The organism is Sedimentimonas flavescens (assembly GCF_019264375.1).
GTDB lineage: Bacteria > Pseudomonadota > Alphaproteobacteria > Rhodobacterales > Rhodobacteraceae > Rhodobacter > Rhodobacter flavescens.
Genome location: NZ_JAHVAI010000001.1, coordinates 109107 through 217041, shown reverse-complemented (window position 1 = coordinate 217041; position 107935 = coordinate 109107). Strand labels below are relative to the sequence as shown.

At 65.4% G+C, this 107935-nt stretch carries 114 protein-coding genes, 3 tRNA genes, 2 other RNA genes and 2 pseudogenes (2 of these 121 only partly in view); 73 read left to right on the top strand and 48 right to left on the bottom strand.

Features of this window, described 5'->3' with window-relative positions:
• Nucleotides 1-1112, top strand: the 3' portion of a protein-coding gene (locus KTQ37_RS01175) for a M3 family metallopeptidase (protein WP_218628633.1). It extends 907 nt beyond the left edge of the window; the window shows 1112 of its 2019 coding nt (coding positions 908-2019); its start codon lies off the left edge, out of view; its stop codon occupies nt 1110-1112.
• Nucleotides 1113-1135: 23 nt separating this feature from the next.
• Here KTQ37_RS01175 and KTQ37_RS01170 read toward each other — a convergent pair whose 3' ends face one another.
• Together KTQ37_RS01170 and KTQ37_RS01165 are read right to left on the bottom strand one after the other, a co-directional pair.
• Nucleotides 1136-2020, bottom strand: a complete 885-nt coding sequence (locus tag KTQ37_RS01170) for a cation diffusion facilitator family transporter (RefSeq protein WP_218628632.1) — start codon at nt 2018-2020, stop codon at nt 1136-1138.
• 48 nt (nt 2021-2068) lie between these two features.
• Entirely contained in the window at nt 2069-2584 is a 516-nt protein-coding gene (locus KTQ37_RS01165) for an SH3 domain-containing protein (RefSeq protein WP_260012355.1), read from the bottom strand.
• A gap of 226 nt (nt 2585-2810) precedes the next feature.
• On the opposite strand from KTQ37_RS01165, the gene KTQ37_RS01160 reads away from it, so the two are divergent.
• The 4 genes from KTQ37_RS01160 (at nt 2811) to KTQ37_RS01145 (ending at nt 7233) form a co-directional block, all read left to right on the top strand.
• Nucleotides 2811-3797 (top strand): 2-hydroxyacid dehydrogenase, encoded by a 987-nt coding sequence (locus tag KTQ37_RS01160; protein ID WP_218628630.1) that lies wholly within the window; start codon nt 2811-2813, stop codon nt 3795-3797.
• A gap of 17 nt (nt 3798-3814) precedes the next feature.
• On the top strand, nt 3815-4150 hold the full coding sequence (locus tag KTQ37_RS01155) for a hypothetical protein (protein ID WP_218628629.1): 336 nt from the start codon (nt 3815-3817) through the stop codon (nt 4148-4150).
• Nucleotides 4107-4592 (top strand): hypothetical protein, encoded by a 486-nt coding sequence (locus KTQ37_RS01150; protein ID WP_218628628.1) that lies wholly within the window; start codon nt 4107-4109, stop codon nt 4590-4592. Before KTQ37_RS01155 ends, KTQ37_RS01150 begins: the two co-directional genes overlap by 44 nt.
• Before the next feature lie 139 nt (nt 4593-4731).
• Nucleotides 4732-7233, top strand: a complete 2502-nt coding sequence (locus KTQ37_RS01145) for a GcvT family protein (protein WP_218628627.1) — start codon at nt 4732-4734, stop codon at nt 7231-7233.
• Between the two features lie 74 nt (nt 7234-7307).
• On the opposite strand, the gene KTQ37_RS01140 is transcribed toward KTQ37_RS01145, so the two are convergent.
• The 5 genes and pseudogenes from KTQ37_RS01140 to KTQ37_RS16690 all read right to left on the bottom strand — a co-directional run bounded on the left by KTQ37_RS01140 (nt 7308) and on the right by KTQ37_RS16690 (nt 14386).
• A complete protein-coding gene (locus KTQ37_RS01140; RefSeq protein WP_218628626.1) occupies nt 7308-8132 on the bottom strand; it encodes a GH25 family lysozyme in 825 nt (274 codons plus the stop codon).
• Nucleotides 8133-8229: 97 nt separating this feature from the next.
• Nucleotides 8230-8742, bottom strand: a complete 513-nt coding sequence (locus tag KTQ37_RS01135) for an EF-hand domain-containing protein (RefSeq protein ID WP_218628625.1) — start codon at nt 8740-8742, stop codon at nt 8230-8232.
• Nucleotides 8743-8828: 86 nt separating this feature from the next.
• Entirely contained in the window at nt 8829-9170 is a 342-nt protein-coding gene (locus KTQ37_RS01130) for a carboxymuconolactone decarboxylase family protein (protein WP_218628624.1), read from the bottom strand.
• Between the two features lie 468 nt (nt 9171-9638).
• On the bottom strand, nt 9639-12971 hold the full coding sequence (carB, locus tag KTQ37_RS01125; protein ID WP_218628623.1) for a carbamoyl-phosphate synthase large subunit: 3333 nt from the start codon (nt 12969-12971) through the stop codon (nt 9639-9641).
• 123 nt (nt 12972-13094) lie between these two features.
• A pseudogene (locus tag KTQ37_RS16690) lies at nt 13095-14386 on the bottom strand (glycosyltransferase family 87 protein).
• A gap of 229 nt (nt 14387-14615) precedes the next feature.
• Between KTQ37_RS16690 and aspS the strand changes: the two are divergent.
• Nucleotides 14616-16397 (top strand): aspartate--tRNA ligase, encoded by a 1782-nt coding sequence (gene aspS, locus KTQ37_RS01110; RefSeq protein WP_218628989.1) that lies wholly within the window; start codon nt 14616-14618, stop codon nt 16395-16397.
• 71 nt (nt 16398-16468) lie between these two features.
• Here aspS and KTQ37_RS16835 read toward each other — a convergent pair whose 3' ends face one another.
• Nucleotides 16469-16603 (bottom strand): hypothetical protein, encoded by a 135-nt coding sequence (locus KTQ37_RS16835; RefSeq protein WP_260012341.1) that lies wholly within the window; start codon nt 16601-16603, stop codon nt 16469-16471.
• 138 nt (nt 16604-16741) lie between these two features.
• Between KTQ37_RS16835 and KTQ37_RS01105 the strand changes: the two genes are divergently transcribed.
• The gene (locus KTQ37_RS01105; protein ID WP_218628620.1) at nt 16742-17458 is read left to right on the top strand and encodes a GNAT family N-acetyltransferase; all 717 of its coding nucleotides are present in this window, start codon (nt 16742-16744) and stop codon (nt 17456-17458) included.
• Here the strand turns inward: KTQ37_RS01105 and KTQ37_RS01100 are convergent.
• Entirely contained in the window at nt 17455-18153 is a 699-nt protein-coding gene (locus KTQ37_RS01100; RefSeq protein ID WP_218628619.1) for a response regulator, read from the bottom strand. The two genes, KTQ37_RS01105 and KTQ37_RS01100, sit on opposite strands and share 4 nt — an antisense overlap.
• Before the next feature lie 147 nt (nt 18154-18300).
• On the opposite strand from KTQ37_RS01100, the gene mce reads away from it, so the two are divergent.
• The 5 genes from mce (at nt 18301) to KTQ37_RS01075 (ending at nt 20757) form a co-directional block, all read left to right on the top strand.
• The gene (mce, locus tag KTQ37_RS01095; protein ID WP_218628618.1) at nt 18301-18705 is read left to right on the top strand and encodes a methylmalonyl-CoA epimerase; all 405 of its coding nucleotides are present in this window, start codon (nt 18301-18303) and stop codon (nt 18703-18705) included.
• Entirely contained in the window at nt 18705-18974 is a 270-nt protein-coding gene (locus tag KTQ37_RS01090) for a DUF1467 family protein (RefSeq protein ID WP_218628617.1), read from the top strand. The genes mce and KTQ37_RS01090 overlap by 1 nt, the downstream gene beginning before the upstream one ends.
• A gap of 83 nt (nt 18975-19057) precedes the next feature.
• Nucleotides 19058-19426, top strand: a complete 369-nt coding sequence (locus tag KTQ37_RS01085) for a COG4315 family predicted lipoprotein (protein WP_218628616.1) — start codon at nt 19058-19060, stop codon at nt 19424-19426.
• A gap of 39 nt (nt 19427-19465) precedes the next feature.
• On the top strand, nt 19466-19981 hold the full coding sequence (locus KTQ37_RS01080; RefSeq protein ID WP_218628615.1) for a sigma-70 family RNA polymerase sigma factor: 516 nt from the start codon (nt 19466-19468) through the stop codon (nt 19979-19981).
• Nucleotides 19978-20757 (top strand): anti-sigma factor family protein, encoded by a 780-nt coding sequence (locus KTQ37_RS01075; protein ID WP_218628614.1) that lies wholly within the window; start codon nt 19978-19980, stop codon nt 20755-20757. The genes KTQ37_RS01080 and KTQ37_RS01075 overlap by 4 nt, the downstream gene beginning before the upstream one ends.
• Here the strand turns inward: KTQ37_RS01075 and KTQ37_RS01070 are convergent.
• The 3 genes from KTQ37_RS01070 to KTQ37_RS01060 are packed head-to-tail and all read right to left on the bottom strand — an operon-like array spanning nt 20754 to nt 23194.
• Complete coding sequence (locus KTQ37_RS01070) at nt 20754-21443, bottom strand: EI24 domain-containing protein (protein WP_218628613.1); 690 nt, start codon at nt 21441-21443, stop codon at nt 20754-20756. The genes KTQ37_RS01075 and KTQ37_RS01070 overlap by 4 nt on opposite strands.
• Nucleotides 21440-22045 carry a nitroreductase family protein gene (locus KTQ37_RS01065; protein ID WP_218628612.1) on the bottom strand — a complete coding sequence of 202 codons (606 nt, stop codon included), beginning with the start codon at nt 22043-22045 and terminating at the stop codon, nt 21440-21442. Before KTQ37_RS01065 ends, KTQ37_RS01070 begins: the two co-directional genes overlap by 4 nt.
• Nucleotides 22046-22102: 57 nt before the next feature.
• On the bottom strand, nt 22103-23194 hold the full coding sequence (locus tag KTQ37_RS01060) for a class II histone deacetylase (protein WP_218628611.1): 1092 nt from the start codon (nt 23192-23194) through the stop codon (nt 22103-22105).
• Nucleotides 23195-23240: 46 nt separating this feature from the next.
• On the opposite strand from KTQ37_RS01060, the gene KTQ37_RS01055 reads away from it, so the two are divergent.
• Nucleotides 23241-23489, top strand: coding sequence for a DUF167 domain-containing protein (locus tag KTQ37_RS01055; RefSeq protein ID WP_218628988.1), 249 nt, complete (start codon nt 23241-23243; stop codon nt 23487-23489).
• A 70-nt stretch (nt 23490-23559) separates the two neighbouring features.
• On the opposite strand, the gene KTQ37_RS01050 is transcribed toward KTQ37_RS01055, so the two are convergent.
• On the bottom strand, nt 23560-23814 hold the full coding sequence (locus KTQ37_RS01050) for a hypothetical protein (RefSeq protein WP_218628610.1): 255 nt from the start codon (nt 23812-23814) through the stop codon (nt 23560-23562).
• Nucleotides 23815-23937: 123 nt separating this feature from the next.
• Between KTQ37_RS01050 and KTQ37_RS01045 the strand changes: the two genes are divergently transcribed.
• The 5 genes from KTQ37_RS01045 to amaB all read left to right on the top strand — a co-directional run bounded on the left by KTQ37_RS01045 (nt 23938) and on the right by amaB (nt 28491).
• The gene (locus tag KTQ37_RS01045; RefSeq protein WP_218628609.1) at nt 23938-24663 is read left to right on the top strand and encodes a M48 family metalloprotease; all 726 of its coding nucleotides are present in this window, start codon (nt 23938-23940) and stop codon (nt 24661-24663) included.
• 153 nt (nt 24664-24816) lie between these two features.
• Nucleotides 24817-25122 (top strand): DUF6455 family protein, encoded by a 306-nt coding sequence (locus KTQ37_RS01040; protein WP_218628608.1) that lies wholly within the window; start codon nt 24817-24819, stop codon nt 25120-25122.
• A 24-nt stretch (nt 25123-25146) separates the two neighbouring features.
• Nucleotides 25147-25404: a DUF6455 family protein gene (locus KTQ37_RS01035; RefSeq protein WP_218628607.1), complete on the top strand. Its 258-nt coding sequence runs from the start codon at nt 25147-25149 to the stop codon at nt 25402-25404.
• 143 nt (nt 25405-25547) lie between these two features.
• Nucleotides 25548-26891 (top strand): NAD(P)/FAD-dependent oxidoreductase, encoded by a 1344-nt coding sequence (locus KTQ37_RS01030; RefSeq protein ID WP_236020997.1) that lies wholly within the window; start codon nt 25548-25550, stop codon nt 26889-26891.
• Nucleotides 26892-26979: 88 nt separating this feature from the next.
• Entirely contained in the window at nt 26980-28491 is a 1512-nt protein-coding gene (gene amaB, locus KTQ37_RS01025; RefSeq protein WP_218628606.1) for an L-piperidine-6-carboxylate dehydrogenase, read from the top strand.
• Between the two features lies 1 nt (nt 28492).
• Here amaB and KTQ37_RS01020 read toward each other — a convergent pair whose 3' ends face one another.
• Nucleotides 28493-29125: an NrsF family protein gene (locus KTQ37_RS01020; protein ID WP_218628605.1), complete on the bottom strand. Its 633-nt coding sequence runs from the start codon at nt 29123-29125 to the stop codon at nt 28493-28495.
• Complete coding sequence (locus tag KTQ37_RS01015) at nt 29122-29676, bottom strand: sigma-70 family RNA polymerase sigma factor (protein WP_218628604.1); 555 nt, start codon at nt 29674-29676, stop codon at nt 29122-29124. Before KTQ37_RS01015 ends, KTQ37_RS01020 begins: the two co-directional genes overlap by 4 nt.
• A 183-nt stretch (nt 29677-29859) precedes the next feature.
• Here KTQ37_RS01015 and KTQ37_RS01010 point away from each other — a divergent pair, with 183 nt between their 5' ends.
• From KTQ37_RS01010 to KTQ37_RS00995, 4 genes are read left to right on the top strand one after another with little or no spacing between them, the layout of a single operon-like run.
• Nucleotides 29860-30138, top strand: a complete 279-nt coding sequence (locus tag KTQ37_RS01010) for a BufA1 family periplasmic bufferin-type metallophore (protein WP_218628603.1) — start codon at nt 29860-29862, stop codon at nt 30136-30138.
• A 51-nt stretch (nt 30139-30189) separates the two neighbouring features.
• On the top strand, nt 30190-31047 hold the full coding sequence (gene bufB / locus KTQ37_RS01005; protein ID WP_218628602.1) for an MNIO family bufferin maturase: 858 nt from the start codon (nt 30190-30192) through the stop codon (nt 31045-31047).
• Nucleotides 31034-31798, top strand: a complete 765-nt coding sequence (locus tag KTQ37_RS01000; RefSeq protein ID WP_236020996.1) for an HvfC/BufC N-terminal domain-containing protein — start codon at nt 31034-31036, stop codon at nt 31796-31798. Before bufB ends, KTQ37_RS01000 begins: the two co-directional genes overlap by 14 nt.
• Nucleotides 31792-32253 (top strand): DoxX family protein, encoded by a 462-nt coding sequence (locus tag KTQ37_RS00995; RefSeq protein WP_236020995.1) that lies wholly within the window; start codon nt 31792-31794, stop codon nt 32251-32253. The genes KTQ37_RS01000 and KTQ37_RS00995 overlap by 7 nt, the downstream gene beginning before the upstream one ends.
• Before the next feature lie 129 nt (nt 32254-32382).
• On the opposite strand, the gene KTQ37_RS00990 is transcribed toward KTQ37_RS00995, so the two are convergent.
• From KTQ37_RS00990 to KTQ37_RS00960, 7 genes are all read right to left on the bottom strand, one after another.
• Nucleotides 32383-32457, bottom strand: a tRNA-Glu gene (locus KTQ37_RS00990).
• Nucleotides 32458-32477: 20 nt separating this feature from the next.
• Nucleotides 32478-32552 (bottom strand) — tRNA-Glu (locus KTQ37_RS00985).
• Nucleotides 32553-32664: 112 nt separating this feature from the next.
• The gene (gene recJ / locus KTQ37_RS00980; RefSeq protein WP_218628599.1) at nt 32665-34410 is read right to left on the bottom strand and encodes a single-stranded-DNA-specific exonuclease RecJ; all 1746 of its coding nucleotides are present in this window, start codon (nt 34408-34410) and stop codon (nt 32665-32667) included.
• 77 nt (nt 34411-34487) lie between these two features.
• Nucleotides 34488-35453 (bottom strand): class II fructose-bisphosphatase, encoded by a 966-nt coding sequence (gene glpX, locus KTQ37_RS00975; protein ID WP_218628598.1) that lies wholly within the window; start codon nt 35451-35453, stop codon nt 34488-34490.
• 97 nt (nt 35454-35550) lie between these two features.
• Nucleotides 35551-35943, bottom strand: coding sequence for a VOC family protein (locus KTQ37_RS00970; RefSeq protein WP_218628597.1), 393 nt, complete (start codon nt 35941-35943; stop codon nt 35551-35553).
• Between the two features lie 11 nt (nt 35944-35954).
• Nucleotides 35955-37253: a homoserine dehydrogenase gene (locus KTQ37_RS00965; RefSeq protein ID WP_218628596.1), complete on the bottom strand. Its 1299-nt coding sequence runs from the start codon at nt 37251-37253 to the stop codon at nt 35955-35957.
• Nucleotides 37254-37326: 73 nt separating this feature from the next.
• Nucleotides 37327-37551, bottom strand: coding sequence for a hypothetical protein (locus KTQ37_RS00960; protein ID WP_218628595.1), 225 nt, complete (start codon nt 37549-37551; stop codon nt 37327-37329).
• A gap of 102 nt (nt 37552-37653) precedes the next feature.
• On the opposite strand from KTQ37_RS00960, the gene KTQ37_RS00955 reads away from it, so the two are divergent.
• A complete protein-coding gene (locus KTQ37_RS00955) occupies nt 37654-38241 on the top strand; it encodes a TetR/AcrR family transcriptional regulator (RefSeq protein WP_218628594.1) in 588 nt (195 codons plus the stop codon).
• Nucleotides 38242-38326: 85 nt separating this feature from the next.
• On the opposite strand, the gene KTQ37_RS00950 is transcribed toward KTQ37_RS00955, so the two are convergent.
• Complete coding sequence (locus KTQ37_RS00950) at nt 38327-39238, bottom strand: pirin family protein (RefSeq protein WP_218628593.1); 912 nt, start codon at nt 39236-39238, stop codon at nt 38327-38329.
• Nucleotides 39239-39386: 148 nt separating this feature from the next.
• Between KTQ37_RS00950 and dnaG the strand changes: the two genes are divergently transcribed.
• The 6 genes from dnaG to ribD all read left to right on the top strand — a co-directional run bounded on the left by dnaG (nt 39387) and on the right by ribD (nt 46021).
• Nucleotides 39387-41345: a DNA primase gene (gene dnaG / locus KTQ37_RS00945; RefSeq protein ID WP_218628592.1), complete on the top strand. Its 1959-nt coding sequence runs from the start codon at nt 39387-39389 to the stop codon at nt 41343-41345.
• Nucleotides 41346-41480: 135 nt separating this feature from the next.
• Nucleotides 41481-43466, top strand: coding sequence for an RNA polymerase sigma factor RpoD (gene rpoD / locus KTQ37_RS00940; RefSeq protein WP_218628591.1), 1986 nt, complete (start codon nt 41481-41483; stop codon nt 43464-43466).
• Nucleotides 43467-43586: 120 nt separating this feature from the next.
• Nucleotides 43587-43907, top strand: coding sequence for a hypothetical protein (locus KTQ37_RS00935; RefSeq protein ID WP_218628590.1), 321 nt, complete (start codon nt 43587-43589; stop codon nt 43905-43907).
• A complete protein-coding gene (locus KTQ37_RS00930) occupies nt 43907-44323 on the top strand; it encodes a secondary thiamine-phosphate synthase enzyme YjbQ (RefSeq protein WP_218628589.1) in 417 nt (138 codons plus the stop codon). The genes KTQ37_RS00935 and KTQ37_RS00930 overlap by 1 nt, the downstream gene beginning before the upstream one ends.
• 142 nt (nt 44324-44465) lie before the next feature.
• Complete coding sequence (gene nrdR / locus KTQ37_RS00925) at nt 44466-44933, top strand: transcriptional regulator NrdR (RefSeq protein ID WP_218628588.1); 468 nt, start codon at nt 44466-44468, stop codon at nt 44931-44933.
• Nucleotides 44930-46021, top strand: coding sequence for a bifunctional diaminohydroxyphosphoribosylaminopyrimidine deaminase/5-amino-6-(5-phosphoribosylamino)uracil reductase RibD (gene ribD / locus KTQ37_RS00920; protein ID WP_218628587.1), 1092 nt, complete (start codon nt 44930-44932; stop codon nt 46019-46021). Before nrdR ends, ribD begins: the two co-directional genes overlap by 4 nt.
• Here the strand turns inward: ribD and KTQ37_RS00915 are convergent.
• The 3 genes from KTQ37_RS00915 to KTQ37_RS00905 all read right to left on the bottom strand — a co-directional run bounded on the left by KTQ37_RS00915 (nt 46018) and on the right by KTQ37_RS00905 (nt 50548).
• Nucleotides 46018-48054: a capsular polysaccharide biosynthesis protein gene (locus tag KTQ37_RS00915; RefSeq protein WP_218628586.1), complete on the bottom strand. Its 2037-nt coding sequence runs from the start codon at nt 48052-48054 to the stop codon at nt 46018-46020. The two genes, ribD and KTQ37_RS00915, sit on opposite strands and share 4 nt — an antisense overlap.
• Nucleotides 48054-49184: a polysaccharide biosynthesis/export family protein gene (locus KTQ37_RS00910; RefSeq protein WP_218628585.1), complete on the bottom strand. Its 1131-nt coding sequence runs from the start codon at nt 49182-49184 to the stop codon at nt 48054-48056. Before KTQ37_RS00910 ends, KTQ37_RS00915 begins: the two co-directional genes overlap by 1 nt.
• A 77-nt stretch (nt 49185-49261) precedes the next feature.
• On the bottom strand, nt 49262-50548 hold the full coding sequence (locus KTQ37_RS00905; protein ID WP_218628584.1) for a capsule biosynthesis protein: 1287 nt from the start codon (nt 50546-50548) through the stop codon (nt 49262-49264).
• A 189-nt stretch (nt 50549-50737) separates the two neighbouring features.
• Here KTQ37_RS00905 and KTQ37_RS00900 point away from each other — a divergent pair, with 189 nt between their 5' ends.
• From KTQ37_RS00900 to KTQ37_RS00880, 5 genes are all read left to right on the top strand, one after another.
• The gene (locus tag KTQ37_RS00900) at nt 50738-51328 is read left to right on the top strand and encodes a riboflavin synthase (RefSeq protein ID WP_218628583.1); all 591 of its coding nucleotides are present in this window, start codon (nt 50738-50740) and stop codon (nt 51326-51328) included.
• Nucleotides 51325-52458 (top strand): 3,4-dihydroxy-2-butanone-4-phosphate synthase, encoded by a 1134-nt coding sequence (gene ribB, locus KTQ37_RS00895; RefSeq protein WP_218628582.1) that lies wholly within the window; start codon nt 51325-51327, stop codon nt 52456-52458. The genes KTQ37_RS00900 and ribB overlap by 4 nt, the downstream gene beginning before the upstream one ends.
• Nucleotides 52459-52468: 10 nt before the next feature.
• Complete coding sequence (locus tag KTQ37_RS00890) at nt 52469-53020, top strand: 6,7-dimethyl-8-ribityllumazine synthase (protein ID WP_218628581.1); 552 nt, start codon at nt 52469-52471, stop codon at nt 53018-53020.
• Nucleotides 53017-53520: a transcription antitermination factor NusB gene (nusB, locus tag KTQ37_RS00885; protein ID WP_218628580.1), complete on the top strand. Its 504-nt coding sequence runs from the start codon at nt 53017-53019 to the stop codon at nt 53518-53520. Before KTQ37_RS00890 ends, nusB begins: the two co-directional genes overlap by 4 nt.
• A gap of 138 nt (nt 53521-53658) precedes the next feature.
• Nucleotides 53659-53994, top strand: coding sequence for a hypothetical protein (locus KTQ37_RS00880; RefSeq protein ID WP_218628579.1), 336 nt, complete (start codon nt 53659-53661; stop codon nt 53992-53994).
• Nucleotides 53995-54063: 69 nt separating this feature from the next.
• On the opposite strand, the gene ssrS is transcribed toward KTQ37_RS00880, so the two are convergent.
• A non-coding RNA gene (ssrS, locus tag KTQ37_RS17045) (6S RNA) lies at nt 54064-54223 on the bottom strand.
• Nucleotides 54224-54324: 101 nt separating this feature from the next.
• Here ssrS and KTQ37_RS00875 point away from each other — a divergent pair.
• Both KTQ37_RS00875 and KTQ37_RS00870 read left to right on the top strand, forming a co-directional pair.
• Complete coding sequence (locus KTQ37_RS00875) at nt 54325-54714, top strand: diacylglycerol kinase (protein WP_218628578.1); 390 nt, start codon at nt 54325-54327, stop codon at nt 54712-54714.
• A 42-nt stretch (nt 54715-54756) separates the two neighbouring features.
• The gene (locus KTQ37_RS00870; RefSeq protein WP_218628577.1) at nt 54757-55212 is read left to right on the top strand and encodes an MmcB family DNA repair protein; all 456 of its coding nucleotides are present in this window, start codon (nt 54757-54759) and stop codon (nt 55210-55212) included.
• A gap of 3 nt (nt 55213-55215) precedes the next feature.
• Here the strand turns inward: KTQ37_RS00870 and KTQ37_RS00865 are convergent, their stop codons facing one another.
• Nucleotides 55216-55449, bottom strand: a complete 234-nt coding sequence (locus tag KTQ37_RS00865) for a DUF6324 family protein (protein ID WP_218628576.1) — start codon at nt 55447-55449, stop codon at nt 55216-55218.
• 151 nt (nt 55450-55600) lie between these two features.
• Between KTQ37_RS00865 and KTQ37_RS00860 the strand changes: the two genes are divergently transcribed.
• A tRNA-His gene (locus KTQ37_RS00860) sits at nt 55601-55677 on the top strand.
• Between the two features lie 330 nt (nt 55678-56007).
• Here the strand turns inward: KTQ37_RS00860 and KTQ37_RS00855 are convergent.
• The 3 genes from KTQ37_RS00855 to KTQ37_RS00845 all read right to left on the bottom strand — a co-directional run bounded on the left by KTQ37_RS00855 (nt 56008) and on the right by KTQ37_RS00845 (nt 59080).
• Nucleotides 56008-57096: a quaternary amine ABC transporter ATP-binding protein gene (locus KTQ37_RS00855; RefSeq protein ID WP_218628575.1), complete on the bottom strand. Its 1089-nt coding sequence runs from the start codon at nt 57094-57096 to the stop codon at nt 56008-56010.
• The gene (locus tag KTQ37_RS00850; RefSeq protein ID WP_218628574.1) at nt 57089-57997 is read right to left on the bottom strand and encodes an ABC transporter permease; all 909 of its coding nucleotides are present in this window, start codon (nt 57995-57997) and stop codon (nt 57089-57091) included. The genes KTQ37_RS00855 and KTQ37_RS00850 overlap by 8 nt, the downstream gene beginning before the upstream one ends.
• A 72-nt stretch (nt 57998-58069) precedes the next feature.
• Nucleotides 58070-59080: an ABC transporter substrate-binding protein gene (locus KTQ37_RS00845; RefSeq protein WP_218628573.1), complete on the bottom strand. Its 1011-nt coding sequence runs from the start codon at nt 59078-59080 to the stop codon at nt 58070-58072.
• Nucleotides 59081-59591: 511 nt separating this feature from the next.
• Here KTQ37_RS00845 and fabI point away from each other — a divergent pair.
• From fabI to KTQ37_RS00815, 6 genes are all read left to right on the top strand, one after another.
• Nucleotides 59592-60356, top strand: coding sequence for an enoyl-ACP reductase FabI (gene fabI, locus KTQ37_RS00840; protein ID WP_218628572.1), 765 nt, complete (start codon nt 59592-59594; stop codon nt 60354-60356).
• A gap of 234 nt (nt 60357-60590) precedes the next feature.
• Entirely contained in the window at nt 60591-61094 is a 504-nt protein-coding gene (locus tag KTQ37_RS00835) for a type III secretion system chaperone family protein (protein ID WP_218628571.1), read from the top strand.
• A 28-nt stretch (nt 61095-61122) separates the two neighbouring features.
• The gene (proC, locus tag KTQ37_RS00830; RefSeq protein WP_218628570.1) at nt 61123-61935 is read left to right on the top strand and encodes a pyrroline-5-carboxylate reductase; all 813 of its coding nucleotides are present in this window, start codon (nt 61123-61125) and stop codon (nt 61933-61935) included.
• Nucleotides 61932-62267, top strand: a complete 336-nt coding sequence (locus KTQ37_RS00825; protein WP_218628569.1) for a tRNA-binding protein — start codon at nt 61932-61934, stop codon at nt 62265-62267. The genes proC and KTQ37_RS00825 overlap by 4 nt, the downstream gene beginning before the upstream one ends.
• Nucleotides 62267-63211 (top strand): 2-hydroxyacid dehydrogenase, encoded by a 945-nt coding sequence (locus tag KTQ37_RS00820; protein WP_218628568.1) that lies wholly within the window; start codon nt 62267-62269, stop codon nt 63209-63211. Before KTQ37_RS00825 ends, KTQ37_RS00820 begins: the two co-directional genes overlap by 1 nt.
• A gap of 56 nt (nt 63212-63267) precedes the next feature.
• Nucleotides 63268-64386: a beta-ketoacyl-ACP synthase III gene (locus KTQ37_RS00815; RefSeq protein WP_218628567.1), complete on the top strand. Its 1119-nt coding sequence runs from the start codon at nt 63268-63270 to the stop codon at nt 64384-64386.
• Here the strand turns inward: KTQ37_RS00815 and KTQ37_RS00810 are convergent.
• The gene (locus tag KTQ37_RS00810) at nt 64350-64970 is read right to left on the bottom strand and encodes a thymidine kinase (protein WP_218628566.1); all 621 of its coding nucleotides are present in this window, start codon (nt 64968-64970) and stop codon (nt 64350-64352) included. The two genes, KTQ37_RS00815 and KTQ37_RS00810, sit on opposite strands and share 37 nt — an antisense overlap.
• Before the next feature lie 257 nt (nt 64971-65227).
• Between KTQ37_RS00810 and KTQ37_RS00805 the strand changes: the two genes are divergently transcribed.
• On the top strand, nt 65228-65689 hold the full coding sequence (locus tag KTQ37_RS00805; protein ID WP_218628565.1) for a hypothetical protein: 462 nt from the start codon (nt 65228-65230) through the stop codon (nt 65687-65689).
• Here the strand turns inward: KTQ37_RS00805 and KTQ37_RS00800 are convergent.
• The 10 genes from KTQ37_RS00800 to KTQ37_RS00755 all read right to left on the bottom strand — a co-directional run bounded on the left by KTQ37_RS00800 (nt 65686) and on the right by KTQ37_RS00755 (nt 76257).
• Entirely contained in the window at nt 65686-66987 is a 1302-nt protein-coding gene (locus tag KTQ37_RS00800; protein ID WP_459565438.1) for a DEAD/DEAH box helicase, read from the bottom strand. The two genes, KTQ37_RS00805 and KTQ37_RS00800, sit on opposite strands and share 4 nt — an antisense overlap.
• Nucleotides 66988-67228: 241 nt before the next feature.
• Complete coding sequence (dtd, locus tag KTQ37_RS00795) at nt 67229-67678, bottom strand: D-aminoacyl-tRNA deacylase (protein ID WP_218628563.1); 450 nt, start codon at nt 67676-67678, stop codon at nt 67229-67231.
• Between the two features lie 27 nt (nt 67679-67705).
• Entirely contained in the window at nt 67706-68827 is a 1122-nt protein-coding gene (locus KTQ37_RS00790) for a TFIIB-type zinc ribbon-containing protein (protein WP_218628562.1), read from the bottom strand.
• Between the two features lie 3 nt (nt 68828-68830).
• Nucleotides 68831-69985, bottom strand: a complete 1155-nt coding sequence (locus KTQ37_RS00785; protein ID WP_218628561.1) for an SPFH domain-containing protein — start codon at nt 69983-69985, stop codon at nt 68831-68833.
• Nucleotides 69986-69994: 9 nt separating this feature from the next.
• The gene (locus KTQ37_RS00780; protein WP_218628560.1) at nt 69995-70981 is read right to left on the bottom strand and encodes a DUF2927 domain-containing protein; all 987 of its coding nucleotides are present in this window, start codon (nt 70979-70981) and stop codon (nt 69995-69997) included.
• A 2-nt stretch (nt 70982-70983) separates the two neighbouring features.
• Nucleotides 70984-72144 (bottom strand): toxic anion resistance protein, encoded by a 1161-nt coding sequence (locus KTQ37_RS00775; RefSeq protein ID WP_218628559.1) that lies wholly within the window; start codon nt 72142-72144, stop codon nt 70984-70986.
• A gap of 27 nt (nt 72145-72171) precedes the next feature.
• Nucleotides 72172-73092 carry a hypothetical protein gene (locus tag KTQ37_RS00770; protein ID WP_218628558.1) on the bottom strand — a complete coding sequence of 307 codons (921 nt, stop codon included), beginning with the start codon at nt 73090-73092 and terminating at the stop codon, nt 72172-72174.
• Nucleotides 73089-73409, bottom strand: a complete 321-nt coding sequence (locus KTQ37_RS00765; RefSeq protein WP_218628557.1) for a hypothetical protein — start codon at nt 73407-73409, stop codon at nt 73089-73091. The genes KTQ37_RS00770 and KTQ37_RS00765 overlap by 4 nt, the downstream gene beginning before the upstream one ends.
• A gap of 84 nt (nt 73410-73493) precedes the next feature.
• Nucleotides 73494-74387 carry a 5-bromo-4-chloroindolyl phosphate hydrolysis family protein gene (locus KTQ37_RS00760; RefSeq protein ID WP_218628556.1) on the bottom strand — a complete coding sequence of 298 codons (894 nt, stop codon included), beginning with the start codon at nt 74385-74387 and terminating at the stop codon, nt 73494-73496.
• Nucleotides 74388-74589: 202 nt separating this feature from the next.
• Entirely contained in the window at nt 74590-76257 is a 1668-nt protein-coding gene (locus tag KTQ37_RS00755; RefSeq protein ID WP_218628555.1) for a pseudouridine synthase, read from the bottom strand.
• Between the two features lie 123 nt (nt 76258-76380).
• Here KTQ37_RS00755 and KTQ37_RS00750 point away from each other — a divergent pair, with 123 nt between their 5' ends.
• Complete coding sequence (locus KTQ37_RS00750) at nt 76381-76830, top strand: nucleoside deaminase (protein WP_218628554.1); 450 nt, start codon at nt 76381-76383, stop codon at nt 76828-76830.
• A gap of 36 nt (nt 76831-76866) precedes the next feature.
• Here the strand turns inward: KTQ37_RS00750 and KTQ37_RS00745 are convergent, their stop codons facing one another.
• Complete coding sequence (locus KTQ37_RS00745; RefSeq protein WP_218628553.1) at nt 76867-77559, bottom strand: metal-dependent hydrolase; 693 nt, start codon at nt 77557-77559, stop codon at nt 76867-76869.
• A 111-nt stretch (nt 77560-77670) separates the two neighbouring features.
• On the opposite strand from KTQ37_RS00745, the gene gatC reads away from it, so the two are divergent.
• From gatC to KTQ37_RS00690, 11 genes and pseudogenes are all read left to right on the top strand, one after another.
• Entirely contained in the window at nt 77671-77958 is a 288-nt protein-coding gene (gatC, locus tag KTQ37_RS00740; RefSeq protein ID WP_218628552.1) for an Asp-tRNA(Asn)/Glu-tRNA(Gln) amidotransferase subunit GatC, read from the top strand.
• Entirely contained in the window at nt 77955-79433 is a 1479-nt protein-coding gene (gene gatA, locus KTQ37_RS00735) for an Asp-tRNA(Asn)/Glu-tRNA(Gln) amidotransferase subunit GatA (protein WP_218628551.1), read from the top strand. The genes gatC and gatA overlap by 4 nt, the downstream gene beginning before the upstream one ends.
• Before the next feature lie 12 nt (nt 79434-79445).
• Nucleotides 79446-80129 carry a hypothetical protein gene (locus tag KTQ37_RS00730; RefSeq protein ID WP_218628550.1) on the top strand — a complete coding sequence of 228 codons (684 nt, stop codon included), beginning with the start codon at nt 79446-79448 and terminating at the stop codon, nt 80127-80129.
• Complete coding sequence (locus tag KTQ37_RS00725) at nt 80093-80806, top strand: N-acetylmuramoyl-L-alanine amidase (RefSeq protein WP_236020993.1); 714 nt, start codon at nt 80093-80095, stop codon at nt 80804-80806. Before KTQ37_RS00730 ends, KTQ37_RS00725 begins: the two co-directional genes overlap by 37 nt.
• A gap of 40 nt (nt 80807-80846) precedes the next feature.
• Nucleotides 80847-81240, top strand: an RNA gene (gene rnpB / locus KTQ37_RS00720) — RNase P RNA component class A.
• A gap of 109 nt (nt 81241-81349) precedes the next feature.
• Nucleotides 81350-82060: a DUF533 domain-containing protein gene (locus tag KTQ37_RS00715; RefSeq protein ID WP_218628549.1), complete on the top strand. Its 711-nt coding sequence runs from the start codon at nt 81350-81352 to the stop codon at nt 82058-82060.
• Between the two features lie 117 nt (nt 82061-82177).
• Entirely contained in the window at nt 82178-82345 is a 168-nt protein-coding gene (rpmG, locus tag KTQ37_RS00710; protein WP_011750518.1) for a 50S ribosomal protein L33, read from the top strand.
• Between the two features lie 154 nt (nt 82346-82499).
• The gene (locus KTQ37_RS00705) at nt 82500-82658 is read left to right on the top strand and encodes a hypothetical protein (RefSeq protein WP_218628548.1); all 159 of its coding nucleotides are present in this window, start codon (nt 82500-82502) and stop codon (nt 82656-82658) included.
• Nucleotides 82659-82910: 252 nt separating this feature from the next.
• Nucleotides 82911-83052: pseudogene (locus KTQ37_RS16985) on the top strand (di-heme oxidoredictase family protein); the annotation flags it as partial.
• Nucleotides 83052-84041: an imelysin family protein gene (locus tag KTQ37_RS00695; RefSeq protein ID WP_218628547.1), complete on the top strand. Its 990-nt coding sequence runs from the start codon at nt 83052-83054 to the stop codon at nt 84039-84041. The pseudogene KTQ37_RS16985 and the gene KTQ37_RS00695, both read left to right, overlap by 1 nt.
• Before the next feature lie 18 nt (nt 84042-84059).
• Nucleotides 84060-85130, top strand: a complete 1071-nt coding sequence (locus KTQ37_RS00690) for a DUF1513 domain-containing protein (RefSeq protein WP_218628546.1) — start codon at nt 84060-84062, stop codon at nt 85128-85130.
• A gap of 240 nt (nt 85131-85370) precedes the next feature.
• Here the strand turns inward: KTQ37_RS00690 and KTQ37_RS00685 are convergent, their stop codons facing one another.
• A complete protein-coding gene (locus tag KTQ37_RS00685; protein WP_218628545.1) occupies nt 85371-86321 on the bottom strand; it encodes an AraC-like ligand-binding domain-containing protein in 951 nt (316 codons plus the stop codon).
• 309 nt (nt 86322-86630) lie between these two features.
• On the opposite strand from KTQ37_RS00685, the gene capB reads away from it, so the two are divergent.
• From capB to KTQ37_RS00660, 5 genes are all read left to right on the top strand, one after another.
• Nucleotides 86631-88379: a caprolactamase subunit beta gene (gene capB / locus KTQ37_RS00680; RefSeq protein WP_218628544.1), complete on the top strand. Its 1749-nt coding sequence runs from the start codon at nt 86631-86633 to the stop codon at nt 88377-88379.
• 85 nt (nt 88380-88464) lie between these two features.
• Nucleotides 88465-90588: a caprolactamase subunit alpha gene (gene capA, locus KTQ37_RS00675; protein ID WP_218628543.1), complete on the top strand. Its 2124-nt coding sequence runs from the start codon at nt 88465-88467 to the stop codon at nt 90586-90588.
• 398 nt (nt 90589-90986) lie between these two features.
• Nucleotides 90987-91751, top strand: a complete 765-nt coding sequence (locus tag KTQ37_RS00670) for an energy-coupling factor ABC transporter ATP-binding protein (protein WP_218628542.1) — start codon at nt 90987-90989, stop codon at nt 91749-91751.
• Nucleotides 91726-92343 (top strand): energy-coupling factor transporter transmembrane component T family protein, encoded by a 618-nt coding sequence (locus KTQ37_RS00665; RefSeq protein ID WP_218628541.1) that lies wholly within the window; start codon nt 91726-91728, stop codon nt 92341-92343. Before KTQ37_RS00670 ends, KTQ37_RS00665 begins: the two co-directional genes overlap by 26 nt.
• Complete coding sequence (locus tag KTQ37_RS00660; protein WP_218628540.1) at nt 92343-92891, top strand: biotin transporter BioY; 549 nt, start codon at nt 92343-92345, stop codon at nt 92889-92891. Before KTQ37_RS00665 ends, KTQ37_RS00660 begins: the two co-directional genes overlap by 1 nt.
• A 17-nt stretch (nt 92892-92908) precedes the next feature.
• Here KTQ37_RS00660 and KTQ37_RS00655 read toward each other — a convergent pair whose 3' ends face one another.
• A complete protein-coding gene (locus KTQ37_RS00655; RefSeq protein ID WP_218628539.1) occupies nt 92909-93817 on the bottom strand; it encodes a LysR family transcriptional regulator in 909 nt (302 codons plus the stop codon).
• Nucleotides 93818-93933: 116 nt separating this feature from the next.
• Here KTQ37_RS00655 and KTQ37_RS00650 point away from each other — a divergent pair, with 116 nt between their 5' ends.
• The 10 genes from KTQ37_RS00650 to KTQ37_RS00605 all read left to right on the top strand — a co-directional run bounded on the left by KTQ37_RS00650 (nt 93934) and on the right by KTQ37_RS00605 (nt 103075).
• Nucleotides 93934-94659: a LamB/YcsF family protein gene (locus tag KTQ37_RS00650; RefSeq protein WP_218628538.1), complete on the top strand. Its 726-nt coding sequence runs from the start codon at nt 93934-93936 to the stop codon at nt 94657-94659.
• 20 nt (nt 94660-94679) lie between these two features.
• Nucleotides 94680-94913, top strand: a complete 234-nt coding sequence (locus tag KTQ37_RS00645) for an acetyl-CoA carboxylase (RefSeq protein ID WP_218628537.1) — start codon at nt 94680-94682, stop codon at nt 94911-94913.
• Nucleotides 94910-96286 carry an acetyl-CoA carboxylase biotin carboxylase subunit gene (locus KTQ37_RS00640; RefSeq protein ID WP_218628985.1) on the top strand — a complete coding sequence of 459 codons (1377 nt, stop codon included), beginning with the start codon at nt 94910-94912 and terminating at the stop codon, nt 96284-96286. The genes KTQ37_RS00645 and KTQ37_RS00640 overlap by 4 nt, the downstream gene beginning before the upstream one ends.
• 11 nt (nt 96287-96297) lie before the next feature.
• The gene (locus KTQ37_RS00635) at nt 96298-97173 is read left to right on the top strand and encodes a 5-oxoprolinase subunit B family protein (protein ID WP_218628536.1); all 876 of its coding nucleotides are present in this window, start codon (nt 96298-96300) and stop codon (nt 97171-97173) included.
• The gene (locus tag KTQ37_RS00630; RefSeq protein WP_218628535.1) at nt 97163-98134 is read left to right on the top strand and encodes a 5-oxoprolinase subunit C family protein; all 972 of its coding nucleotides are present in this window, start codon (nt 97163-97165) and stop codon (nt 98132-98134) included. The genes KTQ37_RS00635 and KTQ37_RS00630 overlap by 11 nt, the downstream gene beginning before the upstream one ends.
• Before the next feature lie 223 nt (nt 98135-98357).
• Nucleotides 98358-99110, top strand: a complete 753-nt coding sequence (locus tag KTQ37_RS00625; RefSeq protein ID WP_218628534.1) for an ABC transporter ATP-binding protein — start codon at nt 98358-98360, stop codon at nt 99108-99110.
• Nucleotides 99107-99841 carry an ABC transporter ATP-binding protein gene (locus KTQ37_RS00620; RefSeq protein ID WP_218628533.1) on the top strand — a complete coding sequence of 245 codons (735 nt, stop codon included), beginning with the start codon at nt 99107-99109 and terminating at the stop codon, nt 99839-99841. Before KTQ37_RS00625 ends, KTQ37_RS00620 begins: the two co-directional genes overlap by 4 nt.
• Entirely contained in the window at nt 99841-100746 is a 906-nt protein-coding gene (locus KTQ37_RS00615; RefSeq protein WP_218628532.1) for a branched-chain amino acid ABC transporter permease, read from the top strand. Before KTQ37_RS00620 ends, KTQ37_RS00615 begins: the two co-directional genes overlap by 1 nt.
• 30 nt (nt 100747-100776) lie before the next feature.
• On the top strand, nt 100777-101835 hold the full coding sequence (locus tag KTQ37_RS00610; RefSeq protein ID WP_328799678.1) for a branched-chain amino acid ABC transporter permease: 1059 nt from the start codon (nt 100777-100779) through the stop codon (nt 101833-101835).
• Between the two features lie 40 nt (nt 101836-101875).
• Nucleotides 101876-103075: an ABC transporter substrate-binding protein gene (locus KTQ37_RS00605; RefSeq protein WP_218628530.1), complete on the top strand. Its 1200-nt coding sequence runs from the start codon at nt 101876-101878 to the stop codon at nt 103073-103075.
• Between the two features lie 106 nt (nt 103076-103181).
• Here the strand turns inward: KTQ37_RS00605 and KTQ37_RS00600 are convergent, their stop codons facing one another.
• Both KTQ37_RS00600 and KTQ37_RS00595 read right to left on the bottom strand, forming a co-directional pair.
• On the bottom strand, nt 103182-103592 hold the full coding sequence (locus tag KTQ37_RS00600; RefSeq protein ID WP_218628529.1) for a nuclear transport factor 2 family protein: 411 nt from the start codon (nt 103590-103592) through the stop codon (nt 103182-103184).
• A complete protein-coding gene (locus tag KTQ37_RS00595; protein WP_218628528.1) occupies nt 103589-104977 on the bottom strand; it encodes an aspartate aminotransferase family protein in 1389 nt (462 codons plus the stop codon). The genes KTQ37_RS00600 and KTQ37_RS00595 overlap by 4 nt, the downstream gene beginning before the upstream one ends.
• A gap of 107 nt (nt 104978-105084) precedes the next feature.
• On the opposite strand from KTQ37_RS00595, the gene KTQ37_RS00590 reads away from it, so the two are divergent.
• Together KTQ37_RS00590 and KTQ37_RS00585 are read left to right on the top strand one after the other, a co-directional pair.
• Entirely contained in the window at nt 105085-105783 is a 699-nt protein-coding gene (locus KTQ37_RS00590; RefSeq protein WP_218628527.1) for a GntR family transcriptional regulator, read from the top strand.
• 99 nt (nt 105784-105882) lie between these two features.
• The gene (locus tag KTQ37_RS00585; RefSeq protein ID WP_218628526.1) at nt 105883-106278 is read left to right on the top strand and encodes a VOC family protein; all 396 of its coding nucleotides are present in this window, start codon (nt 105883-105885) and stop codon (nt 106276-106278) included.
• Between the two features lie 51 nt (nt 106279-106329).
• On the opposite strand, the gene ilvD is transcribed toward KTQ37_RS00585, so the two are convergent.
• Nucleotides 106330-107935, bottom strand: the 3' portion of a protein-coding gene (gene ilvD, locus KTQ37_RS00580) for a dihydroxy-acid dehydratase (RefSeq protein ID WP_218628525.1). Its footprint extends 230 nt past the window's final position; 1606 of the gene's 1836 nt are visible here — the last part of the coding sequence; its start codon lies beyond the right edge, outside the window; its stop codon occupies nt 106330-106332.

Sequence of the window (107935 nt, the reverse complement as noted above, 5' to 3'; positions counted from 1 at the left end):
CCGCCACGGCCAAGGCCGAGGCCGATGCAGCCACCCTGACCGCGATGATGCACGCAGATGGAATTAACACCGATCTGGAGGCCTGGGACTGGCGCTATTATTCCGAAAAGCGCCGCGTGGCCGAACATGATTTCGATGAGGCCGCGCTCAAGCCCTATCTGTCGCTCGATGCGATGATCGGCGCGGCCTTCGACACGGCAAGTCGCCTCTTCGGGCTGGAGTTCCGCGAGATCGACGGGCCGTTCTACCACCCCGATGTGCGCGGCTGGGAGGTCACCCGCAAGGGCAAGCATGTCGCGGTTTTCCTGGGCGACTACTTCGCGCGTGCCTCGAAGCGTTCGGGGGCCTGGTGCTCGGCGATGCGCAGCCAGAAGAAGCTGGGCGGCGAGACCGCGCCCATCGTCGTCAACGTGTGCAATTTCACCAAGGGCGCGCCCGCGCTGCTCAGCTACGATGATGCGCGCACGCTGTTCCACGAGTTCGGCCATGCGCTGCACCAGATGCTTTCGGATGTGACCTATCAGTTCATCTCGGGCACCTCGGTCGCGCGCGATTTCGTCGAACTGCCGAGCCAGTTGTATGAGCACTGGCTTGAGGTTCCCGCCGTTCTCGAAAAGCACGCGCGGCACTGGAAGACCGGCGAGCCGATGCCGAAGGCGCTGCTCGACAAGTTGCTGGCGGCCTCGACCTACGATCAGGGCTTTGCGACGGTGGAATATGTCGCCTCGGCGCTGGTTGATCTGGAGTTCCACGACGGCCCGGCGCCCTCCGATCCGATGGCCAAGCAGGACGAGGTTCTGGCCGCGATCGGCCTGCCCAAGGCGATCCGCATGCGTCACGCAACGCCGCATTTCGCCCATGTCTTCTCGGGCGACGGCTACTCGGCGGGCTATTACAGCTATATGTGGTCCGAGGTGATGGACGCCGACGCTTTCGCGGCCTTCGAGGAAGCGGGCGACGTGTTCGACCCGGTCACCGCCGACCGGCTGGAGCAGTTCATCCTGTCGGCAGGCGGCTCGCGCCCGGCGGATGAGCTGTATCTGGAGTTTCGCGGCAAGATGCCGGGGGTCGAGGCGCTGCTGAAGGGCCGTGGCCTGTTGGAACCGGCCTGAGTGTCGGGGGCTTCGGCCCCCGTCTAGCCGCGCCAGACGTCCTTGTGGATGATGACCTCGGCCTGCGGATAGGCCTCGATGATCGTGCGCTTGAGGCTGGCGGCGATCTCATGCGCGGCGTCGAGCGACTGCGCGCCATCGAGTTCGATATGCAGTTGCACGAAAATCTTGGCGCCTGCGGTGCGGGTCTTGAGGTCATGAAAGCCCATGACGCCCGGCCAGGTCCGGGCGATCCCGGCGATGCGGTCGATGATCTCCTGCGGGGCGGCGCGGTCCATCAGGGCGTGCCAAGCGGAAACGCCGATCTGCCCGGCGCCGCGCAGCATGATTGCCGCCGCGATCAGCGCGACAATGCTGTCCACCTTCGCCCAACCGAAGCGCGACGACAGCCACAGCGCCAGAATCGCGCCGATCGTGGGCAGCAGATCGCCCACATAATGCAGCATGTCGGCGGCAACGACCTTGTTTCCGGTCTTGCGCGCCACGCGGGCCTGCCAGGCGACCAGCCCCAGCGTCAGCGTCGCGGACAGCGCCATGACCAGGATGCCCGCTCCTTCGGCCGCCAGCGCCTGTGGCTCTTGTGAAAGCAGCCGCCCGCCCGCCGCAATGGCAATGGCGATAGCCGAGACGCTGACGAACAGCGCCTGCCCAAGCGAGGCCAGATCTTCGACAGAGGAATGGCCGAAGGCATGATCGTCATCGGCCGGCCGCGCGGCATAGATGATCGCCCCCAGGCCCGCGCCCGAGATCAGCAGATCCATCGCGGAATCGGCCAGCGAAGCGGCGATCGACAGCGCCCCCGTTGCCCAAAGCGCCCAGAGCTTCATGCCCACCAGAACAACCGCCACCGAGACCGAGGCAAGCCCCGCGGACAGGTTCAGCCGTGTCTGAGCGTCGTTATAGGACATTGTCTGTATCCGGGGCAGTCCCGGCTCCGCCTGAGGTCTGCGGTTCGGTTAGTCGCGCAACTCATCCGGGGCAACCCCCCAAATCGCGGTCTTGGGCACCCAGCCATCGGCATTCTCGGCGCTGATCTCGCACCAATTGCGATTGCAGTCGCCAAGCCGCGCGATGGCGCCTGCCTCGGCCCGCGCCACGACCGCAGATTTCTCGTCGGGGCGGGCGTGCAGGTTGGTCTGATCTTCCTCGACGATGACAGAGCGCACGCCCGACAGCAGCGAATAGTGGATCCAGCCGCCCGCGCCATCGCGATCTTCGACGCGGCGCCAGTTGCTGAATTCGGCGGTAACGCGCAGCGGCATCCCTTCATGGGTGAAGACCCAGTCGATGCGGTGGCCAAGCGAGGGGCCGCGCCGGGCGTTGCCCTCGGAGCTTTTCAGCGAGACGAAGCGCGGAACCGGCAGGTTGGTCACCGGACCGCGTCCGTTCTGGTTCGCGACAGCCTGTGCCACGGCCAGCGCGTCAGGGGGCGTTTCGTCCTCTTCCTGCGCTGCGACCGGCCCGGTCGTCATCAGGGAAACCAACACCAAGCCGTAAAAGCTTCTTCTCCAGATCGCCTGCATTTCCGTTCCGCCCAAAAAGCACGCCGTCAGGCGTCCTGAAAAATCGCCCGCGCAAGAAAATTGCGCTAACACGATAAAAAACGCCATTTCTGCTCTCTCGAGGCCTTGTGTCTCGCCCCGTTGGAGGTCACTTTGCACCCAAGCACAGGCGTTTGGAAGAGAGAGGAGCCCAACCATGCCCGCACCGCGGCTGAGTGTTGTCGTGACGCGACGGTTGCCCGAGGTCGTCGAGACCCGGATGAAAGAGTTGTTCGATGTCGAGCTGCGTGAGGACGACACGCCGATGGCCCGCGAAGAGCTGGTCGAGGCGATGACCCGCGCGGATGTTCTCGTGCCGACGCTGACCGATCATATTGATGCCAACATGCTTGCGCGCGCCGGAGAACGGCTGCGCCTGATCGCCAACTTTGGAGCGGGCGTGGACCATATCGACGTCGCCTCGGCGCGCCAGCGCGGGGTTCTGGTGTCCAACACGCCCGGCGTGGTGACCGAAGACACCGCCGATATGGTGATGGCGCTGATGCTGGGCGTGACCCGCCGCATCCCCGAGGGGCTGGCCGTAATGCAGGCCGGCGAATGGGCTGGCTGGTCGCCCACCGCCTTCCTGGGCGGGCGCATCGGCGGCAAGCGTCTTGGTATCCTGGGGATGGGGCGAATCGGTCAGGCCGTTGCCCGCCGCGCCAAGGCTTTCGGGATGCAGATCCACTATCACAACCGCCGCCGCCTGCGCCCCGAGATTGAGGAGGAGCTGGAGGCAACCTACTGGGACAGCATCGATCAGATGGTTGCCCGGATGGACGTGATCTCGGTCAACTGCCCGCATACGCCCTCGACCTTCCACCTGCTCAACGCGCGGCGTCTGAAGATGCTCAAGCCCACGGCGGTGGTGGTGAACACCTCGCGTGGCGAGGTCATCGACGAGAACGCGCTGGTGCGCGGCCTGAAGGCAGGCGAGATCGCCGGGGCGGGCCTCGATGTGTTCGAGCATGGCTCCGAGATGAACCCCGACCTGCGCACGCTGCCCAATGTCGTGCTGCTGCCGCACATGGGTTCGGCCACGGTTGAAGGCCGCGCCGAGATGGGCGAGAAGGTGATCGTGAACATCAAGACCTTCGCGGACGGCCACCGTCCGCCGGATCTGGTGGTACCCGGGATGATCTGACGCGAAGGACCAAGGACATGCGCCAAGAGAGTTTGACCCTGGCGCTTGTCCTTGCAGCCTATTTCGCGCTGCAGGTTACGCTGCGGATCTGGATTGGCACGGGCCTGCAACTTGACGAGGCCGAACTTGTCATGCGCGCGCAGGAGTTTCACTGGGGCTACGGGCCCCAGTTGCCGCTATTCAACTGGCTGCAACTCCTGACCTTCAAGCTGATCGGTGTGAATATTGCGGCGCTGGCGATTGCCAAGAACGCCTGCCTGTGGCTGGGCTATATGCTTGCCTATCTGGCGCTTGCGCGGTTTGTGCCTAGTGGCGATGCCCGGCGCGCTCGGGTTGATGCTTTGGGCGCTTGAGGCCGGGCCCCGCCGCGCGGGCCGGGTGATTGCCGTGGCGGTAGGGGTTGTCGGCGTCGCGGTGACGATCGGGATCTTCGTGGTCTTCGGGTTGAAGCCCTCGCGGCTGAGCTATGATTTTACGCCGCTGCGCGCTGAGATTTCGGCCATTCTCGCCGAAACCGCCGATCCGGGGATCGAACGGCTGACCGGTGCCGGTTGGCTGATGGGCAGCCTTGCGCTGCTGGAGCCTGACTGGCCGGTCAAGCGCCCGCCGCCGCTTGGCCCTGCGCTTGTTCCCGCCGCGCGTGTCGTTCAGTTGCGCGTAACAGAGGATGCCGAGGCGGGCGCTCCACCGCAGCCCGCCGCTATTCTTGAGCAAAGCCGCGCCGTCCGTGTGCCGGACCGGATCGACCCGCGTCAGGGCAGGAGTGTGATGGTCGAGATCTGGCGCCTTCCCTGACGCTGGCCCGCCGGCGAAGTGCATCAACGACGACTTCGTTTTCCCCGCATGTCGCTTTTTGCCCGCAAATGTCGGGCGCGTTTGCCCGTGGGTCTGTCACTCTGGCACAACGGATAAAAGCCATCTGCGGAGTCGCCCCATGAAAACCCATGTCAAAGCTTTGGTCGTCGGCGGCGGTGCCGTCGGTTGCTCGGTCGCCTATCATCTTGCGAAGGCGGGATGGGAGACCATGCTGGTCGAACGTGACGAACTGACCTCGGGTTCGACCTGGCACGCGGCTGGTCTGCTGCCGCTGTTCAACATGAGCTATGCGACAACGCATATCCACAAGTACTCAGTCGATCTCTACAAGACGCTGGAGGCGGAAACCGGACTGAACGCGGGCTTCTCGATCTGCGGCAACCTGCGTATGGCGCAGACGCAGGAGCGCATGGACGAATACATGCTCTATTCCTCGGTGGCCGAAACCGCCGAGGTATATCACGAGTTTCTGACCCCCGCGCAGATCAAGGAGCGCTGGCCGCTCGTGCGTACCGAAGACCTGAAGGGGGCCCTGTTCCACCCGCAGGACGGCTATATCAACCCCGCCGACGTGACGCAGGCGATGGCCAAGGGCGCGCGTCAGCGTGGCGTCGATATCGTGCGCAAGCTGCAAGTGAATGCCTATCGCTGGACCGGCAGCGAATGGGTGGTGACGCTGGAAAAGATGATCGAGAAGGGTGGCAATCTGGTTGGATCGGGCGAGTTGATCGACGTCCATGCCGAGCATGTCGTGACCGCGACGGGCAACCACGCGCAGCGCACCGCGCGCCTTCTGGGTATCAAGATCCCCGCGATTCCGGTCGAACACCAGTTTATCGTGACCGAGCCCGATCCGGCCCTTCAGGCCTGGCGCGCGGCGGGCAACCCCGAGCACCCGGTGCTGCGCGATGCTGACGCCAAGTGGTACGTGCGCGAAGAGCGTGGCGGCTGGATCCTTGGCCCCTATGAGCGCGGCGCCCCCGCACGATTCCTGTACGACGTGCCGCAGACCTTCCGCGCCGATCTCTTCCCGCTCGATCTTGAGCGGATCGAAGAGGAATACATGTCGATGATCCACCGCATCCCGACCTCGGAAACGGTGGGCCTGAAGGACGATTTCAACGGCCCGATCTGCTACACCCCCGATGGCAACCCGCTGGTCGGTCCGGCGCCGGGGCTGCGCAACATGTGGCTGGCCGAGGGTTTCAGTTTTGGCATCACCGCCGCGGGCGGCACCGGCTATTACCTTGCGCAGATGATGGTCGAGGGCGAGGCCGAGATCGACATGGCGTCGCTGGACCCCAAGCGGTACGGCAACTGGATGACCACCGAATACGCGGCGCGCAAGAACGAGGAATGCTACGAGCACGTCTTCATCCTGCACCACCCGGACGAAGAGCGCGAAGCCTGCCGCCCGCTGCGCACCGCACCCAACTATGACCGCCAGCTCGCCCTTGGTGCGCAGATGGGGCAGGTGAACGGCTGGGAGCGTCCGAACTATTACGGTCCGCTCGATGCTCCGGCCGATTTCGATCACAACTCGCGCAGCTTCCGCCGGGGTGCGTGGTGGCAATATGCCAGGTCCGAGGCCGAGGCGGTCCGCGAGACTGCGGGCATCATCGACGCGACAGCCTTTACCAAGCATCTCGTGCGCGGCCCCGGTGCGACCGCTTTCCTCGATCACTTCACCTGCAACAAGCTGCCGAAGGTCGGGCGCATCAACCTGACCTATGCGCTGACGGATGCGGGCACCACGCGCACTGAATATACGATCGTGCGCCTGAAAGAGGACGAGTACTACCTGATCTCGGCCGGTGCCTGGACCGCCTATGACGCGGATTTCCTGCTCAAATCCATCGAGAATTTCCGCGCGGCGGGCGGCGATTATGTCGATTGCCACGACATCACGACCCAATGGGGCGTGTTCGCGCTGGCCGGGCCGAATGCGCGTGCGATCCTGAATGAGATCGTCAAGGACGCCTACCCGGAGACGGTGCTGTCGAACAAGCGGTTCCCCTGGCTGAGCTATCGCGACATTGAACTGGGTATGTGCCCGGTGCGCGCGGTACGCGTGGCCTATACGGGCGAACTGGGCTGGGAATTGCACCACCCCATCGAGATGGGGCGCTACCTGTGGGATCTGATCTGGTCCGTGGGGCAGAAGCATGGCCTCAAGCCCGTTGGTGCGCGCGCCCAGAACTGGCTGCGCCAGGAGAAATCCTACCGCGCCTTTGGCACCGAACTTGGCCGCGACGCGACGCCGCTTGAGGCCGGTTTGGACCGCTTCGTCGATCTCGAGAAGGACTTCCGCGGCAAGCAGGCGATGCTCGACCTCGGCATCCGTTCGAAATGCGTCACCCTGCTGATCGACGGACCTGCCGATACCGATCCGTGGGGCAAGGAGGCGATCTTGCTCAATGGCGAAAAGGTCGGGCGCCTGACCTCGGGCGGTTGGTCAGTGGCCTTCGGCAAGCAGATCGGCATGGGCTATGTGCGCCCCGATCTGGCCGAGCCGGGAACCAGGCTCAAGGTCAAGATCCAGCTCATGGAATGGGATGCCGTGGTGACCGAGGATAGCCCACACGACCCTGCCAACGCGCGTATCCGCGTGGACGGTTAAGGCCTGCTACTCACGGGCCTGGCGCTGCGTGCAGCGCCGCAAGCGCGAGGGGCAACCCTCGCGCTTGGCGTTGATCAAAGGCGCCGGGTGGCCAGCCAGTTCATCCAGGCTTCGGGCGACCCCGCGAAGGTGTTGATATCGACCGTGCCGCCTACACCCGGCACGACCCCGGTGCCGGTATATTGCCAGAACGACCACTGCTCGCCGGGGTAACGCTCAGTGGGATGCGCTGCGACCGAGCGCAGCCAGAACTCGTAGCCGTCCAACGAGCCGAGGGCGTTTTCCTCGTAGAAATCTGGCGTGGTGTAGATCACCGGGCGCGCACCGTAGTGCTGCGTCACGATCTCGAGGAAGCGTCGCATCTCGGCCTGAACGGTTGCGGGCGAGGGGGTGCGCTTGCAGGTGCGCGACTGGTGGTTCCACTCGATATCCAGAACGGGGGGCAAGTCGCCCGCCACGCGCGGCACGTTGCGGATGTACCAGTTTGCCTGCTCTTCGGGCGAGCGGCAGAAATAGTAGAAGTGATAGCCGCCCACCGGCACACCCGCCGCCCGCGCGGCCTGCGCGTTCAGCTGGAAGCCCGGATCGACCCAGTCGCCGCCCTCGGTCGCCTTGAGCCAGGCAAAGTTCACCCCGGCGGCATTGGCCTCGGGCCAGTTGATGCGACCCTGATAACGCGCGGCATCGATGCCATGCACCGGGTAGTGGGCGGGGGTCAGCCCTTCCCATTCGTGTGGATCGGTATCGCCGAAATGCGAAGGCACACCGAAGGCACGATAGTTCGACGCACTCAGATGCGCCGGGGCCATCATCTGACCCGTTCGCGGGCCGCTATCCCCGCCACACCCCGCCAGGGCAAGGGCGGCAACGCCCGCCGTAAGAACCGATTTGATCCACATGAGACTGCTCCCTCATGACTATTTTGGAGCAGAATCGCGCAGAATCGGGTCGCTGTCACGGGGTGTTGCACCTTGCCGGCAAATTCTCGCGTGGGGATTACCCGCGCGGAGGGCCGAAATCCGCCGTCGTCAGCACATTATCGCCGTTGCGGTCGCGCATCCGGAACCAGTTGGCCGAGCCATTGACGAATTCCGCTGTCGTGATGATGCCGTCGCGATTGGCATCAAGGCCGCGCATCTCCTCGGCGGCCGACCGGTCTAACCCGCCCTGATGACCCATCTGCCCGCCGCGACCCATGCCTTTGCCCTTACCCATCGAGCCGTTCATGCCCTCCGGCCGGTTGCGGCCCGGCCCCATGCCCGCCTCGCGCTGCAACTGCTTGTGCTCGTCCATCCCGGCGATCTCGGTCGCCGAAAGCTTGCCGTCGCTGTTCTCGTCGAACATGGCGAAGATATTCGCGCGCTGCTCGCGCACCTCGGCCAAAGAGACGCCGCCGTTCGAGTCCAGATCCCACTGGTTCATGAAATCCGCGCCCGGCGTGAAATCCTGCGCCTGCGCGAGGCCCGCGCCGAGAACCAGAGCGGTGGTGAGTGTCATCAAGCGTTTCATGGCATGTGCCTTTCCCAAGCATGTTTGCCGATGAAACGCGAAAGCCCGCGCCTTCCGGCGCGGGCCTGTCAACGTGTCGCAGGGGATCAGGCTTTTGCGGCCAGCTCGTCCCAGCAGGCCAGCGCGTGACCGGCATACATGACGCCCGGGCCACCAGCCATCTGGATCGCCATGGCCAACACGTCGCCCAGTTCCTCGCGCGTGCCGCCGGCTTTCATCAGGGCTTCGGTGTGGAACATGATGCAGGGTTCGCAGCGCTGCACGACCGCCATACCGAGCGCGATGAATTCCTTGGTTTTCAGGTCCAGCGGGCCGTTGTCCTTCACGGCTTTCGACAGCACGCCGAAGCCTTGCGTGGCATCGGGAATGGTCTTGTACATCACGCGAAGCTCGTTGCGCATGTCATCGAGTTTGGCTTTGTAGCTCATGGCGTTCTCCTATCCGAGTTCCCCTCCCACATGCCTGAGTCGCCTGCGCGAGGCCTTGACCTGTATCAATCATATGCGCGGGGATGAATGTTTGCGCGGCGGAGGCACACGCTGCGCCAGAACATGCGCGTCATCGCGGCGGAACTGGCCCGACTCGGGGCGCGCGCGTAGGCTGTGGGTAATCGGCCGATGGAGGGTGCGATGAAAGCGATTATGGCTCTGGGACTGGTTCTGATGCTGGCCGCTTGCGGGGATGGTATTCCGCTGGTTCCGTTTATCTGAGCCAAAGACGAAAGCGCGCCGGGAGGCGTCTTTGACCGCTTTCCGTGTTCTGTTGGTGAGGTCGCGGGAAGGCGCTTGTTGCCCTCGGGGAGTGACCGCACAACAGCTCGATCCAGCTTTGACGATCGTAGCGGGAACGAAAAAGGCGGCCCGAGGGGCCGCCTTTCATAATCTGTGTGTCTGCGCTTACGCCTGCAGCGGACGCACGTCGATTTCCCCTTCCGCGCGGGACTTCATCGCGGCGACGGCGGCGATGGAGGCGGCGGCGGTGGTGAAATAGGGGATCTTGTCGTAAAGCGCCACGGCGCGGATGTCGCGGCTGTCCGAGATCGACTGGTTGCCCTCGGTCGTGTTCAGCACCAGCTGGATGTCGCCGTTCTTCAGGCGGTCAACGATGTTCGGGCGGCCTTCATAGACCTTGTTGACGGCCTCGGCTTCGATGCCTGCCTCTTTCAGCCAGACGGCGGTGCCGCGGGTGGCGACAAGGGCAAAGCCCATCGCGATCAGCTCGCGCGCGGCCTCGGCCAGTTCGTCCGACTTGTCGCTATCTTTGACCGAGAGGAACACGCGGCCCTCTTCGGGCAGGTTGGTGCCTGCGCCAAGCTGCGCCTTGAGGAAGGCGCGCGGGAAGTTGCGGTCCCAGCCCATGACCTCACCGGTCGAACGCATTTCCGGCCCGAGTAGCGTATCGACGCCCGGGAAACGGGCGAAGGGCAGGACGGCCTCTTTGACCGAGAACCACGGCGTGTTCGGATCGGCCAGCGTCAGCGGGTCGGCGAAGGGCAGGGGGGTCTCGGGGCCAACGCCCGCCGGGTAGGGCGCGCGCTGCGGGAAGTTTGCCATCGGCTCACCCGCCATCAGACGCGCGGCGATCGAGGCGATGGCCGAGTCGGTGGCCTTGGCGACGAAGGGCACGGTGCGCGAGGCGCGCGGGTTGACTTCGAGCACGTAGATCTCGCCGTCCTTGATCGCGAACTGCACGTTCATCAGGCCAACTACGCCAAGCGCCAGCGCCATCTTTTCGGTCTGCGCCTTGAGTTCGGCGATGGTCTCGGCCGAGAGCGAGTAGGGCGGCAGCGAACAGGCCGAGTCGCCCGAGTGGACGCCCGCCTCTTCGATGTGCTGCATGATGCCCGCGACATGCACGGTCTGCCCATCCGAGAGCGCGTCGACGTCCACCTCGATTGCGCCCGACAGGTAGCTGTCGAGCAGCACCGGGCTGTCGCCCGAAACGACCACGGCGTTGGTGATGTAGCGCTTGAGCTGGTCGAGGTCGCGCACGATCTCCATCGCGCGGCCGCCCAGAACGTAGGAGGGCCGGATCACCAGCGGGTAGCCCACGCGGCCCGCGATCTCGAAGGCCTCGGCGTCGCTATGCGCGATGCCGTTGACCGGCTGCTTGAGGTCGAGATCGTTGAGCAGCTTCTGGAAGCGCTCGCGGTCCTCGGCCAGGTCGATGGCGTCGGGGGTGGTGCCCAGGATCGGGATGCCTTCGGCTTCGAGCGCGTTCGCCAGTTTCAGCGGCGTCTGGCCGCCGAACTGCACGATCACGCCGTGCAGCGTGCCGTTTTCCTGCTCGACGCGCAGGATTTCGAGCACCGATTCCAGCGTCAGCGGTTCGAAATAGAGGCGGTCCGAGGTGTCGTAGTCGGTGGACACGGTCTCGGGGTTGCAGTTGACCATGATGGTCTCATAGCCCGCCTTGGTCAGCGCGAAACAGGCGTGGCAGCAGCAATAGTCGAACTCGATCCCTTGGCCGATGCGGTTGGGGCCGCCGCCAAGGATGACGACTTTCTTGCGGTCCGAGGGGCGGGCCTCGCATTCCACGTCGCCCATCGCAGGGGCTTCGTAGGTGGAATACATGTAGGGGGTCTGGGCCTCGAACTCGGCGGCGCAGGTGTCGATGCGCTTGAACACCGCCTTGACGCCGAGGTTACGGCGGGCGCGGCGCACCTGCGCCTCGTCACGGCCGGTCAGCTTGGCCAGACGGGCATCGGTAAAGCCCATCATCTTGAGTTTGCGCAGCCCGTCTTCGGTCAGCGGCAGGCCATGCTTGCGCACTTCGGCCTCGGCGTCGATGATTTCGCGGATGCGGGCCAGGAACCACGGGTCGAAGGCGGTCGCGGCGACGATCTCGTCATCGCTCAGGCCGTGGCGCATGGCTTGCGCGATCAGGCGCAGGCGGTCCGGGGTCTGCGAGGAGATCGCCTTGACGATCGCGGCCTTGTCGGGTGCGCCGTGGATCTCGATCTCGTCGAAGCCCGACAGGCCGGTCTCCATCGAGGCCAGCGCCTTCTGCACCGATTCGTGGAAGGTGCGGCCGATGGCCATGGCCTCGCCCACCGATTTCATTGCGGTGGTCAGCTCAGCCTTGGAGCCGGGGAACTTCTCAAACGCAAAGCGCGGGATCTTGGTGACGACATAGTCGATGGTCGGCTCGAAGCTGGCCGGCGTGACCTTGGTGATGTCGTTGTCCAGCTCATCGAGCGTGTAGCCCACGGCCAGTTTCGCGGCGATCTTGGCGATCGGGAAGCCGGTGGCTTTCGACGCCAGCGCCGAGGAGCGCGACACGCGCGGGTTCATCTCGATCACGACCATGCGGCCGTCTTTCGGGTTGATTGCCCATTGCACGTTCGAGCCGCCGGTTTCCACGCCGATCTCGCGCAGCACGGCGATCGAGCCGTTGCGCATGATCTGGTATTCCTTGTCGGTCAGCGTCAGCGCGGGCGCGATGGTGATCGAGTCGCCGGTATGCACGCCCATCGGATCGATGTTCTCGATCGAGCAGACGATGATGGCGTTGTCGGCTTTGTCGCGCACAACCTCCATCTCGTATTCTTTCCAGCCGAGGAGCGATTCATCGACAAGGATCTGCGCCATCGGCGAGGCGTCGAGACCTGAGCGGCAGATGCGCTCGTAATCGTCACGGTTATAGGCGACGCCGCCGCCGGTGCCGCCAAGGGTGAAGGCGGGGCGGATGATCGCGGGCAGGCCGATATGCTCAAGATCCGCCATCGCCTGCGCGACGCCGGCGTTGATGTCATACTTGCCATTGGGCAGTTTCGGCGCGGCGACGATGGTGGCCTTGGGGTTCTCGATGCCAAGGCGGTCCATCGCCTCGCGGAACAGCTTGCGGTCTTCGGCCATCTCGATGGCCTCGCGCTTGGCGCCGATCATCTCGACGCCGAATTTCTCCAGCACACCCATGTCGGCAAGGGCGAGCGAGGTGTTCAGGCCGGTCTGGCCGCCCATGGTGGGCAGCAGCGCGTCCGGGCGCTCTTTCTCGATGATCTTGGCGACGACCTCGGGGGTGATCGGCTCGATATAGGTGGCGTCGGCCATCTCCGGGTCGGTCATGATCGTAGCCGGGTTCGAGTTGACCAGGATGACGCGGTAGCCCTCTTCGCGCAGGGCTTTGCAGGCCTGGGCGCCCGAGTAGTCGAACTCGCAGGCCTGGCCGATTACAATGGGCCCTGCGCCGATGATGAGGATGGACTTGATGTCGGTTCTCTTCGGCATGGTGGACCCCTTGATTCTGTTCGGCAGCACTATAGGCGGAGTCTTGTCCAGGCTCCGCGCAAATTGGTGGGGGTTATAGTCAGCTTGGCACGGGGTGCAAGGGCGAAAGGCACCCCGTTTGCGTCATTCGCCGCGCGGCTGGCGGATCAACGCAACGAAGGTGGCGGCGAGGGCGGCGGACCAGCCTAGAACCATGCTCCAGCCGTAGATCGCGAGGCCCTGCTGCAATGGGCCAAAGCGCAGCAGGAGCTCCGAAGAGTTGAGTGCGGCCATGGCTGCCAGAAGGGCCAGGGTCGGTGCGCGGCCCAGTCCGAAGCCAAGCGCCGGAAGCAGCAAGAGCGGCAGTTCGAGGTAATGCAGCCACGACAGCGGGCCGAACAGGAAGAGCGCCACGGACAGGCCAAGGGCGACCAGCGTGAGCGCATGGGCCGAGTGGCGTTTGCGCGCCGCAAGCGCCACGGGAAGAGCGATGCCAAGCGCCAGCAGCGCTGCCAGAAGCCCCGTCCATCGCGGCATGATCAGGACGGTGACATTGCCTGCGCCTTGGGTCAGCGGCTCGACCAGACCGAACTGGCTGGCGATATCCAGCATCAGAATGCGCAGCGAAGGGTTCACCATGCCCCAGACGGATTTGTCCGAGGCGAGATCAAGTTGCGCAAGGAAGGCGCGGTGCAGTGGCCAGCCCATCAACGCAACCGAGGTCAGCGCCAGCGCGCCCCCGGTCAGCACCATCGCGACGATGGCGCGCGGGCGGCGGGCCTGCACGAAAAGCGCGGCGAACAGGATCGGGTAAGCTTGATCGCCGCTGCAAGCGCCAGGACAGCCCCCGCACATGCGGGCGCGCGTCGGATCAGCCAGATGGCCAGCAGCGTGAAAAAGGTAACCGTGATCGTGGGCTGGTTGAGCGACAGGAGCGCGAAGCCCGGCGCGGTCTGCGTCAGAACCAGAAGCGCCCAGATGATAAAGCCAGCAAAGGGTAGAAAGGCCGGGCGGGCCAGACGCTCGGCCAGCAGGATGGAACCCGCGATCATTGCCAGATGCACCGCAAGCACCAGATCGAAGAACGCTTGCGGCGCAAGGACGCGCGTCAGGGGTGCGGCCAGCCCCGCCCAAAGCGGCGGGTAGATATAGGGATAGGCGGGCTGATCCGGGGCAAGGCCGAGAGCAGTGTGCAACCCCTCCCACGCTGGCGGGGTGCCGCCGAAAAACAGGGGCGGGGCGGCGTAGATCAGCTCGGGCTGGCCGCTGGCGTGGAAATGCCCTGCGAACCAGAGTGCAGCGAGGTCATTGGCCCATGCGCCCTGAAACTCGCCCCAGGCCCAGACGAGCCAGAGCACCAGAAGCGCATAGCCGACCGCGCGATCGACCTGCGAGGGGCGCGCGGGCGCGGCGGTGAGGGGCGGGGTCAGGCTCATAGGCGTACCGGATCTGGATTTATCCGTGTTAGGGGGCAAATCTGACGACATTAGGGCGATTGTCCGCGAAGCGGAAAGAATGCGCGCGCCATGCGCTCGACGTGAGAGTGCGCAAATACGCGTGAGAGCGCCGCGAAGCGGGGCGATTTTCACCCATTTGCTTGACTTCCGCGCCTCCAAGCTGTGTATCGGGCCGACTGACGCCAATGCCCGTTGAAAGGGAACGATGATGCACGCCTATCGCAGCCATTCCTGCGCCGCGCTTACCGCCGCCAATGCCGGTGAAACTGTCCGCCTCTCGGGCTGGGTCCATCGGGTGCGAGATCATGGCGGCGTGCTGTTCATCGACCTGCGCGACCACTACGGCATCACCCAGGTGCTGTGCGACGGCGACTCGGCCGCGTTCAAGGAACTGGAGAAGGTTCGCGCCGAATGGGTCATCCGCATCGACGGCACCGTCAAGCTGCGTGACGCGAGCCTTGTGAACGCCAAGATCCCGACCGGCGAGATCGAGGTCTACGTCCGTGAGGTCGAGGTTCTGGGCGCCGTCGATGGCGAACTGCCGCTGCCGGTCTTCGGCGATCAGGACTACCCCGAGGAAACGCGTCTGGCCTACCGTTTCCTCGACCTGCGCCGCGACAGCCTGCACAACAAGATGATGCTGCGCTCGAACGTGGTGCGTTCCATTCGCAACCGCATGTGGGACATCGGGTTCAACGAATACCAGACGCCGATCATCACGGCCTCCTCGCCGGAGGGCGCGCGCGACTTCCTCGTGCCGTCGCGCCTGCATCCGGGCAAGTTCTACGCGCTGCCGCAGGCGCCGCAGCAGTTCAAGCAGCTGATTATGGTGGCGGGCTTTGATCGCTACTTCCAGATCGCGCCCTGCTTCCGTGACGAAGACCCGCGCGCCGACCGCTCGCCCACCGATTTCTACCAGCTCGACCTCGAAATGAGCTTCGTGACGCAGGAAGACGTGTTCAACGCGGTTCAGCCGGTGATCCAGGGCCTGTTCGAGGAATTCGGCAATGGCAAGACCGTCGATCCCGACTGGCCGCTGATCCCCTATGCCGAGTCGCTGCTGAAATACGGCTCGGACAAGCCCGACCTGCGCAACCCGATCGAGATGCAGATCGTGAGCGAGCATTTCGCGGGCTCGGGCTTTGCGATCTTCGCCAAGCTGCTGGAGCAGGAAGGCACCGAGATCCGCGCGATTCCCGCGCCCACCGGCGGCTCGCGCAAGTTCTGCGACCGGATGAACGCCTTCGCGCAAAGCCAGGGCCTGCCGGGCATGGGCTATATCTTCTGGCGCAAGGGCGACAACGGCGAGATGGAGGCCGCAGGCCCGCTGGCCAAGAACATCGGCCCCGAGCGCACCGAGGCGATCCGTGTTCAACTGGGTCTGGGCGAGGGCGACGCGGCCTTCTTCCTGGGCGGCAAGCCCGAGGCCTTCGAGGCAATCGCTGGCCGCGCCCGTAACGAGATCAGCAAAGAACTCGGCCTGACCGAAGAGGGCGTGTTCAAATTCGCCTGGATCGTCGATTTCCCGATGTATGAGAAGGATGACGAGGGCAAGATCGACTTCTCGCACAACCCGTTCTCGATGCCGCAGGGCGGGCTTGAGGCGCTGTCGGGCGACCCGCTCAAGGTGCTGGGCTACCAGTATGACCTGGCCTGCAACGGCTACGAACTCGTGTCGGGCGCGATCCGGAACCACAAGCTTGAGATCATGTACAAGGCCTTCGAACTGGCGGGCTACCCCGCGTCCGAGGTCGAGAAGCGTTTCGGCGGCATGGTCAAGGCGTTCAAATACGGCGCGCCTCCGCACGGCGGTTGCGCCGCGGGCATCGACCGGATCGTCATGCTGCTGGCCGATGAGATCAACATCCGCGAGGTCATCATGTTCCCGATGAACCAGCGCGCCGAAGACCTGATGATGGGCGCCCCGTCGGAGCCAACGAACGAACAGATGCGCGAGCTGCGCCTGCGGGCTCTGCCCAAGGAAGCGTAAGCACCCTGACAGAAACGAAAAGGCGCGCCGTGAAGACGGCGCGCCTTTTCAGTTTGCGCAGGGAGGACGGATCAGCCTGTCGCCAGACGAAGGGCCATCGCGCTGATAGAGACCGTCAGAGCGACAAGCCCGATGGCGAACATGGCCCGATGCGAACGATCGACAAGACGGTGATCGGTAAACAGGCGGCGGGCGTGGTGTTTCATCGGCTGATCCTCAGGAGGGAGTAGGATCAGGCTGCCCCCGGATTGCGGCAGCTTTTGGAAGGCAATCGCACGCTTTGGGGGCAATTGCGTGTCGGCTCGGCGCAGGCTAGCCTGCGTGGGAACCCCGGGGAGGCGGCGATGCAGCACAAGAAATTCGGCGAGGAACTGACAGGCTGGACGCCCCCGCGCACCCCCGATGCGGCGGTGATGGAGGGGCGCTACGTGCGGCTGGAGCGTCTGGCCTGGACCCATGCAGACCCGCTTTACCGCGCGAACTCCGCCGATGACGCGATCTGGGATTACCTGCCCTATGGCCCGTTCCATTCCGAGGTGCCCTTCATTCGTTGGGTGCAGGATATGGCCGGGCAGAGCGATCCGTTCTTCTACGCGCTGCGCGACAAGGCGAGCGGGCAGGTGGGCGGCGTGATGTCCTACCTGCGGATCACGCCCGCGGCGGGCTCGATCGAACTGGGGCATATCAACCTCTCGCCGCGATTGCAGCGCACCCGTGCCGCGACCGAGGCGATGATGCTGATGATCGGCTGGGCCTTCGAGGCGGGCTACCGGCGGTTTGAGTGGAAATGCGACGCGCTGAACATCCCCTCGCGCCGCGCGGCGCAACGGCTGGGGCTGAGCTATGAGGGCGTCTTCCGCCAGGCGACGGTTGTGAAGGGGCGCAATCGCGACACTGCCTGGTTTGCCGCCATCGACAAGGAATGGCCGGGGCTGAAGGCCGCCTATGACGCCTGGCTCGCGCCCTCCAACTTCGACGCCGAGGGGCAGCAGATTGAGCGCTTGGGCGATCTGACCCGGTTGGTGCGGGTCAGTTCCGATCCTGTGCTGGGCACGGATTAAAAGGCCGCCCGCTCGGACAGGCGCGCATTCACAACGCTGCTGAGCCGCGCCACGGCGGCGGGCGAGGGCGCGCGCTCAAGCGCCGAGGCCGCATCGGCCAGCGCCGCATCATGCGCGGCCCGCGCGACGCCGGTCAGGAATTGCGCGACATAGCCGAGCCGCGCGGCCTCGGGCGGTTCACGTAGTGCATCGGCCATCTGGCTGAGATCGTCTTGCAGGGCGAGGGGATCGGGGATCAGCGGCGCCTCGTCGATCCGGCGCGGGCCGGCGTGGCGCGCATGATCGGGTAGCCCGGCCAGGATCGTGTTCTGAAACAGCGCAAGGCTCTCGATCGGTTTTTCCAGGAACCCGTCTGCCCCGGCGGCCATTGCCAAGGCCGCACTCCCGGCATCGCCCGAGATGCCGAAGACCGCAGGTGCGGAGGTAGCCTTGATCTGGGCGATCAACTCATCCCCCGATCCGTCGGGCAGCCCGAGATCCACGATCACCACATTGGGGCGATAGGTCTGCAAATGCCGCCGCGCCGCGCGCAGGCAATCGGCCCGGCGGATGCGCGCGCCCGATCGCAGGCACATCAGGCGCAACGCCTCGCAGGCAAAGCGGCTGTCTTCGACCACCAGCACGGTCAGCCCGGCCAGCGGGCGCTCGGCCGAGGCGGAGCGTTTGGCAAGAAAGCTTGAGAGATCGTCGGACATGGGACCACCCCGGCAGAGGAATCACGGTTATCGGCCCAGTAAGGACCGTGTTTGCCTAACGCTTGGTTAAGGCTGCTACCGCTCGCAGCGCTTGCATCGTGGCCTGCCCGCCCCTAAAGCGGAAGGCGAGGAAAATGGAGGCCCACCATGATCGGACGTTTGAACCATGTCGCCATCGCCGTGCCTGACCTTGAGGCAGCCTCGGCGAAATACCGTGAGACCCTTGGCGCGAAGGTAAATCCGCCGCAAGACGAACCCGATCACGGCGTGACCGTGGTCTTCATCGAGCTGCCGAACACCAAGATCGAGCTGCTCTACCCGCTTGGGGAAAACTCGCCCATCGCGGGTTTCCTGGAAAAGAACCCCTCGGGCGGCATCCACCATATGTGCTTTGAGGTCGATGACATCCTGGCCGCGCGCGACCAGCTCAAGGCCGGGGGCGCGCGCGTCCTTGGCACTGGCGAGCCGAAGATCGGCGCGCATGGCAAGCCCGTGCTGTTCCTGCACCCCAAAGACTTCAACGGCTGCCTGATCGAGCTGGAGCAGGTCTGATGAACCTGACCGGCGGCATCGTCCTTTTCGCCGTGATCTGGTTCATGGTGTTCTTCGTGGTGCTGCCGATCCGGTTCCAAAGCCAGGAGGAGGCAGGGCATGTCGTGCCGGGCACGCCCGCCTCGGCTCCGCATGACGCGAACCTGAAGAAGAAGGCGCTGATCACGACCGGCATCGCCGTGGTGCTCTGGGGCGTTATCGCTTCGATCATCCTGTCTGGGGTGATCTCGGTGCGCGATCTCGACTGGTTCGGGCGCATCAAGAACTGAGCGCTTTTGATCTTTTTTCAGCAGGGCCGGGATTATTCCCGGCCCTGTGTCGTTTTCCTTGTGGTCCAGACAGGGAGATGACCATGAAACGAGCGATGATGACGATGGCTGTGGTGCTGGCTGCTGGCATGGCGCAAGCCGATCCGGCGATGGTGGCCGAGACCGCCAAGGGCCAGACGCTGGTCGATGCGGCGGGCATGACGCTGTACACCTTCGACAAGGATGCCGATGGCAAGTCGGCCTGCAATGGCGGTTGCGCCGCGAACTGGCCTCCGCTGGTGGCCGAAGAGGGCGTGATGGCCGAGGGCGCGTGGTCGGTGATCACCCGTGACGACGGTGCGAAACAGTGGGCCTACGACGGTAAACCGCTGTACACTTGGGTCAAGGATACCAAACCGGGCGATGTGACGGGCGACGGGTTCAACGGCGTCTGGCATGTTGCGCAGCCCTGACGAAAGGGGGCGGCGCCCGCGTGGCGCCGCCCGAATCCCATGCGACAGGCCCGCAAACGTCATCTGATCGAGGCGCAGATCCCCGCCCTGCGCCGCTTTGCCTATGCGCTGGCGCGCGATGGGGCGCTGGCCGATGACCTCGTGCAGGATTGCCTTGAACGGGCCTTGTCGCGCTGGCATCTGCTGCGCACCGGCCCCGAGTTACGGGCCTGGCTGTTTCGTGTGCTGCGCAACCTGCATATCGACATGCTACGGGCGCGCGGGCGGCGTGGGGCGGTGACGCTGGACGAGGCGCCGGAGCCCGCCCATCCGGGCAGCGCCGAGAGCGCGCTGGAACTGGCCGAGGTGTTGCGCGTGCTCTGGACTTTGCCGCTTGATCAGCGCGAGGCGATTTTGCTGATCGGCGTTGAGGATTTCAGCTACGAAGACGCCGCGCGGATCCTTGAGGTGCCGGTGGGCACGCTGATGTCGCGGCTGGCGCGCGGCAGGGCGGCCCTGCGCGCCGCGACCGGGCGGGAAGGCGGCGGGCGGCCGAACTTGCGGAGAGTGAAATGACCAGAGATGCGGCCATGACCGAGGACAACCTGCAACGCTATATCGACGGTCGCCTTGATCCCGCGCGGGCCGAGGCGGTGCGGCGTGCTTTGGCAGATAACCCGGCGCTGGCAGCCGAGGTCGAAGGCCAGATCGCCGATCGCGCCGCCCTGCGCAACGCGCTGGCGGGCCGCGCGGCCGAGCCGGTGCCCGAACGGCTGCGCCTGCCACCGCCCGCTACCGGGGGCATGGCCCGCATGGCTGCCGCCGCCGCAATCTTTGCTGTAGGGATCGGCCTTGGCTGGGGCCTTGGCCGCGACTGGGGCGTCGAGCATCCGCTGCCCTCGGGCATCCGTGTGGCGCAAAATGAATCCGCGCTCGCACAAGAGGCCCGCGTGGCCCATGCGGTCTATGCCGTCGAGGTGGTTCACCCGGTCGAGGTCCGCGCCGAAGAGCGCGAGCACCTGATGGCGTGGTTGTCCAAACGGCTCGGGCGCAAGCTTTCAGCCCCGGACCTGAGCGCGCATGGGTTCGAGCTGGTGGGCGGGCGGCTTCTGCCCGCAGGCACCGGCCCCGCCGCGCAATTGATGTATGAAGATGCCTCGGGCCTGCGCGCGACGATCTACATCACCGCGATGTCCGGCGACGAAAGCGCCTTTCGCTACAGCCGCAGCGCCGAGGGGGTGTCGAGCCTTGCCTGGCTCGACGAGGGCTACGGCTGCGCCATCTCGGCGCCGCTCGACCGTGCGCAGCTTTGGCCGCTGGCCGAGGCCACCTACGAGGCGCTGGCGCTTTAGCGCCGGCGCAGCGCGTGGAAAAGGTGGGTGAAGGTTGCGGCCCCCACCACTGGAACGGCAAGGTTCACCAGCGGCACCGACAGCGGCACCGCCATCAGCGCCCCGGCCACCCAGATCGTGGTACGGTTGTGCTCATAAAGCGCTTTGGCCTCGTCACGGTGCATTCGGCGGAAAGCCGCCATCTGGAAATATTCGCGCCCGAGCAGGTAGCCGTTGAGGCCGAAGAACAGGAACGGCGCCAGTGGGATGACGAAGGGGTAGATCATCAGCGCCACAAGGTTTGCCGCCACGATCACGCCGAAAAAGCGCAAGGTGTCGCCGAAAGTCTCGGCCAGCGTCAGTTTTCGAACGGCGGGCAGGTTGGAGTAATGCGCATCCTCGACGATCTCGGCCACGTCTTCCAGGAAGAAGCCGGTGAAGATCGAAGCCACCGGTACCATCAGAAACACCGACAGCACCAGCATCAGCCCGATCGAGGCGAAGGATAGCGCGCTGTCCACCCAGCCGATCTCACCGATCCAGGGCAGGGTGATCGTGTCGGGAACGAAGAAGCCGATCAGTTGCACCAGCACCAGCCACAGCGTCACCAGAAGCGCCAGCGCAAGCCCGATGCCCTTGAGCAGCACCTTCATCGAGCCGGGCCGGAACAGATCCGCCCAACCGGTCAGAAAACTTTGAAAGATCATGCCTCTACCCAGGTAATAATCTGGCCCATGTCGGGGCGGGGGCGTTCCGGGGGCGTTGCGCCCTCGGTGCCGATATGCACAAGGCCCGCGACCCATTCGCCCTCTTGCAGGCCAAAGGCCGAAGCGGCGAAATCGCGATCATGCGCGACCCATCCGGTCAGCCAGCCTGCGCCCCAACCGGCGGCAAGGGCTGCGCTGAGCAACCCGTAACAGGCGGCGCCAACCGAGAGCGTCTGCTCGATTTGCGGCACCTTGTCGGTCGGGCGCGGGACCGAGATCACGGCGACACACAGTGGGCTGTCGGCGAACTGGTTGATCCCCTTGGCGGAGGTTGCCTCGTCGATCCCCTTGGCCGCGGCATAGGCGCCGGCGTCACCCGCCAGCCGCTCCAGTGCAGGGCGTTCGAGCACGACAAAGCGCCAGGGCTCAAGCTTGCCATGATCCGGCACGCGGGCTGCGGCGGTCAGCAACTCGGTCAGTTCCGCGCGCTCCGGCGCGGGGGCTTTGAGCGTCTTCGGCGGGCGCGAGCGGCGCGTCAACAGGAAGCGCAACACCTCGTCATTGCGGGTGGCGGGGTTCACGGTGCCCGGGGCGATCTCCATCGCGACTCTCCTTCTGTTGCCCCCCATATCGGGGCGGCGTGGAAGGAATGCAACGGCCTAGAGGGCGAATTCGCGCGCCAGATCCGCCAGATAGCGCGAGGTCTCGTCGATCCAGCGCATGGTGGGCTGGCGTGCGCCGATCGTGTCGCCCAAGGGGTCGGGAACGCGGATGGTGCTGCCCGACAGCTCCTCCAGCACGGCATGGCCGCAGAAGGGCACATGGACCTCGGAGTAACCGCCCTCATGGGTCAGGATCAGCCGGTCGTGGCACAGCGTCTCGGCCGCGTGCATGGCGCGTCGGGTCAGGCGGCGGAAGCTTTCGGCACGCAAGAGCATGCGCCCTAAAGGGTCCATGGCCGAGGCGTCGAAGCCGCAGGCGATGATGATCGCCTCGGGGCGGTGCCGGGCCAGCGCGGGCGCGACGATCCGGTCCCAGGCTTCAAGGTAGCTTTCCTCGCCGGTACCGGGGGGCAGGGGGATATTGATATTGCTGCCCTCGACCCCGCGTACCCGCGCCGAGCCGGTATCGAGCGGATAGTTCCACTCTTGATGCAGCGAGATCGTCAGCACTTCGGGGTCGTCAAGGAACACCGCCTCGGTCCCGTTGCCGTGATGCACATCCCAATCGACCACGGCAAAGCGGCGCGCAAGGCCCGCCGCCTGCGCTGCCCGGATCGCCACGGCGATGTTGTTCATAAGGCAAAAACCGTTGGGCCAGTCGGGCAGGCAATGATGCCCCGGCGGGCGCGAAAGCGCATAGGCATTGCGCGCCCGCCCCTCAAGCACCGCGAAAGTCGCGGCCTTCGTCAGTCCTGCCGAAAGGGCGGCGATCTCATATCCGCCCGGCCCGAACGGCGTGCGCAACCCCAACTCGCCGCCACCTGCATCGGAGGCAGCCTTGAACGCATCAAGATAAGAGACCGGATGCACCCGTAACAGATCCTCGCGGCTGGCCTCGGCGCCCGATCCCGCGTCGATCTCGGCCATCAACCCCGACACGCGCAACAGGTTCACCAGCCGACGCTTGGTCTCGGGGTTCTCGGGCAAACCGCCGCCGGGCTGCACAAAACCGCCCACCGGCAGGGTCAGCGCGTAATTCCCGCCGCCATGCCAAAAACAGCGCTCGTCATGAAAGAAGGCGGTGCGCATGGCGGTATCCTTTTCGTCGGGGCGCGGTCAGGCTATGCACGAAACCATGACCGACCTGAGCCACCTTGCCAAGCCCGGCGCCGAGATCGCGCTGCGCGTCACACCCAAAGCCTCGCGCAACCAGATCGTCGCGGCCGAGGACGGGTTGCGCGCCTATGTCACCGTGGTGCCCGAGGACGGCAAGGCCAATGCGGAGGTCACGAAACTGCTGGCCAAGGCCCTCGGCGTCGCCAAATCGCGCCTGACGCTTATCCGCGGCCAGACCGCACGCGACAAGGTCTTCCGGCTCGACTAAACCGCCAGCCCTTCTTCTTGGCCAAAATACCTCGGGGGTGAGGCGCCGCGCGCCGAGGGGGCAGCGCCCCCTATTCCTTCTTTTCGACCTGGCGCAGCCGATAGACGCCTTCGGGCAGGTTCAGCGCCGCCGCCAGCTCGCGCAGCTGCGCATGGGAAAAGACGATGCGCTGGACCTGATCGGTCTGATCGTCAACCTGCTCCAGCACCACGCAATCCTCGAAGGATTGAATGGTGATGTCCTCCTGCAGGTAGTCGCGCGGGTCGTCGCCCTCGTCCACAAGGGTGATCACGGTCGCGTCGAATTCGTGCTCGATGGTAAACATGTTCCGATGCTAGCCCGCCCCGCAAAGACGCGAAAGGGGGAACATTTTGGTGAACGCGGTCCCGGGCCATTGCTTCGCTGCTCTGCGGCGATAGAATTCGCGCGCTGATTTCCCGGAGGCTTCATGCAGACCCTGATCGCCCGCGCTTGCATCCTGCTTGCCCTGTCCGTCCTGACGGCCTGTGTCCCGACGGAACCTGCGCGCGCGCCCTTGCAAAGCTACGCGGCGGACGATCTGCCCTCACCCGAGCAGGCGGCGAACAATTTCATCTCGGTCGCCCGCAAGATGGAGCCGCAGATCGAGGCTGAGTGCTATGCCCGCACCCGCGGGCGCAATTGCGACTATCAGATCGTGGTGGACGACCGCCCGACGACCGACCCGAACGCCTACCAGACGATCGATCGCGCGGGCCGCCCGGTGGTGGCCTTCAACCTTGCGCTGATTGCCAGCGCGCGGAACGTGGACGAACTCGCCTTCGTCATGGGCCACGAGGCCGCGCACCATATTGCGGGGCATCTTCAGTCGAAGGAACAGAACGCCATGGCCGGCGCCATGATCTTCGGCGCGCTGGCCGCCGCGACCGGGGCCGATAACGGCGTCGTCTCCCAGGTGCAGAATATCGGGGCGCAGGTCGGAAGCCGCACCTATTCGAAGGATTACGAGCTTCAGGCCGACCGTCTGGGCACGATCATCACCTGGAATGCGGGCTACGATCCGATGCGTGGCGCACAGTTCTTTGAGCGTATCCCCGATCCGGGCAATGTCTTCCTTGGCACGCACCCCGCAAACCACAAACGCATGGAGACCGTGCAGCGCACCGTCGCCGACCTGCGCGCCGGGCGCGTCTAGCGCGGCGCTTTGTGCGGCATTTGCCGGGCTTTTCAGTAGCACTCGGCGGCTTGCCGCCTCTGATTGCCGGTGCATCGCCGCCTTTGATCTGAATCATGGTTCGCCACAGGCTTCGGCCTGATCCTCGGCACAGATGTGACAGGAGGACGCGAGATGTTCGGAGTCGGGACGTTGAATCGGCACGCCGCCTTGATGAACCGCATGGCGGAGGTGATGGGCGTCGATCTGACCGATGCCATGGCCAAAAGCGTCCTGTCGGGCACCGAATGGCGCGATGCCGTGGTGCGCTGCACCGGCTGCTCGGATCCGGAGGGGTGCCTGCACTGGCTCTCGCAACAGGATGCGCCCGAGGACCACGACGGCGCTGCGACGGCAGGGGCGGCTCCTGGTTTTTGCAACAATCGTCTCCTGATGGGGCGGCTGCGCGCGGAACTTCTGGCACATGCGGAACAGGTCTGAGGCATCCACAGAGGGGGCAATCCGATGGGAGTTCAGGGAAATATCGATCTGCATTTCTGGATCACGCGGGGCATGGCGCGCCGGATGGGGGTCAACCTGACCCAGGCCATGCATGACGGCTGTCTGACACAGGCGGACTTCGCCGAGATGGTCGCGCGCTGCCGGGGTTGCAGCGGGGCGGCGGGGTGTCTGGCGTTCCTGTCAGAGCCGAATGCACAGGGCAGCGCGCCCGACTGGTGCTACAACGCAACGGTCCTGCGCGAGCTTTCGGAGTTGAACTAGGCACCCGTTTCGGGGCCGGTTTGATCGGTGGCGGGTGGTGCAAGGCTCTTGCGCCGCTCGCCTTTTTTTGGCGGACCAATCCGCCTGTGCATATGCGCCGCGTCATCCATGCCCAAAAGGAATGATCGCCTCACGCGATCCGCATGGCGCCGCGCGCTGAGTTGCGCTCATATGAGGCAAGCCTCACGCTGCCGGACATATTGATGCGCAACGATCCTCGGTCTCATGGTCTTTGGGAAGTGTCCGCCCCGGCGGCACCGCCGACGCCCGTCTTTACGGGCGCCGAAGAGGCCGAGGTCGCCGTCATCGGAGCGGGGTACACCGGCCTTTCGGCGGCGCTGCATCTGGCCGAGGCGGGCGTTTCCGTGCGCGTGCTGGAGGCTGTCGCGCCCGGTTTCGGAGGCGCAGGGCGCAATGTCGGGCTGGTGAATGCGGGTATGTGGGTCATGCCCGAGGTGCTGCTGACGGGGCTTGGCCCCGAATACGGTCCGCGTCTTCTGCGCTTCCTGGGCGATGCGCCGGGCGTGGTTTTTGACCTGATCGCACGGCATGGCATCGCCTGTGAGGCCACGCGTAACGGCACGCTTCATCTGGCAGTCGGCGCGGCAGGCCATGCCGAGATCGCCGAGCGTCACCGCCAGTGGTCCGCGCTTGGCGCCCCGGTCGAGCTTCTCTCGGCCGGGGCCACACAGGCGCGTCTTGGCGGCGGGCGCTATGCGGGGGCGCTCCTCGACCGGCGGGCGGGCACGATCCAGCCGCTCGCCTATGCGCGGGGGCTGGCCCGCGCGGCGCAGGCGGCCGGCGCGCATATCCATGCCGATAGTCCCGCACAATCGGTGTCGCGCCTCGGGCAGGACTGGCTCGTGCAGACCCCGCAGGGGCGGCTGCGGGCGAAATGGCTGATCCCGGCCTCGGACGCCTATACCGCGCAGGTCTTCCCCGAGATCGGCAGCGAGCAGGTGATCCTGCCCTATTTCAACATGGCGACCGCGCCGCTGCCCGATGATCTGCGCGCCGCGATCCTGCCGGGCGGTGAGGGTTGCTGGGACACGCGCGAGGTGCTTTCCTCTTTCCGCATGGATGCGGCGGGCCGGCTGGTCTTTGGCTCGGTCGGGCAGCTGGGTGTGCTTGAGCGCGGCGCGCACCGGGATTGGGCGCGGCGCGCGCTTGGCCGGATATTCCCGCAACTCAAGGGCGTGGGGTTCGAAAGCGAATGGTGGGGGCGCATCGGCATGACCGCCGACAACCTGCCGCGCCTGCATCTGCTGGGGCCGAATGCGCTGACGATCTGCGGCTATAACGGGCGGGGGATCGCGCCGGGCACGGTTTCTGGGCGGGCCATCGCGCGCCATATCATCGGGGATCTTCCGCTGGAGGCGATGCCGCTGCCGGTCAGCGCCCCGCAACACGCGCCGCTGAGCGCCTTGCGCACGGCGGGCTATCGGGCGGGCGCGGTGCTGGCGCATCTTGCGCAGGACCGGATCTGAGCGGTCGGGGCTGCGCGCCCCGCCGCCATCGACTAGAATTTGAGACAAGCGGCGGGAAACCCCGCCCGACACACTGGAAGGAGCCACCATGTCCCTGCAAATCCAAGCGAAGCAATTGCTTGACGATCTGGGCGTTGACCCCGCGCGCTACACTGGCGGCGCAATGCCGAGTTACAGCCCTGTCACCGGCGAGCAGATCGGCGCGCTGACGCCCGACAGCGTCGAGGCCGTGGCCGAAACCATCGCGCGCGCCAAGGCCGCGTTTCGGGTCTGGCGTACCGTCCCCGCGCCGAAGCGTGGTGAGTTGGTGCGTCTGCTGGGCGAGGAGTTGCGCGCCTCGAAAGAGGCGCTTGGCCGGTTGGTCTCGATTGAGGCGGGCAAAAGCCCCTCCGAGGGGCTCGGCGAGGTGCAGGAGATGATCGACATCTGCGACTTCGCCGTGGGCCTCTCGCGCCAGCTGTACGGGCTGACCATTGCGACCGAACGTCCGGGCCACCGGATGATGGAGACCTGGCATCCGCTTGGGGTGGTTGGGGTGATCTCGGCCTTCAACTTCCCGGTCGCGGTCTGGTCGTGGAACGCGGCGCTGGCCTTTGTTTGCGGCAACCCGGTGGTGTGGAAACCCTCGGAGAAGACCCCGCTGACCGCGCTGGCCTGTCAGGCGATCCTTGACCGCGCGCTGGCGCGTTTCGGCGCTGCGCCCGAGGGTCTAAGCCAGGTGCTGATCGGCGGTGCCGAGGTCGGCAATGCGCTGGTCGAAAATCACGATGTAGCGCTCGTGTCGGCCACAGGCTCGACCCGGATGGGGCGGATCGTCGGGCCGAAGGTCGCGGCGCGCTTCGGGCGCACCATTCTGGAGCTTGGCGGGAACAACGCAGGCATCGTCTGCCCCTCGGCCGATCTCGATATGGCGCTGCGGGCGGTGGCCTTCGGCGCCATGGGCACGGCCGGGCAGCGCTGCACCACGATGCGCCGCCTCTTCGTGCATGACAGCGTCTATGACGCGCTCGTGCCGCGGTTGATCAAGGCCTATGAAAGCGTATCGGTCGGCAACCCTCTTGAAACCCAGGCGCTGGTCGGGCCACTGATCGACAAGCAGGCCTTCGATGCGATGCAGGCCGCGCTGGAGGCCGCGCGCGCGGCGGGCGGCACCGTGCATGGCGGCGCGCGCGAGGCGGTGGCCTCGAACGCGGCCTATTACGTGCGCCCCGCACTGGTCGAGATGCCCGCGCAGACCGGCCTGGTGCTGGACGAAACCTTCGCGCCGATCCTCTATGTCATGCGCTACGGCGATTTCGACGCAGTGATTGAGGATCACAACGCGGTCGGCGCGGGGCTTTCCTCGTCGATCTTCACGCTGGATATGCGCGAGATGGAAACCTTCCTGTCGGCGCGTGGCTCGGATTGCGGGATCGCCAACGTCAATATCGGCACCTCGGGCGCCGAGATCGGCGGCGCGTTCGGCGGCGAGAAAGAAACCGGTGGCGGGCGCGAGAGCGGCTCGGATGCGTGGAAGGGCTACATGCGGCGGGCGACGAACACGATCAACTTCTCGCGCGAGCTGCCGCTGGCGCAGGGCGTCGTGTTCGATATCGACTGATCTACCAGCGCAGCAGTCGGGCGCCGAGCGCGCCCGACGCAAGCGTAACGATTGTGATGATCAGCCCGTACCAAATGACGAAGAACATCGGGTTATCCTGAACGCAGAACAGCGAATAGCCCGTCGCCGCACCCGAGGCTGCGGCAAGCCCCGCCAGCAATCCCGACAGGCGCGGCGCGGTGCTGGCACCCTGACGTGCGATGCGCAGGGCAACCCAGTTGGGCACCAGCGACAGGACCAGAATGCCGCCCATGCATTCGGCGAGGTTGAAGGCGGAAACTTCAGCGAACCATGCCTCGGACGGGGCGGTGATCAGGCTGCGCAGCACCAGCGCCGCCGCGATGGCCAGCGGCAGGATCAGCCAGCCAAGGCCCGGGCGGCTGACCTCGGGGCGAGAAAGGCGCACGAAGGCCGCCAATGCGGCCACGCAGATCAACGCGGGCAACACGGTCTTGAGCGCAACGATCGGCTGCATCAGATAGCCGCCAAGCCCGTCGCGCACGCCAAGCGCCGCCAGAAACAGAGCGGCGGGAAAGACTGCGGCGAACAGAACCGACCCGGCCATCCGCGCGGTGTTCAGCGGCTGCGGTGCCGGAGCACCCGCCAGTTCAGCAATCAGATCATCGGTATTCACGACAGGTTCCTCCTTCTGAAACCTTCGAGTTTCTTCAGCGCGCGGTGCAGGCTGACCCGCAGCGCGCCCTCCGACATGCCCATCCCCTGCGCTACCTGCGCCGGGGCCTCTTCGCGCAGTTTCAATGCGCGCACGATCTCGGCCGATCGCGCGTCGAGCACGCTCAGCAGGTGCTCGATCTCTTGCGCGGCCTCCATCCCCTCGATGGCGGCACTTGCCCCTTCATCCGCCAGACGCTCGGCGACATCCTCAATCGGCGTGGCCGCGACACCCCGGCGGCGGAAAGCATCAGCGACCTTGTAGCGCGTGATCGCGAAAAGCCATGGGCGGATCGGCTGATCCTCGCGCCAGGTGTGGCGCTTGGCGTGGATCGCCATGAGCACCTCCTGCACGATATCTTCGTGCTGATCGGGCGGCAGCGCCCGGCCACGCGCCCGCACCACGCCGCGTAGCACGGGCGAGATCGCATGCAGCAGACGCGCATAGCACTGCGCATCACCGCGATTGGCCGCCCGCATCAACCCGGACCAGAGCTCTTCGGTGTCTGACATCGTGGCAGTCCATTCGTTCACAGCGACCCGATTGTTACACGTCCACGTGACATCGGGGCAAAAAACTTCTGCGATCACAAAACGATCACCTATGCGTGAAGTCTGTAACTCCGGCAGGGCGGGGCGCGAATGGACATCCCGAGGACGCAAGAGCGCCTCTGCACAACAGATGAGGAACCTTCAATGTCGATCATTTCCAAGACCCTCCCGCTCACCGCCTCGCTGGCCACTGCGCTGACGCTGGTTGCCGCGCAGGCCGCCCATGCCGAGGGCGAGATGGAAAAGTGCTATGGCGTCTCCATGGCGGGTCAAAACGATTGCGCTGCTGGCCCCGGCACCACCTGCGCTGGCACCGCGACCAAGGACTATCAGGGCAACGCCTGGAAATATGTCCCGGCCGGCACCTGCGCGACGATCAAGACGCCGCACGGGATGGGCTCGCTCGAACCGGTCAAGATGTGATCTGGCGGGGCGCGGTCTCTCCGCGCCCCTTTCCCCATCAGGAGAGAGACGATGACCCAGCTTCCCGCACGCCCCGGCCTTGGCTTCAAGCCCGAGCATTTCTCGCAGATCGCCTGTGACCCCGATCTGGGCTTCTTCGAGATCCATGCCGAGAATTACATGGGCGCGGGCGGCCCGCCGCATGCGATGCTGACCGCGCTGCGCGCCGATTTCGGGATTTCGCTGCATGGCGTGGGGTTGTCGATAGGCGGACCGGGGCGGCTCGACACGGCGCATCTGGCGCGGCTGCGCGCGCTGGTCGATCGCTACCAACCCGAGAGTTTTTCCGAGCATCTGGCCTGGTCGAGCCACGGCGAGGCCTATCTCAATGACCTGCTGCCCTTGCCCTATACCGACGAAACCCTGCGCATCGTCTGCGACCATGTCGATGAGGTGCAAGAAGCCCTCGGGCGCCGGATGCTTCTGGAAACCCCCTCGACCTATGTTCTTTTCGAAACCTCGACCATCCCCGAGACCGAGTTCCTGCGCGCCATCGCGCAGCGCACCGGCTGCGGACTGCTGCTCGACGTGAACAACGTCTTTGTCTCGGCCACGAACCACCGCACCGATGCGCGCGCCTATCTGGCCGAGTTCCCCTTTGATCAGGTGGGCGAGATTCATCTGGGCGGTCACGCGGTTGAGGAACTGCCCTCGGGGCCCTTGCTGATCGACAGCCACGGCGCGCCGGTGGCCGATCCGGTCTGGACGCTGTTTGACGAGGTCATCGCCCGCACCGGGCCGCTGCCCAGCCTGATCGAATGGGATAACGATGTGCCCGATTACCCGGTCCTGCTGGACGAGGCCCGCCGGGCAGCCCGTATCCTGCGCGCCCATGCGCCCCAAGCGGAGCGGACCCATGTCTGCGCATGAAGCCTTCGCGCAGTCGTTTCGCCGGGGCATCTTCGATGGTGAGCTGCCGCAAGGCGTAACCGCGCGCGATCCGGCCGAGGCCGCGCAGCGTTTCGCTGTCTATCGCAACAATGTGCTGCATTCGCTTGGCCGCGCGCTGGCGGCCCGCTTTCCGGTGATCGAGCGCCTCGTTGGCGCAGATTTCTTCAACGCCATGGCGCGGGTCTATGTCGAGGCCGACCCGCCGAACTCGCCCGTGCTCTTTGCCTGGGGGGAGGGCTTCGCCGAATTTCTGGAAGGTTTTCCACCGGTCGCGGCGCTGCCCTATCTGCCCGATGTCGCGCGGCTCGAATATGCGCGGGGGCAGGCCTATCACGCCGCCGACCTGCCCGCGCTCGCCCCTGCCGATCTGGGCGCGCTGGCGGCGCGGGCCGATGCGATCCGGCTGGTGCTGCACCCGTCGGTCACCCTGATCGCCTCGGGTCACGCGATCCGCGCGATCTGGGCCGCGAACCAGCCCGGCGCCGCCCCGCAAGAGATCGAGGACCGCCCCGAGACGGCGCTGGTGCTGCGCGATCGCAAGCTTGACGTGCCGGTCTGGGCACTTGGCCCGGGCGAGGCGGCCTTTGCGCGTGAACTGTTGGGGCAAGCGCCGCTGATCCGCGCGGCCGAGGCCGCAGCGACGGCCGAGCCCGGCTTTGACGTCGGGCCAATCCTGTTCCGCCTCTTCGCGGCGGGCGCAATCATCGGATGGGAGGACTGCACATGCTGAACCTGTTGAACCGCGCCGACGCGCTGCTGGCCCGGATGCCCTGGGATATTGCCGGCCTTGCGCTACGCCTGTTCCCGGCCTGGACCTTCTGGGCCTCGGGGCAGACCAAGATCGAAGGCTTCTCGATCAAGGAGAGCACCTATTTCCTGTTCGAGCACGAATACGCCCTACCGCTGATCCCCTCCAAGCTTGCCGCGGTGATGGCCACCAGCGCCGAACTGACGCTGCCGATCCTGCTGGTTCTGGGCTTGGGGACACGGCTGGCGGCGCTGGCGCTCTTGGGGATGACTACGGTGATCCAGGTCTTCGTTTATCCTGACGCCTGGCCCGTGCATGGCATCTGGGCGGCCTGTTTCCTTGGCCTCATCTCGGGCGGGCCGGGGCGGCTGTCGCTGGACGCGCTTTTGCTGCGTAACAGCGGAGAGACCGGGGCAGGGATGACCCGCCACGTCTGAGCGACATGCAAATGCATCACTGGGCGGTCCGACAAGGGCCGCCTTTTTTGTTTTATGTCATGGGCTTGGGCAAAAAACACACGTCGGCCCTCTCGGGTCGATGCGGCGTCTGTTTTATCTGGGAAAGCGTGGCAGCCCGTAGGGGAGTCGAACCCCTCTTTTCAGGTTGAAAACCTGACGTCCTAACCGATAGACGAACGGGCCGCGCTGGCACGTCGCAGGATTGGCAGCCCGTAGGGGAGTCGAACCCCTCTTTTCAGGTTGAAAACCTGACGTCCTAACCGATAGACGAACGGGCCATCCTTGCAGCGTGGGGCGGTTCATACGGCAGCCCGTTTGGACGCGCAAGAGGTTTTTTCGAGAAATCTCAAACTCGTTTCGGGCGTTTGCGAAACGCCTTTGTATGCGGGATTATTCCGCCCGCGCGGCGTCCTCAAGGCGCAGCTGAACCTTGGTCCGGCCGCCCCATGTGTTGATCTCAAGCCGCCCGGCAAGGTGGAAACGCGCGCTGCCGGGATTCGAAAGCGCGGGGCCAAGTGGCCCGTCGAAAGCTCCGAACGAGACCGCGTCGATCCGCGCCCCCATGCCGTCGGAAAAGGTGAAGCGCAGATGGGTTTCGCCGATCTGGCGAGGGCTGCGGATCTCCATCGCCGGGAAGGCGAAACGCGGGGCGGGGGCGCCCTGGCCGAAGGGGCCGGCCTTGTCGATCTCGTCGATCAGGGCGGGGGTGGCGGCGCCGGGCAGAAGCAGACCATCAAGGCGCAGATCGCGCGGCCCGCCTGTGCCCGCGCCCTGACGCTCCAGCAACTCGGAGAGGCGGGCCATGGCCGCCTCGATGCGGTCCTCGGCCACGGTCAGGCCCGCAGCCATCTTGTGACCGCCGCCCTTGAGCAGCAGCCCCTCGGCGGCCACACGCTGCACCGAGGCCCCCAGATCGACGCCCGAGACCGAGCGGGCCGAGCCCTTGCCGATCCCGCCCTCAAGCCCGATCACCACGGCGGGGCGGTTGGTGGCCTCTTTCAGGCGCGCGGCGACGATGCCTACGACGCCCGGATGCCAGCCCTCGCCCGCAGCCCAGACAAGGGGCGCATCGAGGCCGCGTTCCTCGGCCTGCGCGAGCGCCGCGTCCCGGACCCGATTCTCGATCTCGCGGCGTTCGGTGTTGAGCTGATCGAGACGCTCGGCCAGCATCTGCGCCTCGGTCTCGTCGGTGGTGGCCAGCAGCCGCGCGCCCAGATCGGCCGCGCCGATACGCCCGCCCGCGTTCACCCGCGGGCCAAGCAGGAACCCCAGCGAATAGGCGCTTGGCGCCTTGTCCATGCGCGCCACATCGGCCAGCGCCCGCAGGCCGGGCCGCTCGCGCCGCGCCATGACCTTGAGGCCCTGCCGCACCAGCGCGCGGTTCACGCCCACAAGCGGAGCCACATCGGCGACGGTCGCCAGCGCCACCAGATCCAGAAGCGCCATCAGGTCGGGGCCCTGCGTGCCCTCGGCGCGCAGCTGGCGGTTCGCCTCGACCAACATCAGGAAAACAACCGAGGCCGCGCAGAGATGCCCCAGATCGCCGCTTTCGTCCTGCCGGTTGGGGTTCACGCAGGCCACGCAATCGGGCAGGGTCTCGCCGCCCAGGTGGTGGTCGAGGATGACCACATCGGCGGGCTTTGCCGCCGCGATCGGTTCATGGCTGAGCGTGCCGCAATCGACGCAGACGATCAGCGAATGCTCGCGCGCGAGGGCCTGCATCGCGGGGACGTTGGGGCCATAGCCCTCGTCGATCCGGTCGGGGATGTAAAGCGTCGCCTGCCGCCCGAAATGGCGCAACCATGTCAGCAGAAGCGCGGCAGAGGAGCCGCCATCGACATCGTAATCGGCGAAGACGGCGATCTTCTCGCCCTCGCGTAGGGCGCGCAGGAAGCGTGCGGCGGCGGTCTCCATGTCCTTCATCTGGCGCGGATCGGGCAGCAACTCGCGCAGGGTGGGTTCAAGGAAGCTCGCGGCATCCTCGGGGGGCACGCCACGCGCGACAAGGATGCGCGCCAGCGGCAGGGGCAGGCGGGTTTCCTGCACCATGGCCTCGGCCAGCCGGTCGGCCTCGGCCGTGGGGCCAATCCAGCGGCGCCCCGTCAGGGACAGATCTACACCAAGGAATGCGTTCATATCCTTGGTCTACGCAAAATCTGCCAAAACGAAAAGCCCCGCCGTGGCGGGGCTTTCATAACGCGCGGATCGGCGCCTTACTTGATCGGGTTGCGGTAGATCATGCGGCGCACCGAGCCGGTCTTGGAGCGCATCAGGATCGTCTCGGTCTCGATGTAGTTCGGCTCGCGCTTGACGCCCTGCACGATCGAGCCGTTGGTGACCCCGGTCGCGGCAAAGATCACGTCGCCGGTGACCAACTCGTCGCGGGCGTAGATCTTGTCGAGGTTGGTGATGCCGGCTTTGGCCGCGCGGCCCCGTTCGTCATCGTTGCGGAACAGCAGCTTGCCCCACATCTGGCCGCCCATGCATTTCAAAGCCGAGGCTGCCAGAACGCCCTCGGGCGCGCCGCCCGAGCCCATGTACATGTCGATGCCGGTGATCTCGGCCTCGGCGCAGTGGATCACACCGGCCACGTCGCCATCGGTGATCAGGCGGATCGCGGCGCCGGTCTCGCGGACTTCGGCGATCAGGTCTTCGTGGCGGGGACGCTCGAGGATGCAGCAGGTGATGTCCTCGGGCTTCACGCCGCCCGCAGCGGCCAGCGCCAGGACGCGCTCGGTCGGGGTCATTTCGAGGCTGACGACATCCTTGGGATAGCCCGGGCCGATGGCCAGCTTGTCCATGTAGACGTCGGGGGCGTGCAGCAGGGTGCCGCGCTGCGCCATGGCGATCACGGTCAGCGCGTTCGGCATGTCCTTGGCGGTCAGCGTGGTGCCTTCGAGCGGGTCGAGTGCGATGTCCACGGCGGGGCCGTTCCCGGTGCCGACCTCTTCACCGATGTAGAGCATCGGGGCCTCGTCGCGCTCACCCTCGCCGATCACGACGACGCCCTTGATGTCGAGCATGTTGAGCTGGTCGCGCATGGCGTTGACGGCGGCCTGGTCGGCGGCCTTCTCATCGCCGCGGCCGATCAGGCGGGCGGAGGCATGGGCCGCGGCTTCGGACACGCGGGCAAGCCCGAGCGAAAGCATGCGGTCGTTGAAATCGGTGGGGGAGGTCATCTTGTGTTCCTGTCTGCCAGAGCGAAGGGCCGGGCACAGGTAAGCCAGTTAGGCCCCAAACTACAAGCCTGAGATCGCTAACGAGGCCGCGAGCACGTCAAACCGGCGTATGGCAGACGGTGCAGAGCTTGTTTCCGTCAGGGTCGCGGAAATAGGCGGCGTAATAGTCGGGGTGGTAATGCGGGCGCAGACCGGGGGCGCCCACGTCTGTGCCGCCATGCGCAAGGGCGTGCAGGTAGGCGGCGTCCACCGCCGCGCGGTCGGGGGCAAGGAAGGCCACCATCGCGCCATTGCCGTGTGTTGGTGGGCGACCGTTGAACGGGCGGGTCACGATGAAAAGCGGGCGCCCGCCTTCGGCAGGTTGCCAGCCGATCCAGCCCTCGTCGTCGCTGTCGAAGCGCAGGCGCAGGCCGAGCAGTTCCATCAGCGGGGCATAGAAGGCGCGGGCGCGGGTCAGGTCGGCGATGCCCAGTGTCACATGGCTGAACATCGCCCGCCTCGTCAGATTTCTTCGATGCGGATGGCGACGGGTTCGCCTTCGACCACGCCGGTCGCGGGGAAGCGGCCGATCGCCACGTCGATTGCGTCGCGCGTGGTCTTGTGCGTCACGATCAGCACCGGGGCCGAGGTATCGGCATGGCCATACTGGCGCATCCGCGAGATCGATACGCCCGCATCGCCCAGAACCGAAGCCACCTTGGCCAGCGCGCCGGGTTTGTCCATCAGCTCAAGGCGCAGGTAATAGGGCGCCGGGGCCGAGACGGCGGCGGGCGTCGGCTCGGCCAGTTTTGCTGCAGGGACGCCGAAGGTCGGCAGGCGCAGGCCGCGCGCGATATCGGCCACGTCGCCCATGACCGCCGAGGCCGTCGGGCCTTCGCCCGCGCCCGCGCCGCGCAGCACGATCTGCCCGACCGAGTCGCCTTCCAGAACGACCATATTCGTGCCGCCCTGAAGCTGACCCAAGGGCGAGCTGTCGGGCACAAGGCAGGGCGTCATGCGCTGCTCAAGCCCGCGGCCGGTCATCTGTGCGACGCCCAGAAGCTTGATCTTGTAGCCCATATCGCCCGCGCGACGGATGTCGTCGATCGAGATCCGGCCGATCCCTTCCAGCACCACGTCGTCGAACGACACCTTGGTGCCAAAGGCGATGGCGGCGAGGATCGAGAGCTTGTGGCCCGCGTCGATACCCCCAACGTCAAGGTTCGGGTCGGCCTCGAGATAGCCCAGTTGCCGTGCCTCTTCGAAGACGGTGTCATAGGGCAGGCCCGCCGTCTCCATCCGGGTCAGGATGTAGTTGCAGGTGCCGTTCATCACGCCCATGACACGGCGCAGCTGGTTGCCGGCAAGGCCCTCGGTCAGGGCCTTGATCACCGGAATGCCGCCTGCAACGGCGGCCTCATAGCGGATCACGCGGCCTGCGGCCTCGGCCATCTCGGCCAGTTCCTGTCCGTAATGTGCCAAAAGCGCCTTGTTCGCGGTCACGACATCCTTGCCGGCGCGCAGCGCAGCCTCGGTCGCGTTCTTGGCCGCGCCCTCGTGGCCGCCCATCAGCTCGACGAAGACATCGACATCATCGCGTGTCGCAAGGGCGACCGGGTCGGTTTCCCAGGCATAGCCCGACAGGTCCGCATCGCGGTTCTTGGTGCGGTCGCGGGCCGAGACGGCGGTGATCACCACCTGGCGGCCAGTGCGGGCCTCCAGCATCTCGGCGTGGCGCTGCACGATCTTAACGACGCCAATGCCCACGGTGCCGAGCCCCGCGATGCCAAGGCGGAGCGGAGTGGCGGAAACGGCAGACATGGGAACCTCGTCAAGTTGAATGGTCTGCTGGTCTGTTACCGGGAAAGGGACGGCCTTGCAACGGAGGGAAGACCTAGTTTGCGGGCAATTCGCCCTCGGGCACAACGGGCGCGCGCAAAGCATCGGCACGGGCGCGCAGGTCGGCGGCGCGGGCCTCTAGCCCCGGCGCGGGATCGGGAGTGAGCGCCGCGTCGCCAAGCAGGGCGCTGGTCGGGAGCAGGCTGGGATAATCGGCATCCGTGCCAGCCGAGCAGGCGGCCAGTGCGAGGGTCAGGGCAAGGCAGGCGAGGCGGGGCATGGTGGCTCCTTTTCGCGCCACGATATTGCGCGCGCGCGGGCAATGCCAGAGGGAAGGGCGAAGGGATTTGATAATGAACGTGCGTTCAGTTAGCGTGGCGCCATGGCACGCAAAACCGGCTCTCATTCCGAAATCACCGGCCCGCGCATTCGCGCGGAGGCGATGAAGTTGTTTGCGCGTCATGGCTTTGCTGCGGTGTCGATGCGTCAGATCGCGGCGGCGGTGGGTTTGCAGGCAGGGGCGCTCTATCTTTACACGCCCGACAAGGAGGCGCTCCTGTTCGATCTGCTCAAGGATCACATGGATGGGCTGATCGCGGCGTGGCAGGAGAAGCGGGGTGGCGAGTCGCCTGTCGGGGCGCTGGAAACCTTCGTGCGCTTTCACATCCGCTACAACGGCGAGCGCCCCGAGGCGGTGTTTCTGAGCTACATGGAGTTGCGCAACCTTAGCCCCGAGAACTTCGCGGTGATCGAGGGGCTGCGTCGGGCCTATGAGACGGAGCTGGAAAATATCCTGAAGGCGGGGCAGGCCGCCGGGGCCTTCCTGGTGCCTGATACCAAGCTTGCGACCATGGCGATCATTGCGATGTTGACCGGGGTGAATACCTGGTTCCGCGAGGGCGGGCGCCTGAGCCGCGCGACCGTCGAGGACATCTACTGGGACATGGTGCGCAAGGCGGTCAGCGGCTGAACTTGCGGATGGGGAGAGGGGGCCAGCCCCCTCGGCCTTGCGGCCTCACCCCCGGGATATTTATGCAAAGCCGAAAGGGCCTTGGTCAGTGTGCGGGCTTGATGAAGGTGCCGTTGCGCAACTCGCGGAAGGCCTGCATCAGTTCTTCTTGGGTGTTCATCACGATGGGGCCGTGCCAGGCGACGGGTTCCTGGATCGGCGCGCCGGAGATCAGCAGGAAGCGCACGCCCTTTTCGCCCGCCTGGACGGTGACCTCATCGCCTGAGCCAAAGCGCACCAGCGTGCGGTTGCCCGACATGTCGCGGATGTTGACCTCTTGGCCCATCACCTCTTTTTCGAGCAGCACGCCGGTGGGGGCGGAGGCGTCGGTGAAGAAGGCCGAGCCGTCGAAGACATAGGCGAAGGCGCGGCGATAGGTGTCGATGCGGAAGACCTTCTTGAGGCCTGCGGGGACGAAGATGTCGAGATATTGCGGATCGGCGGCGATGCCGTCCACCGGGCCGCGTTGGCCCCAGAATGCGCCGGTGATCACCTTCACGCGCGTGCCGTCATCGTCGATCACCTCGGGGATGTCGGTGCCCTTGATGTCCTGATAGCGGGGTGCGGTCATCTTGAGGTTCGAGGGCAGGTTCGCCCAGAGCTGAAAGCCGTGCATCCGGCCCTGCGTGTCGCCCGAGGGCATTTCCTGGTGCAAGATGCCCGAGCCTGCCGTCATCCACTGCACATCCCCCGCGCCGAGCGAGCCCGCGTTGCCAAGGCTGTCACCATGTTCGACCGAGCCTGCCAAAACATAGGTAATGGTTTCGATCCCGCGATGGGGGTGCCAGGGAAAGCCCGCCATATAGTCTGACGGGTGATCGCCGCGAAAGTCGTCAAACATCAGGAAGGGGTCTTGCTCGGACGGGTCGGTGAAGCCGAAGGCGCGGTGCAGACGCACGCCGGCGCCCTCCATCGTGGGTTTGGCGCGGCGGGTTTCGAGAACGGGGCGGATGGACATGGATGCCTCCTGTAAAAGGATCGCGTTGGCGTAAAGGTAGGGCAGCGGCTGCTTTGCGCAAATGGGCAGGGCGGCAGAGCGGCTGTTCGCTTTTGCACAGGCGTTGGCACCCCTCGACTCCGGGGCCGTCCCGGCCAATATAGAGGGTATGAGTCTGCCGCCCGGGTTTCTCGATGAATTGCGCAACCGTGTCTCGATCTCGCAAGTGGTCGGGCGCAAGGTCGTATGGGATATGCGCAAGTCGAACCAGGGCAAGGGCGACTGGTGGGCGCCATGCCCGTTCCATCACGAAAAATCGGCCTCGTTCCATGTCGATGACCGCAAGGGCTATTACTATTGCTTCGGCTGTCACGCGAAGGGCGACGCGCTGAGCTTCGTGCGCGAGACCGAGAACGTGGGCTTCATGGAGGCCGTCGAGATCCTCGCCCGCGAGGCCGGGATGCCCATGCCCGCGCGCGATCCGGTGGCCGAGAAGAAGGCCGACCGGCGCAGCGAGTTGGCCGCCGTCATGGAAGAGGCCGTCAAGTTCTTCCGCATGTCGCTGTCGACCCAGGGCGGGGCGGCCGCGCGCGATTATCTGGCGCGGCGCAGGCTGTCGGCCGATGCGCAGGCGCGCTTCGAGATCGGCTTCGCGCCCGATGGCTGGCAGGGGTTGTGGGACGCGTTACGCGCCAAGGGCATTGCCGAGGATCTGATTCTGGGCGCAGGGCTTGCCAAGGCCAGCACCAAGGGCAAGGCCCCCTATGACATCTTTCGCAACCGGATCATGTTCCCGATCCGCGACGCGCGCGGGCGCTGCATCGCCTTTGGCGGGCGGGCGATGGACCCCAATGACAACGCCAAATACCTGAACTCGCCCGAGACCGAACTGTTCGACAAGGGGCGGAACCTCTACAACCACGGCCCCGCGCGCGAGGCCTGCGGCAAGGGCGGGCGGCTGATCGTGGCCGAGGGCTATATGGATGTGATCGCGTTGGCTCAGGCGGGCTTTGGCGGTGCGGTGGCCCCCCTTGGCACCGCGGTCACCGAAGATCAGCTGCGCCTGATGTGGCGCATCCATGACGAGCCGATCATCGCGCTCGATGGCGACGCGGCGGGTATCCGCGCGGCGCTGCGGGTCATCGATCTGGCGCTGCCACTGCTGGAGGCGGGCAAGGGGCTGCGGTTTGCCATCATGCCGGGCGGGCAGGACCCCGATGATCTGATCAAGGCCGAGGGGCGCGAGGCGATGGAGCGGGTGCTCGACGCCGCCAAGCCGATGGTCGATCTGCTCTGGCAACGCGCGATTGAGGGCAAGGTCTTCGACAGCCCCGAACGCAAGGCTGCGCTGGACAAGGATTTGCGCGCGCATATCAAGCGGATCGTCGATCCCTCGATCAAGGCTCATTACGGCGAAGAGATCAAACGCCTGCGGGCCGAATTGTTCGACATGCGCCGTGGCCCGGCGCCATCGGGCAGCTATGTGCCGCGCACGGCGCGAGGGGCGGGCAAGGGCGGCTGGGTGGCGCAGCCCGTTCACCCCCTGCCCATGACGCGCTCGACGGCGCTTGCGGCGGCTTCGGACGAGCGGGTGACCGACCGCCTGCGCGAGGCGATGGTGCTGGCGATCCTGACCACCCATCCGGTGCTGATCGCGCAGTTCGAAAGCCAGCTTGAGAAAGTGCCGCTGAGCGATCCGACGCATGACCGGCTGCGCAGCCTGATGCTGCTGCATGGCCATGAAAGCCCCGACGAAATCTCGGAACGGCTTCTTGCCGGGGCGGGCGCTGACCTTGAAAAGCTGATGGGGCTGCCCCATGTGCGCACTGCGCCCCCGGTGCTCAAACGCGAGGATGCCGATCTGGCGCGGCTGTGTTTGGCCGAGGAACTGGCCAAGCTGGCCGCCGAACGGGCGGTGCGCGCCGAGGTGGCCGAAGCGATGGAGGATCTGGAAGGTCTGGCAGATGAGGGCGTCACCTGGCGCATCACCCAGGCCACGACGGCCCGCAACCGGGCCAAGCAATCGAAGCTGGACGATACATCGGACATGGGCGAGGACCGCGCGGCACTGTCGGCGCAGCTTCAGGCCATGATCGACGGGGAAATCTGGCGCAAACGCAAGAACTAGGCGCGGCGGGCGCGAGAGGGCAATGATTCGGCCCTGTGATTCGCCTCCGCGATTCGATACAACCGCAGGATATGATTCGATCCTGTCTGGGTGACGAGGCCCAAGCCCGCCCCGCAGTTCGACCGAGGAGTCCCCATGGCCGCAAAAGACATCGACGAAAACAAGCCCGAAACCGCGAACGACGACGACACCTCCTTCGACATGTCGAAGGCCGCCGTGAAGCGGATGATCGCCGAGGCGCGGGAACGTGGCTACATCACCTACGATCAACTGAATACGGTGATGCCCCCGGATCAGGTCTCGGGCGATCAGATCGAGGATGTGATGTCGATGCTCTCGGAAATGGGCATCAACGTGATCGAGGCCGAAGAGGCCGACGACAGCGATGGCGGTGCTGTTGTCGAAGCCGCGTCTGGCTCGCGCGAGGTCGCGGTTGCGACGACCACGGCAGAGACGCTTGATCGCACCGACGACCCGGTGCGCATGTACCTGCGCGAGATGGGCTCGGTCGAGCTTCTGTCGCGCGAGGGCGAGATTGCCATCGCCAAGCGCATCGAGGCTGGCCGCAACACGATGATTGCGGGGCTTTGCGAAAGCCCGCTGACCTTCCAGGCCATCACCATCTGGCGCGACGAACTTCTGAACGAAGACATCCTGCTGCGCGATGTGATCGACCTTGAGACGACCTTTGGGCGCTCGCTCGATGACGACGACGACATGGATGAGCCGGTGGTTGAGGGGCTGGAGGCTGGCACCGCGCAGCCCAAGCAATCCTCGGACGAGCCGGAGCTGGACGCCGACGGCAACCCGATCCGCTCGGATGACGACGATGAGGACGACGAAGGCTCGAACATGAGCCTTGCGGCGATGGAAGCCGCGCTCAAGCCCAAGGTGCTTGAGACGCTGGAAATCATCGCGCGCGACTATGCCACGCTGGCCGAGATGCAGGATCTGCGGATGTCGGCCACGCTGAACGAGGATGGCACCTTCTCGGTCTCCGAAGAGGCCGCCTATCAGAAGCTGCGCTCAGAGATCGTGCTGCTGGTGAACGAGCTTCATCTGCACAACAACCGTATCGAGGCGCTGATCGACCAGCTTTACGGGATCAACCGCAAGATCATGTCGATCGACTCGGCGATGGTGAAGCTGGCCGATGCCGCCCGCATCAACCGCCGCGAGTTCATCGACGAGTATCGCGGCTACGAGCTGGACCCGACCTGGGCCGATCGCATGATCGAAAAGGGCGGGCGCGGCTGGCAGATGCTGTTCGAGAAATCCACCGACAAGGTCGAGGATCTGCGCAACGAAATGGCGCAGGTCGGCCAATATGTCGGCGTGGACATCTCGGAATTCCGCCGCATCGTGAACCAGGTGCAGAAGGGCGAGAAAGAAGCCCGTCAGGCCAAGAAGGAAATGGTTGAGGCGAACCTGCGTCTGGTGATCTCGATCGCCAAGAAATACACCAACCGCGGCTTGCAATTCCTTGATCTCATTCAGGAAGGCAACATCGGCCTGATGAAGGCCGTGGACAAGTTCGAATACCGTCGCGGCTACAAGTTCTCGACCTACGCGACCTGGTGGATCCGTCAGGCGATCACCCGCTCGATCGCCGATCAGGCGCGCACCATCCGTATCCCGGTGCACATGATCGAGACGATCAACAAGCTGGTCCGCACCGGCCGCCAGATGCTGCACGAAATCGGCCGCGAGCCGACGCCGGAAGAACTGGCCGAAAAGCTGCAAATGCCGCTTGAGAAGGTGCGCAAGGTGATGAAAATCGCCAAGGAGCCGATCTCGCTCGAAACCCCGATCGGGGACGAGGAAGACAGTCAGCTGGGCGATTTCATCGAGGACAAGAACGCGATCCTGCCGCTCGACTCGGCCATTCAGGAGAACCTGAAGGAGACCACGACCCGCGTTCTGGCCAGCCTGACCCCGCGCGAAGAGCGCGTTCTGCGGATGCGTTTCGGTATCGGCATGAATACCGACCACACGCTGGAAGAGGTCGGCCAGCAGTTCTCGGTCACCCGCGAACGTATCCGTCAGATCGAGGCGAAGGCGCTGCGCAAGCTCAAGCACCCCAGCCGAAGCCGCAAGCTGCGCAGCTTCCTGGATCAGTGATAAAGGCGCCCCCGGAAGGGGGCGTTTTTTCTTGTGCTGGATGGCGGCGTGGATATGCGTCGCCCTTTCGCCGCCCGGTCTGGCTTGTTAACCTCGGTGAAATTCCGACGGAGATTTGCCATGACCCGCCTTTTGCTGCTTGTTCCTTTCCTTCTTTCCGCCTGCGTCGAGGGCGCATCGCAACCCGGCCAGGCGCGGATGGATCAGGTGGGGACCTGCTTTGCAGTCGTGACCGCGGAAGAGGGCGGCACCTACGCCCTGGCGACCGGGGTGGGCGATGGTTCGCGCGCGCCGCTCGGGCAGCGGCTGACGGGCCTTTCGGCGGCGGGGGTCGATGCCGCCCTCGCCAAAGAACGCAAGATCATGGACATCAACCCAGAGTGCCTGGCGATCTACGTCAAGGATCGCGCGCAGGCCGCACCGTTCAAGCCGGGGCTGTGATGCACACGCTCTTCCAGGTCGCGACGCGCGGTCCGGGTTTGTACGAGTTCACCCATGACGTCAGTGACTGGGTGGGTAAGGTGACGCGCGGAGAGGCGCTGCTGACACTGTTCGTCCGGCATACCTCGGCCAGTCTGCTGATCCAGGAAAACGCCGACCCCGAAGTACGCACCGATATGACCGAGTTCTTTCATCGGCTGGTGCCGCCCGCAGACCGCCCCGAGATGGCCTACCTGACCCATACCTATGAAGGCCCCGACGATATGCCCGCCCATATCAAGGCCGCGCTGCTTCCGGTCAGTTTGCAGATTCCCGTCGTTTCCGGGCGCTTGATGCTCGGGACGTGGCAGGGAATTTACCTTTTCGAACATCGCCGCGCACCCCATCGCCGCGAGGTCATGGCGCTCCTGCGCTGAGTCCGGCGCGCCACAGTTCGCCCACCGCATTTGGTGGCCCGCGATTTTGGCTACCCAAACTGTCGGTGCGCACCTATAGTCCTGTGGATAAGAGGGGCGTCAGACCCCAAGATAAGGCGGAAACAGAACGGAGGGGGAAGCGATGCGCTGCCCGTTTTGCGGTAATGTCGACACCCAGGTGAAAGATAGCCGCCCGGCAGAGGATCACGTCGCAATTCGGCGGCGACGGTTCTGCCCGGCTTGCGGCGGACGCTTCACCACCTATGAGCGGGTGCAGCTGCGCGATCTCGTGGTAATCAAGACCTCCGGCAAGCGCGAGGACTTTGATCGCGACAAGCTTGAGCGCTCGATCCGGATCTCGATGCAGAAGCGCCCGATCGAGCCGGAACGCATCGACCAGATGATCTCGGGGATCGTGCGGCGACTTGAAAGCCTTGGCGAAACCGACATCCCCTCGAAGGTGATCGGCGAGATCGTGATGGAAACGCTGGCCCGCATCGATACCGTTGCCTATGTGCGCTTTGCTAGCGTTTACAAGAACTTCCAGGCGGCAGACGATTTCGACAAGTTCGTCTCCGAGCTTCGCCCGAGCACCGGTGAGGCCGAGTGAACGAGACTGACGCGCGGTTCATGCGCCTCGCGCTGTCATTGGCGGCGCGGGGGCTCGGGAATGTCTGGCCGAACCCGGCTGTAGGCTGCGTGATTGTCAATCAGGGGCGGATCGTCGGGCGTGGTTGGACGCAACCGGACGGACGCCCCCATGCCGAACGGCGCGCGCTGGATCAGGCGGGCGCGGCTGCGCGCGATGCGACCGCTTATGTCACGCTCGAACCCTGCGCCCATCATGGCAAGACGCCGCCCTGTGCCGAGGGGCTTGTTGCGGCCGGTGTCGCGCGGGTTGTCAGCGCGATGACCGACCCCGATCCTCGTGTCGCGGGCCGAGGCCATGCAATGCTGCGTGCGGCGGGGGTCTCGGTTGACGAAGGGCTGCTTGAGGATGAAGCGCGCGATTTGCAGGCCGGGTTCCTGAGCCGGATCGAGCGCGGTCGGCCTTGGGTGGCGCTTAAACTCGCCTCCAGTTTCGACGGGCGCATCGCGCTTGCGAGCGGTGAAAGCCAGTGGATTACCGGCCCCGAGGCCCGGTCGCGCGTCCATGCGCTGCGGGCGCAGTTTGACGCGGTTCTGGTTGGCGGCGGCACGGCGCGCGCAGATGATCCTCTGCTGACGGTGCGTGGGTTCCGGCCGCTGCGCCAGCCGGTGCGGGTGGTCGCTTCGGCCCGGCTCGATCTGCCGCGAGGGCGGCTGGCCGGGTCGCTGGATCAGGCGCCGCTGTGGCTAGTGCATGGTGCAGAGGCGCCGCGCGAGGCCCGGCAGTTCTGGCAGGATCTGGGCGCGGAACTGATCGAACTGCCTTGCGGTGCCGGGGGGCTTGAGGCGGCTCCGATGATGCAGGCGCTTGGCGCGCGCGGGCTGACCCGCGTCTTTTGCGAGGGCGGCGGCCAGTTCGCCGCATCACTGATGCGCGCCGGGATGGTGGATGAGCTGATCGGCTTTACTGCCGGGGTGGGCCTCGGCGCTGATGCGCGGCCTGCCTTGGGAGCCTTGGGATTGGAGCGGCTGGCCGATGCACCACGCTTCGATCTGGTCGAAGTGACTCGGATTGGCGGTGACGTGCTGCACCGCTGGCGCCAGCGCTAGCGCCGCCAGAGAAAAGCGTAACTTGCCAGCAGACCCTGCGCCTTGGCCAACAGCCGATTGCCAAGCCCACGTCGGGGTGGGATGCCTGTGGCCAACCGCTCGACGATCACCTCGGGTGGGCAGGGCAGGCCAGAGACCGGATCGCGGTAACGCGGATAGGCAATCAGCGTGGCATGGGCGAGTTGCAATAGATCGGGGCGGGCCTTGCGCCGCGCGGGAACCTCGCCCAGATCGCGCGTCAGGCCCCATCCGGCATAGAAGGGCGCGCCTGTGCAGGTCACTGGCAACCCGCGCAGCAGCGCCTCGAAGCCGAGCAGCGAGGTCATCGTCCAGACCTCATCGACGGCATCCAACAACATTCCGGCATCGCAATTGTGCAAGATCCGGTCCGCGAACTGTAGCGCGTCGGTATCTGCAAGCGCACCAGCGCGCAGACCGGCTTCGACATCCGGGTGAGGTTTGAAAAGAATAATTCTGCCTGGATTATTCGTTCGACAGAGTTCCAGAAGTGCAAGATTAGTGCAGATCTTTCCCGCGCCGAGGCGGATCGAAGCATCATCCTCGACCTGCCCGACAACCAGAATGCGCGGTCCCGGCGGGAGGTCGCCGACCGGCTCGCCGATGTTGTATTTCGACAAGTTCGCGCGGCGGATTCGGTCGATCAGCCGCTCAGCCCGTAAACGCCCGCCCGGCGGCGGCTCTGAGGCGATCAGGTCTTCCAGATCCGAGGGGCGCTTCGGGTCGTAATAGTTGCCCTGTCGGTCGGTCACCAGCGACAGCGGGGGGGTCAGCGCTGCGCCAAGCCCGCGCGAGCGCAGGAACCCGTCCTCGACCCGCAGGGCGGGGGAGGCGAGGTCTGCGGGTTCCTTGCCTGCCCAGATCAGCAGGTTGCGGCCCGAGCCTTGGGCGCTGGCAGTCGCCTTCTGCGGATCGTTGACGAAGCGCAGCGCCTGTTCGCGGCCGAAGAAGCCTTGCAGGTGGCCGCGCTTCCATAGCCGCATTCCCGTGGCCACATGGCCGAGGCGATCCTCGCGATAGGCGCGCACTTCGGCCTCAAGCTGGTCGAGTGCCTCTTCGAAACTGCACAGGCGTTTGCGGCAGGGGTCATACCAGGTCGGCGCAAGGATGTGACTGGCGGCGAACAGCTGTGCGCGCGTCAGGCTGCGGCTGCGCCGCGGAACGGGGTTTTCGTCCTGCGTCAGGCCCCAGCCCGAGTAGAAGGGCTGGCCGAAGACACGCGGGCGGTGCCCGGCCAAGATTGCCTCGAACCCCATCTGCGACGAGACGGTGTAGACCGCGATGGCGCCGTCGAGCAGCTTCCAGGGCGAGATCGGCGCATCCAGCAACTCCGTTCGCGCGTCGCAACTGGCCTGAGAATAATGGCCGGGGCGGTGCCCGGAGAGCGTCTCCGGGTGGCGCTTGATATAGATGCGCGCGCCGGGGTTCTCGATCTGCGCCACGGCGAGCATCTCGCGGAAGGTCGCGGCATTCGCGCCGCCATATCGGATCGAGGCATCGTCGGCGATCTGGTCGATCACCAGCACATAGCCCGGAGCCGGGTCGGGCAGATCCATGTCGAAATCGTTGTACTTCGACAGCTCGACCTGCTTGAGCCGTGCCATGCCGTCGCGCGCACGTTGCAGGATGGCGCCGTCGTCGAGCGGGTCGCGCGCAAGGATGCGCTCGAGCATCGAGGGGTGGCTGCTGTCAAAATGCACCCCCTCGGGGTCGATCAACAGACCAAGCGGCCCGCCGCCGCCCGCGCGTCCGGGCCGGACCGAGCGTAGAAAGGCATCCTCGACCCGCACAATGCCGACGCTATGGCGGGCGGCTGCGGCCTCGCCCCGCGCGGCGTAGGGCGAGCGTCCCCAGACCACGACGCGATCGTTTTCACCGGGGCGACCGAGGCGCAGCTCCCACCCCGCGGCGCGCAGGATCTCACGCAGCCGGGGTTGGAGCGCGAAACCCGCGTTGTAAAAATAAAGCCGCCGGGACAGTGCTCCGGCGGCCTCGTTTGGGGTGTGCCCGGCCATCAGTTCACAATTGAGCCGAGGGAATTGGCCGTGCTGACCGAGCCGGTCAGGGCCGATAGCGTCTTGTGCCACTGCACATAGGGGGCTTCGGTCACATAGACCGTGTCGCCGTCGCGGATGTCGAACTCGCGGGCGAGGAATATCCCCTCGGGGGCGGTCAGGTCGAGCACGTAGATCATGCGCTGATCGCCGACCAGATCGGCACGGCCGAGGATCTGCCCGGCGACAGGGGCGCTTTCGTCACGGAAGACGAAGATGCCGGTGGGGTCGGCAAGGCCTGATTGCAGGCCGCCGACCGAGGCCACCGCGTCGAGCGCCGACATCTCGGGCACCTGGAAGGGCACGCGCGCCTGCTGGCCAAGCGCCCCGAGCGAGATGAAGGCGCGCCGGTCTTCCTCGATCAGGATCACGTCGCCCGGTCGCAGCGCGATATCAAGCTGCGGGTTGGCGTAAAGGTCGCGCAGCCAGATCGAGCCCGTGTTCTTGCCGCGCTTGACGGTGATCTTGGTGACCTCGGGCTTGGCCGAAACGCCGCCCGCCTTCGCAAGCATCGTGGCCAGCGTGCGGGTAGGCCGCTCAAGCGGATAGACGCCCTGACCGCCGATCGCGCCCATGATCGACACGGTGGCGCCGTCGCCCGCGACGCGGGTGACCGAAACCTGCGGATCGGGGGTCTGGGTGGCCAGCTTCTCGGTGATGATACGGCGCAGCTCGTCGGGCGAGTTGCCGGCGGCCTGAATGCGCCCGGCATAGGGCACGAAGATCTGGCCGGTGCCATCGACCTGCAGGCCGGCAAGCTGCGTCGAGCCCAGACCTTGTTGCGCCAGCAGCCCGTCGTCGACGTTCTCCCAGATCGCAAGGTTGAGCGTGTCGCCCGGGCTGATCGTGTCCGATCCCATCAGTCCCGCATTGCGGAAGGCCGCAGAAAAGCCGGTTTGCGATTCGACCGAGGTGGCGGCCACGACGCTGTCGCTCATCGGGACGACGAAGGCTTTGCTTTCGGCGAGCGCGGAGGCCGAAAGGATCTCGTCTTTCTTCGGACCCGAGCGGGGCAGGCTGCAAGCCGCAGTGGTCAGAAGGGCAACCGAAAGGGTGGCCGTAAGGGCCTTGCGGCTGAAAGACAGAGGCACTGCTCGGGCTCCTTTGCGGGGGGCTTTTCTCAAGTTGGGCTCAAACTAGCGGGTGGGGGAGGTAAAAACCAGCATCTTCATTTTACAACCCTTAATTGTTGTCGCGGCGCCGCAATCCCGTTGCTGAGCGCGTCGTATGGGTCTTGCGGGGCAAGGATCATGTCCACCACCTGACGTAGCAGCACGCGCCGCCCGCGTGCCGAATAGAAGCCGCCGGGCACCTGGCTCGTCTCAAGCAGGTAGTGGCGATAGTCGCGATAGGCACGGCTGTCCGGGCGGGCGGGTGCGGCGAAAAACGCGGGCAGGGGTTGGGTCGAGACGAACTCGGGCTTGTCGAAGACCGCGCGACCGAAGGCCCGGACCGGCAGCCCGCGCCAAAGCGCCTGCTGCGCTGCGGTCGAGTTCACCGTCACCGCCGAGCGCGCCTGCGCCAGCAACCGCGCAAGCTTGCCGCCGCGCACGAAATGGATGCGCCCGCCAAGGCCGTGTTTGGCTGCGGCCATGCGGATCGCCTGGGCTATGGGCGCGCGCCCGTCTTCCAGCGGGTGGGCCTTGAAGACCAAATGGTGATGCGGCGCGGCCCCCTCGGCGAACCCGGCCATCACGAGGTCGATGAACTCGGTCTGCGAGGCGAAGGGCGAGTGCGCGCGGAAGCTCGCGTCATGCTCCAGTTGCAGCAGCACGAGGTGATAGGGAAAGCCGCCCCAACGGATGCGCGCCGTGGCGATCCAGCGCTCAACCCGGTGCAGCGGCAGCAGCAGCAAGCGCCGCAGGTAGAGGTGAAACTCTTGCCGAACGGTGATCGCGCGATGGGGGCGGAAGCTTCGGTAACGCCCGTTCAGCGCCATGACGAAGAAATGATAAAGCGCGCCGTAGAAGATGTGCTGGCGCATGTCGCCCCAATGCGCGGGGGCATCGGGCCAGTCGATCTGGCTTTGCGCCAAGGCCGTGCGCATCTCGGCCACGCCCATCTGCATCAGGCGCGAATGCCCGTTCGAGCCACCGCGTTCATAAGTGACCCAATAGGGGCGCAGGTAGCCCTCTTCGAAGACATGCACGGTGATGCCTGCGGCGCGGGCGGCGGCGATGGCCTGCGCGTGAATCGGGCGTGTATCGCCGTAAAGCACAAGATCGGTGATGCGTTTGTCGGCCAGCAGATCGCGGATGCGGGCGGGCCAATCCTCGGGCGCGTCCTGAAAGCGGATCTGCGTTGCCGGGTCACGCCAGAAGGCCTCATCGCCTTGGTTGAAGCCGACACGCCAGACCGAGGCGCCCGCGCTGCGCAGCATCCGCCCCAACTGCCAGAAGAAGGGCCCATGCGGCCCTTGCAGCAGCAGGAAATGGCGGGTGTCGTAGCGGGTCATCGGTCTCTCGGGGTTCGGAGGCTTCTGTGGCGGAAATCGCTCGGCCTGTCACGGATTTTCACCCATGCGGGTGTCTTGCCGGTTAATCCGCGCAGCATATGTGCAATGCGGCGCGCGTGACGGCGCGGCGCGGGTCTTGCGTGGGGGGGCGGCGCGGGCTAGGCAGGGGCAAAGCAAGGGGAGTGAGCCATGTTCACCGGGATCATTACCGATTTGGGCGAGGTTCGGGCGCTCGAACAGGCGGGCGATCTGCGCGCGCGGATCGGCTGCCACTATGACATGGGCGGCGTGGATATCGGCGCCTCGATTGCCTGCAACGGCGTGTGCCTGACCGTGATCGAGAAGGGCGCCGACTGGTTCGACGTGCAGATCTCGGCCGAGAGCGTATCGAGAACCAATGTCGGCGACTGGCGCGTGGGCGGTACGCTCAACCTCGAGCGCGCGCTGAAAGTGGGCGATGAACTGGGCGGCCATATCGTCTCGGGCCATGTCGATGGCGTGGCGCAGATCGTGGCGATGCGCGACGAGGGCGACTCGACCCGCTTCACCTTCCGCGCCCCCGAGGCGCTGGCCAAGTTCATCGCGCCCAAGGGATCGGTGGCGCTGAACGGCACGTCGCTGACGGTCAACGAGGTGTCGGGCAGCGACTTCGGCGTGAACATCATTCCGCATACCAAGGCGGTGACGACCTGGGGGCAGGCGCAGACCGGCGACCGGATCAATCTCGAAATCGACACGCTGGCGCGCTATGTCGCCCGGCTGCAGGAGTGGAACGCATGACCCAACCGGCAGACAAGTCCGGCAATCACGAAACGCCCGGCCCGGTCGAGCAGAGCTATTCGGACATGATCTCCTCGGTCGAGGAGATCATCGAGGACGCTCGCAACGGCAAGATGTTCATCCTGGTCGATCACGAGGACCGCGAGAACGAGGGCGATCTGGTGATCCCCGCGCAGATGGCGACGCCCAATGCGATCAACTTCATGGCGATGCACGGGCGCGGGCTGATCTGCCTGGCGATGCCCGGCGCGCGGATCGACGCGCTCGGCCTGTCGCTGATGTCGTCGTCGAACTCGAGCCGCCATGAAACCGCCTTCACCGTTTCGATCGAGGCGCGCGAGGGGGTCTCGACCGGGATCTCGGCCCATGACCGCGCACGCACGATTGCCGTGGCAATCGACGCCAGCAAGGGGCAGGCCGACATTGCCACCCCGGGCCACGTCTTCCCGCTGCGCGCCCGCGAAGGCGGCGTGCTGGTGCGCGCCGGCCATACCGAGGCTGCGGTCGATATTTCGCGCCTCGCCGGGCTGAACCCCGCCGGTGTGATCTGCGAGATCATGAACGAGGACGGCTCGATGGCGCGTCTGCCCGACCTGATCGGTTTCGCGCAGAAACATGGCCTCAAGATCGGCACGATCTCGGACCTGATCGCCTATCGCCGTCGCTACGACAACCTCGTGCGCGAAACCTCGCACAGTGCGGTGCATTCGCTTTACGGCGGCGACTGGTCGATGCGCATCTTCAGCGACGAGACCGAGGGCGCCGAGCATATCGTGCTGAGCAAGGGCGATATCTCGTCCGAAGAGCCGGTTCTGGTGCGGATGCATGCGCTTGATCCGATGGTCGATGTGCTGGGCCTCAACCCCGCCAAGCAGGGTGAGATGGGCCGCGCGATGCAGGCCATTGCCGAAGAGGGGCGTGGCGTTGTCGTGCTGCTGCGCGAGACCTCGATGAAGATGTCGCGCCCGGGCGAAGCCTCGCCGCAGACGCTGCGCCAATACGGGCTTGGCGCGCAGATCCTGTCGGCGCTTGGTCTGTCGAAGCTGGTCTTGCTGACCAATTCGGGCCTGCCGAAGGTGGTGGGGCTTGAGGGCTACGGGCTCGAAATCGCGGGCACGCGCGGATACTGAGGAGGCGATCATGGCCGGACACGAGTTGCACTACACCCCGCCGATGCCGAGCTTTGACAAGCCGGTGCGTCTGCTGATCGTCGTCGCGCCTTATTACAAGGACATCGCCGACAACCTCGTGGCGGGTGCCATGGCCGTGGCCGCCGCGGCGGGTGCCACGGTCGATCTGGTCGAGGTGCCCGGCGCGCTTGAGGTTCCGACCGCCATCGCCATGGCTTCGCGCATGGCCGATTATGACGGCTACGTCGCGCTTGGCTGCGTGATCCGGGGCGAAACCACGCATTACGACACTGTTTGCAACGACAGCTCGCGCGGGCTGACGATGCTCGGCTTGCAGGGCGTTTGCCTCGGCAACGGCATCCTGACGGTCGAGAACCGCAAGCAGGCCGAGGTCCGCGCCGATCCGGCCGATCAGAACAAGGGCGGCGGTGCGGCCGCTGCGGCCTTGCATCTTGTCGCGCTATCGCGCAAATGGGCGGGCCGGACGAAAGGGATCGGATTCCGCCCGCAGGGTGAGTCGTTCCGCATCGCCGGCGAGACCGAAGGACCGAGCCAAGCATGACCGACGACACCGCCCCCGAAACGCCGAAGAAGCGCACGCTTGAAGAAAAGCGCCAGATGAAATCCGCCGCCCGCCTTTACGCGGTGCAGGCGCTGTTTCAGATGGAAGCCTCGGGGCAGGGGGTGGACCGTGTCGTGCGCGAGTTCGAGACCTTCCGTTTCGGCACCGCGCTGGAAGACGGCGGCGATGAACTGGCCGAAGGCGATGGCAACCTCTTCCGCCGCCTGATGGATGACGCGGTTGTCTGGCAGGCCAAGATCGACCAGGCGACGGATCGCGCGCTGGTGGCAAAATGGCCGATCGACCGGATCGACCCGGTGCTGCGCGCACTGTTCCGCGCGGCGGGCGCCGAGCTTCTGAACCCCGGCACCCCGCCCAAGGTGGTCATCACCGAGTTCGTGGATGTCGCGCGCGCCTTCTTCCCCGACGGGAAAGAACCGAAATTCGTCAACGCCGTGCTTGATCACATGGCGCATGAATTCCGTCCCGAGGCGTTCTGAGCCCCGACTCTGCCGATCTGCCGCGCATTCGGCGTTTTCTCTGCGCCGATTTCCGCCGCGCCGCTGCCCTGCGGCGAGATAGACCGTTTGATTTCGCAAATCCTGCGCTACATTGGGGATAACGGAAAGGGAGTCGCCATGCCTGAACTCGTTCGGCTTTATATTCGCAACGTCTTCGCAGGACTCGGCCTGTCGGTCGCATTCGTCGGGCTGCTTTTGTGGTTCAACGTTGCGAACCTGTGGCACCTGATTTCCAGCTCGGACATCGGGTATATCGCGGTGGCGCTGCTAGTCGTGTTCAACACCGTCGTTTTCTCGGGCGTGCAGTTCGCGATCTGCATCATGCGCATGGGGCATGACGATGGCGCCTCCGGCGGCGGCAAGCGCGACGCGATCCCTGCGGTGGATGCTTCGGCGCAGATGGTGCCCGTGCGGGTCGAGGCCCCGGTGCAGCGCCGCAAGATGCCGCGCTGATCATCTCGCGTAGCGCGCACCAAGGCCCTCCGGTTTCGGGGGGCTTTTTCTTTGCGCTGAGGGAAGGTGGCGGAAACCGCAGCGACCGTGGGGGCGTGAATTTCCCGAGAGCCTGACTAAATCAGGTGGGAGCCAGATACCGAGACCACGGTCCCGGCAGAGCCAGCCCCCTCGGAAATGCTTATCGGCCACTGGAAAAGGGCCCCGTTCACGAGAAGAGCAGTAACCGCCGAGCCCACAGATAGGCGCCCGGGGGGCGCTCGACAAGGGCCATCATGCGCTTGCCTTGGAACGCCGCGTCGTGCACCGTCGGCCTGACCCGGAGGGCCCATGTCGTCATCAGATCAGATTCCCCCGCGCAAGCATGGGCTTGCTCATCTGTTTGCGGCCGCGCGCTACTCGGTCGGCGGGTTGCGCCGCCTGTCGCGCGAATCCGCCTTCCGGCATGAGGTGCTGGCCTTCGTTGTGCTGCTGGCAGCCTATCTGGCGCTTGGGGCTGGTGGGGCGGTGATCCTTGCCTTCGTCATCCTGTTTTGCCTGCTGGTCGCGGTTGAGGCGCTGAATACCGCCATTGAAGCACTGGTGGATCGTGTGTCGCCCGAATGGTCTGAGGCGGCGCGCGATGCCAAGGATCTAGGCTCGCTTGCGGTGATGTGCCTGCTCGTGGCGCATGGCGTGCTGCTGGTGTGGGTGGTTTGGCAGGCGCTCTGCGGCAGCTAGCCGCCGCTGGACATTCGTTCACGTTTCGTTCATATTTTTCGTATGAACCCCGAAGCCTCCCTTGCCCCCGGCCAGATTCTGGCGCGCGGCACCAGCCGTTGCTTGCTCGATCTGGGATTTGCCTGCGTGGCCGAGATGCCGCTGCGCCCGCGCCTGCGCGCCGATCTGATGGCGCTTGGCCGCAAGGGCGAGGTCTGGATCATCGAGTGCAAGTCGAGCCGCGCGGATTTCATGTCGGATCGGAAATGGGAGGGCTATCTCGACTGGTGCGACCGCTATTTCTGGGCGGTAGATCGGGATTTTCCGCTTGAGCTACTGCCCGAGGGGACCGGGCTTTTCATCGCCGATGGCTACGGCGCCGAGCTGCTGCGCGAGGCGCCGCACAGGGCCTTGGCGCCCGCGCGGCGCAAGTCGCTGATGCTCGATTTCGCGCGGGTCGCTGCGCAGCGCCTGCAATCGCGGCTCGATCCCGGAATGCCGCGCGCGGGGCTGATCTAGCGCTTAGCGCTTGCCCTTCCTGGGCTTGCCGCCAGAGTTCTGCGCGCCGCCTGAGAGGATCTCGCGCGCGGCCTCGGCTGCGGCCAGAAGCTCTTCGGCGATCTCCTCGGCCTCTTCGGGATCGAAATCGAGCGGCAGGTCGATTCCCTCGCCCTCGACATAGATCCGCACCATTCCGATCGAGGTCGGCCCGATCTGAAGATTCGCCGCGACCTCGCTTTCGCTATCGATACCCATGGTGGCCTCCGTTTTGTCTGAATTGCTTCGGTATCGTTGAAGGGGCTGCGGCGCAACGGAAATCGCGGAGCGCTCCGAGGCGGAAAATGCGCGCGCTTCGGTCCGCAGGCTCTTGCAATCCCGCGCCACTGGGGCTAAATCCGCGCGCAGTGCAGCCTTAGCTCAGTTGGTTAGAGCACCAGATTGTGGATCTGGGGGTCCCCCGTTCGAGCCGGGGAGGCTGTACCACTCTTCCACGACAGAAACCCAGATGCCTAAAACCGGTTGCGACATGTTGCATCGCGGTTTCTGCGTCATGCGCCCGTAGCGCGGTCAGCCCACCTGCGCAATGCTGCCGCTTTCCTCACAAAGATAACGATTGCTTGCGCCGATCCTTGCGTGATCGCGCGCGCCGTCGGCGCTTTCGCAGGCAAGCAGCCTTGCCGGATCAGTTTCCGTAGATCGTCTGCGGAGGGGGCTGCTTGTTCGCGCCGCGCAGGGCAGGGCGGTTAGGGCACCCCGGTCAGTGGGTCCGGGCAAACGCATTGCCCGGACTCGGGGGTTGTCGCGCAGATTTGCTTAGGTGAGACTCTCGGCCGGGGTAACCATGGCCGAGAGGATCGTGCTGGCCTCGATCACGCCGATCTCGGTGCCCTTGCGGTCTGTCACCAGCGCGTGGGTTTCGCCCATCTGCGCCATGTCACGTGCCACAAGCTCGATTACCCTGCGGCCCTCGACGCGGAGCCGCGGCGGGGGCTCGTCAGGGGCGAGCGGGCGGGCCAAACGCTCGGCCCGGATCACCTTGCCACGGTTCACCTCGCGCACGAACTCGGCGATGTAATCATTTGCCGGGCGCAGCACGATATCCTGCCCCGTGCCGGTTTGCTCAAGCGCGCCATCGCGCAGGATCGCGATGGAATCGCCCAGACGCAGCGCCTCGTCGAGGTCGTGGGTGATGAAGACGATGGTCTTTCGCAGCTCTTCCTGCAATTCGAGCAGCACCTTTTGCATATCCATCCGGATCAGCGGATCGAGCGCGGAAAAGGCCTCGTCCATGAGCAGGATGTCCGCGTCATTCGCCAGGGCGCGGGCCAGGCCCACACGCTGCTGCATGCCGCCGGAAAGCTGGCTGGGGTAATTCGCTTCGAAGCCGCTGAGACCCACCCGGTCGATCCATTTGCGCGCGACCGGCTCGGCCTGATCGCGCGGGATATGGCGGATATCGAGGCCGTAGAGCGTGTTTTCCAGCACGGTGCGATGCGGCAATAGCGCGAACTTCTGGAACACCATCGCGGTTTTCGTGCGCCGGAACGTGCGCAGATCGCTCGTGCTCATGGCCACGACATCGCGCCCCTCATAGAGAATCTGGCCTGCGGTCGGGGCAATCAAGCCGTTGATATGGCGGATCAACGTGGATTTCCCCGAGCCGGACAGCCCCATGATCACCGAGATCTCGCCCGGTGCGAGATCGAGTGAGATGTCGCGCAGGCCCAGTACATGATCGTGCCGGTCGTTCAGCTCTTCCTTGGTCATCCCCTCCTGCACGTGCTTGATCCAGCGCTCGGGATGTGGGCCGAAGATCTTGTAAAGATTTCGGATCTCGATGCCGGAGCGGGCCGGTTGATCCGCATCCGTGGGCTGCGGAGGGAGCGTTGTCGTGTCAGTCATGGCGGGCCTCGCGATGCTTTTGCAGCCGCTTGCCGAAGGCTTGGCTCGTGCGATCGAAGATGATCGCGATGGCGACGAGGGCAAAGCCGTTCAGGAAACCGGTGGTGAAATACTGGTTGGTGATCGCCTGCAGGACATTCTTGCCAAGACCACCGACCCCGACCATGGACGCCACGACCACCATCGCGAGGCTCATCATGATGGTCTGGTTAACGCCGGTCATGATCGCGGGCAGCGCGAGCGGCAACTGGACGCCGAAGAGCTTTTGCCGGGGCGCGGCGCCGAACGCATCGGCCGCCTCGGTGACCTCAGGATCGACCATGCGGATGCCAAGGTTGGTCAGCCGGATCATCGGCGGCACGGCATAGATCACCACCGCGATCAGGCCGGGCACCTTGCCGATGCCGAAAATCACGACGACGGGAATGAGATAGACGAAGGATGGCAGGGTCTGCATCACGTCGAGAAGCGGCGTGAGAAAGCGCTGGATCCGGTCCGAGCGCGCCATCGCAATGCCGACGGGCAGGCCAATCAGGATCGCGACGATGGTCGCGACGGTGACCATGGCAAGAGTGGTCATCGTGTCGGTCCAAAGCCCGAAGACGCCAATCAGCACCATCGCCAGCGCCGCCCCGATGACCGTGCGCCAACTGCGCGCACCGGCCCATACGATCGCGAGGATCACAATCATCATCGCCGGCCAAGGCGCATGGGTGAACAGGTTCTCAAGCCAGTTTAGAAAGATCTGCAGCGGTGCGGTGGCCGCGTCGATCGTCTCGGAATGGGCGCGTACGATCTCGCGAAAGCCGTCGTCGATGCCCTTTCGCATCATTCGCAGGCTTTTCGCGTCGAGCGACGGGAAGGAACAGAGGGCGTCGGGTAGGCCCCAGCAGGTTGCCATGGGGGATCCTCGGGTTTTGGGAAGGGGGGTGGGCGGGGGCCGTGGCCCGCGCCCGGGCAAGTTCAGCCGCTATCAGAGCGCGGCATCGATCTTCGCGGCGGTCTCAGGTTCGACCCAGCCGTGCCACATGTCCTTGTAGTTCTCGAGGAAATAGCGCGCGGCATCCTCATTCGTCCCCTGGTTTTCGTCCATCCAGGCGAGGATCTTGCCGACCGTCTGATTGTCCCAGGACCGCGCCTTGACGTAATCCATCGCGACGCCGGCTTTCTCGGCGAAGGCTTTGGTCACGACCGTATAGACGTCAGAGACAGGGTAGGCGTTCGGCTTCGGATCGAGGCACTCGGCCTGCGAGGTGCAGGCGTCCCAATCGGCCTTGTCGTTCGGCACACCGGCATCGAGCTTGATCATCTCGTATTTGCCGAGGATCGCCGTCGGCGCCCAGTAATAACCGAACCAGCCTTTCTTTGCGGCATAGGCATTGGCTATCGAGCCATCGAGACCGGCCGCCGAGCCGGTGTCGATCAAGTCGAACCCCTTCGCTTCGGCATCATAGGCGCGGTAGAGGTTCTCGGTCGAGATCTGGCAATTCCAGCCTGCCGGGCAGTTGTAAAGCGCCCCTGTCGAGGGGTCTTCCGGGGCGGGGAACAGGTCGGGGTGCTTGAGGGCGTCCTCGACCGTCTTGATCTCGGGATACTCCTCCGCGATGTATTTCGGGATCCACCAGCCTTCGACGCCGCCATCCGAAAGAACCTTGGCGGCCACGACGAGGCGCTCTTCCTCAACCGCCTTGTCGAGCGCGTTCTTGACCGCGTTGACCCAAAGCTCGGGGGCCATGTCCGGTTCGCCCTTCTCGTTCATCGAGGTGAAGCTGGGCATCGTATCCCCGGTGACCAGCGTCACGTTACAGCCGTAGCCGTCTTCGAGGATGATCTTGTCGACCCAGGCAGCGACGCCGGCCGAGGCCCAGTTCATCTCGGCGATCGAGATATCGCCGCAGGTATCGGCCGCCAATGCGGGCGTGGCGAGGGACATCAGGGCGGCGGCGGTGGTGCAAATCATGGTTTTGGCAAGATTGGCCGTCATCGGGTTACTCCTGTCGGGCAGCGGGAAGGACATGCCGGGCGGTGCTGCGGGCCCCCGGCAAGGCGCAGGCCCCCAATGCTAAGCGGAGGGCAGGGCGCCGATCGAAACCACGCGAACGTGACTGAAAACGACATGTGGAGTCGTAAATGGAATTCCGCTGAGGTTCAATGGCGGTTAGCGACATACTGCAATGTCGCAATTTAATCATATCCGGGGCTTCAGACCAAGAAGTGGGCTCCGCGTGATCCCCGCGGGCTCGCCTGATGCCCCAAGAGGGGACCGCGCGTTTCAGGGCGTGCATATCATCAATGACTGATGATCCGCGGGAGAGCCGCGGCACGGGGCGGGGGCTCTGATTTCAGGCTTTGCCGCCGCGCCTCATTTCGTGCACGGCTGCCTAAATATTGGCTGAGATACGTGTATTGCGCGGATTATGCCGCGCTGCGGCAGATCTGTCGTGAAGACGAAACCTTTCCATGCGCAGATCGCGGGAATCAATGGAGGTTTGTCGATGTTTTCACTCGAAGGTCAGAAGGTTCTCGTCGTCGGGATCGCGAATGCGCAGTCGATCGCTTATGGCTGTGCACGTGCCTTTCGCGCGCAGGGGGCGGAACTGGGGGTGACCTGGCTGAACGCGCGCGCTGAGCCGCATGTGCGCCCACTTGCCGAAGAGTTGGGCGCTACGATCAAACTGCCGCTCGACGTGACCGCGCCGGGGCAGATGGAGGATGTGTTCGAAGAGATCGGCCGCAAATGGGGGCGGCTCGACACGATCCTGCATTCCATCGCCTTCGCGCCCAAGGCCGATCTGCACGGCCGCGTCATCGACAGCTCGGCCGAGGGGTTCGGGCAGGCGATGGATATTTCGGTGCATTCCTTTCTGCGCATGATCCGCATGGCCGAGCCGCTCATGCCCGAGGGCGGCACCTGCCTGTCGGTCTCGTTCTTCGGCTCGACCCGCGTGGTGCGGCACTACAACATCATGGGGCCCGTGAAGGCCGCGCTGGAAAGCTCGGTGCGCTATGCCGCGGCGGAACTGGGCGAGAAGGGCATCCGCGTGCACGCGCTCTCGCCCGGGCCGCTGGTCACGCGGGCGGCCTCGGGGATCGACCATTTCGACGATCTGCTGATCGAAGCCGCGAACCGTGCGCCGACCCATATGCTCGCCTCAATCGACGATATCGGTGCGATGGCGGCCTTCCTTGCCTCGCGCGAGGCGCGCAACCTGACCGGCGGGGTGCATGATATCGACGGAGGCTACTCGATAACCGCTTGATTCGGTTCACCAGATTGCGCAGGGGGCGGTCCGTCGGGCCGCCCCTTTGCATCGGAGTTCTCCCCAGATTTCGTGGTGGGCGCCGAGTTATCCACGACAAATTGCTTTACAGATTACCCCGTAAGGCTCACGATATATTGTAGGGGGAACGCGAACTGACGCCGATCCTTGTAGAACTACCAAACCCTAGGGGAGCTGCACCCCAAGGGGCGCAGAGCAAGCGGGGGCACGGGCATGGCACTGAGTGAGGACTATCTCTATTCCGACGAGATCCACCCGATCGACGTGGTCGAGTCGCTGGCCGAGGCACATGAATGGGATTTCGACCGCGTCGCGCATGACCAGATCGCGATGACGGTCGAGGGGCAGTGGCGGACCTATTCGATCACGCTTGCCTGGTCCGCACAGGATGAGACGCTGCGCCTGATCTCGACCTTCGAGATGGACCCGCCCGGCGCGCGCGACGGCGCGCTTTACGATCTTCTGAACCGCATCAACGATCAGGTCTGGACCGGCGCCTTCACCTGGTGGCCCGAGCAGCGCCTGATGGTCTGGCGCTATGGTCTTGTTCTCGCGGGCGGCCAGATCGCCGGCCCCGAGCAGATCGACCGGCTGATCGGCGCCGCTGTGGTTTCGTCCGAGCGCTTCTACCCGGCGATGCAGCTGACCTGCTGGGGCGATGAGTCGCCCGAACAGGCGCTCAAGGTCGCCATTGCAGAGGCCTACGGGCGCGCCTAATCTTTGCCCCCAAGACCAAGGGGGCAAAATGGACTTTTCGACGATTTCGACGCGCGGGCTGGTTCTGCTGGGCTGTGGCAAGATGGGTTCCGCGATGCTGGCGGGCTGGCTGCGGGGTGGGCTTGCGCCCGGCGCGGTACATGTGATCGACCCGCATCCCTCGGACTGGCTGCATTCGACGGGCGTTGCTGTGAACGGCCCGCTGCCCGAGGCACCCGCCGTGGTGCTGATCGCGGTCAAGCCGCAGATGATGGCGGCAGCGCTGCCGCAGTTGCAGGCGATGGGTGGGGGCAAGACCCTGTTCGTGACCGTCGCCGCTGGCACCACGATCGCGACCTATGAGGCTATTCTGGGCACCGCCACGCCGATCGTGCGCGCCATGCCCAACACCCCCGCCGCCATCGGTCGCGGGATCACCGCGATCACCGGCAATGGTGCGGCCAGCGCTGATGATCTGGCCGTGGCCGAGGGTTTGCTTCGCGCGGTTGGTCAGGTCGTGCGGCTTGATGGCGAGCATCAGATGGATGCGGTGACTGCTGTTTCCGGCTCGGGCCCCGCCTATGTCTTCCACCTGATCGAGGCCCTCGCGGCCGCGGGCGAGGCCGAAGGGCTGCCCGCCGATCTGGCGATGACGCTGGCCAAGGCGACCGTCGGCGGGGCAGGGCAACTGGCCGAGGATGCCCCAGACAGCCCCGCGCAGCTGCGCATCAACGTGACCAGCCCCGGCGGCACCACCGCCGCCGCGCTGGCTGTGCTGATGGACGCCGAAACCGGCTTTCCGGCGCTGCTCAAGCGCGCGGTCAAGGCCGCGGCGGATCGCGGGCGGGAACTGGGTAAATGACCATCTCGTTTGATGATTTCCTCAAGGTCGACATCCGCGTTGGGCGCATCATTGAGGCGCAACCCTTCCCGAAGGCGCGCAAGCCCGCCTACAAGCTGGTGATCGACTTCGGCCCCGAGATCGGCATCAAGAAAAGCTCGGCCCAGATCACCACGCATTACACGCTTGAGGAACTGGTGGGGCGGCAGGTCATGGCGGTCGTGAACTTCCCGCCGCGCCAGATCGGCCCCTTCATGTCCGAGGTGCTGACCCTTGGCGTGCCGGACGAGAACGGTGAGGTCGTGCTGATCGCGCCCGGTCAGGATGTGCCGCTTGGCGGGAGGCTTTTCTGATGCGGCTGCTGGTAACGCGGGCACTGACGCCTTCGGTCGAGGCGCGCGTGGCCGAGGAGTTCGACACGACCTTTCGCAATGGCGCCGCGCCGATGACGGCGGATGAAGCCCGCGCGGCGTTGGCCGAATACGACGCGCTTTTGGTGACCTTGGGCGACAAGCTCTCGGCCGAGGCCTTCGCAGGCCAGCCCCGCGCCCGGATGGTGGCGAATTTCGGCGTGGGCTATAACCATATCGACGTGGCGGCGGCCCGTGTAGCGGGGGTGACCGTGTCGAACACCCCCGGCGCGGTGACCGACGCCACTGCCGACATCGCGCTCACGCTGATCCTCATGAGCGCGCGCCGCGCCAGTGCGGGCGAGCGCTATCTTCGGTCGGGCGTCTGGACCGGCTGGACGCCGACGCAGTTCCTCGGCCATCACGTGACCGGAAAGCGCGTGGGCATCATCGGGCTGGGGCGCATCGGCAAGGCCATCGCACGGCGCTGCCACTATGGCTTCGGGATGGAGGTGGTGTTCCACAACCGCTCGGCCATCGCCGACCCGGGCTTGCCCGCCCGACAACTGACGATGGACGAAGTTCTGGCAACTGCCGATTTCGTCGTGCTCGCCGTGCCCGCAACGCCGCAGACACGCCATCTGGTCGGCGCGGCGCAAATCGCCAAAATGCAGCCGCACGCCCATCTGATCAACATCGCGCGCGGCGATATCATCGACGAGCCCGCGCTGATTGCCGCCATGCAGGCGGGGGTGATCGCAGGCGCGGGCCTTGATGTGTACGAGCATGAACCGCACGTCCCCGAGGCGCTTCGCGCGCTGGATAATGTCACGCTCTTGCCGCATCTGGGCACGGCCGCGCTAGAGGTGCGCGATGCGATGGGGTTCATGGCTCTCGACAATCTGATCGCGTTCCGTGACGGCACTCGGCCCCCGAACGCGCTCTGATCCCTTGACCTGATCAGGGCTTCGGCGGACTCTGCCCCGACTGAAAAGGGGTCATGATGTTCACGCCTGCCATCACCGCAACCGGGGTCTATGTCCCGCCGCACACGATCACGAACGACGAACTGGTCGTTGCCTTCAACGCCTATGCCGACCGGGTGAATGCCGAGAATGCCGAGGCCATCGCCGCCGGCACGCTTGAGGCGATCCCGCATTCCTCGAGCGAGTTCATCCTCAAGGCCTCGGGCATCGAAAGCCGCTATGTGATGGACAAGGAAGGCGTGCTTGACCCCGCGCGTATGTATCCGCGCTTGCGCCAGCGCAGCGACGATGAGCCGGGCATCATGGCCGAGATGGGCGTCGCTGCCTGCAAGACCGCGCTGGAAAAGGCCGGGCGCAGCGGAGAAGAAATCGATCTGGTGATCTGCGCTGCCTCGAACATGGAGCGCGCCTATCCCGCCATTGCGGTCGAGATTCAGAAGCTGATCGGCGCCAAGGGCTTTGCCTTCGATATGAACGTGGCCTGTTCTTCGGCCACGTTCGGCATTCAGGCCGCGGCCGACATGATCCGCGCGGGCTCGGTACGTCGGGCGCTGGTGGTGAACCCCGAGATCACCTCGGGGCATCTGGAGTGGCGCGACCGCGATTGCCACTTCATCTTCGGCGATGTGGCCACCGCCACCCTGATCGAGCGGCGCGAGGATGCCGCGCATGGGTTCGAGATCCGCTCGATCCGTTGCGCGACCGAGTTTTCCAACAATATCCGCAACAACAATGGCTTCTTGCGCCGTAACCGGCCCGATGGCATGGCCGACCGGCGCGACATGCAGTTCATGCAAGAGGGCCGCAAGGTCTTCAAGGAAGTGCTGCCGATGGTGTCCGCGCACATCCTGCACCACCTTAGCGATGAGCAGATCGCAGCGGGGGCGCTTAAACGCCTCTGGCTGCATCAGGCCAACAAGACGATGAACGACTTCATCGGTCGCAAGGTTCTGGGCCGCGACCCCGAGGGGAACGAGCAGCCCAACATCTTGCAAGAATTCGCCAATACCTCCTCGGCCGGATCAATCATCGCCTTCGACCGCTTCTCGGACGATCTGGCGCCGGGCGATCTGGGGCTGATCTGTTCCTTCGGGGCGGGTTACTCGGTCGGTTCGGTGATCGTCGAGCGGTTCTGAGCGGGCATGTCGCCCACCGCCTCGCGCCAGTGGCGGCGGCAGAGCGACACATAGGTTTCATTGCCGCCGATCTGCACCTGGTCGCCATCGCGCGCGGCCTGACCCGAGGCATCCTTGCGCACCACCATCGTAGCCTTCTTGCCGCAATGGCAGATGGTGCGCACCTCGCGCATCTCGTCGGCCAAGGCCAGCAGCGCGGCCGAGCCGGGGAACAGCTCGCCCCGGAAATCGACGCGCAGCCCGTAGCACATCACCGGCACGCGCAGGTCATCGACCGCGCGGGCCAGTTGCCAGACCTGCTCTTTGGTCAGGAACTGCGCCTCATCGACGAAGATGCAGGCGCAGGGGCCTGCCCCCAACCGGTCGCGGATCAGTGCGAACATATCCGTTTCGGCGGTGAAGGTCTCGGCCCCGGCGCCGATGCCGATGCGGCTGGCGATGCGCGCTTCGCCTGCGCGCCGGTCGAGCTGCGCGGTGACCAGAAGGGTCTGCATCCCACGTTCGATATAGTTGTGGGACGCCTGCAAGAGGATCGTGCTCTTGCCCGCGTTCATCGTCGAATAATGGAAATACAATTTAGCCATGGGCCGGAAATAGCGCAGGCCAGGCGGCGCAGGCAAGCAAAAGGGAGCCCGCATGGCTGCCGTAAATGACGGCCCTGTCCCTCCCGAAAGGCAGGAATGCGGGTCCCAACCAAACCGGCCCGGGGAGCCGGTCACTCACACATGTCCGGCTGCCCCGGACGGTTTAGATGTGACATTTGCGGGCGTGCACGATAATGGGAAAGCAGGCCCGGTTTTCCCCATGGCGTGCGTGAACCGGCGATTACGAGGGTGATTGAATGGTTGATACGGTCGGCAGCTATCTGAAAAAGCACAGCGAGGCATTGGTCAAGGAAGTGGGCATTGAGGCTGCGGCCGAGACCTGCGGCAAGTCCAAGGCGACGCTGGGGCGCTATTATTCGGCCGACGTCGAACATGCAGACCGCTTCATGCCCATCGACGTGGTGGCCCGGCTAGAGGCCGTGTCGCCCGTGCCGCATGTCACCATGGCGTTGGCGGAAATCGGCGGGCTGACGATCTCCTTTGATGAAGAACGCCGCAACGCCGGGAATGGCGGGATCAACTCGGACGTCGTCGCGCTCAGCCAGCGCTTCGCCATGCTGATGGCCGAGTATCACCAGTCGATCCAGGACGGAAAGATCACCATCAACGAGGCCAAGCGCCTCTTGTCCGAGACGCAGGCGCTGCAGCGTGTCCTCCTCGAAATGAAGATGCATCTCGAGGAGGAGACGGTTCGTTAATCGTGCCGTTGCGCCTTGCGAGGCTTGGCGGAGCGGCGCGGAGCCTGCTGGCCGCCACCAATCGGCTTGGCCTTTGAGGGGCGCTGCTGCTGGCTGCGCGGGCCGGGCTTAGCGCCGGGGCGCTGGCCCTGACGCTGGCGCGCGCCGGGTTTGACGCCGCCGGTGTCCTCATGCGGCATACCGCCGATCACCGGGATGGAGTCGCCCATGGCCTTCTCGATGGCGCGCAGATCGCCCATCTCGAGTGGCGCGCAGAACGCAACCGCGCGCCCGTCACGGCCCGCCCGCGCGGTGCGGCCGATGCGGTGAACGTAGTTCTCCGGCACGTTCGGCAGGTCGTAGTTATAGACATGCGCCACCTGCGGAATATCGAGGCCGCGCGCCGCAACATCGGTCGCCACCAGCACGTCGACCTCGCCCGCGCGGAACGCGGCCAGCGCGCGCTCGCGCTGGTTCTGGCTTTTGTTGCCGTGGATCGCCAGAACCGGGAAGCCCCAGTTTTCCAAGAGCCGCGCCAGCTTGTCAGAGCCATGCTTGGTGCGGTTGAACACCACGGCCAGTTCGCCACGGTGCTTGGCCAGGTATTCGGCCAGCAGCGTGGCCTTCTCGCCCTGGGTGGTGAAGTGGATGCCCTGCGCGATCTTCTCGGCGGCCTTGCCGGGGGCGGCGACCTGCACACGCACCGGGTCGCTCAGGTAGCTTGCGGCCAGTTCTTCCATCAGCTTGGGCATGGTGGCCGAGAACAGCAGCGTCTGGCGGTCCGCCGGGATCAGGCGCGCGATCTTGCGCAGCGCATGGATGAAGCCGATGTCGAGCATCTGGTCGGCCTCGTCGAGCACCAGGTATTTGGTTTCCGACAGCACCAGCGCGCGACGCTCAAGCAGGTCAAGCAGGCGGCCCGGGGTTGCGATCAGCACGTCAACGCCTTTCGAGAGCTTCTCGGTCTGGACGTTGATCGAGGCGCCGCCCACGACACGCTGGATACGCACCGGTGCGCCATCGGCATAGGCGGCAAGGTTGTCGTGGATCTGGGTCGCCAGTTCGCGCGTCGGTGCCAGAACAAGGGCGCGTACGGTCTTCGGCGCGGGGCGTTTGCCATAGGAGATGATGCGGGTCAGCATGGGCAGGCCGAAGGCCGCCGTCTTGCCGGTGCCCGTCTGGGCGAGACCCAGGATGTCGCGGCCCTTGACCACGTGCGGGATGGCCTGCGACTGGATCGGGGTAGGCTTGATCAGCCCGAGGCCCTGAAGGTTGCGCAGCAGGATCGGCGCGAGGCCGAGGTTTTCGAAGTTTTCCAAAGTCATGTCTTTCGTCGGCGCCATAGGCGCAAAAGGGGGTTCGCCCCGGTCAGGGGCGCAGGCGGGCGGGTGCGAAGATGTCTCCGCTGGCCCCCCGCGTGAATGTGGGACCGATTTCCCCGTCCTCGCGCCTCCTCCCCGAGGCCATGGGCCTATTCCGGGCGCGGCTGCTCACGCGGCAGCGGACGTTGGGTGAGTGGCACATGGCCCCCCGACGCCCGAAAGTCAAGAAAAACCCGCGTCAGCTGCGGTCGGCGGTGTCCATCCAGATGGTCACGGGGCCGTCGTTGAGCAGGCTCACCGCCATGTCGGCGCCGAATTCACCATTCGCGACGGGCAGGCCAAGCCCGCGCAGCGCACCCGAGAAATACTGGTAAAGCCGGTTGCCTTCATCAGGCGCTGCGGCCGCGGAAAACCCGGGCCGGTTCCCGCGCGAGGTATCGGCCGAAAGCGTGAACTGACTGACCACGAGGCACGCCCCGCCAATGTCGGTGACCGAGCGGTTCATCTTGCCCGCCTCGTCCTTGAAGATGCGCAGCTTGGCGATGCGCCCGGCCAGCTTGTCGGCCTCGGCCTCGCCGTCGCCCTGCATCGCGCAGATCAGGATCAACAGGCCCTGACCGATCTCGCCGATGGTTTCGCCGTCCACCACGACATTGGCGTGCCGGACCCGCTGGATGAGTGCTCTCATGCCCGTTCTCCTTGTTTGGGTCCGGGCTTACCCCCCCGCCCGATCAAGGTAAACCGCGACACCGACCACAATCGCGACCAGAGCGACCGCGAAGGCGATTTTCCACGCCGACCAAGGCCGGTCGCCCTGCACCTTGCCGGTCTGAGCGTTGACGACGAAGCGGTAACTGCGGCCGCGATACTTGTAGGCGGCGGTCCAGACCGGCAGCAGGATATGCTTGAAGGTCTCGGCACTGAACGCGGGGTCGAGCCGGGTGATGCGCTGCTCGTCCCCGCCGATGTCGCGCCGCACGTCCGACTGGATGACATGCATCATCTCGGCGCGGGCGAGGTGATGACCTTCGTGCAGCTCGACCGTGTAGCCCTCGGCCGAAAAGCCGGCGAGGTAATCGGGGCGATACCCCGTCAGCCCGCTCAGATCCCAGGGCCGCAGCGCGTCGATATAGCCCGGCGGCAGCGAGCGCGCGGCATAGATCAGCACATCGTCGAAGACCCGCGCGACGCGGCCCGCCGCGTGGCGCCAGCGGACATGGCGCACCTGTTTCTGGCGTGTCTCCCACCGGCCGTTGTTTTGCACACGCACCTGGCGGGTTTCATAGTAATAGTCGCCGCGCTGCCCGGTGTATTCGGTGCGGCTGGCGGCGTCGAAGGTCCAGAAAGGCGCGTAGATCCCGTTCAGCTTGCGGCCCCGGCGCGCGTATTGCGCCAGCCCCGAGGGTGCGAACCACAGCCGCCCCAGCCAGCGCCCGAGTGACGCTCGCGCCTCCTCCTCGGTCAAGGTGAAAGGCACGAGCCCCTGCGGCTTGATCAGTCGCTTCGTGCCGGTATCGACCACCACTGGGGTTGCACAAAACGGACATTCGGCGGCGTGTTCTGCGCCATCGAACTCGACCAGAGCACCACAATTCGGACAAGACAGTGTCCGGTGCTCCTCCATCTCCAGATCCGGCAGTTCGGCCCGCAGGACGGCGTCAAGAGGTAGCTCGCGCAGCCCCGAGGCCCCGCGCCCCGTGGCACGCGGGATGTCCTGAATATGCCCGCAATAGTCGCAGACAAGTCGCTCTTGCCCCGGGGCAAAGCGCAAGTCAGCGCCACACGATTCGCAAGGGTAGTGATGCTCGGCCACAGGCCGCGCCGAGGGCTCCGGCATGGCTCAGCCTGCGGGCGGCGGCGGGGGAGGGGCGATGGTGAAGAGCTGCGCGAGCTCGGTAATATCCTCGGCACGCATCCAGCCATCCTGTCCGGGCGACCAGACCAGCGAGTCACGCGTAAAGCCGCCCTCGCTGACCATGCGGCCCAGATGGCCGCGCCCATAGGGGCCGGTCGTCTGCCCGTTCACCGCTACATGCCAGACCTTTTCGACCGGAGGCGGGGGCGGCGGGGGCGGTGCGGCGGCAGCCGCGCCGCCTCCGCCTTGGGGCGCCTGTGCAGCGGGCGCAACACCCCAGGGGCCCCACCCCATCTGATGGCCCATCGCCATGCCCATGCCTGCACCCATCCCGGCACCCATGGCCGTGCCCATACCGGCCGATGCGCCAGATCCGGGCTGGCCCATGGCCTCGGCCGCATTGAACTGCATGTAACGGTTCAGATCGCCCACGATCCCCATCGAGGTGCGCTTGTCCAGCACCGCCTCGACCGCCTCGGGCAGGCTGATATTCTCGATATAGAACTCGGGGATCGAGAGGCCGTAGTTGCCCACCACCGGCTCAATTGCCTTGGCTACCAGCTTGCCCAGATCGCCGGTGTTCGCCGCCATATCCAGCACCGGAATCCCCGAGCTCGCGACGACCCGGCTGAACTCCTGCACGATCACGTTGCGGATCTGAAAGCTGATCTCGTCGGCGGTGAACTCGCCATCCGTGCCGACGATCTCGGACATGAACTTGGCCGGGTCCGAGACGCGCATCGAATAGGTGCCAAAGGAACGCAGCCGGATCGGGCCGAACTCGGGGTCGCGGGCGATGATCGGGTTCTTGGTGCCCCATTTGAGGTCGTTGAACCGCGTCGTGTTGACGAAATAGATCTCGGATTTGAAGGGCGAGCGGAAGCCGTGATCCCAGTGCTGCAAGGTCGTCAGGATCGGCAGGTTGTTGGTCTCGAGCATGTAGAGCCCCGGTCCGAACACATCGGCCAGTTGCCCCTCATGCACGAAGACCGCGGCCTGCCCCTCGCGCACGGTCAGCTTGGCGCCGTATTTGATCTCGTGCCCCTCGCGCTCGAAGCGCCAGACCATCGTGTCGCGGGTGTCGTCGGTCCAGTGAATGACGTCAATGAATTCGCCGGTCAGAAAATCGAGAATGCCCATCTGGCCCTCCTAGCTGTCGGCGCCCAGAAGTTCGGACGCAATGTCTTCGACGATCGGGCGCGCCTCGGCCTCGGTCATGCCGGGGCGCAGGCGCGGATCGTACAATATCTGCAACAAAAGCTCGTCATGCCGCGTCAGCAGCGCGAATTCCTCGTCATCGTTGAAGATCGACGGGCGCGCGCGCGGATAGTCATTGGCCAGACCCATGCCCTGCGCCAGTTCCTCATGCACACAGGACATCCGCAGCCGGTCCGGGTGCTCGGCCCGGATCACCGCCACCGCCCGGCTGTAGCTGGCCGAACGCCCGTCAGAGAAGGCGAAGACCACGCAGAATGTCGTCGGCGGCAGGTCGGTGATCGCATTGACCGAGGCCGCGTCGATCCCCGGCACAAGTTCGCGCAAGCGTTTGGCGCCGTTGCGGCGCTCATCCTCGTTCAGCACCAGGACCGAGAAATTCCCGCCACTGGGGACGACCCGCACCGGGTGTCGTGTCGCGCGGCCGATCTGCCCGGCAAAGGCGGTGATCGCGGCACTGTCCTTGCGGCGCTGTGCGGCGGGCACGGTGGGGCCGAACTCGACCCCGATCGTCACGGGTTGCTCCCACCGGCGCAGGCGCGACTTGGTGGTGCTGGCCACGAATGTGCCGCCCCGGTTGGAATACTCGTCGTAAAGCGCGATGTGGACGAAGTTATCCACCAGCTGGCGCCTGCCGAAGGGGGCATCGCGCGGCGCCACATCCTGCCGCAGCAGGCCCTGGTCGAGCAGCATCGTCTCTACCTGCGCGAAATAGGCCTGCATCGCGCGGCTCTCGCCCGAGCGGTTCTCCTCGCCCAGTCCTTCGGGCGCGCTCATCGGGCGCGGGGCGGTGCGCGGCGCCGCGCTATTCGTGGGCACGCAGCCCGCAAGGGCCGCGCCGATGGCGACGGCCCCCGCCAGCCGGCGCAGAGCAAGGCGCGCGCCGCTGGTGTTGATTTCCCAGTTCAGGAAAAGCGGCATGATCAGGCGGCACCCCCGGGAGCACGCGCCGAAGCGAGGGTGTCGCGCAGCTTGGCCTCCAGTGTGATCAGTTCGGCCTCGGCGGCGGCGCGGGCGCGCTTGCCCTCGTCAGCGATCCGCAGCGAATCCTCGATCGTGCCGATCAGCTCGGCATTGGCGGCCTTTACCGCGTTGATGTCGAAAATGCCCCGCTCCATCTCGGTGCGCACGGCGGCATTGGCCTCGCGCAGGTTCTTGGCATTGGCCTGTAGCAGGTCGTTCGTCAGATCGGTGGCCTCGCGCACCGCCCGCGCGGCCTCGGCCGAGCGCTGGATCGTCACGGCCTGCGCCAGTTGCGTTTCCCACAGCGGCACGGTGTTCACCAGCGTCGAGTTGATCTTGGTGACCAAGCTCTTGTCGTTTTCCTGCACCAGCCGGATCGAGGGCAGGCTTTGCATTGTCACCTGCCGCGTCAGCCGCAGGTCATGCACCCGACGCTCCAGATCATCGCGCGCGGCGCGCAGATCACGCAGCTCCTGCGCGCGCAACACCTTGGCGGTCTCGTCCGCGGTCTCGATCGCGGCCTCCTTGGCGGGGATGTCATTGGCATCGACTTCGCGCAGCTTCTCTTCGCCCGCCGCGATATACAGCGCCAGCTCGTCATAGAAGCTCAGCGTTTTGTCATAGAGCATGTCGAGCGACTTGATGTCCTTGAGCAGCTTGTGCTCGTGGCTCAGCAGATCGTCAGTGATGCGGTCGATCTGGCCCTGTACCGCCTCGAAGCGCGACAGGAACTTGGCGAAGGGCGCGGCGCGGCCCATGAGCTTTTCCCACCAGGACCGCTCGCGGCGCACATCGAGTTCCGAGACCGAAAAGCCGCGGATCGTCGTGACGATCTGACGCAGGCTGTCACCGGCCGGGCCGACATCCTTGTTCTTCACATCGGCCAGCATCGATTGGCTGATCGTCTGCAACTCGCCCTGCGCCTGCGAGCCGAAATAGATGATCGAAGCGGTATCTCCGAGGTCGATCTGCGCCATGCGCGCGCGAATATCGTCGGCGACGGGGGGCGCGGCCTCGGCCAGCGGGGTTACCTCGGCGCCGGGCTCGGGCAGCACGACTGCGTTGAGATTTTCGATTTCGCTCAGGGCCTCGGCGGCCTTTTGGCGGACAGTCTCGGTCATCATTACCCCCGAAGGAGGGCGAAGACCTCAGACTTTCCGCGCCAAGGCATCGCCCAACACACCCATCTCGATGTCGAGTGCACGGCTACCCATGCCCTTCAACTGCGAGAGGCAGCGTTTCGCCTCGCTGGTCATTCTGCCAAGCGTGCTGCGATAGCTGCCGACGGCATCATCCCCTGACGAGGCAGCAAGGACAACCGAAAGTTTTTCCGCAGCCTGCTCAAGCGCCTCAAGCTCGGGGCCCAGATGAGCGCTGACCTGGGCGTGATGCTCGGGTTGGCTGGCTAACACCGTCAGGAGCCGGTTCAGCGTGGCTTCATAGAGCGCAAAATCGGGCAGCAGTTCGGGAACGTTGCGGCGCAGGCGGTTGTGGATGCGGCGGCAGCGCTCCTTGGCGCGCACGCTCAGGCGATGCACCTCAAAGCCGTGGTCGGTCTGATGCGCGGCGCCTTCGCGGTCACGCTGCGGGTCACGGCCGAAAGCCATCGACAGCAGCAACCAGAGCACGACAGAGGGCATCACGGCCCAGTTCGGCCCCATCTCGTAGCTGCCGCCCGCAAAGAGCGCGAGCGTCGCCATGAACATGCCGATACGCTTGCGGGGCAGGGCGGGGCGATGCGCGTTGCGGTTGGCGCGCCATTCGCGCTCGGCCAGCAGGCCCTGCTTGAGCACCCAGATCGCCAGCAGCCACAAGGTGGCCACGAAGATCAGTTGAACCATTCCCGTCGGCCCATGGCTGAGTGCGCCCGGAATGCCGATCAGCGGCAGGCTGCGCAGCACCATCAGCCGTCGTGAAAGCGAGGGGGTCAGGCTGCCCGCTTCCGCCTTGCCGTCGGGCAAAAGGCTGCCGGGGGTATGGCGCAGGCCCGTCGTGTCGAAGCGCGCCACGATCCGCCGCAGCAGGCTGCGGGCATCGGAGACGAACTTGGGTGCGACGACTGTCTTCATAGACCAACCCCAACGAAAACCAAGCTGGCGACGACCAGCGCCAGACCGAACGAAACAGCGGGCACGAGCCCCTCGGGTCCCCAGTCGACTTTCTCCTCAAGCGCCGCCACCAGCTTGTGCCAGGCCTTGCTCAGCGCGTTGCGGCTGATGACCAGAACCGCCACCACGCACAGCACCATCGCCATCACCGCCAGGATCGCACTGACCGACTTGGCGCTGGACAGAACGCCTGACCGCTCCAGCCGGAAGGCCAGCACCGTCAGGGCGAGACACAGCGTCAGCGCGCAAGAGAGAAGAATGGTGCTGAACTTGAGCATTCGAGAAGTGACCGGTCCGAGTTTGGAACACTCTGACCGGCCGAGGAGGCGAAACTGTGGCAATGGGGTGAAATTGCGGCGGCGTCAGCCCCGCGGAGGGGGCAGGTTTTCGCGGGCAAGGCGCTCGCGCAGAACCTCGATTTCGACCTCCAGCCCCTCGCGGCCGTTCTCGATCAGCCGGCGGGTGCGCGCGGTGAAATTTTCTTCGAGATCAGTAAGTAACGCCTCATAGTCGCGGCGCGCGCCGGGGTCGCGCGTGGCGCCCCAAAGATCGACGAAGCGGATCGTGGCGTCGCGCGCGCCCTCAAGGTAAACCCCCATGTAGCGGCGCGCGGCGGCCAGATCGCCGGGGTCTTCCTCGACCGCGCGGAAAAGCTGTCGCGCGGTGGCCGCAAAGGCCTCGACGCGGGCGGAAAGGCGGCCGTCCTGCGCCCGCGCGATGGCCTCGCGCATGGCCGCTAGATGCTTCTCGCCCTCGGCCACCACACGGGCCACGCGGTCTTGCTGGAACGGGTCGATCCCCTCCATGCCCTTGTCGCGCATCGGGTCAGGGCCGAAGGCGACAAGGCTAAGCGCCGCTCCGATCAGCCCGATCACGCCCGCGCCGGGCAAGCTTGCGTCGGTCGCACCAAGCGCAAGTCCCGCACCCAGCAACAGCGCGCCCAAGATCTTGCGCGGCAGGGCCGGGCGGCGGGCAACGCGGCGGGCTTCATAGGCGGCTTCGGCCTTCAGCCCCTCACGCAAGAGCCATGCGGCCAATGCGATCACGCCAAAGGCGCCGATGCTGCGCGCAAGGTTCGTGGGGCCGGTGCCAATGGCGCCCAGCACGAAGGGCAGGGCGGCGACCGCGATCCAGAAGGGCCAGCCCTCTTGCCGATGCTGGACGCGGGGCATCCGTTCGGGCGGCAGGGTGCTGCGGTCGGGCTCGGAGGGATTTTGCGGATCGGGGCTGTATTTGCCGCCGTAACGCTGCGCCATGCTACACGCCTCCGGTCAGCGCTACCGAGAAGGTCAGCGCGAGAACCAGAAAATAGGCGATATATCGCAAGGTGTTAAGAGACATCGAACCCCACCCCGGAAGGCCGCCAGCGTGCGGCACCCTCAAAGAATAGGCATTCGCGGGCAGGCTCGCCAGAGGCAAGGGGAAGGAAGGCGGGGATTTCTCCCCGCCAATCAGATCTTAGTCGCGCTTAGGGCCGCGCGGGCCTTTGGACTGCGGGCGGCCAGCACTGGCGCCATGCGACTTGAAGCCCGCGGCGCGCGGCTTGCCTGCGCCGCCATGGCTCTTGAAGCCCTGCGACTTGAACCCGCCGGGCTTGCCGTCATCGCGGTCACGCTTGGCGGCGAAGGGGCGATCCCCACGGGGCTTATCACCCCAAGGCTTGTCCGACTGCGGGCGGTCGCCACGGGGCTTATCACCCCAGGGCTTGTCCGAGCGCGGATGATCCCCACGGGGTTTATCACCCCAAGGCTTGTCCGACTGCGGGCGGTCGCCACGGGGCTTATCGCCCCAAGGTTTGTCCGACTGCGGGCGGTCGCCACGGGGCTTATCGCCCCAAGGTTTGTCCGAGCGCGGACGATCCCCACGGGGTTTATCACCCCAAGGCTTGTCCGACTGCGGGCGGTCGCCACGCGGCTTGTCGCCCCAAGGCTTGTCCGAGCGCGGACGATCGCCACGGGGCTTGTCACCCCAGGGTTTGTCCGACTGCGGACGATCCCCACGGGGCTTATCCCCCCAAGGCTTGTCCGAACGCGGGCGGTCGCCGTAGCTGCGCTTGGCGCCTTCGCCAGCGGCATCGTCGCGGTGCGAGCGGAAGCCCTCGGCGCGCGGCTTGCTACCGGCCTTGGACCAGCGCGGCTTGCGCTCGGCGCCATCGCCCATCGGACGCGCGCTGCGCTCGGGCCGGTCGCCCGATCCGGCGAAATCGCGCTGGCGGCCAAAGCCCTTGCGCGGGGCCTCATCCTCGCCGCGCGCGGGGCGCGAACGGGGGGCGGCGCGGCCTTCCTTGGCCTCGTTGGCGCGCGCAAAGCGGGCCTCGCGCGCGGCGCGGCCTGCCTCTTCGCGCTCGGTCATCGACTTGCGGCCATCCTCGACGCCCAAGAGCAGCCGGTCGCCCATCTGGTCGCGCAGCACCTTGCGCTTGATCTCGACGACTTCGCCGGGCTGCATTTCGTTGAGGCGGAAGGGGCCGTAGCTGACACGGATCAGGCGGTTCACGGTCAGGCCGATCTCGGTCATGGCGCGGCGGATCTCGCGGTTCTTGCCCTCGCGCAGGCCCACGGTCAGCCAGGCGTTGGCACCCTGCTGACGGTCCAGTGTGATCTCCATCGGCATGAAATCCTCGCCGTCGATGGTGATGCCTTCGCGCAGCGGGCGGAACGCGTCATCGGTCGGGCGTCCGTTCACGCGCACACGGTATTTGCGCAGCCAGCCGGTTTCGGGCAGCTCGAGGCGACGCTTGAGCCCGCCGTCATTGGTCAGAAGCAGCAGGCCCTCGGAGTTGAGGTCGAGACGGCCGACGTTCAGCACGCGCGGCATGCCCTCGGGCATCTCGTCGAAAATCGTGCGGCGGCCCTGTTCGTCCTTCTCGGTCGTCACAAGGCCAAGCGGCTTGTAATAGAGCCACACGCGGGTTTCCTGCGGCGCGTCAATCGGCTTGCCGTCGATGGCCACCTTGTCTTTCGGGGAAACGTCCAGCGCGGGGGAGGTGACGGGCTTGCCGTTTACGGTCACGCGGCCTGCCAGGATCATCTTCTCGGCGTCACGGCGCGAGGCCACGCCGGAGCGGGCAATCACCTTTGCAATGCGTTCGGGGGTATTCGCCGGAGTGGCGGGCGTTTCGGTCATCGATGTCGTCCTTCTAAGGGAATGGGCGCGCGGAGGTCTCGGGCGCAAGCCGCCCCTCTAACCGATCCCTTGGCGCTTGGGAAGCGCCTTGCGCGGCGGCGCGATCATATGCATGTGTTCGGCATGGAGTTCATATCGCATATGCATCTGGCGCTGGAGGAGGCGCGCGCCGCCGCCGGTCGCGGCGAGGTGCCGGTGGGCGCCGTGGTGATCTCGCCCGCGGGTGAGGTCGTCGGGCGTGCCGGGAACCGCACGCGCGAGCTGTCGGACCCCACAGCCCATGCCGAGATCCTCGCGATGCGCATGGCCTGCGCGGCGGCAGGGTCGGAGCGTTTGCCGGGGCACGACCTTTACGTCACGCTTGAACCTTGCCCGATGTGCGCCTCGGCGATCTCGCAGGCCCGGATCGCGCGGCTTTACTATGGCGCGGCCGATCCCAAGTCGGGCGGCGTGGCACAGGGGCCGCGCGTCTTTGCGCATCCGCAATGCCACCATGTCCCCGAGGTCTATGACGGCATCGGCGCGTCCGAAGCTGAACGGATGCTCAAGGACTTCTTCGCCGCACGGCGCTGATCCCTTACGCGATTCGCGGCAAGGTAATCCCCCTGGCTAGAGGATGATCGCTCGCATCACCTGCGGCTCGATCACCTGAACGCCCGGCAGGCCCGCCGTCAGTGCATCGGCGGATTGTTCGAGCAGCGGGAAGGTGCGGTAATGGCACGGGATCACCGTCTTGAAGTCGAAGTATTTCTTCGCGGCCCATGCGGCGGCCTTCATGTCCATGGTGAAATGCCCACCCGTGCAGAGAATGCCGATGTCGGGCGCGTGATACTCGCCCATCCAGCCCATATCGGCCATGATCGTGGTATCGCCGCTGACATAGATCGTGTGGCCCTCGCCCGCGATCATGTAGCCCGCCTCGCCCCCCGCATAGAGCGGCCCGTTCGGCCCGCCGACCGAGGAGGAATGCGCCGCCGGCACCATGGTGACCTTCGCGCCGCCCAGATCGACCGTGCCGCCTTTGTTGAAGCCCACGCCCGCGATGCCCTGCGTCTCTTGCCACCAGGACACGAGATCATAGATCCCGACGACCGGGATATTCAGCTCTTTCGCGATGGCCAGCGTGTCGCCCGAATGGTCGCCATGGCCATGCGTCAGCAGAACATGGGTCGCGCCCGCGATGGCCTCGGCGCGCTTTTCGGCGGGAAAGACCGGGTTCCCGCTCAGCCACGGGTCGATCAGGATAACCGCGTTTTCGATTTCCAGCCGGAAGCCGGAATGGCCGAGCCAAGTGAGTTTCATCGCATCCTCCGCTGTTTTGCCCCAGATAGGCGTCGCAACCGCGCCCGGCAAGCGCGCTTGAAAGCCGGGGCCATGGGCGCTAAACCCGGCCCAAGACAATCGGAGACCCCTATGTCCATTGACATCGACACCGCCCGCAAGGTGGCGCATCTGGCGCGCATTGCCGTGGCCGAAGAGGATCTGCCCAAACTTGCCGGGCAGCTGAGTGGCATTCTGACCTTCATGGAGCAGCTCAACGAAGTTGACGTGGAGGGGATCGAACCGATGACCTCGGTGACGCCGATGCGTCTCAAGCGCCGCGAGGACGTGGTGACCGACGGCGGCTATCAGGACAAGATCCTCAAGAACGCCCCCGACGCCCGCGAGGGCTTCTTTGCCGTGCCGAAGGTGGTCGAATGAGCCTGAACAAACTGACGATCGCCGATGCCCGCGACGCGCTGCGCAAGGGCGATGTGACCTCGGTCGAGATCACCGAAAGCTGCCTTGCGGCCATCGAAGGCGCGGGCGTCCTGAACGCCTATTGCGCCAAGACCCCCGAGATCGCACTGGATCAGGCCAAGGCCGCCGATGCGCGCATCAAGGCCGGCGACGCGCCCGCGATGTGCGGCATCCCGCTGGGGATCAAGGATCTGTTCTGCACCACGGGCGTGGCCTCGCAAGCAGCCTCGAACATCCTCAAGGGGTTCAAGCCCGAGTATGAATCGACCGTCACGCAGAACCTGTGGGATGCGGGCGCGGTCATGCTGGGCAAGCTCAGCATGGACGAATTCGCCATGGGTTCGTCGAACGAGACAGCCTGCTACGGCCCGGTCGTGAACCCTTGGAAGGTCGATGATCGCAAGCTGACACCCGGCGGCTCCTCGGGCGGCTCGGCTGCGGCGGTTGCGGCGGATCTCTGCCTTGCGGCGACCGGCACGGATACCGGCGGCTCGATCCGTCAGCCCGCGGCCTTCACCGGCATCGTCGGTATCAAGCCGACCTACGGGCGTGTGTCGCGTTGGGGTGTGGTGGCCTTTGCCTCCTCGCTCGATCAGGCCGGTCCGATGACCAAGTCGGTGCGCGACGCGGCGATCATGCTTGAGGCGATGGCCTCGGTCGATGCCAAGGATTCGACCTCGGCCGATATTCCGGTGCCGAATTTCGAAGCGGCGCTGACCGGCGACATTCGCGGCAAGAAGATCGGCATTCCGCGTGAATACCGCATGGACGGCATGCCCGCCGAGATCGCCAAGATCTGGGAAGATGGCAGCGCCATGCTGCGCGATGCGGGCGCCGAGATCGTCGACATCTCGCTGCCGCATACCAAATACGCGCTGCCCGCGTATTACGTGATCGCGCCGGCGGAAGCCTCGTCGAACCTCGCGCGTTATGATGGCGTGCGTTACGGCCACCGCGCCAAGCTGGGGGCGGGCGACGGCATCGTCGAGATGTATGAAAAAACCCGCGCCGAGGGCTTCGGCCCCGAGGTGCAGCGCCGCATCATGATCGGCACCTATGTGCTCTCGGCGGGCTTCTACGACGCCTATTACAACCGCGCCCGCAAGGTGCGCGCCCTGATCAAGCGCGACTTCGAGATCGCCTTCGCCGACGGGATCGACGCGATCCTGACGCCCGCGACGCCGTCGTCGGCCTTCGGTCTGGGTGAGATGAAGGATGCCGATCCGGTCGAGATGTATCTCAACGACGTGTTTACCGTGACGGTGAACCTGGCGGGTCTGCCTGGCATCTCGGTTCCGGCGGGGCTCGATTCCAAGGGTCTCCCGCTAGGTCTGCAACTGATCGGCCGGCCCTGGGCTGAGGGCGATCTGCTCAATCATGCCTATGTGCTTGAGAAGGCGGTCGGCTTCGCGGCCAAGCCCGACAAGTGGTGGTAACGGAGTAAGCCGATGAAAATCCTCGTTCTTGCATTGCCTGCGCTGGCGCTGATGGCGTGCACTCCGACCGGGCCCGGCACGACTGGGGTCGGCTTTGGCGATTACGGGGCGTATCTGGCGCGCCGCGAGGCCGAACTGGTGGGGCAGCGTCAGGCGGCCATTCCTGCTCCACAGATCGCGCCTGCGCAGCCGGTGGTGACGGCGGCGGCTCCGGTTACGGCGAACAACGGCTATGGCTCGGCGCCGCTTTCGGCGCTGGTGCCGAGCGCGATCCAGCCCGGCGCCGCTGTGCCCTCCGCAGCCGTCGCGACGCCTGCTTCGGGTGCTGACCAATCCCTCGGACAAGAGGCGCTGGCGACGCTGGCCGCGACCTCGCCGACCCCGGTGCAGCCTGCCGCGGCCGTGGCGCCCGCCGCCCCGGTGCCCGCGCCCGTGGTGCAGGGCTCGGCCGGTCCGAACCTTGCGGCCTATGCGCTGTCGGCAACGAACGGGATGGGCCAGCAGATATACGAGCGCGGCGGCTTCCACCTGACTGATTCCGGCAAGGCCTGCGCCAAGTATATCTCGCCGGATCTGGCGCAGATGGCGTTCCTTGAGAAGGGCGGGCCGCAGAAGGATTCGCTCAACCTTGATCCCGATGGCGACGGCTTTGCCTGCGGATGGGACCCGCGCCCGTTCCAGGCCGCGCGCCAGTGACGCTGCCCTCGCCCAATTTCGGCGAGCGCAGGGGCGGTTTGCGCCCGGAACTGATCGTGATCCATTACACCGCCATGCGCAGTTGCGCCGAGGCGCGGGCGCGCCTGTGCGACCCGGTGGCCGAGGTCTCGGCCCATTGGCTGATCGCCGAGGATGGCCGGGCCGAGCAACTGGTGGATGAGGCTGCGCGGGCCTGGCATGCGGGTGCCGGGGCCTGGCGTGGGCAGGGGGATGTGAACTCCCGCTCGATCGGGATCGAACTGGCGAATACCGGGGATGCGCCTTTCCCCGAGCCGCAGATGGCCGCGCTTGAGGCCCTCTTGCCCGGGATCATGGCGCGCTGGAGCATTGGCCCCGAGGGCGTGATCGCCCATTCCGACATGGCGCCCGACCGCAAGGCCGATCCGGGGCCGCGCTTCGATTGGCGCAGGCTGGCGTTGCAAGGGCTGGCGGTCTGGCCCGAGGCAGGGCCGCAGCTGCCCCCCGATCCGCAGGTGTTTGCGGCGCTGGCGCAGGCCTTCGGTTACCCCGATGTGCCGCCCTCGCAGCTCTTGCAGGCCTTCCGGCTGCGCTTCCGGCCGCGCCATGACGGGCCGCTCGATGGCGCCGATATGGCGATGGTCGCGGCGCTGGCGGCGCTCTATGGCGATGACGGCGATCAGTGGCGTGCCTGCTAGCGATTGACGCGAAGGCCGTCCGGGCCTATCTGGGCTGCGCGCGGATGGCTGGATGACCGCGGCTGCCCATAGCTCCGCGTTTCGCGGATAGCTGGGGGGTCGAGGAAAGTCCGGACTCCATGAAGCGGCGGTGCCGGGTAACGCCCGGCGGGGGAAACCCTAGGGAAAGCGCCACAGAGAAGAGACCGCCCTGCTTGCAGGGTAAGGGTGAAACGGTGGGGTAAGAGCCCACCGCGGGACGGGTAACCGGACCGGCACGGCAAGCCCCACCGGGAGCAACGCCGAATAGGGACCACGCGCCGCTCGCGGCAGGGGAGCTTCGCCCCGAGTGGTCCGGGTTGGCGGCTAGATCCTGCGGGCAACCGCAGGGCCAGAGGAATGGTCATCCAGGGGGCAACCCCGGACAAAATCCGGCTTACAGGCCATCCGCGCAAATTCTTCCCTCCGCCCATCGCGGCCATTCGTCCCTGTGGCGAAAAAACCTTTGGTAGAATGGGTCTTTGGCCGCACTATTCGCGAACCTGAACAACCGGGGGTGTTAGGATGAGTTTCGTGAAGACGCTGGCCACGCTGGCCGTTGGGTTCGCCGCGGCGCGCGGGGTCGACAAGTTCCGCAAGATCGGTGGCATGGAAGGCGTGAAAGAGGCGATGCGCGGTGCCGCCGAGCCGGGCGGCATGGCCGACCAGATGGGCGATTTCGCCGAGAAGATGGGCGTTCCGGGTGGCAAGGAAGCCGTGCGCGACATGGTGGCCAAGTTCGGCTCGCAGGCGGTTGCCGCGACCGAGGCGACCGAGGCGGGACTGGGCAATCTGATGTCCGCGATGACCGGAGCCGCGACCGCGGGTGCCAAGGGGCTTGGCGACATGATCGGGGCTGTGTCGGCGGCCTCACCGGGCAGCGCGGTCATGGAAGAGCAGGCCAAGCTGATGATCCGCGCGATGATCCAGGCGGCCAAAGCCGATGGAGAGATCGACCGTGACGAGCGCGCCAAGATCATGGATCACCTGTCGGATGCCTCGGACGAAGAGATCGCCTTTGTCGCGGCGGAACTCGATGCGCCGATCGATGTAGCGGGGCTGGCGGCGGCTGCGGGTGAAAGCGCCAAGGCGCAGGTCTATTCGGCCGCGCTGATGGCTATTTCGGTCGATACCGATGCCGAGAGACAATATCTGGCGAATCTGGCGGCGGCGATGGGTTTGGAGGCCTCCAAGGTTCTGGAAATCCACAAGGCGATGGGCAAACCGACGCACTGAGCCGCGATAAATTCGGCGAAGGCGCGCTTTGGAGGTTGACTCTGAAACGCGCCTCGCTAAAAGGCGGGCTTCAAAGGAATTCAGCGGGCTACAGTGCCCGGCTCTAGGAGAACGACAATGGCGAAGCCGACGACGATCAAGATCCGTCTGAACTCGACGGCGGGCACCGGGCACTTCTACGTGACCAAGAAGAATGCCCGCACCATGACCGAAAAAATGACCGTGAACAAATACGATCCGGTCGTTCGCAAGCACGTCGAATACAAGGAAGGCAAGATCAAGTAAGATCTTCCTGACCTTGGGTCTAAAAGGCCGCACCCGAAGGTGCGGCCTTTTCCTTTTGCGCGGCAGAAGAAGATCAGATCCTAAGCTCTGACGAAGCTAGTGGGTTTTCTCCGGTGTCCCGTGGCACTGCCTGAGCGGGAACGCGCGATGAAAGATGTCCGCGCGGACCCTGGCTGCTTTGATCGCGCTGAGCGGCCCGGTCTTGGTCGAAGACCCTGAAGCCCGTGCTGTGCTGGATACCCCCGCCGATCTGCTCCATGCAGGCTCTGCCGGCTGCCTCGCGACCGCGCAGGCCCTGCAAGGGGCGGTCTAGGCGCGGATCGCCGCGCCTTCGGACAATACCCCTGCGCCGTGCGTGCCGCCGGGGTCGCTGCGCGCGCCCTGTCAGCAGCCCGAGGCATTCCGATTCGGCGATGCCATCGCGAATTCCTGCTTTGAGGCAGGATATGAACGAGGCAGCCGTATCGGGCCAGTCTCTGTCCGATCAGGTGAAGGCCGCCGACCCGGCCGGAGATGAAAATCTGCGCGCCGCTCTGGGGCATGGCTAAAGGCCGGGGGCCCGGTCAGCGACCTGCATGACGGGCGCGCGCGATCGTTACCGGAGGCCGTCCCGTGGCAAGGTGGCGAAGCCCAGCCTGCCCGTGATAGGGTCGCGCGGATGGCGCCCGATACGCGCCGCCCTGATCCGCTACCTGGAGAGTCTCTGATGCGTTTGCCCGCCGTTGTCGCCCTTCTGGCCCTTGCGTCCCCCGCCGTGGCCGATGTGCCGGAAGCGATCGGCAAGCACGTCCTGCCGGGCTATGCCGCCTTTACCAAGGCAACGGCCGATCTGGCCGTCGCTGCGCAAAAGGACTGCACGGCCGAGGGGCTGCGCGATGAATGGAACGCCGCCTTCGACGCCTGGCTGATGGTCGCGCATCTGCGCAAGGGTCCCGCAGAGGAGCAGGGTCGCGCCCTGGCCATCGCCTATTGGCCCGACCCCAAGGATATCGGCGGGCGTCAGCTTGAGGCGATGCTGACCAAGGCCGACCCCGCCCTGCTGACGCCCGAAGGCATGGCGCTGGCCTCGGTCGCTGCGCGCGGGCTGTTTGGGCTGGAGCGGCTGATTTATGGCGAAGGCGCGCAAATAAGCGATGCTTATGTCTGTGATCTTCGCAAGGCGCTGGCGCAGGATCTGGCCGCGATGGCCGCGACGACCGAGGCGGGCTGGACGGGCGGTTACGCCGATCTGGTGCTGAGCGCCGGTGCCGAGGGTAATGCGAGTTTCCTGACCGCCTCCGAAGGGCGGCAGGCGCTGTTCACCCAGTTGATCACCGGGCTTGAGTTCGACGCAGACACGCGGCTCGGACGCCCGCTTGGCACCTTCGATAAGCCCCGCCCGGAACGGGCCGAGGCGCTGGCCTCGGGGCGCAGTCTGCGCAATGTGACCCTGTCGCTGACCGCGCTGCGGGCGCTGGCCGAGGCGCTTGCGCAGGGGCTGGGTGAGATCCCGCAGACCGAGGCCGCGTTTGACCGCGCGCTCGATCTTGCAGGCAAGCTCGATGACCCGACTTTTGCGGGCGTTGCCGATCCGTCGGGGCGGCTCAAGGTTGAGATCCTGCAACAGGCCATCCAGGCCACGCGCACCGCCGCCGAGGCCGAGATTGGCGCGCTTCTTGGCGTGTCTGTGGGGTTCAACTCGGCCGATGGCGACTGACAACAAAGGACTACCCCAATGAAACGCCGTGCTTTCCTCGCCTCGTTTGCCGCTGCGGCGGCGCTGCCGCGTGCAAGCTGGGCCGATGCGGGCAGCCCGGCCTATCTGGCCGCAGCGAAAGAGGTCAGCGGGGACTATTCGCTCAGCGGGATTTCGCGGGCGGGTGAGCGGCTTTTTTCGCTGCCCCTGCCATCGCGCGGCCATGCGGCGACGGCGCATCCGACGCGCCCCGAGGCTGTGGCCTTCGCGCGGCGTCCGGGCACTTTCGCGCTGGTGATCGACTGCGCTTCCGGCGCCACGACCGCGCGCCTGACCCCGCCCGAGGGACGCCAGTTCAACGGCCACGGTGCCTATTCGGCTGATGGCGCGACGCTTTATACCTCGGAAGTGGTGGCCGAAGGCTCGGAGGGGCGGATCGGCATGTGGGACGCCGCGCGCGGTTATCAAAGGATCGGAGAGTTCGCCTCGAACGGGATCGGCCCGCATGAGATCCGCCGCCTGCCGGGTTCGGACGATCTGGTGGTCGCCAATGGCGGCATCCAGACCGACCCGTCGGACCGCACGCCGCTGAACCTCGACACGATGCGCCCGAACCTGAGCTACCTGAGCCCCGAGGGCACGGTGCTTGAGGTCGTGGACCTGCCCGAGCTTTGGCAGAACTCGATCCGCCATCTCGCGCTGCGCTCGGACGGGCAGGTGGCCTTTGCGATGCAATGGCAGGGCGATCTGGCCGAGCCGGTGCCGCTGCTGGGGCTGCACCGTCGGGGCGGGGATGTGACTCTGGCCGAGCCGGTTGAGGCAGAGATGTTCGCGATGAAGGGCTATGCCGGTTCCGTCGCCTATACGCAGGATGGCCAGCAGGTGGCGATCACCTCGCCCAAAGGCGGGCGGATTCAGGCGTTCTCGGCCACGGGCGCGCCGCTCTGGTCGCTGGCGCGGGCGGATGTTTGCGGGCTCGGCCCCTGCGCCGAGGGGGGATTTGTCGCGACCGACGGGCAGGGCCTTGTGGCGCGGGTCATCGACGGACGGCTGGAGCCGCTGTCGAGTGCGCGTGTCTCCTGGGATAACCATCTCGTCGCGCTTGGCTGACAAAGGGGCTTAGGCCGCTTTTGTCTGGCGAGGTCACGTACCCCCGGTTGCGCGTCTCCGCGCCATTTCACACCACGGGCCGGAGGCCTCGGCGCACAAAGCTCTGCCCATCCAGTGGGCGCAGCGCCACAAACTCGCGCCTGCGCCTGATAAGGTCGAGGAAACCACAGTCACCGTTCAGCGCCCCTCCGTTCGCGCGGAAGCCTGCGTGATCTCCCATCGCTGCGAATGGGGCGCGCCTCAGGCCTTGCGCGCGTTGCGGCGCCATTCCGAGGGGGTCTGTCCGAACATTGCCCGGAACAGCCGCGAAAACTGCGCCTGATCGGAGAAACCGAAGCGATAGGCGATCTCGGCCATCGGAAGGTGCAGCGAGGAGCCGATCATGTCGCGCGCCGCGATCAGGCGCTCATCCCGGATGAATTGCGAGACGGTCTTGTTGGTGTCGCTGAACAGCTCGTGCAGGTAGCGCTTCGAGATCCCGCAGGCATCGGCCACCAGATCGGGCGCAAGGTTCGGATCCGAAAGGTTCTGACGGATGATCTGCTCGGCGCGGCGCAGGTGGCCCGCGCGGACGGCGCTGCGCACGCCTTCGTCGCGGTCAATCTGATCGTCAAGCGCAAGCGCCAGCACCTCGATCAACTGACGCCCGAGGATATCTGCGGCTCGCGCCTCGGTCGCTGGCAGAGCCTGCAACTGCGCCATCATCTGCGTGAAAAGCGCCGGAAGCCCCTTGCTGGCATCGATGACCCGCGCGCAAAGCCGGTCCGGGTCGCGCAGCTTCTCCGACAGGGCGCGCTTGGAGATCTTGAGCACGGCGAGTTCGTTCGGCGCGCCGTAGGAAAAGCGATAGGGTTCGTCCCCGCGTTCAAGGATGAAGCCGCCCGGATCGCAGCGCACCTCGCGGCCAAGCTGGCGGAATTCGACCGGGCTGAGGCGCGGCACGGTGATCAGATATTCCTCGTCATGGGCGTAAGAGATGTGATTGGGGCGGCGTTCATATTGCAGCGGCTCGGTCACCAGACGCGACAGGGATACATTGCCCATCTGCCGCTTTTCCAGCAGCCCGCTGAAGGAACCGGCATCGCGAAAGGTCAGATGCAGAGGAAAATAGGTTTCTGCGATCACGCGGTTCCAATGCGCGGATCGTTGGGCCGGTTCAATCCTGGCCGTGCTATGTGCCGTCAGTTCCATGCGCTTTCTCCCTCAGCGCCTGTAGAATCGCTAGCCCTGGGCACCCAGCATATCAAGAAAATTGCGTGACGGATTTGCCCCAGTGCGCGGATTGCCAAGGTTTCATGCGCGCAGGGGCAAATCGGCCTGATCGACTGCGCGGAATTGCAAATCATCCCGCACGGCGCTGCAAGATCGCGGCGCGGTTTCCCCGCAAGCTGATCGTCATGTTGAGAGGCCGGAAAGCGGCCCGGTGAACAGGGAGACTAACGACAGCGCCGTTTTGGCGCCCCTGTCGTCGTGGCGGCTTCCCAAACGGGGAGAATGCAAATGCCTAAACGTAATGTGGACCCGATCACCCTTTCGGTGGTGCGGGGCGTGCTGGAAACCACGCAGCGCGAAATGACGCTGACCCTTGAGCAGACGGCGCGCTCGTCGGTGTTCAACCTGGCGCATGACTATTCGACGGCGCTGTTCAACCACACGCCCGAGATGATCCTGCAAGGGCAGGACATTCCGATCCACCTCGGCTCGCTGATCCCGGCGATGAAATCGGTGGCCAAGTTCTTCGATGGCGAGATCAACGAGGGCGACCTGATCCTGCACAACGATCCGGCCTATGGCGGCAGCCATATCATCGACACCTGCATGTATATGCCCGTCTTCTACGAAGGCGAACTGGTGTTCTGGACCGTCTGCAAGGGCCACCTGACCGATATCGGCGGCCCGGTGCCGGCAGGCTACAACCCCAATGCGACCGAGATTTTCGCCGAAGGTCTGCGCATTCCGCCGGTGAAGCTGTGGGACAAGGGCAAGCCGCGCCATGACGTGATGAACCTGCTGCTGACCAACATGCGCGCCCGCCGCGACCAGGAGGGCGATTTCAACGCGCTGATCGGCGCCTGTCAGGTGGGGGCGCGCAACCTCAAGGGGCTGATGGACAAATACGGCAAGGACGTTGTGCAGGACTGCATCGCCGAGTTGCTCGACATGGCCGAGGCGCATATGCGCAAGCTGATCTCGGAGGTGCCCGACGGCACCTATTCCGGCACGGCGATCCTTGAAGACGCGGGCCACGGCTTTGGCGATTTCGAGATCAAGGCAACCGTCACCATCACCGGCGACAGCTGCCATATCGAAATCGCGAGCCCGCCGCAGATCCCCTATTTCATCAACAGCTATGAGGGGAACAGCCACTCGGGCGTCTATCTCGGGCTGATGATGTTCGCGCAGCTGCCGCCGCCCTATAACGAGGGGCTATACCGCTGCGTCAGCACCGACATGGGGCCGAAGGGCACGCTGTGCAACGCCAAGTCGCCCGCCCCGCACATGAACTGCACCACGACGCCGATGGAGACCCTGACCGATGCCGTGCGCCTTGCCTTCGAACAGGCCGCGCCCGCCAAGGTCTCGGCCAGCTGGGGTCATGCCAATGGCTGCAACATCGCGGGCTGGGACAAGCGGCATGACGAGGAATATGTGACCATGGTTCTGGCCTCGATCATCTCGGGGGCAGGGGCCACGGCCAGCCAGGATGGCTGGCACGCTTGCGGGCCCGAGTGCTGCTTCGGCGCGCTGACCTCGGGCGATATCGAGATGCTGGAACACAGCTACCCGATCATCATCCATCGCTACTCGCTGATGGAGGACTCGGGCGGGGCGGGCAAGAACCGGGGCGGCTCGGGCACCTGCTGGGAAGTCGAGCCCCTCGACAGCCCGATGACCCTGATCACCTTTGGCGAGGGCCGCCGCATTCCCGCGATGGGCGCGGCCGGGGCGAAATCGGCGATGGTGCAGCCCAAGGTCGGGCGACTTGAGGTCACCCGCAACGGCGAGACGCAGATCATCACCGAGAACGTCATCGAGACGATCCAGCCCGGCGAACGCGCGGCCAACAAGAACCCCGGCGGCGGCGGCTACGGCAACCCCTTCGAGCGTGACATTCAGAAGGTGGTCGAGGACGTGCGCAACGGTCTCGTCAGCCTCGAAGGCGCCCGGCAGGACTATGGCGTCGTCATCACCGACCGCGAGACGCTGAGCGTCGATGCCGAGGCGACGGCCAAGCTGCGCGCCGCGTGATCCGTTCATCTGACTGAAATCACCGGGCTTTCCGGGGAGGTGCGACGCCCCCCGAATGACCCCGGACATCCGAAAGGAGCAACCCATGCAGAACCAGTATCGTCTTGGCATCGACGCCGGCGGCACCTTCACCGACTTCATCCTGGCCGATCGCAAGGGCGGTGTGCGCATCTTCAAGGTGCTCTCGACCCCGACCGACCCGACGATGGCCATCCGCAATGGCCTGAAGCTGATCGAGGAAGAAACGGGCCTGTCGCCCGAGACCATCGTGTCGAACTCGGATCTGTGCATCAACGGCACCACCGTGGGCCTGAATGCGCTGATCACCCATAACGGCGCCAAGACCGGCCTGATCGCCACGAAAGGTCACGAGGACAGCATCGAGATACGTCTGGGTCACAAGGAAGACGGCTACCGCTACGACCCGGAATATCCGCCCGCGACCATGCTGGTGCCGCGCTACCTGCGCCGCGGCGTGTCCGAGCGCGTACTCTCGAACGGCACCGTGCACACCGCCCTGAACGAGGAAGAGGTGCGCGAGGCCTGCCGCCATTTCCTGCGCGAGGGCGTCGAGTCGGTCTCGATCTCCTTCGTCTGGTCGGTCCTGCACCCCGAGCACGAGTTGCGCGCCGGCGAGATCGTGCGCGAGATGATGCCCGATGTGCGCCTGACCATCGGCAGCCAGCTTTACCCGCAGGTGCGCGAATACACCCGCACCTCGACCGCCATCGTGAACGCCTACCTTGCGCCGATCCTGCAACGCTATGTCGAGGCCGTGGACACCTATTTCCAGTCGCTCGGGGCGCGTCACCCGGTGCGCTACTTCCAATCGAACGGCGGTCTTGCCCTTGGCAAGGTGGTCACCGACCAGTCGGTCTATGCGATCAACTCGGGTCCGGCCTCGGCGCCGCAGGCCGCGCTCTGGTTGGGCGAGCCCTGGGCGATGAAGGACATCATCACCGTGGACATGGGCGGCACCTCGTTCGACATCACGCTGACGCGCGACGGACGGGCCAACGTGTCGAAGAACATCGACTTCCTGCGCTATCGCATCGGCATTCCGATGATCCAGGTTGAAACGCTTGGCGCTGGCGGTGGCTCGATCGGCTGGATCGACAGCATGGGCCTGATGCAGATGGGCCCGCAGTCGGCGGGCTCCGAGCCCGGCCCGGCCTGCTACGATCAGGGCGGCGAGCGACCCACGACGACCGACGCGAACCTGATCCTTGGCTATCTTAATCCCGATGGTCTGGTCGGCGGGCGCCTGCCGCTGAACGTCGAGAAGGCCCGCAAGGCGATCAAGACGCATCTGGCCGACCCGCTTGGTATCAGCGTCGAAAAAGCGGCCTTTGGCATGTTCACCATCGTCAACAACAACATGGTCAACGCCATCCGCCGCGTCTCGGTCGAGCGTGGCTATGACCCGCGCGACTTCGTGCTGAACTGCGCGGGCGGGGCGACGGCGGCGCATATCACGGCGCTGGCGCGTGAGATGGGCATCCGTAAGGTGCTGATTTCCAAGCTCGCCTCGGGGCTGTGCGCCTTCGGCCAGATCATCTCGGACGTGAAATACAACTACATGGCCCCCGCGCCGGTGCGTCTTGAGGGCGCCGAGGCGGCCGCGCGCCTTGACGGGCTGTTCAATCAGCTGGAATCGCGCGGCACCGAGGATCTGAAGTCCGACGGCTTCACCGATGACAACATCTCGGTGCGTCGCAGCCTTGATATGCGCTACGTCGGGCAGGTCCATGAATGCACTGTCGATGTCGAGCCCTTCGAGGTCACCGAGGCGGCGCTGGCACGCCTCAAGGCCGCGTTCCACGCCCGCCACGAAGAGCTTTACACATACTCCGAGCCGCAAAGCGCGGTCGAGGTGGTGAACGTCGAAAGCGCGATCACCGGCGCCGTGGACAAGCCGGGCCGGATGGAGATCGCACCGGGCAAGGGCGCGCACGCGGCCCTCAAGGGCACGCGCGAGATGATCTTCAATGCCGAGGGCATCGCGCATGACACACCGGTCTATGACGGCGCGCTGCTGGGCGCGGGCGATCGCATCACCGGCCCCGCCGTCATTCAGGAGATCACGACCACCATCGTGATCGAGCCGGGCTGGCTGGCGGAGCTTGATGCCTCGGGCGTCTATCTGCTCTCGCAGCATGAGGCCCATGTCGCGCGCGTTCTGGCCGATGCGGTGACCGAGGACGCGTAAGGTGTCGCTTGAGCTGGAAAACATGGGGGTCGCCATTGGCGGCCCCCAACTCTTTTCCGAAGGGTGCTCCTGGCAGCGTCACGCATTGGTGGCGGTAGGCCCGTTGGTGTTTCGTTTTGCCGATCACCGCAGCCCGTCAGACTAAGCCGGATGATCCTGCACAGGCCGCGCCACCTGCTTGTCAGTCAGCCAGAAAGCCAATTTCTCAGGCATCCGTTCAAGCGCGTAAGTCTTGAGGGCAAAACGACCGCATGCCAATTAATTGGGGCAGACCCTAGCCTCGACAGAGGAAACCTTCTAAGCGGGGAGTTCTGTAGCAATGCCTCGTCACGGGGTGACCATGTGGAAACGGAGTCTGGCCTGTCATGGAGCGGGAGCCCTATGGAACGGGACCAGAGATGAAGCCTGATCTAAGCACCGCTGGCCGGGATCTGCCGCGTTCTTCCGCGCGGCTGGAGATCACTGAGGCGAGCCTTCAGCTTGACGCGCGGCTTGTTCTTGAGCGGATCAATCTGGATCTGTCGTTCCGGCGCTTAGGCATTGTCGGGCGCAACGGCTCGGGCAAGTCGACCCTGCTGCGGCTTGTGGCGGGGTTGGTTGCCCCCTCCGCCGGTCAGTGCCGCTTGAATGGCACCGATGTCCTGTCCGATCGTCGCGCGGCATTGCGTGAGGTCGGCATCCTGTTTCAGAACCCCGATCATCAGATCATCTTTCCGACCGTTCTGGAGGAGATCGTTTTTGGTCTGAGACAACTCGGGCGCAGCAAGCGCGCAGCGCAGGACGAGGCGCGCGCGACCCTTGCGCGGTTCGGGAAATCTGACTGGGCCGATGTTTTCGTGTCGACCCTTTCGCAAGGGCAAAAACATCTTGTCTGCCTGATGTCGGTCGTCGCGATGGCGCCGCGAACGCTGCTGCTGGACGAACCCTTCGCCGGGCTGGACATTCCGACAAAGGCCCAGCTGACCCGCTATCTTGGGTTGTTTCAGGGGGCCGTTATCCATGTCTCGCACGACCCGGCGGATCTGGCAGGTTATGAAACGGTCCTGTGGCTTGAAAAGGGGCGCATCGCGGCCCTGGGCGACGGGGCTGCGGTTCTGGGGGGCTATCTAGACGAGATGGCGCGGCAGGGAGAGGGCGATGATATCTCTCACCTCGCCGGTTAGAGTTGCGGCCCATGGCTGGCCAGCGGCCCTCAAGCTGGGGCTGTTGTCGCTGGTGACACTGGGACTGGCCTCGACGGCACAGTTATGGGTGCAATGTGCGGCGCTTCTCGTGATGTTGGGCCTGTACGCGGCGCCGGGCTGGCTCTTCTTCACGGTCGGGTTGCGCCGGCTGATCATCCTCTGGCCCTTTGTTCTGGGGGTCATGGCCTGGCACATCTATATCGAGGACAGCCTTCAGGGGCTGGTCATCGTAATACGGCTGGTTACGGTGGTCGGCGCAGCGAACCTTGTGACGATGACCACCCGGCTGAGCGACATCATGCAGGTCGCCGGTGCCTGCACGAAGCCCTTCGCACGGCTTGGGTTGAACCCTCGGCTGCTTGAGATCTGCGTGATGCTGGTGGTGCGTACGATCCCGGTGCTGGCGCAGAAGGGGCGGGAGTTGACACAAAGCTGGGCGGCGCGCTCCCACCGCAGGGCGCATTGGCGGATCGTTCTGCCGCTTGTCGCCGTGGCGCTCGATGATGCAGAATATGTAGCCGAGGCGCTCCGCGCGCGCGGCGGGCTTTTGGCGCCTCAGGAGGAAGACTGATGGAAAGAACTCTCGCCCATGTGGCACTGTTTGCGGCTCTGATTGCCGCGTTGGGTATGATACCGACGATCACCTTGGGGTTTGGCGTTCCGATCACGGCGCAAAGCCTGGGGATCATGCTGTGCGGAACGGTGTTGGGGGCGCGGCGCGGGGCGCTGGCGGTGTTGCTTTTCCTGTTGCTGGTGGCGCTCGGGCTGCCCCTGCTGTCGGGCGGACGCGGCGGGCTTGGCGTCTTTGTGGGGCCGACCGCCGGGTTCCTGGTCGGTTGGGTCGCGGCGGCTTACGTGACCGGTTGGATCGTCGAGAAATGGCGGGCCGCGCCGTTGGCGCTGGTCGCGATGATCGCATCCGTCATAGGCGGCATTGTCGTGCTTTACGCCTTCGGGATCGTCGGCATGTCCATCGTGCTGCAAAAGAGCCTGACCGAAGCCGCGGTGCTGGTCGTAGCCTTCATTCCGGGTGATGTCGCCAAGGCTATCGTCGCCGGTCTGTTGACCACCTCACTCGCGCGGGTGCGTCCCAGAAGCATTCTCTCTCGCACGTCCTGAGCCTGTCAGGCGCAGGCTCATTCCCCCCCGCCTCCGGTGGCCATGGTCATGAAGCTTCGAAAGACCTCGGCTACCGGTTTGAGGGGCTCTGCGCGCGACCATGCCAGACCGACATCCATGCTGGGGACCTCGTCCGAAAGGGTGCGGACCTCCAGCCGTCGCCCCTCAAGCGACCACGGGCGATAGACCATGTCGGACAAGATCGTGACGCCCATTCCGCCTGCCACCATCGAGCGCACGGCCTCCACCGACGAGGTCGAAAAGATCACGTTCGGCACGACGCCGGCATGGTCCCAGTAGCGGCCCGCGGTCTGCTTTGCCTCGTCGACGGTCAGCATCACGTAGGGCTCGCGCGCGACGTCTTGCAGGCTGATCTGCTTGGCATCGCACAGGCGGTGATCGGTCGGCAACCAAAGACGCCGCTGCGAGCTGACCAGCGTCTCGTGCGCAATCTCGGCTGAATTGGCAATGTTCGAGACCAGCATGACGGCGATGTCATACTCGCCTTCCAGAAGCCCGCTTTCGATCCGGTCGCGTGCCACCTCGTGCATCTCAAGGGTGATGAGGGGATAGTTGCTGCGAAAGCGCGCATAATAGCGCGGCATGTAGTAGCCCGCGACGGTGTAGGTCGTCGCCACCCTCAGCGTGCCACTTTCCTTCCGCTCGGTGCCAAGCGGGCTGCGCACGGCGTCGTCGACCGCCGCCATGATCGTCCGGGCGTGATTCAAGAAACGTGCGCCTTCGATCGTCAGGGTGACGCCACTATGGCCGCGCTCGAACAGTCGGACGCCCAGTTGGTTCTCCAAAGATTGCACTGCAGAAGTCACGGATGACTGGGAAATGTTCATTTCCATAGCGGCGTGGCTGACCTGTCCGGTTTCGGCGGCCGCGACGAAATAGCGAATTTGTTTTAAAGTCAGTGACATGGTTGGCCTGCCAAGAAGTATCGATTTTTCAGATATTAATATTCAATAAATAGAACTATTCAAGTCACCCATCTTCGGCTCACCCTTGAGGGCAGGGATAAACGGAGATGAGTTGAATGCGGGCGAGCTTGAACTGCGACATGGGAGAGGGATTCGGCCTCTATCGGATGGGGGACGATCAGGGCATGATTCCGCTGATCGATGTGGCCAATGTCGCATGCGGTTTTCATGGCTCCGACCCCGACCACATGCGCGCCACTGTGCGTCTGGCCAAGGCGCATGGCGTCAAGGTCGGGGCGCATCCGTCCTTGCCGGACCTGCAGGGTTTCGGGCGGCGCGAGATGAAGATGGGCCGCGAGGAACTGGCGAACTGCATGCTCTATCAGGTGGGCGCGCTTGTCGGTTTTCTGCGCGCCGAGGGCATGGTCCTCAACCACATCAAGCCGCATGGGAGCCTCTATGGCATGGCCGCGCGTCAGGAAGAGGTGGCCCATGCCGTCTGCGACGTCGCCGATATCTACGGCGTGCCGCTGTTTGGCATGATTGGCACGCTGCATGAGCGCGTCTACGCCGAGCGCGGGCACAAGTTCGTCGCAGAATATTACTGCGATCTGGATTACGCGCCCGGCGGCGCGCTGATCGTCACGCGCGAGCACGAAGCCAAGGACCCCGAAGAGATGGCGGCGCGCTGCCTGCGTGCCATTCGCGAAGGGCAGGGCACGGCGAACGACGGTTCGACCTTCCCGACGCGCTGCGAGACCATCTGCGTGCACTCCGACACGCCCAATGCCATCGACATCGCCCGCGCCGTGCGCGCCGCGGTGTCGGAAGAAACCGTTTGATCACGAAAGGAGCGCCAAGAATGGCCCAGATCCTGTCCCCGCTTCCCGGCACCTTCTACCGCACGCCGGCACCGGACAAGCCGCCTTACAAGGCCGATGGCGATGCGGTCGCCGTGGGCGATGTGATCGGCCTCATTGAGGTGATGAAATCCTACATCGAGGTCACCTCGGACGTCGCGGGCACCAACATCCGCTTCAGCGTCGATAACGAAGAGCCGGTGATGGCCGGCACCCCTCTGGCGGATCTCGACTGATGCTCAAGAAACTTCTGGTCGCGAACCGAGGCGAGATCGCCGTGCGGATCATCCGTGCAGCCCGTGACCTCGGGATTGCGACGGTGGCGGTGCATTCGGCTGCCGATACCGACGCCCTGCATGTCCAGCTTGCCGACGAGGCGGTCAATATCGGGCCGCCCGCGGCCAAGAAATCCTACCTGAACATGGCTGCGATCCTTGCGGCGGCGGAGACGACCGGGGCGGATGCGATCCATCCCGGCTACGGGTTCCTCGCCGAGAATGCCGAATTCGCCGATGCCGTTGCGGCGGCGGGGCTGGTGTTTGTCGGGCCCTCGGGTGACGCGATCCGGCTGATGGGCGACAAGGTGTCGGCCCGCTCGGCGGCCCATGCCGCAGGCGTGCCGGTGGTTCCGGGCTCGAGCGGCCGTGTGGCTGGGATCGAAGAGGCGCGCCATATCCTGATCGACACGGGCTTTCCGGTGATGATCAAGGCCGCGGCAGGCGGCGGCGGGCGCGGTATTCGCATCGCCAACAACCTCGCGGAATTCGAGCAGGCCTTTCCGCAGGCCGAGGCTGAGGCGCTGTCTGCCTTTGGCGATGGCGGGCTTTACATGGAGAAGGTGATCGGCCGCGCGCGCCATATCGAGGTGCAGGTGCTCGGTGACCGCACCGATGCCATTCACCTGTTCGAGCGCGAATGCTCGCTGCAGCGCCGCCGCCAGAAGGTCTGGGAAGAGGCGCCCTCGGCGGCGCTCTCCGAGGGGCTGCGCGATCGGCTCTGCTCCTCGGCGGTCGCCTTGGCGCGTGCGGTCAGCTATTCGGGCGCGGGTACGGTCGAATACCTGTACGACGATGCGGCCGACCAGTTCTACTTCATCGAGATGAACACCCGTATCCAGGTCGAGCATCCGGTGACCGAGATGATCACCGGGGTGGACCTGGTGGCCGAAGGCCTGCGGATCGCCGGCGGCGAGGCGTTGCGTCTGAAGCAGCGCGACATCGTCCCGCGCGGCCATGCAATCGAGGTGCGCATCAACGCCGAGGACCCGGCGCGCGATTTCGCGCCCTTCCCGGGCAAGGTCGGTGATCTGCGCCTGCCCGGCGGCCCCGGCGTGCGGTTCGATTCCATGCTTTTCCAAGGCTATCAGGTTCCGCCCTTCTATGACTCGCTGCTGGCGAAGCTCGTCGTTCACGCCGAGACCCGCGAGGCTGCGATCACGCGGCTTACCCGCGCGCTGACCGAGCTTTCGATCGAGGGGATGAAGACCACCAAGCCGCTGTTTCTCGCGCTGGCTGCCGACGAGACGGTGCGCGCGGGCGCGGTGCATACCCGCTGGCTTGAGGGCTGGCTTTCCGAAAACGCGGACCGTCTGAACGACGCGCAAGGCTGAAAGGATAAGGGATGGCGATACGTTTCTCTCATGGCGGCGACGAGCATATCTTCGGCGAGGTTTCCGAATCCATGTCGCTCGAGTCGTTCTTCACGGGGCTTTCGATGATCAACGCGGTGCGCGCGGCGCAGATCCCCGGCGTGATCGAGACCTGCCCCGCGAACGCAAGCTTTCAGGTCAAGTTCGACCCCGACAAGATTAGCCCCACCGACATGCTTAGGGAGCTGAGAAGCTTTGAGGAGCAGGCGGCGAAATCGGACCAGACGCTGGCCACGCGGATCATCGAACTGCCGGTCTACTACCAGGACCCCTGGACACATGAGACCGAGATGCGTTTCCGCGAGCGGCACCAGGATCCGAATTCCACCGATCTGGAATACTCCGCCCGCGTCAATGGCTATGCCACGATCGAGGAGTTCATTGCGGCCCATGCCGGAACGCCCTGGTTTGTGTCGATGGTGGGCTTCGTTGCGGGGCTGCCGTTCCTCTACCAGCTTGTTGAGCAGAAAAAGCAGATCCAGGCGCCGAAATACCTGCGCCCGCGGACCGACACGCCGAAACTGACCGTCGGCCATGGCGGCTGCTTCGCCGCGATCTATTCGGTGCGCGGCGCGGGCGGCTATCAGATGTATGGCGTAACGCCCGCCCCGATCTACGACCCGAGCCAAAAGGTGCGCTATCTCTCGGAGGAGATGTGCCTCTTCAAGCCGGGGGACATCGTCAAGTTCCGCCCCCAGACGCGTGATGAATACGATGCCACGCTCGAGGCGATCGAGGCAAACGAGTGGGAGCCGACGATCCGTTCGTGCGACTTCAGCCTGACCGAGTTCAACCGCGACATGGCCGGCGCCAATGCCCGTCTGATGGAGGCCCTCAATGGCAATTAAGGTAATCACCCCCGGGCTTTCGACCACGGTGCAGGACCTCGGCCGGCCGGGCTATTATCACCTCGGCTTCCCCGAAGGCGGCGGTATGGATCGCTTCGCGACGATGGTGGCCAACCTTCTCGTGGGCAACCCCGAGGGCGCGGCCCTGCTCGAGGCGACCTTCATGGGGCCGGAACTGGAATTCACCGCTCCGGCAGTGATCGCCATCACCGGCGGCGAGTTGCCGCCCAAGCTGAACGGTGTCGAGCAGTCGACCTGGGAGAGCTTTGCGGTCAAGGCGGGCGACCGGCTGAGCTTCGGTTTCCTCAAGGGCGGCGCGCGGGCCTATATCGCGGTGTCGGGCGGGATCGACGTGCCGGTCGTGCTCGGCTCGCGCTCCACCTATGTTCTGGGGGCGCTTGGCGGTTATCAGGGCCGCGCGATCAAGGCGGGCGACGAACTGCCGGTGGGGCAGGGGGCAGGCACGCCCGGTCGCAGCCTGCCAGTCGCGCTGCGCCGCCCCGAGGCGACCGAAATCGAGCTTCGGATGCTGCCCGGCCTTTACTGGCACCGGATCACCGAGGCGGCGGGTGCGCGCTTCTTCGAGGATGTCTGGAAGGTCGCGCCCGAGGCCGACCGGATCGGCTATCGCTTCCGCGGCGGCCATCCGCTCGAATTCGTCGAGCGCGTGCAGCCCTTCGGCGCAGGCTCGGACCCGTCGAACATTGTCGATGCCTGCTATCCCTATGGCTCGATCCAGGTGCCCTCGGGAACCGAACCGATCGTGTTGCACCGCGATGCGGTCTCGGGCGGTGGCTACATGATGCTCGGTGCCGTGATCTCGGCCGATATGGATGTGATCGCCCAGCTTCAGCCGCACCGTCCCGCTCAGTTCGTGCCGGTCACGCTGGATCAGGCGCTGGCCGCGCGCGCCGACAATGGCGCGCTTTTCACCGCGGCGCGGGCGCATCTGGCGGGCTGAGCCCCCCGTTTGCCCCGGTCCGGGCCCTGTCCCGGAGCGGAGCGCACCGAGCGTCAAGTTTGGGCGCGCTCCGCGACAAGACAGGCCCGGCGCGCCGTGCGACGCTAAACACCCGGACGGCCCGAAAAGAGGCCGCCGAAACCACAGGGAGGGAAGACCCGACCCGAAAGCGCAGCTTTTGGGAACGGTAGCCCCTTTTCCAAGAACCGGATGGAAGGGCGGAATGCGCCAACTCGAAGCTGACAATATTTCCGTGGCCTTTGCGGGGCTCAAGGCGCTTTCCGAGGCGCGCCTGAGCGTGACGCCCGGCCATGTCACGGGTCTCATCGGTCCGAACGGTGCGGGCAAGACGACTCTGGTGAACGTACTGACCGGCTTTCAGGCGCCGACCGAAGGCGCGGTGAAGCTCGACGGCGAAAGCCTTGTCGGGCTTGCGCCGCATCAGGTCCGCCGCCGTGGCGTCGCGCGCACCTTTCAGGGCGGGCGCCTCTTTCGTGAACTGCCGGTGATCGACAATCTCGAGGTGACGGGCGTGGGCCTGGGCCTCTCGCGCGCCGCAGCGGTTGCCGAGGCGCAGGCAATGCTCGACTGGGTCGGCATCGCGCCGCTTGCGGACCGGATTGCCGGTACGCTGCCCTATACCGACGAACGCCGCGTGGCCATCGGCCGCGCGCTGATGGGGCGCCCGGGTTACATCCTGCTCGACGAGCCCGCAGCCGGCATGAGCGCGCCCGAGGCGGCAGAACTTGCCGCCCTGATCCGCCGCATTGCGACCGAGCTGAACTGCGGCGTGTTGCTCATCGAGCATAACGTGGGCCTGGTGCTGGAAACCTGCGACCATATCGTCGTGCTCGACTCCGGCGCCGTGATCGAGGACGGCCCGCCCGAGCAGATCCGCGCCTCGGAAACCGTGCGCCACGCCTATATGGGGACCGCCGCCGACAGCACCCTTCCGGTTCTGGAGGTGATGCAATGAGCTTGCTTGCCGTTTCCGATGTCACCATCCGTTATGGCCGCCTGACCGCGGTGCGCGAGGTGGCCTTCACACTGGCCGAGGGCGAGATCCTGTTCATCACCGGCCCGAACGGTGCGGGGAAGTCCTCGCTGATGCGGGCGATCGCGGGTGTGACGCCGCCTGCGGGCGGGCGGATTGACTTTGGCGGGATCGAGATCACCGGTCGCGCCCCCGAAGAGATCGCGCGCATGGGCCTGTCGATGGTGCCCGAGGGGCGCGATGTCTTCGGCTCGCTCTCGATTGAGGAGAACCTGCTTCTGGGCACCGGCATGCATTCGCGCGAACGCGGCTGGAAGGCCCGCGCGGCGAGCGCGCTGGAAGAGGTTTACGACACCTTCCCGATCCTCAAGGAGCGCCGCCACGGCCAGGCAGGGCTGCTGTCGGGCGGGCAGCAACAGATGCTGGTGATCGGCCGGGCGCTAATGACCAACCCACGCCTCATCGCCATCGACGAGCCCTCGCTCGGTCTCGCGCCCAATATCACAGATCAGGTCTATGAGCGGCTGATCGGGCTGCGCGCGCACCGCAAGCTGACGCTGCTGATCGTCGAGCAAAGCTCGACCCGCGCGGTGATGGTCGGCGGCCGGATGATCCTGATGCGCGGCGGGCAGATCCTGCTCGACGGCGATGCGGGCGCGATGGGCCAAAGCGAGGCCCTTCAGGCCGCCTATTTCGGATATGGAGAGCACTGATGCTGCAGGTATTGTTCGACGCACTCAGCCTCGGCTCGCTTTACGCGCTCGGCGCGCTCGGGATCGCGCTGATCTTCGGGGTGATGCGGCTGGTGAACTTCGCCCATGGCGACGTTATCGCCTTCTCGGTCTTCGCGCTTTTGTGGCCCTCGACCGATGCGGTGGCCATCGTCTTCGCGGGCCACTTGCCGTGGTTCCTCTTGATCCCCTTCGTGCTGGCGGTGGGGGCGGGGCTATCGGTCCTTTCCGAAATCGTCGTTTTCCGCCGCTTCCGCCACGCAAGCCCGGCCACGATGATGATCGCCTCCTTCGCGCTCGGTTTCGTTATCCGCTACTTCCTGCTGATGCTGTTCTCGAGCCGGCCGAAGTCGATCTCGCTCTTGCCGGCGCTTAGCCAGCCGGTCGAGATCCTCGGCGCCCGGATGCCGCTCTTGCAGCTCATCACAATACTCGCGACCATCGTCATGCTCATCGCGCTCTCGGTCTTCGTGCGCCGCACCCGGTTCGGGCTAGAAATGCGCGCCGCTGCCGAGAACTTCACCATGGCACGGATGCTGGGCGTGCGCGCGAACCGTGTGATCATGGGGGCCTTCGCGCTATCGGGCGCTCTGGCCGGGGCAATCTCGATCATTCTGGGCGCACAGACCGGCACGGCCGACATCCAGATGGGCGGGGCGGTCATGCTGATGGCCTTCATCGCCACCGTCATTGGCGGGCTCGGCTCGCTCGAAGGGGCAGTGCTGGCGGGGTTCCTGCTCGGGGCGGCTTCGGTCGTGATGCAGACCGTGCTGCCGCCAGAGGCGCGGCCCTTCCGCGATGCCTTCGTCTACGGGGCGGTGATCCTCGTGCTTCTCTTCCGCCCGCAGGGCCTGATCGCCGCGCGCGGCACCAAGGAAAGGGTCTGAGCCATGGCCAGCTTCCCCAAAGTGAAATCCGTGGCCCTTCGCACGATCTCGACGCCCCTGATCCTATCGGCCGTTCTTGTCGTGCTCGCCCTGGTCACCGTCGCCTATGGCTCGCGCCCCTTCAACCAGACGATGATCGACATCTTCGTGCGGGTGATCCTGGTGACCGGGCTCTACATCTTCGTCGGCAACTCGGGCGTGCTCAGCTTCGGCCATATCGGCTTTACCTGCATGGGCGCTTATGCGGCTGCGTGGCTGACAATGCCGCCGATGATGAAAGAGCTCTCGTTCCCGGGCCTGCCCGACTGGCTCAAGGCGCTGCAACTGCCCTATGGGCCGGGGGCGGTTCTGGCGGGGATCTTCGCCGGGGTCTTCGCGCTTATCTTCGGGCGAATCCTGATGCGGCTCTCGGGGATTGCCGCCAGTATCGCAACCTTCGCCATGCTGGCGATGATCAACACGATCTACGCGAATTGGGAAAGCGTCACCTCGGCGACCAATTCGGTTGTCGGCATCCCGATCGTGCGCACCATCTGGCCGTATCTGATTGGCGCGATTGCCGCCGTGTTCATCGCCTGGGCACATGCGATCTCGCGCCATGGCCTTGCACTGCGCGCGGCCCGTGACGAACCGACTGCGGCGCTTGCCTCGGGCATCGACATCCCCCGCGTGCGGCTTGTGGCCTTCACGCTCTCGGGTGCGGTGGTGGGCCTGGGCGGGGCGTTGATGGCGCATTCGATCGGTGTCGTGACACCCGACACCTTCTACCTGGGGCTGACCTTCATCACGCTTTCCATGCTCGTTGTCGGCGGCATCGGCACGCTGACCGGCGCGGTGATGGGCGTTGTCCTGCTGTCGCTGCTGATCCAGGGGCTGCGCTGGCTCGAACGTGGCGTGCCCGTGGGCGAGAGCACCTTTGCCTTGCCGGGCGGTCTTCAGGAAATCCTTCTCGGCGTCGTGATGATCGTGATCCTCGCGCGCCGTCCCTCGGGGCTTTTCGCCCGTGAATTCGTCTGGCCCGCGCGGCTAGGCGCAAGGCGGAGGAACTCCTCCGCCGCAACCCGAAACGTCCCCGCAGGGGACGCGTGAAACATCAAAACCAACCAAAATCGACCAACAGGAGAACACCATGACCCGCACCCGACTGATGACTGGCCTGAGCGCGCTCGCGCTGGCCGTGACGCCGATGACCGGCGCGCTGGCCGAAGACGCCGACGGCAATATCGTTGTGGGCTTCGCCACCGCCGAAACCGGTTTCATGCAGGCCTATGACAAACCCGCGCAGGACGCCGCGATGATCCGTATCGAAGAGATCAACGCGGCGGGCGGTCTGCTTGGCAAGCAGATCAAGGTGGTCAATGCCGACACCAAGACTGACCGGGCCGAGGGCGCCAAGGCGGGCCTGAGCGTTCTTGATGCGGGGGCCGATATGGTCGTCGTGTCCTGCGACTACGATTTCGGCGCGCCGGCTGCTCTGACCGCGGAAAGCTCTGGTAAGGTGTCGTTCTTCCTCTGCGCGGAATCGATCAAGGCTGGTGTGCAGGGCGTCGGCCCGCATTCCTTCTCGGCCTCGGTTCTAGCGGCGGTGCAGGGCGCGACCATGGCGCAATGGGCCCATGAGAAGAAGGGCGCGCGCGATTTCTATCGCCTGCTCGACACCTCCTATGTCTACAACAAGGGCATCTGCGACGGTTTCGACTGGATGCTGCCGACGCTGGCAGATGCGAACCTTGCGGGCGAGGACGTGTTCAAGAACGACGACGCCTCGATTGCAGCCCAGATCAGCCGCATCAAGGCGCTGCCGAAAGAGCCCGACGCGATCATGCTCTGCACCATGATGCCGGGGGCTGTGTCGGCCATCAAGCAGATCCGCGCCGCTGGCATCAATTCGATGATCCTGAACGGCTCGGCGGTCGACGGCAGCTACTGGCTTTCGGCAGTGCCGGATCTGTCGGACTTCTATGTGCCGGTGCAGGGTTCGGTCTATGGCGATGACCCGAACCCGGACGTGAACGCGTTCAACGCGCTCTACAAGGAAAAGACCGGTTCGGACCCGGCAACGCAATACACCTATCCGGGTTACGTGATGATCGACGTCTGGGCCAAGGCCGTCGAGCGCGCCGGTTCGATTGATGCGGGTGCCGTTGTCGCCGAGCTTGAGAAGATGGACGGCGAGCCCACGCTCTTCGGTCCGCGCACCTTCACCCCCGAGCTGCACCATCAGAACAAGGCGCGCTATCTGATCGCCGAAGTCAAGGATGGCAAGCCGGGTATCGTCGACGAATGGACGATCTCGGAGCCGGTGCCGATGGAAGCGCTGATGAAGTGATCCTGGCGCGCCGGGGCATTCCCCGGCGCGGCCACTGGCCTCCTTGGAAACGACAACGCCCGGGCGATCTGCCCGGGCGTTTTCTTGTTGGTCGCAGGCGGTTGGACTAGCCCGCCTTGCGATAGCTGTCCTTGAGCGCGATACGATCCTGATCGAAGACGAGGATGTCGCAGCCGTCGACCTCGACCCGGGTTCCATCCGTCCGAGTGCCGGTAAAGCGCCAGCTCGTCAAAGCGCGATCCCCGATCAGTAGCGTCTCGCGCGGGGCCCAATGTGCATCGGGGAAGGCCGCGAAGATCGCCGCATAGGCCGCCTCGACCGCCGAGCGCCCGGCGTGGCGGACCCCTTCGGGGTCTGGGCCCGCCGCGCCGTGAAAGGCGCAATCCGTAGCCATGCAGCGCATCAGCCCCTCGAGATCACGGGTATTCCACGCTTCCGCGAAGGCCGCGAGCGTCCTTCTCCGCGCGGCCTCGAGGGCCTTGTCCTGCGCCTCGATTGCGCGTTGCGCTTGGGTCATGCGATCCCCTCTGCCGCGACCCGTGCGGCGGTGCGCTCCAGCGTCGTTTCCATCCGCGCGAGGATTTCGGTGATGTCGGCCTCGTTCACGATCAGAGGCGGGCAGAGCGCGAGCTGATCACCGATCGCGCGGAAGATCAGCCCCGCCGCATGGCCTTCCTCGGTGGCGATGGCGCCCACGCGCCCAATCGGGTCGAAGGGCCGTTTGGTCGCCTTGTCGGCCACCAGTTCAAGCGCCCCGATCAGCCCCGCGCCGCGCGCCTCGCCCACGAGCGGATGCGCGCCAAGCCTGCGCAATCCTGATTGGAACGTAGCTTCCAGCCGGGCGGCATTCCCCATCAGATCCCGTTCTTCCATGATCGCGAGGTTCTCAAGTGCAACCGCCGTGGCCACCGGATGCCCGGAGGCGGTGAAGCCATGGCCAAAACTGTTGAGCTTGTTCGTGTTGTCCGCAACCACCTGATAGATCTCGTCCGAGAAGAGCAGCGCAGCCAACGGCATGTAAGACGAGACGATCTGTTTCGAGACGGTCATGATGTCGGGCTTGAACCCGTATTTCTGGCAGCCGAACGGCGTTCCGAGCCGGCCGAAACCGCAGATCACCTCGTCCGACACCAGCAGGATGTCGTATTTCCGGCAGAGTGCCTCGATCCCCTGCCAATATCCTTCGGGCGGAGGCATGACGCCGCCCGCAGCCATCAGCGGTTCGCCGATGAAAGCGGCAATGGTATCCGGCCCTTCCTCCAAAAAAACCGCCTCGGCCTCCGCGACGAGGCGCGCGGCAAACTCTGCCTCGCTCTCGCCGGGAAGGCCGAAGCGGTAGTGGTGCGGACACGTCAGGTGCCGCACGGGGATCGCGGGAAGGTCGAAGTCCTTGTGGTTGACGGGCAGGCCGGTCAGGCTGCCTGACGCGACGGTGATCCCGTGGTAGCCCTTGTTCCGGGCGAGGAATTTCTTCTTCTTGGGTAGGCCGCGCGCGTTGTTGTAATACCAGACGAGCTTGACGATCGTGTCGTTCGCCTCAGAGCCCGAGTTGGTGAAGAACACCCGGTCGAGGCCCGCGGGCGTCATCTCGATCAGCTTCTCGGCAAGCCGGATCGAGGGCTCGTGCGCCTTCGAGGCAAAGGTGTGGTAATAGGGCAGCTTCAGCATCTGCTGATAGGCGACGTCGGCGAGGCGCTTCTCGGAAAAGCCGACCGCGACTGACCACAGCCCTGCCAGCCCTTCGATGTAATCCTTGCCATTGGTGTCCCAGACCCGGATCCCGTCACCGCGTTCGATGATCACGGGCCCGTTTTTCTCATGCAGGCGCGCATTGGTGTTTGGGTGCAGCGTCGATGCGATGTCGGCGGCTGCGAGCGAGTTGGACAGTGGAGAGACGAACATGCGACCTCGGCGATTTTGTTATAACGATTCGCGACAGTTTTTCAGGAGTGCTTGAAATTCGCAATGAGTCGTGCAACTTGTTATAACAAATTTTTGCTATGGACCCGATGCCTGACCTAGACGCCGACCCAGTTGCCCCTTCCGAGACCTCTGCTCCGGCGCCGCAGGGGCCGTTGCATGAACAGGTGTTTCGCCGACTCAGCGCCGATCTCATGGCCGGGCGCTTCGCCGCCGGACAGAAGCTGCCGCTGCGGGCGCTTGCCGTGGAGATGGGCACGAGCCTGATGCCGGTGCGCGACGCGGTCCAGCGGCTCGAAAGCCTTGGGGCGCTGGTCTCGACGCCCGGACGCACGATGATGGTGCCGCAACTCAGCAGCGAGGAGCGCGCCGATCTGATCCGGCTACGAATGCTGCTGGAAACCGAGACCGTGCATGCGGCTGCCGAACGGCGGAGCGAAGAGGATCTGGCCGATCTTTCCGAGGATAATGCCGCGATGCGCATTGCGGCCGAGCGGGGAGATACCACCGCCTTCCTGGCTGCGAACCTGCGTTTTCACCGCGGCCTTGCGGCGGCGGCGCGAATCCACTTCCTGGAGGCGTTGCTTGACCCGCTTTGGATGAGGCTTGGCCCCGTGGTGCGCGAACTGACGCCCGATCGGGCGAATATGCTGCGCACGACTGACTATCATGACCAGATCCTGCGCGCCTTGTTGCGCCGCGATGGGGCGGCCGCACAGGCCGCGCTTTCCGCCGATGTGATGGACGGGGTGCAGGCGATCACCGCAGGCGCCCTGCCGCAGGGTTGAGAGAGGATCCGTCGCGCAGGCGGGGCTGAGCGGCGCCGCGCCAGAGGTTGCGGCTGGGTGCAGCGCTTTCTAATCTGCCCGCCAGAACAGGAGGGGCTCATGGCCAAGATGATCCATTCGATGATCCGCGTGCTGGACGAGGCGCGTTCGGTCGCCTTCTACGAGGCGGCGTTTGGTCTCAGCGTAGCCGAGCGGCTCGATTTTCCGGATTTCATATTGCTCTACCTGTCGAACCCGGAAAGCACCTTCGAGCTGGAGTTGACGGTCAACAAGGGCCGGTCCGAGCCTTACGATCTGGGCGATGGCTATGGCCATCTGGCGGTATCGGTTGTGGATGCGGCGGCCGAACATGCGCGGATGGAGGCGGCGGGCCTTGCCCCGCGCAAGATCGTCGATTTCGCGCCCGCAGGGCAGGTGATTGCGCGGTTCTTCTTTATCGCCGACCCCGATGGTTATCAGATTGAGGTGCTCGAACGCGGTGGGCGCTACCTCTAACGAAAAAGGCCGCGCCAGAGAGCGCGGCCTTTTCACTTTACTGAGACGCGATCACTTCGGCAGGATGCGCACGCCACCCTTGGCCGCCGACGACGCCAGCAGCGCATAGGCCTTGAGCGCGGTCGAAACGGCGCGCGGGCGCGGCGCGGCGGGGGCCCAGGGCAGGGGGCCCTTGGCGGCGCGGCGCGCCTCCAGCACATCCTCGGCCACGGCCAGATGGATCGTGCGGTTCGGGATGTCGATCTCGATCAGATCGCCGGTTTCCACCAGGCCGATCAGCCCGCCTTCCTCTGCCTCGGGCGAGACGTGCCCGATCGAGAGGCCCGAGGTGCCGCCCGAGAAGCGACCATCCGTCAGCAGCGCGCATTTGGCGCCAAGGCCCTTCGATTTCAGATAGGAGGTCGGGTAGAGCATCTCTTGCATCCCCGGCCCGCCGCGCGGTCCTTCGTAGCGGATCACCACCACTTCGCCAGCGACGACCTTGCCGGTCAGGATGCCCGACACGGCGTCATCTTGCGATTCGAACACCTTGGCCGGGCCCGAGAACTTGAGGATCGAGTCATCCACGCCCGCGGTTTTCACGATGCAGCCGTCAAGCGCGATATTGCCCGACAGCACCGCAAGCCCGCCATCCTTCGAGAAAGCGTGTTCGACCGAGCGGATCACGCCCTTGGCGCGGTCCCTGTCGAGCTCCTTATAGCGGTTCTGGGTCGAGAAGGCCTGCGTGGTGCGCACGCCGCCCGGCGCCGCCCGGTAGAATTCCTCGACCTTGGGGTCGTTTGCGGTCATCACGTCCCACTTGGCGATGGCCTCGGCCAGAGTCTCGGAATGGACGGTGCGCACGTCGCCATGCAGCAGGCCGCCACGGTTCAGCTCGCCCAGAATGGCCATGATGCCGCCCGCGCGGTGCACGTCTTCCATATGCACGTCCTGCTTGGCGGGCGCGACCTTCGACAGGCACGGAACCTTGCGCGACAGGCGGTCCATGTCGGCCATGGTGAAATCCACCTCGCCCTCATGGGCGATGGCCAGCAGGTGCAGCACGGTGTTGGTCGAGCCGCCCATGGCGATATCGAGGCTCATGGCATTCTCGAAGGCCTCAAAGGTCGCGATCTCGCGCGGCAGCAGGCCCTTCTCTTCGCCCTCGTAATGGCGCTTGGTGATCTCGACGATCTTGCGGCCGGCTTCGAGGAACAGCTCCTTGCGGTCGGCGTGGGTGGCCAGCATCGAGCCGTTGCCCGGCAGCGCAAGGCCAAGCGCCTCGGCGAGACAGTTCATCGAGTTCGCGGTGAACATCCCCGAGCACGACCCGCAGGTCGGGCAGGCGGCCTTCTCGATCGCGAGAACTTCCTCGTCGGTGTATTTGTCATCGGCAGCGGCGACCATCGCATCGACCAGATCGAGGTCGTGGCCGACGATCTCGGCGCCTTCCTTGCCCGCTTCCATCGGGCCGCCCGAGACGAAGATCACCGGGATGTTGAGGCGCATGGCGGCCATCATCATGCCGGGAGTGATCTTGTCGCAGTTCGAGATGCAGACCATCGCATCGGCGCAATGGCCGTTGACCATGTATTCGACGCTATCGGCGATCACCTCGCGCGAGGGCAGCGAGTAGAGCATCCCGTCATGGCCCATCGCGATACCGTCATCGATGGCG

Excerpts from the sequence above, each read along its gene's own strand:
- KTQ37_RS00780 (WP_218628560.1), bottom strand. The coding sequence starts at position 70,981 with ATGCCGCTTTTCCTGAACTGGGAAATCAACACCAGCGGCGCGCGCCTT.
- KTQ37_RS00965 (WP_218628596.1), bottom strand. The coding sequence starts at position 37,253 with ATGTCTGCCGTTTCCGCCACTCCGCTCCGCCTTGGCATCGCGGGGCTC.
- KTQ37_RS01065 (WP_218628612.1), bottom strand. The coding sequence starts at position 22,045 with ATGGAGATCGCCCCGGGCACCGTGAACCCCGCCACCCGCAATGACGAG.
- KTQ37_RS01010 (WP_218628603.1), top strand. The coding sequence starts at position 29,860 with ATGTCGATCATTTCCAAGACCCTCCCGCTCACCGCCTCGCTGGCCACT.
- rpoD (WP_218628591.1), top strand. The coding sequence starts at position 41,481 with ATGGCCGCAAAAGACATCGACGAAAACAAGCCCGAAACCGCGAACGAC.
- KTQ37_RS01050 (WP_218628610.1), bottom strand. The coding sequence starts at position 23,814 with ATGTTTACCATCGAGCACGAATTCGACGCGACCGTGATCACCCTTGTG.
- KTQ37_RS00950 (WP_218628593.1), bottom strand. The coding sequence starts at position 39,238 with ATGTCCATCCGCCCCGTTCTCGAAACCCGCCGCGCCAAACCCACGATG.
- KTQ37_RS01040 (WP_218628608.1), top strand. The coding sequence starts at position 24,817 with ATGTTCGGAGTCGGGACGTTGAATCGGCACGCCGCCTTGATGAACCGC.
- KTQ37_RS00960 (WP_218628595.1), bottom strand. The coding sequence starts at position 37,551 with ATGCCCCGCCTCGCCTGCCTTGCCCTGACCCTCGCACTGGCCGCCTGC.
- KTQ37_RS01085 (WP_218628616.1), top strand. The coding sequence starts at position 19,058 with ATGAAACGAGCGATGATGACGATGGCTGTGGTGCTGGCTGCTGGCATG.
- mce (WP_218628618.1), top strand. The coding sequence starts at position 18,301 with ATGATCGGACGTTTGAACCATGTCGCCATCGCCGTGCCTGACCTTGAG.
- KTQ37_RS00845 (WP_218628573.1), bottom strand. The coding sequence starts at position 59,080 with ATGACGGCCAATCTTGCCAAAACCATGATTTGCACCACCGCCGCCGCC.
- KTQ37_RS01105 (WP_218628620.1), top strand. The coding sequence starts at position 16,742 with ATGCAGCACAAGAAATTCGGCGAGGAACTGACAGGCTGGACGCCCCCG.
- KTQ37_RS01145 (WP_218628627.1), top strand. The coding sequence starts at position 4,732 with ATGAAAACCCATGTCAAAGCTTTGGTCGTCGGCGGCGGTGCCGTCGGT.
- KTQ37_RS00615 (WP_218628532.1), top strand. The coding sequence starts at position 99,841 with ATGCTGCAGGTATTGTTCGACGCACTCAGCCTCGGCTCGCTTTACGCG.
- KTQ37_RS00805 (WP_218628565.1), top strand. The coding sequence starts at position 65,228 with ATGGTTGATACGGTCGGCAGCTATCTGAAAAAGCACAGCGAGGCATTG.
- KTQ37_RS00905 (WP_218628584.1), bottom strand. The coding sequence starts at position 50,548 with ATGACCCGCTACGACACCCGCCATTTCCTGCTGCTGCAAGGGCCGCAT.
- KTQ37_RS00770 (WP_218628558.1), bottom strand. The coding sequence starts at position 73,092 with ATGAAGACAGTCGTCGCACCCAAGTTCGTCTCCGATGCCCGCAGCCTG.
- KTQ37_RS00655 (WP_218628539.1), bottom strand. The coding sequence starts at position 93,817 with ATGTCACTGACTTTAAAACAAATTCGCTATTTCGTCGCGGCCGCCGAA.
- gatC (WP_218628552.1), top strand. The coding sequence starts at position 77,671 with ATGTCCATTGACATCGACACCGCCCGCAAGGTGGCGCATCTGGCGCGC.
- KTQ37_RS00630 (WP_218628535.1), top strand. The coding sequence starts at position 97,163 with ATGGCAATTAAGGTAATCACCCCCGGGCTTTCGACCACGGTGCAGGAC.
- KTQ37_RS00650 (WP_218628538.1), top strand. The coding sequence starts at position 93,934 with ATGCGGGCGAGCTTGAACTGCGACATGGGAGAGGGATTCGGCCTCTAT.
- KTQ37_RS00670 (WP_218628542.1), top strand. The coding sequence starts at position 90,987 with ATGAAGCCTGATCTAAGCACCGCTGGCCGGGATCTGCCGCGTTCTTCC.
- KTQ37_RS00880 (WP_218628579.1), top strand. The coding sequence starts at position 53,659 with ATGCCTGAACTCGTTCGGCTTTATATTCGCAACGTCTTCGCAGGACTC.
- KTQ37_RS00935 (WP_218628590.1), top strand. The coding sequence starts at position 43,587 with ATGACCCGCCTTTTGCTGCTTGTTCCTTTCCTTCTTTCCGCCTGCGTC.
- KTQ37_RS00635 (WP_218628536.1), top strand. The coding sequence starts at position 96,298 with ATGGCGATACGTTTCTCTCATGGCGGCGACGAGCATATCTTCGGCGAG.
- KTQ37_RS01080 (WP_218628615.1), top strand. The coding sequence starts at position 19,466 with ATGCGACAGGCCCGCAAACGTCATCTGATCGAGGCGCAGATCCCCGCC.
- KTQ37_RS00585 (WP_218628526.1), top strand. The coding sequence starts at position 105,883 with ATGGCCAAGATGATCCATTCGATGATCCGCGTGCTGGACGAGGCGCGT.
- KTQ37_RS00695 (WP_218628547.1), top strand. The coding sequence starts at position 83,052 with ATGCGTTTGCCCGCCGTTGTCGCCCTTCTGGCCCTTGCGTCCCCCGCC.
- KTQ37_RS00815 (WP_218628567.1), top strand. The coding sequence starts at position 63,268 with ATGTTCACGCCTGCCATCACCGCAACCGGGGTCTATGTCCCGCCGCAC.
- recJ (WP_218628599.1), bottom strand. The coding sequence starts at position 34,410 with ATGAACGCATTCCTTGGTGTAGATCTGTCCCTGACGGGGCGCCGCTGG.
- KTQ37_RS00765 (WP_218628557.1), bottom strand. The coding sequence starts at position 73,409 with ATGCTCAAGTTCAGCACCATTCTTCTCTCTTGCGCGCTGACGCTGTGT.
- KTQ37_RS00835 (WP_218628571.1), top strand. The coding sequence starts at position 60,591 with ATGGCACTGAGTGAGGACTATCTCTATTCCGACGAGATCCACCCGATC.
- KTQ37_RS01155 (WP_218628629.1), top strand. The coding sequence starts at position 3,815 with ATGCGCCAAGAGAGTTTGACCCTGGCGCTTGTCCTTGCAGCCTATTTC.
- KTQ37_RS01045 (WP_218628609.1), top strand. The coding sequence starts at position 23,938 with ATGCAGACCCTGATCGCCCGCGCTTGCATCCTGCTTGCCCTGTCCGTC.
- proC (WP_218628570.1), top strand. The coding sequence starts at position 61,123 with ATGGACTTTTCGACGATTTCGACGCGCGGGCTGGTTCTGCTGGGCTGT.
- KTQ37_RS01170 (WP_218628632.1), bottom strand. The coding sequence starts at position 2,020 with ATGTCCTATAACGACGCTCAGACACGGCTGAACCTGTCCGCGGGGCTT.
- KTQ37_RS01140 (WP_218628626.1), bottom strand. The coding sequence starts at position 8,132 with ATGTGGATCAAATCGGTTCTTACGGCGGGCGTTGCCGCCCTTGCCCTG.
- KTQ37_RS01030 (WP_236020997.1), top strand. The coding sequence starts at position 25,548 with ATGGCGCCGCGCGCTGAGTTGCGCTCATATGAGGCAAGCCTCACGCTG.
- KTQ37_RS00660 (WP_218628540.1), top strand. The coding sequence starts at position 92,343 with ATGGAAAGAACTCTCGCCCATGTGGCACTGTTTGCGGCTCTGATTGCC.
- KTQ37_RS00725 (WP_236020993.1), top strand. The coding sequence starts at position 80,093 with ATGGGACCCGCGCCCGTTCCAGGCCGCGCGCCAGTGACGCTGCCCTCG.
- KTQ37_RS00790 (WP_218628562.1), bottom strand. The coding sequence starts at position 68,827 with ATGCCGGAGCCCTCGGCGCGGCCTGTGGCCGAGCATCACTACCCTTGC.
- KTQ37_RS00900 (WP_218628583.1), top strand. The coding sequence starts at position 50,738 with ATGTTCACCGGGATCATTACCGATTTGGGCGAGGTTCGGGCGCTCGAA.
- KTQ37_RS01015 (WP_218628604.1), bottom strand. The coding sequence starts at position 29,676 with ATGTCAGACACCGAAGAGCTCTGGTCCGGGTTGATGCGGGCGGCCAAT.
- KTQ37_RS00955 (WP_218628594.1), top strand. The coding sequence starts at position 37,654 with ATGGCACGCAAAACCGGCTCTCATTCCGAAATCACCGGCCCGCGCATT.
- KTQ37_RS01135 (WP_218628625.1), bottom strand. The coding sequence starts at position 8,742 with ATGAAACGCTTGATGACACTCACCACCGCTCTGGTTCTCGGCGCGGGC.
- KTQ37_RS00625 (WP_218628534.1), top strand. The coding sequence starts at position 98,358 with ATGCGCCAACTCGAAGCTGACAATATTTCCGTGGCCTTTGCGGGGCTC.
- KTQ37_RS01160 (WP_218628630.1), top strand. The coding sequence starts at position 2,811 with ATGCCCGCACCGCGGCTGAGTGTTGTCGTGACGCGACGGTTGCCCGAG.
- capA (WP_218628543.1), top strand. The coding sequence starts at position 88,465 with ATGCAGAACCAGTATCGTCTTGGCATCGACGCCGGCGGCACCTTCACC.
- KTQ37_RS01165 (WP_260012355.1), bottom strand. The coding sequence starts at position 2,584 with ATGACGACCGGGCCGGTCGCAGCGCAGGAAGAGGACGAAACGCCCCCT.
- KTQ37_RS00930 (WP_218628589.1), top strand. The coding sequence starts at position 43,907 with ATGCACACGCTCTTCCAGGTCGCGACGCGCGGTCCGGGTTTGTACGAG.
- capB (WP_218628544.1), top strand. The coding sequence starts at position 86,631 with ATGCCTAAACGTAATGTGGACCCGATCACCCTTTCGGTGGTGCGGGGC.
- dnaG (WP_218628592.1), top strand. The coding sequence starts at position 39,387 with ATGAGTCTGCCGCCCGGGTTTCTCGATGAATTGCGCAACCGTGTCTCG.
- KTQ37_RS00890 (WP_218628581.1), top strand. The coding sequence starts at position 52,469 with ATGGCCGGACACGAGTTGCACTACACCCCGCCGATGCCGAGCTTTGAC.
- KTQ37_RS00690 (WP_218628546.1), top strand. The coding sequence starts at position 84,060 with ATGAAACGCCGTGCTTTCCTCGCCTCGTTTGCCGCTGCGGCGGCGCTG.
- KTQ37_RS00825 (WP_218628569.1), top strand. The coding sequence starts at position 61,932 with ATGACCATCTCGTTTGATGATTTCCTCAAGGTCGACATCCGCGTTGGG.
- bufB (WP_218628602.1), top strand. The coding sequence starts at position 30,190 with ATGACCCAGCTTCCCGCACGCCCCGGCCTTGGCTTCAAGCCCGAGCAT.
- KTQ37_RS00820 (WP_218628568.1), top strand. The coding sequence starts at position 62,267 with ATGCGGCTGCTGGTAACGCGGGCACTGACGCCTTCGGTCGAGGCGCGC.
- KTQ37_RS01090 (WP_218628617.1), top strand. The coding sequence starts at position 18,705 with ATGAACCTGACCGGCGGCATCGTCCTTTTCGCCGTGATCTGGTTCATG.
- KTQ37_RS00865 (WP_218628576.1), bottom strand. The coding sequence starts at position 55,449 with ATGGGTATCGATAGCGAAAGCGAGGTCGCGGCGAATCTTCAGATCGGG.
- KTQ37_RS00750 (WP_218628554.1), top strand. The coding sequence starts at position 76,381 with ATGGAGTTCATATCGCATATGCATCTGGCGCTGGAGGAGGCGCGCGCC.
- KTQ37_RS01060 (WP_218628611.1), bottom strand. The coding sequence starts at position 23,194 with ATGCGCACCGCCTTCTTTCATGACGAGCGCTGTTTTTGGCATGGCGGC.
- KTQ37_RS00590 (WP_218628527.1), top strand. The coding sequence starts at position 105,085 with ATGCCTGACCTAGACGCCGACCCAGTTGCCCCTTCCGAGACCTCTGCT.
- KTQ37_RS01075 (WP_218628614.1), top strand. The coding sequence starts at position 19,978 with ATGACCAGAGATGCGGCCATGACCGAGGACAACCTGCAACGCTATATC.
- KTQ37_RS00785 (WP_218628561.1), bottom strand. The coding sequence starts at position 69,985 with ATGGGCATTCTCGATTTTCTGACCGGCGAATTCATTGACGTCATTCAC.
- KTQ37_RS01100 (WP_218628619.1), bottom strand. The coding sequence starts at position 18,153 with ATGTCCGACGATCTCTCAAGCTTTCTTGCCAAACGCTCCGCCTCGGCC.
- KTQ37_RS00760 (WP_218628556.1), bottom strand. The coding sequence starts at position 74,387 with ATGGCGCAGCGTTACGGCGGCAAATACAGCCCCGATCCGCAAAATCCC.
- nrdR (WP_218628588.1), top strand. The coding sequence starts at position 44,466 with ATGCGCTGCCCGTTTTGCGGTAATGTCGACACCCAGGTGAAAGATAGC.
- aspS (WP_218628989.1), top strand. The coding sequence starts at position 14,616 with ATGCACGCCTATCGCAGCCATTCCTGCGCCGCGCTTACCGCCGCCAAT.
- glpX (WP_218628598.1), bottom strand. The coding sequence starts at position 35,453 with ATGACCTCCCCCACCGATTTCAACGACCGCATGCTTTCGCTCGGGCTT.
- nusB (WP_218628580.1), top strand. The coding sequence starts at position 53,017 with ATGACCGACGACACCGCCCCCGAAACGCCGAAGAAGCGCACGCTTGAA.
- KTQ37_RS00645 (WP_218628537.1), top strand. The coding sequence starts at position 94,680 with ATGGCCCAGATCCTGTCCCCGCTTCCCGGCACCTTCTACCGCACGCCG.
- KTQ37_RS00850 (WP_218628574.1), bottom strand. The coding sequence starts at position 57,997 with ATGGCAACCTGCTGGGGCCTACCCGACGCCCTCTGTTCCTTCCCGTCG.
- KTQ37_RS16835 (WP_260012341.1), bottom strand. The coding sequence starts at position 16,603 with ATGAAACACCACGCCCGCCGCCTGTTTACCGATCACCGTCTTGTCGAT.
- KTQ37_RS00995 (WP_236020995.1), top strand. The coding sequence starts at position 31,792 with ATGCTGAACCTGTTGAACCGCGCCGACGCGCTGCTGGCCCGGATGCCC.
- KTQ37_RS00915 (WP_218628586.1), bottom strand. The coding sequence starts at position 48,054 with ATGGCCGGGCACACCCCAAACGAGGCCGCCGGAGCACTGTCCCGGCGG.
- KTQ37_RS00875 (WP_218628578.1), top strand. The coding sequence starts at position 54,325 with ATGTCGTCATCAGATCAGATTCCCCCGCGCAAGCATGGGCTTGCTCAT.
- KTQ37_RS01070 (WP_218628613.1), bottom strand. The coding sequence starts at position 21,443 with ATGATCTTTCAAAGTTTTCTGACCGGTTGGGCGGATCTGTTCCGGCCC.
- KTQ37_RS01000 (WP_236020996.1), top strand. The coding sequence starts at position 31,034 with ATGTCTGCGCATGAAGCCTTCGCGCAGTCGTTTCGCCGGGGCATCTTC.
- KTQ37_RS00705 (WP_218628548.1), top strand. The coding sequence starts at position 82,500 with ATGTCCGCGCGGACCCTGGCTGCTTTGATCGCGCTGAGCGGCCCGGTC.
- KTQ37_RS00745 (WP_218628553.1), bottom strand. The coding sequence starts at position 77,559 with ATGAAACTCACTTGGCTCGGCCATTCCGGCTTCCGGCTGGAAATCGAA.
- KTQ37_RS00730 (WP_218628550.1), top strand. The coding sequence starts at position 79,446 with ATGAAAATCCTCGTTCTTGCATTGCCTGCGCTGGCGCTGATGGCGTGC.
- ribB (WP_218628582.1), top strand. The coding sequence starts at position 51,325 with ATGACCCAACCGGCAGACAAGTCCGGCAATCACGAAACGCCCGGCCCG.
- KTQ37_RS00620 (WP_218628533.1), top strand. The coding sequence starts at position 99,107 with ATGAGCTTGCTTGCCGTTTCCGATGTCACCATCCGTTATGGCCGCCTG.
- KTQ37_RS00715 (WP_218628549.1), top strand. The coding sequence starts at position 81,350 with ATGAGTTTCGTGAAGACGCTGGCCACGCTGGCCGTTGGGTTCGCCGCG.
- KTQ37_RS00870 (WP_218628577.1), top strand. The coding sequence starts at position 54,757 with ATGAACCCCGAAGCCTCCCTTGCCCCCGGCCAGATTCTGGCGCGCGGC.
- KTQ37_RS01055 (WP_218628988.1), top strand. The coding sequence starts at position 23,241 with ATGACCGACCTGAGCCACCTTGCCAAGCCCGGCGCCGAGATCGCGCTG.
- KTQ37_RS00685 (WP_218628545.1), bottom strand. The coding sequence starts at position 86,321 with ATGGAACTGACGGCACATAGCACGGCCAGGATTGAACCGGCCCAACGA.
- KTQ37_RS00775 (WP_218628559.1), bottom strand. The coding sequence starts at position 72,144 with ATGACCGAGACTGTCCGCCAAAAGGCCGCCGAGGCCCTGAGCGAAATC.
- KTQ37_RS00855 (WP_218628575.1), bottom strand. The coding sequence starts at position 57,096 with ATGACTGACACGACAACGCTCCCTCCGCAGCCCACGGATGCGGATCAA.
- fabI (WP_218628572.1), top strand. The coding sequence starts at position 59,592 with ATGTTTTCACTCGAAGGTCAGAAGGTTCTCGTCGTCGGGATCGCGAAT.
- KTQ37_RS00600 (WP_218628529.1), bottom strand. The coding sequence starts at position 103,592 with ATGACCCAAGCGCAACGCGCAATCGAGGCGCAGGACAAGGCCCTCGAG.
- gatA (WP_218628551.1), top strand. The coding sequence starts at position 77,955 with ATGAGCCTGAACAAACTGACGATCGCCGATGCCCGCGACGCGCTGCGC.
- carB (WP_218628623.1), bottom strand. The coding sequence starts at position 12,971 with ATGCCGAAGAGAACCGACATCAAGTCCATCCTCATCATCGGCGCAGGG.
- dtd (WP_218628563.1), bottom strand. The coding sequence starts at position 67,678 with ATGAGAGCACTCATCCAGCGGGTCCGGCACGCCAATGTCGTGGTGGAC.
- KTQ37_RS00665 (WP_218628541.1), top strand. The coding sequence starts at position 91,726 with ATGATATCTCTCACCTCGCCGGTTAGAGTTGCGGCCCATGGCTGGCCA.
- KTQ37_RS01130 (WP_218628624.1), bottom strand. The coding sequence starts at position 9,170 with ATGAGCTACAAAGCCAAACTCGATGACATGCGCAACGAGCTTCGCGTG.
- KTQ37_RS00810 (WP_218628566.1), bottom strand. The coding sequence starts at position 64,970 with ATGGCTAAATTGTATTTCCATTATTCGACGATGAACGCGGGCAAGAGC.
- KTQ37_RS00755 (WP_218628555.1), bottom strand. The coding sequence starts at position 76,257 with ATGACCGAAACGCCCGCCACTCCGGCGAATACCCCCGAACGCATTGCA.
- KTQ37_RS01035 (WP_218628607.1), top strand. The coding sequence starts at position 25,147 with ATGGGAGTTCAGGGAAATATCGATCTGCATTTCTGGATCACGCGGGGC.
- amaB (WP_218628606.1), top strand. The coding sequence starts at position 26,980 with ATGTCCCTGCAAATCCAAGCGAAGCAATTGCTTGACGATCTGGGCGTT.
- KTQ37_RS00595 (WP_218628528.1), bottom strand. The coding sequence starts at position 104,977 with ATGTTCGTCTCTCCACTGTCCAACTCGCTCGCAGCCGCCGACATCGCA.
- KTQ37_RS00605 (WP_218628530.1), top strand. The coding sequence starts at position 101,876 with ATGACCCGCACCCGACTGATGACTGGCCTGAGCGCGCTCGCGCTGGCC.
- rpmG (WP_011750518.1), top strand. The coding sequence starts at position 82,178 with ATGGCGAAGCCGACGACGATCAAGATCCGTCTGAACTCGACGGCGGGC.
- KTQ37_RS00970 (WP_218628597.1), bottom strand. The coding sequence starts at position 35,943 with ATGTTCAGCCATGTGACACTGGGCATCGCCGACCTGACCCGCGCCCGC.